The organism is Duganella sp. S19_KUP01_CR8 (assembly GCF_036688705.1).
Lineage (GTDB): Bacteria > Pseudomonadota > Gammaproteobacteria > Burkholderiales > Burkholderiaceae_D > Rugamonas.
On sequence record NZ_JAQQPR010000018.1, the window covers coordinates 57,672 to 154,250 of the forward strand.

The following is a 96,579-nucleotide window of genomic DNA, read 5'->3' on the forward strand; positions in this document are numbered from 1 at the left end:
CCATGTTCAATGGGATGAATTCCAGCCCGGTCAACTGCTGCTGGGTGCTGCGGAAGGCGATCGGCTGGCCGTCCAGCAAAATCTTGATGGCGCGGCTGGCCGACTGCGCGCCGGCGTTGATGCCGCGCACGCCGAAGTTGTGGTTGAGGCGGTCGTCGCTCTCGACAAAGCCGGCCACGTGGGACAAAGCCTCGGCCAGCGTCTGGTAGCCGTAGCGGGCGATGTCGTCGGCCGTGACCAGCGTGACCACGGCGGGCGTGGCGTACAGCGGGGTGGCGGTCTTGGTGGCGGTCAGCACCTTGACGTTGCGCAGCTGGTCAAGGCTGAGGTCGAACAGCGTGTCGTCGTCGCTGGCGCCATCGGCGCCGACGGCGGCCAGGGGCAACAGCAGCGCCGCGCAGGCGGCCGGCAGTAGTGCCAGAAGCAGGCGGGAGGTGCTCCGATGCTGTGTGCGGTCGCTCAAGAGGATTCCCCTATGCTGCACTATTTATTTAACAAAGTATTCACCAATTCCGACATGATCACAAGCTGCAAGTTTGCCGTCTGCACGATGCGTTGTGTTTAGAGAACAAGGCCTTTCCACTATGCGAAAAAATATTGCATCGGGAGCTATTCAGATAAAATCAATGGGCGTTGGAACCGCCGGGAGGGGCTTGCGTGATGAGACGACTGGGCGCTGCGAAATTCAGGATGTTGGCCACGCTGTTGCTGGCATGCGTATCCGTGCGCGCCGAGCAGGCCATCCCCGAGCAGCAGGTCAAGGCCGCTTACATCCTCAACTTCACCCGCTACGCCAGCTGGCCGGCGCCGGTGCTGGTCGAGCCGCATGCGCCGCTGGTAGTGTGCATGGTGGGGCCCGGCGCGACCGATATGGCGCGCCAGTTGCAAAAGCGCGCGGCCGGCAGTCATCCGCTGGAACTGCGCATCGTCAACCGTGTCGAAGAAACCGAGCCCTGTCACGCGGTCTACCTGGCGCTGCCCGAGCGCAGCCGCCAGAGTGCGTGGCTGACGCGCATGCGCGAGCAGGCCATCCTCACCATCGGCGACTCCGCCTCCTTCCTGGCCGACGGCGGCATGATCAATATGCTGCTGGTCGACGGCAGCATCCGTTTTGAAGTCAACCTGACGGCGGCCAAGCATTCCGGCGTCAGCCTCAATCCCCGCATGCTGGCGCTGGCCGAACGCGTCGTCGGCGGAGATCCCAAGTGAGCGGGCTTCCCCAGCGTTGGAACGACCTGGCCTTGCAGCGCAAGCTGTTGATCGTCTCGCTGATGACGGCGATGACGGCGATGCTGGTGGCGTTGGTGGCGCTGATCGCCTACGACTTCAGCGTGGTGCGGGTGCGGCTGGTGCAGGACCTGGCCAGCCGCATGGACCTGGTGTCGCTCAACCTCGATGTCGACCTGAATTTCGGCGATCGTCCGGCCGCCGTCCGCACGCTGTCGGCGCTGCGCGGCACGCCGGACATCCACAGCGCCTGCCTGTTCGACGCGCAGCACCAGCCGTTCGCCAACTACGCGCGCGGCGCCGCCGTGCAATGCGACTGGCCGGAGGAGATGGCGCCGTCCGGCCACCGCTTCCACGGCGATTATCTGTCGATGCTGGCGCCGGTGCGTTTCCAGCACGAGGTGGTCGGCTACCTGCAGGTGGAGTATGCCTTGCAGCCGCTGGCCGAACGTCTGAGCAAATACGGCCTGGTGCTGGCGGTGGTGATGATGACCTTGCTGATCGGCGGCGTATTGCAGGCGGTCGGCCTGCGGCGGCTGGTGACGCAGCCCTTGCTGGCGCTGTCGAAAGTGGCGGACCAGGTGACGCGCGAGGAGCGCTACGACCTGCGCGCGCCGTATTTCTCCAATGACGAAGTGGGGCGGCTGTCGGCGGCCTTCAACACCATGCTGGCCACCGTCGCCGCGCGCGATGCGGCGCTGCGGGTGAGCCAGTCGCTGCTGACCAATATCGCCGACAAGTCCTCGGCCGTCATCTACGTCAAGGACCTGGAGGGACGCTACCTGATGGTCAACGAGCGGCTGCGCCAGGTGCTGCCGCCAGGCTCGCCCGATCCGATCGGCCACAAGGACGCCGACATCTTCGACGACGACACCGTGAAGGTGATACGCGAGGGCGACCGGCGCGCGCTGGAATCCACCCATTCCTACATCTACGAGGAAGGCGTGCCGGATGCGCAGGGCGTGGTGCGCACCTATATCTCGGAAAAATTCTGCCTGCGCGACGACCACGGCAAGGTGTGGGCGATGGGCGGCATCTCGACCGACATCACCGACCGCAAGAAGAGCGAGGTGGAACTGATCCAGTACCGCGACAAGCTGGAAGAGCTGGTGCAGCTGCGCACCGGCCAGATGGTCGATGCCAACAAGGACCTGGCGGAATCGCTGGAGACGCTGCGGCTCGCTCAGGATGAACTGGTGCGCAGCGAGAAGCTGGCGGCCTTGGGATCGCTGGTGGCCGGCGTGGCGCACGAGCTGAATACGCCGATCGGCAACAGCCTGCTGGCGGTCAGCACGCTGATCGACCAGACCCGCTCCTTCACCAAGCTGACCGCCGACGGCATGAAGCGCTCGACGCTGCAAGCCTTTGTCGACGATGTCGCCAGCGGCGGCGAGATCGTGCTGCGCAACCTGCACCGGGCGGTGGACCTGGTGTCGAGCTTCAAGCAGGTGGCGGTGGACCGCACCACCTCGCAGTGCCGCGAATTCCTGCTGTGCGACCTGGCCAATGAGATCCTGCTGTTGCTGCTGCCGTCGTTCAAGAAGAGCGGCATCACGGTGCGCCAGGAGATACCGGTGACGATACAGATGAAGAGCTATCCGGGGCCGTTCGGGCAGGTGCTCATCAACCTGATCAACAACGGCCTGACGCACGCCTTCGAAGGCTGCACCGAAGGCGAGATACTGATCTCCGCCCGCATGCTCGACGTGGAGTGGGTGCAGGTGGTCATCCGCGATAACGGCGCCGGCATCGCGCCGGAGAACATGGGCCGCATCTACGATCCGTTCTTCACCACCAAGCTGGGACGGGGCGGCTCGGGCCTGGGCCTGAACATCGTCTACAACATCGTCTACGGCGTCTTGCGCGGCAAGATCGAAGTCGAGAGCGAGCTTGGCGCCGGCACCCGCTTCGTCCTGACGCTGCCGGTCACCAGCTGACCGCTATGAGCTGACCGTTATGAGCTGACCGGCAGCAGGTTGGCGCATGGCGCGCCGTTCATGTGGCAGGCCAGGTTGGCGAAGGTGACGGCGGCGATCTCGCGCATCGCTTCGATCGTGAAGAAGCCCTGGTGGCCGGTGACCAGCACGTTGGGGAAGGTCATCAGGCGCTGGAACACGTCGTCGGCGATGATGTCGCTGGAGTGGTCGTGGAAGAACAGGCTGGCCTCCTGCTCGTAGACGTCGATCGCCAGCGCGCCCAGTTGGCGCGACTTGAGCGCTTCGATCACTGCGGCGGTGTCGATCAGCGCGCCGCGCGAGGTGTTGACCAGCATCGCGCCCGGCTTCATGCGCGCCAGGCTGGCGGAGTTGATCATGTGGCGCGTGGCCTCCATCAGCGGGCAATGCAGGGAGACGATGTCCGATGCGGCCAGCAGCTGGTCCAGGCTCACGCGGGTGACGACGCCGTCCAGCTGCGGCGCCGGCGCCGGATCGCTGACCAGCACCGTGCAACCCAGTCCCTTGAAGATGCGCGCCGCCGCCGTGCCGATTTGGCCGGCGCCGACGATGCCGACGGTCTTGCCGTGCAGCGTCATGCCCAGCAAACCGTCCAGCGCGAAGTTGCCTTCGCGGACGCGCGCGTAGGCGCGGTGGGTGTGGCGGTTGAGCGTCATCACCAATGCCAGCGCATGTTCGGCCACCGCTTCCGGCGCGTAGGCCGGTACCCGCGCCATGAACAGGCCGAGGCGCGCGCCGGCGTTCAGGTCGACGTTGTTGAAACCGGCGCAGCGCAGCAGCACGGCGCGCACGCCCAGCGCGTGCAAGGCTTGCAGCACGGCGGCGTCCAGCAGGTCGTTGACGAACACGCAGACGGCGGCGCAGCCTTGCGCCAGCGGCACGGTGTCCAGCGTCAGCGGGTCGGAAAAGTAGACCGCGTCGACGGCGCCTGCCGCTTGCTGTTGGCGTACTTCGTCGAGGAAGCGGCGGTCATAGGGCTGGGCGCTGTAGACGGCGATCTTCATGGCGCTTCGATGTCGGGAACGATGACCAGCAAATCGGTGACGCCGATGTCGATGCCGGCCTGCGACAGCAAGGTGCTGGCCTGGCCGCGATGGTGGGTCTGGTGATTGAAGAAGTGCTGCACCAGACTGCCGAAGTGCTTGCGATACAGGTCTCCCCTGGTGCTGCGGTATTCGAAGGCCTGGGCCAGGTCGGCCGCGCTGACCTGCGCCGCCCATTGCGTGATGATGGCGTCCAGCTGCTGGCGGTAGGCCAGCAGCGGCGGCAGGTCTTCGCCGAAATTGTGCGTCAGGCCGGACGGGGCGGGCAAGTCCCGCATGCACTCCAGCGCGCTGAATTTGGCCGGGTGGGTGGCGAAGCGGCGCAGCCAGATGGTGTCGCCGGCCAGCAGGTGGTTCATGGTGCCGAGCAGGGAGCCGAAGAAGGCCTTGCGGTCGGCGGCCAGTTCGCCGTGCGGCAGTCGCGCCGCCGCGGCGTACAGCTTCTGGTTCATCGAGGCGTTGTAGGCCGCCATCAGTACGGTGGATTCTGGTGTCATTTTGGGAGCGCGCCTGGTTCGGGTTGCAGGAAGATCATCTGGTTGGCCGCATCCAGCGTGGTGCGGCGTTCATCTTCGTCCAGTTTCTTTTTCGGCGCCAGCATGTCGAGCAGGTCGCGTGTGTGGGCTGCGCTGGATGGAACGGTGAGGTCTTCGATCTGCTTGTCCAACAGGTACTTGATGGTGCGCGTCGATCGGCTGGCGGTCTGCTCCAGCGTGGCCTTGGACAGCGCGCCGTCCTCGTGCGCCAGCGCGGCGTTGCTGCTGGCGTTATCGTCGACCAGCACGTAGTTGTAGTTCTGCGACGCGCGGTCGAGCGTCAGGGCCAGTATGCCGTCCACCTTGCTGGGCGCGTGGTAGCTGGCCTTGAGCTGCGATTGCTGCTGCTGCGCGACCGAGCGGTCCAACTGGTTGCGGCCTTGCACGCTGGTGCTTTGCGAGGCCTGGTAATCGAAGCTGTCATGCTCGCCGGGACGCAGCGGATTGGGCGATGTCTCGGTTTGCGTGATGGAGGCGCTGAAGTCGGCCAGGCCGGTGAGGATGGCGTGGTCCTGGTCCTCCAGCTTGACCCGTTGCTGCGGCGCGGCGGGCTGCGGGCCGTAGTTGCTGTGCATCTCGCTGAAGGCATCCTTGAACACGCCCGCCAGCTCGGCGTCGCCTTGGCCGCGCCAGGTAGCCTGGTCGAACTGGTGCAGGTAGTTGACCAGCGCCTTGGCCTGCTGTTCCTTGCTGCCCCAGGCCGCAGGCTGGCTCAGGTCCACGCTGATCTTCGCTTCGCCGATTGGCCCGCTGAAACGCACCGAGCGTTGTTTGGCGTCGGCGTGGAATTCCAGCCGCTGCGTATCGGTTTCATTCAGTTTGATTTGCGAGCGCAGGTCCACCGACGACAACACGGAGGCGTCGAATCCGGTCAGGCCGGACAGGTCGATTTTCGGCGGCACGGCGGCCAGGCCGTCGATCGCTTGTTGAAAGGCGGCCGAGAGTCCGGCCAGCGCCGCGCGTTCGTCGTCGCTGAGTTTGCCGCTGCTTTGCACCTGCACCGCGACGCCGTTGTCCGAACTGTCCAGCGCCAGGGTGACTTTGACGCCGCTTTTGGTGGTGATGGTCAGGCCGGCCTGGTCGTCGCCAACGCGATGCAGCGGCGGCAGCTGCGCGTACAGCAATGCGTCGTAGGTGTCGGTGCTTGCGTCCTGGGATGATTGCTGCACCGATTGCGAGAAGTCCGAGCTGTCGGTCTTGAAGCGCTCCAGCAGCGCGGCGCCGAGGTTCTTGAAGCGGCTGGCGGCCGGCAGGTAGCTGTAGTTGCGCGCGACCAGTGCGGAGACGGCGTCCTTGTTGTTGCGCTCCCAGACCAGCGGAGCGCGCGGTGCGCCATCCACCGACTGTGCGCCGGCAACGCTGAGCGTTACCACCGAAGCGGGTGTGGCGAGCGGCGCGATGCCGGGGGCTGCAGCGGCGGCGGACGAAATGCCGGACGTCTCCGCCGTTGCGGGCGGAGACGTGACCGGATTGTTTTTGCTTAACGGGGTTAAGGTTGTCATAACCTTATTATACGGCCACTCGTCGTTCCCGCGCAGGCGGGAACCCATGCTGAACCTGAGGTGATGCGGCGTATGGATTCCCGCCTACGCGGGAATGACGAATCGGCGTCAGTGCAGCTTCACCGGCGGCAGTATTTTTGCGCGCAGCCAATCGACCAGCGCCTGGGTGACGACGCGCGCCGTACCGTGCAAACTGAGCAGGTGCTTCTGGTACAGCAGCTGATACAACAGGCTCGCCGTCGCGCCGCCCACGCGGATGCTCTTGCCGGTGATGGCGCCGGTCAGCACGCCCACCGCGGTCTGCGGCCCCAGCGAAACCAGCGAGCCGTAGTCGTGATAACGGAAGTCCGGACGCGGCGTGCCGCTGCGGCGGGCCAGCAGGTCGGCCAGGAACATCGCCTGCTGGTGCGCCACCTGCGCGCGCGGCGGCGCCGCACCCTTGATCGGGCAGGTGTAGCTGGCGCAATCGCCCAGCGCGTAGATCTGGCTGTCGTTGGCCGAGCACAGGCTGGAGTCCACCACGATCTGGCGCAGATGGTTGACGGTCAGGCCGAACGTCGCGCACAGCTGCGGCGCTTCGACCCCCGCCGCCCACAAGGTCAGGTCGGCGCAGTGGGTGTTGCCGGCGCCATCGATCACGGCGTCCTTCTGTACTTCGGCGACGACGGTGCTGGTCAGGACGTCGATGCCGAGTGCGCGCAGCTCACGCGCCGCACGGTTGGCCTGCTGCGGATGCAACTGTGGCAGCAGGTGCTGGCCGCGTTCGAGAATGCTGATGCGGATATCGGTTTCCGGGTTCAGCGTGTGCACGCGGTAGGCCGCCAAGGCGCGGGCGCTGTTGCTCAACTCCGCCGCCAGTTCGACGCCGGTGGCGCCGCCGCCGACAATGACCACGTCGACGCCGGTCTTCTGTTCACCGGCCTTGATGCAGGCTTCGATGAAGCGGCGGCGGAAGGCTTCGGCTTCGTCCACGCTGTCGAGCGTGAGCGCATGTTTGGAGGCGCCGGGCACCTTGTAGAAGTTCGTGACGGCGCCCAGTGCCAGCACCAGTTTGTCGTAGGCGACGGTGCGGCAGACGCCATCGGTGCCGCTGCCTTTGCGTGGCGCCAGTGTGATGGTTTGGTGGGCGCGGTCCACGCACAGCACTTCGCCTTGCACGAATTCGAAATCATGCTCGACGGCCTGGGCGGGGAAGGACAGTTCCTCCACGCGGGGATCGCATTTTCCGGAAGCGACCGTGTGCAGCAAGGGCTTCCAGAAGTGGCCTGGGTTGCGGTCCACCAGCAGCACGCGGGCGCGCTTGCTGGCGCCGAGGGTGTCGCCCAAACGGGTTGCGAGCTCGAGTCCGCCCGCACCGCCTCCTACGATGACGATGGTTTCCATGTTGCGTCTCCAGATAAGTAAAAAAATCTGTACCACGTCATTCCCGCGGACGCGGGAATCCATGCTGAGCTTGCTCAGACGTGTTCTATGGATTCCCGCCTGCGCGGGAATGACGGCCTTGGGTTACGCCGCCAGGTCGTGCTTCGCGCGCTGGTCCGGCGTGTAGGGGCTTGAACGCAGCTCACGCAGCGCGTCGAATGTGATGAACTGGCGTGGACGCACCACTTCGTTGCCGTACGGGGCGACGGAGACGGTCCACAGGCCGGCTTCCTCGGCGGCGCGCAAGCCCGGCACCGCGGTGTCGATGGCGATGGCGTCCTGCGGCGCCACGCCCATGGCGTTCAGCGCGCGGGCATAGGGGCCGGTGCCGGAAGGGCCGTCGAAATTGGCGCCGCCGGTGACCACCGTGAACAGGCTGTTGACATCGGCGCCGAAGCAGCCGCTCAGCAGCGCCGAGGTGGCGGGCGCCGGCAGGTCGGTCAACACGCAGATCTTGCAGCCGGCGTTGAGCGCATCGTCGATCAGGGCCAGCGCGGCCGGCAGCGCCTTGGGCGGCTGGGCGCTGATGGCCTGATGGAACTGGCGGTGCTTGTCGGCGAACAGTTCGGCCACGCGGGCCTTGTCGCGCGAGAGCAGCTCGCAGGCGATGGCGGAACCGATGGCGCGGGCATATCCGTGGGTGGCGGCGGCTGCGCGCAGCGCCGGCAAGGTCCAGCGTACCGACAGGCCGGCGTTGGCAAACGCCGCGTTGCATGCCGCAAGGTGCAGTGCTTCGGTGTCGAACAGTACGCCGTCCAGGCCCAGGAAGATTACGTCGATGCTCATGTCGGTCTCGCTTTAAACGATGTCAGATGATTATGAATATACGGGTACAATGAACAAAAGAAAAATTAAACATTTTGGATAATTGATAAGGAATGACTTATGTATCACGCCAGCTTTCGCCAGCTACAGTCGCTGGTATTGGTCGCACGCCACGAGAGCGTGTCGCGCGCGGCGGACGCGCTGCATGTGACGCAGCCTGCGGTTTCGTTGCAAATCCGCACACTGGAGGAGATTGCGGGCATTCCGCTGACGCGCAAGGTCGGGCGCAACATCCAGCTGACGGCGGCCGGCGAGGTGATGGTGGAGTTTTCCGAACGCATCCTGCGGCTGTGGGAGCAGGCCGGCGACGAGCTGGCGGCGCTGCAGGGCGTCACCAGCGGCACCTTGCGGATCGGCGCGGTGACCACGGCGGAGCACTTGTTGCCGCCGCTGCTGGTGCCGTTCACGATCGAGCGGCCCGACGTGCGGCTCAAGCTGCAAGTGGGGAACCGGGCGGAGATCGTGCAGATGCTGGCGCGCCACGAGATCGAGTTGGCCATCATGGGCACGCCGCCGCGCGAGCTGCGCACCAACGCCGCCAAGTTTGCGCGGCATCCGATGGCGTTTATCGCCAGTCCCACGCATCCGCTGATGAAGAAGAAAAAGATCACGCTGAACGACGTGATGGCGGCCAACCTGATGGTGCGCGAGCGCGGTTCGGGTACGCGCACGGCGGTGGAGCGGCTGCTGCGCGATGCCGGGCATCCGCTGGAATTCGGCTCCGAAGTGTCGAGCAACGAGGCTATCAAGCGCATGGTGTCGGCCGGGCTGGGACTGGGCTTCCTGTCGGTGCACGCCTGCGGCCTGGAGTTCGAAGCCGGCTTGCTGGCGATCCTGCCGATGCAGGAGAATCCGGTGGAAGCGGACTGGCACATCATGCACCTGACCGGCCAGCCCATCCCCAAGGTGGCGGCCGCGTTCCAGGATTTCGTCATCGAGAACGGCCAGGACCTGGTGCGGCGCGAGCTGGAAAGTTTCTACAAGCTGCTGGGGCGGCAGCGCAAGCGGGGCTGAGTCGTATCGGCCAAGCGACCAATACACCTTCGTGTACTGTTTGCATGAGTGTACTGGTACAGTTAAGCACACTTTCCCTACAATGGGGGTTCTTGCCTGCTACCGGATACGCCCATGACGCCCGATCTGTTGTTCCCTCTTTGTGCCTTTGCCGCCATCTCGACCATCACGCCCGGCCCGAACAACGCCATGATGCTGGCCTCGGGTTTGAACTATGGCTTCACGCGCTCGCTGCCGCATCTGTTCGGCATCTGCTGCGGCTTCACGTTCATGATCTTCGCCACCGGCCTGGGCTTGCACGCGGTGTTCGAACAGGTGCCGATGTTGCAGCTGATTCTGAAGTACGCCGGTGCGTTGTACTTGCTGTGGCTGGCCTGGAAACTGGCGCACGCGGCGCCGATGAGCGCGGAGCAGGCCGGGCTGTCCAAGCCGATGAGCTTTGCCGGCGCGGCGGCTTTCCAGTGGATTAATCCCAAGGCCTGGGTGATGGCGATAGGCGCGTTGACCACTTACTTGCCGCCTGGCTTCAAGGTGCTGGATGTGGCGCTGCTGTCGGGTGTGTTTGGCGTGATCGGAATATTCTGCGTCGGCTCGTGGGCGGTGTTCGGCGTGGCGATGCGGCGCGTGCTGCAGGATGCGCGCTCGGTGCGCATCTTCAATGTGGTGATGGCGTTGCTGCTGGTCGCCAGCTTGTATCCGATCCTGATAACATGACCTTTTAACGTCTCCCGAGGATTTTCGATGTTGCGTCTGATTGCTACCACCTTGTTGTTGAGCGCTCCGCTGATGGCTGCTGCCGCCACCTTGCCGTCGGATTTGATGCGGCCGGAGCCGGAGCAGGCCGCGCGTGGCATCGCCGTCAACTGGGAGTTCAGGATAGAGGTGGAGTCGGACCAGCTCAAAGACATCGAGCCGTGCCGCAAGGTGCTGGCCGAGCGGGGCTTCTATCCGCTGCTGTCCAAGACGGCCAGCTCCAGCACGCCGGCGCTGCATTTCAAGATCGTTGGCGCCAAGCAGTATCCGCAGGCCGACATCGACGCCGACGCCGCGCTGGAAGCGATACAGCGGGCCAAATGCCCCGCAACGCTGACCTGGACGGTGGAGTCCAAGGTGCGCCAGGCGGTCCGCTAGCGCTCTTGATGTGCACCTGATGTTTTGCTGGTTAATGGTTCAATTTTGAACTACACTGTTCAAAATTGAACCATTAACCGGTGTGACGCCGTCAGGAGCCTATCCATGAATCTCATCTTCCGCCTGTTGTATGTGCTGGTCGCTTCGATGTTCCGTCCCCGGCTGCCGGTCGGCCCGGCCACCAGCGAACTGTCGCTGCTGACCTTTCCCAACGACCTGGACATCAATCTGCATGTGAACAACGGGCGTTACCTGACGCTGTGCGATTTGAACCGGATCGACCTGTTCATCCGCTCCGGCCTGGTGAAGCAGATGCGGCGGCATGGCTGGATGCCGGTCATCACCGAGCATACGATGACTTACCGCAAGCAGATGGGGGTATTCCAGCGTTTCACCGCCACCATGCACCTGACCCATTGGGACGAACGGCATTTCTTCATGACGCATCGTTTCTCGGTCGGCGACAAGCTCATCGCGGAAGGTACGTCCAAGGGGCTGCTGCTCAGTAAGCAGGGCGTGATCGCGCCGGAGACGGTGATTGCCGCGCTGCAGGCAGCGCGCTGACCAGGCGCGGGTTGTTCGTCTACAGCAGCGTCTCCAGCTGCGCGGAAACGCGGTCCATCACGCGCTGGATATCGGCCAGTTCGCGCTCCGAGGCCCCGGCCACCATGACGTTCACCACGTCGGACTGGATCTTCATGGCCTGGGCCGCCAGTTTCATGCCGTCATCGGTCAAGGCCAGGCGCTTGGAACGGGCATCGCTGGCGTCGGCGGTGCGGGTGACCAGGCCGCGCTCCTCCATTTGCGACAGCAACATGCTCACACCGCTTTTGGTGATGAAGCAGCGCGCCGCCAGCTCGCGCTGGCTCAGTCCCGGGGTGGTGGCCAGTGTGGCCAGCACTTCCAGGTCGCCGACCCGCAGTTGAATATCGGCCAGCCGGTGGCTGACCACGGTCTCGCACAGATTGTAGGCGCGGACGGCCGACAGCCAGGCTTGCGTGCCGTGCGGTGATGAACGGGATTTCATGGGTGATAGAAGAGGCAGATGCCGATTGTTCGGGGTTGTGCCAATTTACCACAAGCCCTGCCGCTACGGCAGCCGCAGCGCGTGCAGGTCGGCGCAGATCGTCGCCAGGTCGGCCGGCTGCGTGGCTTGCAGCGCCTGCAGGTAGCCGCGCGCGAACTGGATGGTTGCGCTGGCCGCGTCGTGCTGCTGGCCCAGTTCCCGCAACAGCCGGTCGGCCACCACCAGGTCGTTGTGGCGCCCCAATTCCTCTTGTGTGGCGGACAGGGTTTTCAGATAAGTGCGCAGCGCTTTGCCGCTGTGCAGGGAATGAAAGAACTCCAGCGCGTAGCGGGCCCGCTTGGCGGCGATGCGGGTACGGTGGATGCTCTCAGGAGCGTCATCGTCCATGCGTTGCGAACGTTTCAGCAGCTTCTTGTGCAGGCGCTTCATGGTACGGTTGGCGAAGGCTATCGCCGCTTCGTCCATGCCCTCGGCAGGCAATTGCATCCATAACCCCATCGTCAGCAGCAGGCGCGTGTAGCGCTGCGAGAGCAGGGCTTGCACCGCTTCGCGCCGCTTGGCGTGGGCGGTCTTGAGCGCCAGCGCTTGCAGGTCCAGCACGCTGTTGCGGCCGCCGGGGTTGGCCTGGATATGCGTCAGCGTGGACGCCAGCAATACATCCCAATCGCGCGCCGCGCCCAGTTCCTTGCCCAGCCAGCTGACGTCTTCCTGCAACGCGGGTGGGCAGGGCGCCGCTGCGTCGAACAGCTTCAGCGCCGAGCGCAGGCGGCGCACGCCCACGCGCATCTGGTGCAGCGTTTCCGCGTCGTCGCCTTCGATGACTGCGTTCTCGTTGCGCTGGATGTGTTGCAGGCAGTTGTTGAGGATGGCCAGCCGCGCGTCGGCGGCGGTGGCGTCCGGCTCCAGCGATATACTTTGCGCGCGGTGCGGCACGGTGCCGGTCTGGCGGCACAGCATGTAGCCGCGCTCGGCCTTGTTGGTGTTGCTGAGGCGCATGGGGATCTGCTCCTGCAGCTGCAAGGCGAAGGCGAACAGGCTGGCCGGGTCGCCGTCTTTCAGTTCCAGTTCGATTTCGTTGACCGGCACCTGATGGCCGTGGCGTTCGATGTGGCCGTGGTCGAGCACCAGTTCGATGTGGTTGCCGTCGACGTCCAGGTCCCAGCTGTGGCGCTGCACGGTCACCACGAACAGCGGTTCCAGCCGGGCTTTCAGGTCGTCGCCGTCCAGCACGTCCAGCCATTGCTGCTGGTCGCCGATCAGCTTGCGCAGCTTGCCCAGGCGCGGCCACGGACGGTCGACCGGGCCTTCCCATTCGTTGCGCCGGTGCAGGCCGCTTTGCACGCTGCCGCCGGCTTTCATGGTTTGCATCCAGGTGCCGTCGATCTTGCGCACGCGCAGGCCGGCGCCGTGGCGCAGCAGGTGCAGGTCCGGCGTGTCGAAGTAGCGGGCCGACAGTGGCTGCGAGCGCACCGGCGCGCGCGCGTGGGCGGCGATCAGCGGGTGCTGCAGCAACTGGTCGTTGTCGGCGGGCGAGAGCAGTAGTTTGAGTTCGACTTCCATTGCTTCAGTGTAGAGGAAAAGCCGGCGCGCACAGCGCACGCCAGTGCCGGTGTTGATCGATATCGAGACTAGCGTGGATTCGGCAGATTCCGCAGAACTTGCGCCCACGCGGGCACGGCGGCGCGCCAGAAGGCGTCGATGCTGTCGGCCTGCAGGTCCATGCCGAGGTAGCGGGCGGCCGGCAGCATGGCATCCTGCAACAGCTGTTGCGGGGCGGCGCCGTTGTCGAAGGCCATGGCGCCGGTTTGCTTGGATAGTTTCTCGCCCAGTTCGTTGGTCACTACGGGCACGTGCAGGTAGCTTGGGCGTGGCAGGCCAAGCACTTGTTGCAGGTAGAGCTGGCGTGGCGTGGAGTCGAGCAGGTCGGCGCCGCGCACGATGTCGGTGATGCCCTGGGCGCCGTCGTCGACCACCACGGCCAGCTGGTAGGCCCAGAAACCGTCGGCGCGCTTGATGACGAAGTCGCCGACGTCGTCGGTCAGGTCCTGGCTGACGGGACCGGCCCAGCGGTCTTCGAAGCGCAGCACACAATGCGGTGATTGTGGCGCTTGCGGCACCTTCAGGCGCAGCGCGCGGGCGCTCTTGCCGGGGGCGAGGCCGTGGCGGCAGGTGCCCGGGTAGATCAGCGCCTGCGCCTGGCGGCCGGTCAGGCTCAGTTGCGAATCGGCGATTTCCTTGCGCGAGCAGCCGCAGGGATAGACCAGCTCGCCCAACTGCCGCAAGGCTTGCTGGTACAGGTCGGTGCGGCGGCTTTGCCAGGTGACGTCGCCGTCCCAGTGCATGCCGCAGCGTTGCAGTGAGGCGAGGATGTGCTCATCGGCGCCGGCCACGTTGCGGTCGCCGTCGACGTCTTCGATGCGCACCAGCCACTGGCCGTGGTGCACTTTGGCATCCAGGTAGCTGGCCATGGCGGCCACCAGCGAGCCGATATGCAGGGGGCCGGTGGGCGAGGGGGCGAAGCGGCCTAGGTAGGGAGTGCGGTCTGTCATGCCGCCATTTTAGCGTGGCTATCGCATACAATGTACGCGCGGCAAATTCAATGGACCGCGACCACCTTTTACGTCTCCAGGAAATCATGCAAAAAATGACCCCCTCCTATGTTGCCTCCGCCTTGGCCATCAGCCTGGCGCTGGCATTCCCCGCCCACGCCGACAGCGCCAAAAGCGCCGCCGTGAAGGAAGCTCCGCTGCGCGCCCACCTGGCTTTCCTCGCCAGCGATGTGCTGGAAGGCCGTGGCACCGGCCAGCGCGGCGCCGACCTGACCGTTGCTTATCTGGAAACGCAAGCGCTGGCGCTGGGCTTGAAGCCGGGCAATGGCGACAGCTATCGCCAGTCGGTGCAGATCGCCGGCGTCAAGACGCAGCCGGCCGAGAGCACGCTGAAACTGGAAGCTGGCGGCCAGGCGCTGCCGATCAGCTTTGGCAAGGACTGGGTGTTCGCGCCGGGCGATGCGACCGCGTCGCACAGCTTCAATGCGGACCTGGTGTTCGTCGGTTACGGCATCACCGCGCCGGACGAGCAGTGGAACGATTACAAGGGCGTGGACTTGAAGGGCAAGATTCTGGTCATGATGGTCAACGACCCGCAGCCGACCGCCGAGCAGCCCAACCGTTTCAACGGCAAGGGTCTGACCTATTACGGCCGCTGGACCTACAAGTTTGAAGAAGCGCGCCGCCAGGGCGCCGCTGGCGTGCTGCTGATACACACCACGCCGACCGCGTCGTACGGCTGGAGCGTGATCCAGAACAGCTGGTCGGGCGTGGAGCGCTTCCAGCTGGCGGCAGGCACGCTGGGTACGCAGCTGCAAGGCTGGATGACCGACGACACGGCGCGCGCGCTGTTCAAGGCGGCAGGCCAGGATATCGATGCGCTGCGCACTGCGGCGGAACGCAAGGATTTCAAGCCGGTCCCGCTGGCCGCCAAGCTGAACGGTGAAATGAAGGCGGCCGTGCGCAAGGTCGAGCAGTTCAACGTGGCGGCCGTGGTGCCGGGCACGGATCCCAAGCTGAAGGATGAAGTGGTGATCTACAGCGCGCACTGGGATCACTTGGGCAAGCAAGGCGACACGGGAGACACCATCTTCAACGGCGCGGTAGACAATGCCTCCGGCTCGGCGGCTTTGCTGGCGATGGCGCAGGAGGCGGTGCGCGCACCTGCCAAGCGCAGCCAGATGTTCCTGTGGGTGGCTGCCGAAGAGCAGGGCTTGCTGGGCAGCGCTGCGTATGCCGCGTCGCCGTTGTGGCCGCTGGCGAAGACCGCCGCCAACCTGAACCTGGACAGCCTGAATTTCGTCGGCGCCACGCGCGACATCGGCACCCAAGGCAGCGAGCGCACCGAGCTGGGCAAGCTGGCCGAGACAGCGGCCAAGGCGATGGGCATGCACATCGCCGAAGCGGAACCTGATCTGGCGGGCGGTTACTTCCGCAGCGACCACTTCAACTTCGCCAAGAACGGCGTGCCGGCGTTCTCGATCGAGTCGGGCCGCGAGTACATCAAGGATCCGGCCGGTTCGAAAGCCAAGGCCGCTGCGTACGACAAGCGCTACCATCAGGTGAGCGATGAGTACGATGCGAGCTGGGACTTGTCGGGCATGGTGCAGACGGCGCAATACACGCTGAACCTGGGCCGCCTGATCGCCAACGGCGCCAAGCTGCCGGAATGGAAAGCCGGCGACGCCTTCGCCAAGCCGCGCAACGCCAAGTAACAAACCCGGGGTCAGGTCCCCCATTTATTCATCAGTTCGGCTATTTAGCCGAACTGATGAATAAATGGGGGACCTGACCCCGGATTGGTTTTTCAGTGATGGAAGGCCAGCGTGATCGAGGTGCCGGTCAGGTCGATGCCGCGGATCGAGATGCTGCCGAAGCTGGCGCCTTCGGTGCCTTTGACGCGGATGTTGTTGAAGTTGAGCTCGCCGATCGACGAGGGCAGGTTCAAGGTCAATGAGCCGTCCTTGTTGATGGTGGCGGTGGCCTTGCTCGGATCGTAGACCACGTTCTTCATGCTGGTGTCCGCCTCCAGGAAACCCAGCACTGGATTGAGCAGCTTGGCCATGTCGCCCACCACTTCCAGCCCGTTGTGCTTGGCCTGCTTGACGACTTGCAGCAGCTCGTCGCTGAGGCCTTGGGCCGAGGTGTCGCCCAGTTCCTCTTCGCTCAAGGCCTGCAGGCCCGCGCGCTCCTTGATCTGCAAGCCGCGTTGGTCCTTGCTCAGCACCACCGGCGTGCCCACCGCCAGCGATGGCAGGGCCTGCGCGGCGTAGGTTTCCATCGGCGCCAGCAGCGAGGTGGCGATGGCCGCCGCCATCCGCAGGCGGCGCTGTTTGCGCAGCGCTTCTTCGATGTGCTGGTGCGTGATCAGGTTCAGCTCGGCGAAGATGTCACCCAGCCGCTGGCCGGTCGTGCGTTGCAGCTCGATCGCGTTGGCCAGCTGTTCTTCGGTAATCAGCTTCTGCTTGACCAGCAGCTGACCCAGCATCGATTTGCTTTGATTATTCGATAACCATCCCATAGCCCCGTCTCCTTTTTTTTATTGTGCCGATTCTTTATGCCGATTTGCGCGGCGTGGTGGCGTTCATCGACTCGGGCTCGGGGCCCGGTTGATGCGCCATGTGCACGATGTCCGACGGCGCCATGCCGAACCAGCGCTTGCAGGCCCGGTAGAACGCGCTCGGTTCCGAAAAGCCCAGCTGGAAGCTGAGCATCTTCAGCGACAGTTCGCCGCAGCTGAGCGATTGCCGCGCCAGCTCACGCCGGGTGTCGTCGACCAGGTTGGTGAAGCTGGTGCCTTCCTCGGCCAGCCGGCGCTGCAGGGTGCGCTCGCTCATCATCAGCTGGGCGGCGACGTCGTCGCGGTGCGGCGGGCCTTTCGGCAGCAGGCTGGCCAGCAGGCCCTGCACCTTGGCGCTGAAGGTCGGCGGCTCGGCGCGCGCCAGCGTGGCCAGCACCCGCTCGCCGCTGCCCGGCACCAGCGGCGGATTGGCCGGCAGCGCCATCACCAGGTCGGTGTCGGAAAATTCCATGACGTTGTGCGGCATCGAGAACTTGACCGGGCAGCCGAACGTCTCTTCATACACGTGGGCGTTGGCCGGCGCCGCGAAGGTGTATTCGACCACCACCGGGGCGATGTCGTCGCGGCCGGCGGCGCAGCGCAGCGAACGCAGCAGTACGCACCAGACGAAGTCGTAGCGTTGCTGCGGCACGTCGCGGCGCGCGCCGGGCAGCAGCAGGCCGACCCGGGTGTGGCCGTGGCAGCGCTCGATCGAACTTTGCACCGTCGGCGACACCAGCATGATGTGGCCCATCACGCCCAGCCAGCCGAGCCGGTGGGGCGAGGAGATCTTCAGGCCGATCAGCGGATCGCCGGATTTTTCCACCACCAGTTCCCATAGGTGGCTCAGCTTGTCGGACAGCGTGAGGGCGTCGCAGGCGAGGCCGTCCCCTTCGTCCAGACCGGCTTGCGCGAACAGCGCTTCCGCTTCCACGCCGGAATGGGACAGGCGCGATTTGACGCCGCGCACCAGATGCAGGGCGGAGGAGTAGGTCATGGCGTGACCGCAGCGCGCAGACGCAGGCCGATTTTTTCCTTCAGGCCTTGCAGTTTCGGGTCGATCACGGCGCGGGTGTCGGCGGCCACGCCTTCGCCCAGGGTCTTCTGCATTTCCGGCAGCATCGCTTCGAACTTTTTCTTGACCGGCGATTCGAGGATGGCGATCAGCTGCTTCAGTTCTTCCTCGGTGTAGCGCTCGGCCAGCAGCGGGGCGATGGTGGTCGGGATCAGCTTGTCGGCGCTGCCCTTGGTGATCGGCGTGGCCTCGGCCATGAACTGCTTGGCTTCGCCGACGATGTCGTTCATGGCGGCGTCGCGCTTCTCCGGCACGGCGCGGCCCTGCAGCATGGCGCGCGCCTGTTGCACCGCGTCCGCCACCGGCGCCTGCAGCATCTGCTGGCCGATGTTGTCCGGGTTCCACAGCTTCAGCACCTTGTCGACCAGCGCCTGCTTGGCCGGCGGCACCGGGGCGGCGCAGGCGCCGGCGGAAATCAGGGCCAGCAGCATCAAGCCGCGCTTGCAATGGGTGGTGATGGGTGTCGTCATATTGTGCTCCTCAAAAAATCAGAAACGCTTGTTGATTTCAAAACCAAAATAGCGCACGTGGATGTCGCCCTTGACGTTCTGGCCGGCATAGGGGTTGTAGATGATGTTCAGGAAGTTGCTGCAGTTCAGATTGCAGTCGGTGTTGGCCGGCACTTCGAACTTGCCGGTCATGTAGGAACCGGTGACGCTGACTTCCATGTTCTTGCTGACCTTGTAGCTCAGGCCTGCGCTGATCAGCTTGGTGTTGGGCAGCGGCGCCAGCAAGTCGATCTTGCTGTTCGGGATCGAGGTCTTGCGCGGTTCGAAGCCGAAGCGCAGCGCCAGCTTTTCGATCGGGAACAGCTGCACGCCGTAGGCCAGGTTGACCACGCTCTTGTAGCCGCGCGGGATGACCAGCTTGGTCGAATCCGGAATGCCGTACAGCCGCGCCACTTCCAGCAGCTTGATGCTCTGGTCGAACTGGAAGCGCAGCGCGTCCCATTCGCTCCAGCGGGCGTAGCTGGCGTCGACGTTGAGCTGGGCGTAGCGGATGGGCTTGAGCTTGATCCCCACCTGCAGGTGCGAAGGGAAGGGGATGATGGCGCTCATATTGCCCTTCTGCGTGGCCGGGATCGAGCTCGGGAAGCCCAGCACGGCGCCGGCGATCGGCCCTAGCAGCGAGGCGTTCATGCCGCGCACGAAGTTGCGCAGCATCGGCTCGGTGTCGAACTGGTAGTTGCCGGTGTAGTGGGTCTTGGAGCCGCCCTGGTAGACCGCGCCCAGCGCCAGCCACGGCCGCGGCTCCCACAGCACGCCGAGGTTGATGGTCGGGTCGAACGGGGCGGTCAGCTCCAGCCGCATATTGGCGGCCTTCTTGAACGGGCTGACCATGCCGTCCTTGCCGCCGCCGCACACGCCGAAGCCCAGCACGTCGATGATGTTGCCGCCGTCTTCCGGGCACCAGCCCTTTTGCAGCTGGCCGAACACGCCCAGCAGCTCGTTGGGGAAGCGCATATTGGTGTCGACCACGAAGGCGGCGTGGGCGATCGGAATCGAGACGCCGAAGCGCAGCGTCTCGGAGAACTTGTAGCCGACCGACGGCGACAGGTAGACCAGGCGCTGGATCTGTTCCTGCCGGCCCTGGTACTGGCCGGGGTCGTTGGGATCGGTGGTGCGGTCCAGGCTCATCGCCTGCGACATATAGCTGTCGGTGGCGAAGGTCCACGGCGAGCCGGCCTTGTTCCAGTACATGCCGACGCCGGGCACGGCCACCGCCGGCAGGCGCCAGCCGGGCATGCCGTAGCCGGGCACGTACATCACCTGGCGCACCGGGCCGGTGCGGGTGTTGGAGATCGGATCGTCCTTCCAGCCGCCGATGTCGAAGTTCGGCCCCGGCGTGAAGCTGGCCGCGGTGCGGATCGAAGCGACGAAGTTGTGGATGCTCTCGCCGTCGCCGGTCAGCCGCGCCAGGCCGGCGGGGTTGAAGTGGATCGAGGCGACGCCGGGCGGATCGGCGGTCACGGCATTGCCGAGCGACATGGCGACCACGCTGGTGGTCAGGTTCTCGGTCAGCGCAGCTTGCGCCGACAGCGGGCTCAGCGCCGCGCACAGGGCCGCAGCCGCGGCGGCGGTGGCGCGGCGGCGCGCGTGGACTGGACTGGACGGGCTCATGAAGGTCTACGCCGTCAGAAGTTCAGCGGGATGTTCATGCTCACCGTCATGTTCGGCGAGTCCGGCGTCAGGCCGATGCCGACCGACATGTTGACCGTGGTCTTGGGCGAGATGCGGTAGCCCAGACCCATGTTGAGGATGCTGGAGGTCTGCATATGGGTCTTGGCTTCGAGGCCGTCGGCGAAGCGCAGCTTGGAGCCGGCCGAGATCGCTTCCTGGAAGGAGATCGTGGTGGAAATGCCATACGACAGCGCGTACGCGAAGCCCATGCCGAAGCCGATGGTGCCGCCCGGCGCCACGCGGGTCAGGATGCGGGTGCCGTTGACTTGCCACAGGTGCTTGGCCGGCAGGCTGGCGGTGTAGTTCAGCGAGCCGAACAGCGCGACCGGGTCGACGATCTTGTTCACGCTGAGGCCGGCGGTGAAGGCGCCGACGCCGCTGCCGGTCGCCTCGCCGCTGCCGGCGATGATCTTGAACGGGCTGCGGCCGGTCGGCAGGCGCACGTTGCTGGTCACGGTCAGGTTGGGGGTGTCGCGGCGCGCTTCGAACGGCTGCCAGCGCGCGCCCAGCAGCAGGTCGCCCAGCGAGTTGGAGACGCCGTTGGACAGGTTGTTGTCCGAGTAGCGCGAGATCAGCGGCAGGGTGACGTTGCCGGTGACGTTGTCGAGCAGGCCGTAGTCGGCCGAGAAGGTGTTGGTGACGCTGTGCGAGCTGGTGTTCTCGATGTTGAACAGGGTGGTGCTGCCGTTGGCCAGGTCGGTGACGATGCGTTCCTCGCCGACGTAGGCGTAGGTCAGGTCGTAGGTGACCGACAGCTGGTTGCGGCGGATCATCGAGTACTGCTTGTCGACGGCGGTCAGGGTCTGCTTCAGCAGCGCGCTCTGGTCGCCTTCGCCTTCCTTCTTGGCCAGGGCGTCGCGGGCGGCGTCGGCGCTGGCCGGGGCGGCCGCGGGTGGTGTCTGTTGCGCCACAGCGGGCAGCGCCAGCAGGGTGGCGGCAATGGCTGCGGCGATAGGCAGGGTACGGAAAATCATCTTGGTCATCCTTGAAGAGTAGTGGCGCTGCTGAGGTTTAATTGCGATGCATCCAGGTGCCGGCGGCGCCTGAGTTGACGGCGCGCAGCAACTGCTGGGCCGAGTTGGACAGGCCGTCCTGCCGGCCCTTGCCTGTGACGCGGTCCATGTCGGTCACGCCCAGTTCCTGGTCGGTCAGCGCCAGTTGCGCCACCGGTTGCTGATCCTTGGCCGGGGAGATGATGAACAGGGTGTTCTTGTCCCACCAGCGGGCGAACTCCTCGACCGAGAACACGATGTTGCCGGCCGACGGGTCGGCGATGTAGACCACGCCGTCGCGTATGCCGCGCAGCACCACGAAGTGCTTGGAGCCGGCGTAGTCGATCGGCACGATGGCCGGTTCGTTGAGCGTCATCAAGTCCTTGATCTCGGCCTTGAAGCCGGCCCCGGACATGCCCAGCGAGCCGACGTAGCGCTTCATGTCGAGCAGCGAGAAGCCGCGCCGTTCGATGATTTTTTCCTTCTCGCCCTTGTCCAGCATGCCTTCCATGGCCTGCTGCTCGTTGACCATCACGCCCAGGTGGTAGTTGAGGATGGTGACCAGCGCGGCCGAGCCGCAGCTGAAGTCGAAGGCCTGGCGCACGATGTGTTTGTATTTGAGTTCGGAGAACGGCTCCATGGTCACCGATTGCACGTAGGCGCCGCCGCCCAGCCGGGCTTGCGGCATCACGAACTGGTCCTTGGGAAGGTCTTTCGGTTCATGGCGGGACATGACACCGGCGCCGCCGATGACGGCGGCGATGACGGTCAGCAGGATCATCAGCATGGCGTCAGCCCTCGCGCGCGGCGCGCGCCATGCGCGGGAGCGGGCTCATACGCGCGCGATAAAAATGCTGGCGGCAAGGCCGGCGCAAAGTGCGGGCGTAGGCTGCGCCCAGAGGCGTCGGGCGCCCCGTTGGTGGGTTCATCTTGTCTCCGTATTTGTAATTAGAACGGTCGTGCTTTATTAAGGCGACAACTCGTCTTTCTTTTCTGGTAATTAATTAACGCATGGTTTGCCAAAACCGAGCATCTGTTTTTTTAGAGCTGTGACTCTAGATAATCCGGGCCGGACTTATGCTACTTGGCGTCCGGTTTGCCGCAACTTTTTGACAACAAGCGTGCAACAACGACCACACTCCGCGTCCTCACTCTGCATGGCTCCCAGGGCCAAGTCGTTGGCTTTGCAAGTCAGTGCGACACGCTGGACCGGCGTCGGGAGCGACTCATATGATGGACTCAATTAATAGTCAAATATTAAGATTTTCACGGTACCAGGCAGTGCGCCGCAGCTCCTACCCGGAGCCAAGGATCAGCCTGTCGGACGTGAGACCGGCCAAAAATTTCAAACACAACTCGGAGATAAAAAATGCAAATCGTTAAAACCGCAATCGCAGCAGCCCTGGCAACCCTGGCTTTCTCGGCATCGGCCATGACCCCGATCCAGGACGCAGAACTGAGCACCGTCAGCGGCCAGGACGGCGTGTCGATCGCTGCCAATCTGAACATCAAGATTGACTCCTTCGTCTACACCGACACCGACGCACTCGACGCCAACGGCCTGGGTGGTGGTTCGGTCAGCTTCAACGGCATCAAAGTTAACGGCCTGATCGCCGCTAACATCGACATCCTGTCGAAAAACTCCTTCCTGGCCGCCGCTGGCGCCGCCGGCGTGACCAACCCAGGCACCTTCTACAACCCAGCTACCGGCGGCGACGTGGTACAGATCGCTATCCCAGCGAGCGTGGTTGCTGACGGCCACTACCTGAACGTGTCGGTTGACGCGATCAAAATGGGCAACAACGCAGCATCGTTCGGTTCGGTAGCGATGAACCAGATCGACATGCGCGGCACCACCGTCTGGATCTTCGCGCACTAATCCAGGCTAGTCCGCGCTGGCTCGCAGGGTCTGTAGCTTGGCCTGAAAAGTCAGCGCGGCATGCTGGACGCTTGCAACAGCGTAGCCCTAAGATGGTTACGTAGCATTGAAAAAAACACAAATACCTAGACCAAAACCTCACGGAGACAATCACATGCAATTCATCAAAACCGCAGCAGCAGCAGCCCTGGCAACCCTGGCCTTCTCGGCATCGGCCATGACCCCGATCCAGGACGCAGAACTGAGCACCGTCAGCGGCCAGGACGGCGTGTCGATCGCTGCCAACCTGAACATCAAGATTGCATCGTTCGTCTACACCGATACCGACGCGCTGGACGCGAACGGCCTGGGTGGCGGTTCGGTCAGCTTCAACGGCATCAAAGTTAACGGCCTGATCGCCGCTAACATCGACATCCTGTCGAAAAACTCCTTCCTGGCCGCCGCTGGCGCCGCCGGCGTGACCAACCCAGGCACCTTCTACAACCCAGCTACCGGCGGCGACGTCGTGCAGATCGCTATCCCGGCGAGCGTGGTTGCTGACGGCCACTACCTGAACGTGTCGGTAGACTCGACCAAGATGGGCAACAACGCAGCATCGTTCGGTTCGGTAGCGATGAACCAGATCGACATGCGCGGCACCACCGTCTGGATCTTCGCTCACTAATCAGTTGAGCAACGGCAGCCGCGCCCGCGGCTGCCGTTCCCACATCATGAGCCCCCTCTATCTCCTGCGTTCGCTGTGGTTGTGCGCGGCTTTGGCCTGCTGCACGCTGACGGCTTCGGCGCAAATGCAAGCCCTGAGCGAAGACGAGCTGTCCAATATGCGCGGACAAGGTCTGGTCGCTCTGACCAACACCAGCCTGGGCGGCTTCGATTTCAGCAAGGTCGCGCTGGACGCCGACATCACGCTGAGCGCCAACCTGCGCAATATGCGGCTGGGCGAATACACTTACGCCGCCCGCAACGGCACCGGCGCCGACCTCGATATCGGCCTGCTGCAGTTCGGCCGCAGCGATGGCACCGAGGCGCAGCGCCTGGTCCACATCAGCAATCCCTATTTCGAATTCGTCTACAAGAACGCGGCCGACGGCGCCTCGCGCGAGGCGGTCGGCATGCGCTTCGGCTTTGAAGGCATCAGCGGCGACATCGGCCTGAAGATCAACAGCCTGTCGGGCTCGATGACGGTCAGCGGCCTGGCGGCCGACGGCAGCGCCGTGACGCTCGATTCGCGCACCGATACGCTGGGCGGCAAGCGCTGGGACGGCGGTTGCACCGCGCCTTGTTTGTCGCTGGCGCAGCTGGGCGGCGTGACGGCCGGCGATGCCGCCGGACCGAGCCGCGATTTCTGGATCTCGGTGTTGAAGACCGGCGTGCAATTCCCCAGCGCGGCCGGCGTGCCGGCTAGCGATGCGGCGCAGGCCGGCATCTGGCTGAACTGGCGCGACAAGCTGCAAGCGCTCAACACCACCGGCCTGGTGCCGCCGAATCTGCCGAAGGGCCGCTGATGATGGCCGCGCGCGCTTCCTTGCTGGCGTTGCTAACCATCGTGTGCGCACCGGCGCCGGCGATGGAGGCCCTGACGGATGCGGCGCTGTCGACCGTGCGCGGACGCGACGGCGTCAGCTTCGACCTGAACGGTTTCGCCATGAGCGGCGATGCGCGCGTCACCTACACCACGCCGATCGGCTCCAGCCTGTACGTGGAAAAATTCAGCGCCTCGCGCAGCGATAATCCGCTGCCGTTTTCCGATCCCTACAAGCTCGACATCGTGGCCGGCGCGCCCGGCCTGGCCGATGTGATCAATATCGCCTTCCCCTTGAACATCAATGCCGACCAGCGCTGGCAAGCCGCCTACGACTGGGGCGTGACGGCGGACGGTGTCACGCGCGAGCAGGGCAGCGTGGTGGTCAAGGACCTGGTGTTTTCCGGCGGCGGCTTGCAGTTCTCCACGCCGCAGGTCAATGACGGCGTGGCCTTCGGCGCCGCGTTGCGGATGGATATCGGCCAGCTGTCGTTCCAGCCGCGCGGCCGCACCGACGCCACCGAGGCGATGGTGCTGAGCGGTGTGCATATCGGCGGGGTCGACGGCAACGGCGTGTTCAACAACACGCCATGGATGCTGGCCAATGTGGCGTCGCAGCCGGCGGTGATCAATGCGCTGACCGACGAGACCGGGCCGCGCCTGCACATCGGCATCGACTGGCCGGACTCGCGCTACGGCAGCGGCGTGGCGCCGGCCGGCGGCATCGTGGTCGACAATATTTCCTTCGTCAGCCCGGGGCAGGCGACGGTGGACCTGGGATCGTCGCGCATAGGCTCGATCCAGATCCAGTATCTCGACATAAAGTTCAAGCACTGATGGCGCGCGCCCTGTTCCTGTCGCTGCTGTTCGCTGCCGGCGTGGCGCAGGCCGGGCCGTTGCAGGCGCTCGATGACAAGGAATTGTCGCAGGTCAGTGGTCAGGACGGCATCAGCTTTGCGGCGCACATTTCGCTCAACGATCCGACTTTGGTGGGGGCGGTCAGCGACAGCCGTTTGTCGCTGGGCTTCAATGGCGACGGGCAGAACCGCTACATCGTGTTCAAGAATGTGCGCGGCATGGTGGACATGTTCGCCGTCAGCCTGGGCGTGCAGACGCGCTCCGACGGCGGCGGCGACTACATCGCCATCGGCTTGCCGGGTTACGTACGCTACACCAACTTCGGCTTCGAATCGCTGAGCGTGCAGATGGACCCGAACGCGCCGGTCACCGGCAATTTGGGCAGCCTCAACATCAATGGCACCGTTTCTCTACAAGGCCAGGTCCGGCTCTGGTCGCATTAAACCTGGGGTCAAGTCTGACATTCGGACACGGCCCCGATTTTATTCGGTGGCGAACACGCACAGGGCGGTCAGGGGGAAGGCGAGGCCGGCCCACAGGACGCCGGTCCAGCCGTGCGCTGCAAACATCCAGCCACCCAGCGATGAACCCAACGCGCCTCCCATGAAGAACAAGGCCATGTAGAGGCCGTTCAGGCGGCTGCGGATGTCGGCCGGCAGCGCGAAGATGGCCCGCTGTCCCGTCACCAGGTTGGCCGAGACCCCCATGTCCAGCACGATCGACGTCAGCACCAGCACGCCCAGGTCGACCACGCGGCTGGAGTGGACCAGCAACGGCAGGGCGAAGGCCAGCGCGCCCAGCGTCAGCGCGACGGCGGTGGTGGAACGGCTCTTGCCGTGGTCGGCGCGGCGGCCGGCGATCGGCGAGGCGATTGCGCCCGCCACGCCCACCAGCGCGAAGATGGCGACGCCGGTCTGGCTCAGCTCGAAGCGCGGGCCGGTCAATTCCAGCGATACGCAGGTCCAGAACAGGCTGAAGGCGCCGAACATGCACGCCTGATAGGCGGCGCGGCGGCGCAGGATGGGCGTGCTCTTGAGCAGGTGCCACATCGAACCCAGCAACGCGAAATAATGCAGGCCCGAATCCGGCTGGCGCTGCGGCAGCCGCGCGCGCAGCAGGAAGGCCAGCGCCGTGGTGCCGACCGCGGAGATGACGAAGATGGCGTGCCAGCTCAACGCGTCGGCCACCAGGCTGGCGACGGGGCGGGCCAGCATGATGCCCATCAGCAGGCCGCTCATCACTTTGCCGACGGTCTGGCCGCGCTTTTCCGGCCGCGCCATGTGGGCGGCGAACGGCACCACGATCTGCGCCGCCACCGAACCCAATCCAATGCAGAAGGCCGCCAACAGGAACAAGGGCGCGCTGCGCGTGAACGAGGCGGCCAGCAAGGCGGCCGCCGTCACCAGCAGGGCGATGAAGATCAGGCGGCGGTTTTCCAGCAGGTCGCCCAGCGGCACGATGAACAGCAGGCCGAGGCAGTAGCCGATCTGCGTCAGCGTGACGATCAGGCCGGCCGCGCCGGGGTCGAGTCCGGTGGCGCGGCTGATCGGGCCGATCAGCGTTTGCGCGTAGTACAGGTTGGCGACGATGAGTCCGGTCGCGGTGGCGAACAGCCAGACCATGCCTGGGGAAATGTCTTGCTGGGCGTGGGACTGGCTCACGGGTGCTCCTTCAATTTGCAGGTCGCAATTTTACCGGCGATCACAAAATGCTGCTGAGCACGGGTCGTTTTTCCTACAGGCCGGCTTGCGCGCGCAGCAGCTCCTGCCGCACCTCGGCGGTGATTTCGTAGGAGCGCAGGCGCTGCGCGTGGTCGAAGATCTGCGAGGTGATCATCAGCTCGTCGGCGCCGGTGCGGGCGATGAATTCCTGCAGCTGGCGGCGCACCGTGTCCGGCGCGCCGATGGCCGAGCAGGACAGCACCGAATCGAGCAGCGCCCGTTCCTGCGGCCCCAGCGCTTGCAGATAGCCGGCCTGCGGTGGCGGCAGGCGCGCCGGACGGCCGCTGCGCAGGTTGACGAAGGCTTGCTGCATCGAGGTGGCGCGGTAGTGCGCCTCCTCGTCGCTGTCGGCGGCGAACACATTGAAGCCGAGCATGACGTGCGGCTTGCTCAGCTGCGCCGACGGCTGGAAGTTGCTGCGATAGAGCGAGATCGCCTGCATCATCATCTGCGGCGCGAAATGCGAGGCGAAGGCGAACGGCAGGCCCATGTGCGCGGCCAGCTGTGCGCCGAAGGTGCTGGAACCCAAAATCCACAGCGGCACCTTGGCGCCTTTGCCGGGCACGGCCAGCACGCGCTGGCGCGGCGTGTCCGACATGTAATCTTGTAGTTCGAGCACGTCCTGCGGGAAGGCGTCGGCGTCGCTGTCGAGGTTGCGGCGCAGGGCGCGCGCGGTGGTCTGGTCGGAGCCGGGCGCGCGGCCCAGGCCGAGGTCGATACGGCCGGGGAACAGCGCCTCCAGCGTGCCGAATTGCTCGGCGATCACCAGCGGCGCGTGGTTGGGCAGCATGATGCCGCCGGCGCCGACCCGGATGGTCGAGGTGCCGCCGGCCACATGGGCCATGACCACGGCGGTGGCGGCGCTGGCGATGCCGGGCATGCCGTGGTGCTCGGCCAGCCAGTAGCGCTGGTAGCCCCAGCGTTCGCCGTGCTGCGCCAGGTCCAGCGTGTTGCGGAACGATGCGGAGGGCGTGCTGCCTTCGGCGATCGGGGAAAGGTCGAGGATGGAAAATGGAATCATGGGGGCTATATCCGGCCGTTTGGCCGATAATCAATGAAGCCCATGGGTTGAGTGTGGGTATTCGGCGTATTAAATCAATAATTTCTAATCATTTAAACAGTATTTTTATTAAACGTCTGATATTTAGTGTGTTTATTTCGCTGAAGTTTGGCCGGAAGTTTTAAAAAAATATCTCCCTGCGTATTTTCCTGATTTACCATAGGAAACAGTAAAGCGCATCGCATTACTACTCCCTTATTACATTTTCATTCTTTCGATGGCATGCCTGCTATCGCGGGGAAAACTCATGCCGAAGAAAATTGCCATTCTATTTACGATGCTGCTGCTGGCTTGCTGCCAGGCGCTGTTTGCCGCCGGGCTGAGCGAGCCGGGTTCGGTCGTGCACCGGGGCCAGTTGTACCGGGTTACGCATGATGGCAAGACCAGCTATTTGTTCGGCACCATCCATGTCGGCAGGGACGGTTTTTACCCGCTGGACCCGGTGGCGTCGCGCGCGCTGCTCGATTCCAAGGCGCTGGTGATAGAGCTCGATATCCGCCAGGATGCGCCGTTCCAGCTGGCGCTGGCGCGCCACGGCCGCTACCTGGACGGTGATATATTGCAAAATCATTTGTCGCCAGCCACCTTGCGGCTGACGGTGCAGGCGCTGGCGCGGGCCGGCCTGTCGCTGCAATCGGTGCAGCACTACAAGCCCTGGCTGGTGGCCAACCTGCTGGTCGGCGCCGAGATGGAGGTGCATGGCTTCCAGCGCAGCCAGGCGGTCGAGTACGCGCTCTTGGCGGCCGCCAAGAGCCAGGACAAGGCGGTGCGCGAGCTGGAAAGCGCCGATTATCAGCTGAGCCTGTTCGATACGCTGGATGAGCGCCAGCAAGAACAGTATCTGCTGGAGAACCTGGCGGACTTGGCCGACGGCGTCTCGCTGAAGCGATCCACCGCGCTGATCGACGCCTGGAACGCCGCCGACGCGCCCGGCATCCGCGCGGCATGGCAGTCCGCCACCAGCGGCGATACGATCTCCGCCGGCTTCATGAACCGTGTGTTGCTGGGCAAGCGCAATCCCGAAATGGCCAACAATATCGAGCGCATCATGATGCAGGAGCAGGCCGCTTTTGTCGGTGTCGGCCTGCTGCACCTGATGGGCGACGACGGCTTGCCGCAGCTGCTCAGGAAGCGCGGCTATCAGGTCGAGCAGCTGTACTAGTAATTGGTCAACGCGCCGTTGTTGTAGCGTACTCGGTCGCCGATCTTGTAGCTGGGCATGGAGTCGACCACCACCATCTGGCTGTTGCCGTCGTCCATGCGCACGGTGACGCGGTAGACCTTGTCGGTCGGCAAGCCGACGCTGCCGCCCGCCGCTGCGGCGCCCACCGCGCCCACGCCCACATCCTGTCGCTGCATCTGGTCGATGGCCTGCACCACGCCGTAGGAGGTTTGGGCGCTGGGGCTGCTGCTGCTCATGCCGCTGCCGCTGTTGGCCATGGTGCCGGTGGTGCTGCTCTGGCTAGTGGTGGTGCTGGTGGTGCTGGGGCTGCTGCCATCGGACGGGTAGCTGCCGGTGCTGCTGCTCGCGCCGGGTTCGCTGCTGCGTTCTGAGGCGCAAGCTGCCAGCGTCAGGATAAATAGCGCGACGATAGAATTTTTTGTCATATTCATTTCATTCTCCCCTCGGTCGAATCATCAAAAAGGCCAGCCTTTTGATTCAGAGGTCGTTTGCTCGGTTTTGTTCCCCCACATTCTGTCGCGGTTGATATACATCAATTGAACGCTGCTACTCACACGCAATAATTGTTGGGTATCACTTTAAAGGACATCGATATGTTGACACGCGTGACAGATACTATTATCGAAGATTTAATTAATTCAACTTGTGGAAACGCGCCGGACCTTCGCAGCCGGCATTTATTAACGCACTCATTGCACGAATTGGTACGCGTGGCCAAGGCGGAGCAATTGCAGCAGATGCGTTTGGACGTGGAGCTGGCGATGGGCGCGCCTGGAGAACGCGCCGGAAGTATCAGTTTGACGGCTGGATGCGATAGCGGGTCCACAGGGCCCACATGAAGAGCGCCGTCAGCACGGCGGCGTTGCAGTCGACCAGCCAGTCGGACACGGCACCATGACGGTAGGGGAAGAAGCTTTGCACGTATTCGTCGAGTGCGCCCATCAGGGCGATGGTCAGTACAGCCTTGCCGGCGCGTAGCCGCAAGCCGCCGGTTCCGCCGGTGAAAATCAGGAAGGTCAGGCCGGCGTAGGCGATGGAGTGCAGTATCAGTCCCGAGGCCACCTGGCCGATGTCCTGGCGGGCGCCGGGCAGCGAGCCGAGTATCAGGATCAGCAGGTACAGGACGATGGCGGTCCAGTAGCGTAGTCGGGCGTGGGAACTGGTCAGGAAGAGTAGCTTGATCATGACCCGGACAATACCATGCAGCGCAAAAAAGAGGGAGTGGTGCACCAGAAGCCCGGTGCACCTTTCTTCCGTCATGCCTATCGGTTGCATGTACTGAAGATGTGACCAGTATGGGGAATAAATATGACGCTGTAATGACAATGGGCAAAAAAAAAGCCCGCTGGTTAAAGCGGGCTTAAAACTATTTTCTTGGAGGAGAATAGTGGAGACAGGTGTAATTATGGGGGCATCAAAGATATGTGTCTAATTGTTGTTTCAGATACCAGACATCAATAATGCGTATAACTCTTTATTTCACCGGCACCGTGTAGTTCAGCGCCAGCCGGCCGCCGTCCACGTACAGCGTCTGGCCGGTCATGTAGCTGGCGTCGTCGCTGGCCAGGAAGGCGGCGATCGAGGCCACTTCCTCCGGTTCGCCGCAGCGGCCCATCGGCGTGCGCGACAGGATGGTGTGGCGCGCTTCCGGGCTGGCCATCACGGCCTGCTTGGCCAGCTCGGTCAGGATGGTGCCGGGGCCGATGCCGTTGACGCGGATGCCGTGCGTGACCAGGTTGAGCGACATGACCTTGGTCAGCTGGTTGATCGCACCCTTGGACACCACATACGGCACCTGGTTCGGGATCGCCAGTTCGGCGTTCACGCTGGACATGTTGATGATGCAGCCGCTCTGCTGCTTGGCCATCTCGCGCGCCACCGCCTGGCCGCACAGGAACATGGATTTGAGGTTGATGCGCAGCACGCGGTCGAAATCGTCCTCGGTCAGGTCGAGGAAATCGGCGGCGTGGGTGACGCCGGCGTTGTTGATCAGGATGTCGATGCGGCCGAATTCGGCCAGGGTGGCGGCCACCAGGGCGTCGACATCGCATTTCTGGCTGACGTCGGCGGCGAAGAAGCGCGCCTGCTCGCCCAGCGTGGCGGCGGCGGAGGCGCCTTCCGGCTTGATGTCGACCAGCATGACCTTGGCGCCTTCGGCCACCAGGCGCTGCGCGCAAGCCAAGCCTATGCCTTGGGTGGCGCCGGTCACAATGGCGACTTTATTCATGAGTTTCATAGGAATTCGCTTTCTAAGGAATGAGGGCCAAATTTTAACAGGCCGGTGTGGGGGCGTTACAATAGAGGGTTTGCAACAAATTCGAAGGGTGCGTCGTGACTTTTATCAATAAATTATCTGCCGCCTGGGCGGCCAACGACTCCCTGCTGTGCGTGGGCCTGGATCCGGACATGGCCAAGCTGCCGGCCCAATTCCAGAACGACCCGCAAGGCATCTACCACTTCTGCCGCGAGATCATCGACGCGACCGCCGACCTGGCGTGCTCGTTCAAGCCGCAGATCGCCTACTTCGCGGCGCTGAGCGCGGAAGACCAGCTGGAGAAAATCTGCCACTACGTGCGTGACAATTATCCGCATATTCCGGTGATCCTGGACGCCAAGCGCGGCGACATCGGCGCCACCGCGCGCCAGTACGCGCGCGAAGCGTTCGACCGCTACGGCGCCGACGCGGTGACCGTCAATCCCTACATGGGTTCGGATTCGGTGGAGCCCTACATGGAGTGGAGCGAGCGCGGCGTCATCATCCTGTGCCGCACTTCCAACGCGGGCGGTTCGGACTTGCAGTTCCTGAACGTCGACGGCAAGCCGCTGTATCAGCACGTGGCGCGCCTGGTGGCGGACAAGTGGAACGCCAACGGCCAATGCGCGCTGGTGGTGGGCGCCACCTTCCCGGAAGAACTGGCGCAGGTACGGGCGATCGTCGGCGACATGCCGTTGCTGGTGCCGGGCATCGGCGCGCAGGGCGGCGATATCGAAGCGACCGTCAAGTCGGGCCGGACCTACAACGGCACCGGCATGATGATCAACTCCTCGCGCGCGATCCTGTACGCGGCGCCGCAGGGCGCTGAAGATTTCGCGGCCGCAGCGCGCCGCGTGGCGCTGGAGACGCGCGACACGATCAACCAGCATCGCGCCTGACGTCATTCCCGCGCAGGCGGGAATCCATGCACGCTCAGCATGGATCCCCGCTTGCGCGGGGACGACGGATAGACTGCGCCTAGTGCGCCGGAGCGATCAGCTCCACGTACTCGTACAGCTCGGCCAGTATGTGTTCGGCACGTTCATCGGCATCCTGTTGCAGATGGTCGATCTCGCCGAAGAACTGGTCGATGCTGCGCGCGCCGCCGGCGCCTTCGTAGAAGCGCGCCGCGCGGTGCTGCTCCCAATGCTCCATCTCGCCTTCGGACAAGGTCTCGGGGAAGTTGCGCGCGCGGTAGCGGAACAGCAGTTCCAGCAGGCGCGGATCGCTGAACGACGGCGATGCCGTGGCCAGCTTGGCCGGCGTTTCCTTGCGCAGCGAGTCCAGCATGCGGCGGTCGTCCTTGCCGACGAAGCCGTTGTACAAATCCTCGTCCACATCCAGTTCGTCGCCGGCTGGGCGGTGGAAAACCTGCTCCCATTCCACATCCATGTTGCGGCCGGCCGCGGCCAGCGCGGCGTAAGCCTTGCCTTGCTCCAGGTCGATGCCCCATTTGGCCGCCATCGCCGGCGACAGCGTCTTCAGATTCGACACCAGCATCGGCGACTTGTTCAGGTGGATGCTCTTGACCGGCAGCCGTGTCATGCCTTCCGGCAGCGCATCGGCGCGGCTGAAGATGCGGGTGCGGATGGTGTCGGCGTCCAGCGTGAACAGTTCGGTCGGATCGTAGGTGCAATCCCAGACGATCACTTCGTTCTTGTTGGTCGGGTGCGTGGCCAGCGGCCACACCAGCGCGATGCAGCCGCGCTCGGCCGGGAACATGCCGGACACGTGCAGGAACGGCGCGCGCAGCTGCGGCGCCAGGTGCATGCCGATCTCGTCGGCGACGCGGTCTTTCTTGTGCAGCGCCAGGCAGAAGTCGAACAGCTTCGGCTGTTTCTGCTTGATCAGGCGCGCCAGCGCGATGGTGGCGCGGACGTCGGACAAGGCATCGTGCGCCGCCTCGTGCAGCAGGCCGTTGGCCTTGGCCAGGTGCTCCAGCTTGAAGCTGGGCTTGCCGTCTTCGCGCATTGGCCATTCGATGCCTTCCGGGCGCAGCGCGTAGGTCATGCGCACCACGTCCAGCAAGTCCCAGCGGCCGCACTGGTTTTGCCATTCGCGCGCGTACGGGTCGATCAGGTTGCGCCAGAACATGAAGCGGGTGATCTCGTCGTCGAAGCGAATGGTGTTGTAGCCGACGCCGATGGTGCCGGGCTTGGAGAAGGCTTGCTCGATGGTGGCGGCGAACTTGTGCTCGGGCACGCCCCATTCCAGGCACTGCTGCGGCGTGATGCCGGTGATCAGGCAGGATTGCGGGTCCGGCAGGAAATCGTTGGCCGGTTTGCAATACAACATGATGGGATCGCCGATCTCGTTCAGGTCGGCGTCGGTGCGGATCGCGGCGAATTGCGCCGGGCGGTCGCGGCGCGCCTGGGCGCCAAAGGTTTCGTAGTCGTGCCAGAGAAAGGTCTGTGTGGTCATGGTTGCGGTCAAGGGGGCTACAGTTATTCGTAAATCTGCCGATAATTAAAAGATATTCCAACAGGAGCCACATCATGGCCACTCCCGTCTCTGCAACATCCGGCAGTACAACAGCCGCGACGCCGGTCCAGGCCAAGGACGATAGCAATGTGAACGTCCTGGCCAAGGCCAAGGCGCAACTTAACGTGTCTATCGTACAAGCTTCCTTGACGGTATCGCTGAATTCCTCCAACGATCCGTTGTCGGTGGTGCTGAAAACGGCGCTGACCGGCATCAACGAGGCGCTCAAGGGCGATTTCGGCGACAACGCCATCCAGAACGCCGTATCGCAGGATAATACGCCGGAAGGCACCGCGAGCCGCATTGTATCGCTGTCGACGGCGTTTTATGAAGCCTTCAAGCAGCAACACCCCGGCGAGGAGGGGGATGCGGTGCTCAACAAGTTCATGGATACGCTGAAAAAGGGCGTGGAGCAGGGCTTCAAGGAGGCGCGCGATGTGCTGGACGGGCTGAAGGTGCTGAACGGCGACGTGGCCAGCAATATCGACAAGACTTACGAGCTGGTGCAGAAGGGCTATGCCGACTTCGCGGCCGCGCACAAGGCGCAGCCGGCGGCAGCGGCTGACACAGCCCCGGTCAAGGCTGGACCAGGCCAGTAGCTTCGTGATGGGCCACGCGGTTGCGGCCCAGGTCCTTGGCGCGGTAGAGCGCGCCGTCGGCGGCGGCGATCAGCGCATGGTCGTCCTGGCCGGCCTGCAGCGTCGCCACGCCGAATGAGGCCGTGATCTGCGGCAGCGCCACCCGCATGTCGGCAAACACCACCGCCTGCTGCATGCGCTCGCACAGGCGCTCGGCTACCGCCACCGCGACTTTGTCGCTGGTATCCGGCAACAGCACCATCATTTCCTCGCCACCGTAGCGGACCGCGAAATCGGTCGGCCGCAGCGCGCTGCTGAGCACGTGGGCGGCGGTGCGCAAGGCCTGGTCGCCGGCCAGGTGGCCGTGGCTGTCGTTGAATTGCTTGAAGTGGTCGAGGTCGATCATGATCAGCGCCAGCGGCGCGTGCGAGCCGTGCGCGGTGGCGATCATGGTCGGCAGCAGGTCGTTGAGCCAGGCGCGGTTGTACAGGCCCGTCAGGCCGTCTATCATCGACAGCTGGCGGTAGAACTCGCCCAGCTTCTGGCGCCGGCGCAGCTGCGCGTTGGCGGCGCGGATGCGGAAGGACAGCAGCCGCAGCAGGTTGCGCGCCAATACATTCGATTCGTCGATCAGCTTCCAGACGATGTCGGCCTCGATCACCAGCACTTCGCTCTGCTCCAGCGCGGTGATGCTGGACAGGTTGGCTTCCTCGTCCAATACCGATTGTTCGCCCACGCTTTCGCCCGGCAGTATCTTGCTGACGGTGCCGTCGGCCATGCCGGTGCGGGTGTCGGTGGCGACCGACAGTGCGCCGCTCAATACGATGTAGAGGCGGGCGCGGCTGGAATCGGTGACCGCCTGCCCGGCTTCCAGTTGCATCACGGGGCAGGGCGCCAGCAGTTTGGCGATGGCGGTGTCGTCATCGGCGTTGCGCAGCAGCTGCAAGTCGCTGATCTGGTAGCGGGAGGCGCCGAATGTGCTGATTTGTTTCAAAATGGTCTTTCAGGGTGCTGATGGGCAAGCACAGTAATCATAGCTGAACTGCCTTGTATCCAGTGTAAATTTCATGCCCGCAGTTGTTGCACGTTGTATCCGCAGATGCTTCAATGTCGCATTGCTTACATTGGATGACAACATGGAATATACCGACGCGATCGGCACTACGCATCAGGCCGATCCGAACGCGCGCATCGTCTCGCTGGTGCCGTCGATTACCGAGCTGCTGTGCGACCTGGGGCTGGCCGGGCAATTGGTGGGGCGCACCGGCTTTTGCATCCATCCGGCCGCGGTGGTGCAAGCCATCCCCAAGGTCGGCGGCACCAAGGATGTGAATATCGACAAAATCCGCAAGCTGGCGCCGACCCATCTGGTGGTGAATATCGACGAGAACGAAAAGCCGACCGTCGAATTGCTGGCGGAATTCATTCCGAACATCGTCGTCACGCATCCGCTGCGCCCGCGCGACAACCTGGAGCTGGCGCGCCTGATGGGTGGCGTGTTCTGCCGCGAGCAGGCGGCGGCCGACTGGTGCGCGGCGTTCGAGGCGGAATATGCGTTGCTGCGCGCCATGCCGCCGGGCCGGCCGCAGACGATGTTGTACTGCATCTGGCAAGACCCGTGGATGACGATCTCGCAGGACACCTACATCGCGCGCATGCTGGAGGAAATCGGCTGGCGCGTGCCGGAGCTGGGCGAGGTGCGTTATCCGCGCTTCGAATGGTCGTCGGAATTGATCGCTCAAGTGGATGGGGTGTTGCTGTCGAGCGAACCGTATCGCTTCACGGAAGCCCATGCGGATGCGCTGGAAAAACAGATCGGCAAGCCGGTGTTGTTGGTCGATGGGGAGATGATGTCCTGGTATGGCAGCAGGTCGCTGCAAGGACTGGGATATTTGCGGGAGCTAGCACAGCGCTAGCTCCGCCCATATCAGAATTATTCGGTGTCGTCTGCGTCGGCTTCGGCATCGGCCGGTACGGCGCCGTTGGCGTGACGCTTGTCTTTGTCATGCAGGCGGCCCAGGGCGCTGTCGATGGCGCGTTTGAGTTTGTCCGCCGAGCCGCCTATGGCCTGGTGCAGCGTGGCGGCGTGATCGCTGACGGCGATCGGTTGATACCCGGTGACGCGGGCTTCCATCAGGCAGCGGTTATCGCCGTCGGCCGATTTCTGCGTCAGGTTGTCGCTCAGGTGGACTTCGACGCGGGTGATCTGTTCGCCGAAGCGGTGGAGGGCATTGCTCACGACCGTTTGTACATGTTCATCCAGACCGGCGTGGCGGTCGATGGTTTTGTCGGCATTGATATTGATTTGCATAAGCTTGCTCCTGTTTGTTGAACTGCAATTCAATATTACTCCTTTTCTCCTTATGTTCTCGTTAAGAAGACATTTCAACATGAGCGTGGCGTCGTTGCAGCTCCTTGCCGTGCAGGCGCACTGTCTTCGTCGCTGCGCCTAGCCACACTCATGTTGAAACGTCTTCTACGCATTGATGAGCGAAGCGGCAATGTTGATCGACAGCCCCAGGATCGCCAGGTTGTAGAAGAAGCACAGCACCGACTGCCCCAGCACCACCTGACGCATGGCGCGGCTGCGCACGGTCACGTCCGAGGTCTGTAGCGCCACCGAGATCGTGAGCGAGAAATACAGGAAATCCCAGTAGTTGGGCACCAGGTCCTGGTCGGGGAATTGCAGCAACCGTTCGCCGTCATCCTTGATGTAGTACAGATGCGCGTAGTGCGAGCAGAACATCACGCCTATCATGAACCACGAACCGGTCAAGGTCAGCACCACGAAGCCGTAGTGCAATGCCATGTCGGTGGCCTTCAAGTCCTTCAGCGCCGACAGTTGCGAAACGATGGCCGCCAGGCTGATCATGATCGCCACCGACAGCGTGGCCAGGATCACCGGCCCCTTTTCGTCCTGGCGGCAGGCGGCGCGCTTGATGTCGTGCTGGTCGGCGCGCACCATCATCCAGCCCATCGTCAACAGATAGGACCAGACGGCGATATTCCAGCCCGTCAGCAGGCGCGCCAGCAGCGGCCACGATTGCGGCAGCAGCGGCCCAACGATGGCGCCCAGCGCGACTGCCAGGCTCAGGTGGGGGCGGCTGTGGATGATGCCCGGCAGCGGGATGCGGAAGCTCATTGTTTATCCTCGTGTGGGAAACGGTCCATGCGCGACAGTACAGGGAACAGCGCGGCCCAGGCGCCGGTCACGGCCAGCGTGGCGGCGCCGCCGAACAGCACCGCGCGCGTCAGGCCCATCCAGCCGGCGGTCAGGCCGGATTCAAATTCGCCCAGCTCGTTCGAGGCGCCGATGAACACCGAGTTCACCGCGCTGACGCGGCCGCGGATCGCGTCCGGCGTTTCGTACTGCACCAGCAGGTGCCGCACGTAGACGCTGATCATGTCGCCGGCGCCCATCAGGAACAGCGCCGCCAGCGCGACGACGAAGGTGGTGGTGGCGCCCAGCACCAGCGTGCAGACGCCGAACACGCCGACGCCGCCCAGCATCCACAGGCCGACCCGGCGCGTGATGGGGAAGAAGGCCAGCGCGATCGAGCACAGGGCGGCGCCGGCGCCGGGCGCGGTGCGCAGCATGCCGAGGCCGGTCGGGCCGACGTGCAGCACGTCGTGCGCCAGCGCCGGCAGCAGCGCGGTGGCGCCGCCGAACAGCACGGCAAACAGATCAAGCGAGATCGCCCCCAGCACCACCGGCTTGGAGCAGACGAAGCGCAGCCCTTCCAGCACGGTGTGCCAGGTGGCCGGTTCGCGGTTGCTGGGCTGCTTGACGGATTTGACCAGCGACATCATCACCACCGCGGCCACCAGCAGCACCGAGGAAATCGTATAAACCGTTTTCGGCCCGGCCAGGTAGAACAGGCCGCCCAAGGTGGGGCCGAGGATGACGGCGACGTGGAAGCTCGACGAGCTCAGCGCGACGGCCTTGCTGAAGCTCTCGGCCGGCACCAGGTTGACCAGGATGGCTTGCGTGGCCGGCCCCATGAAGGCGCGCGCGCTGCCGAACAGCACCAGCACGGCAAACACCGGCCACACGGCGCTCAGGCCGGCGACGGTGAAGCCCAGCAGCATCAGCCCGCACAGCAGCTGCGCGCCCAGCGCCAGCGCGATCAGGTTGCGGCGGTCGTAGCGGTCGGCGGCGTGGCCGGCGATCAGGATCAGCAGCAGGAAGGGCGCGAACTGCGCCAGCCCGATCAGGCCGAGGTCGAACAGGTTGTGGGTCATCGCATAGACTTGCCAGCCGATGGCGACGTTTTGCATCTGGACCGCCAGGGTGGCGAGGGTGCGGGCGGAAAGGTAGAGGGCGAAGTTACGGTGGCGCAGGACGCTGAAGCCGTTGGAGGAGCTGGTACTGGTACTGGTGCTGGCGGTCATTTGAGCTTTCAGGGAGCAGAGCCTTGGGACTCCGCATCCCTGTCTGCTCCCGGTGGGATGGATGCTTAAGACTTGTGGATGTCGGCTTCGGTGGTGAAGGCATCGGCGTAGAATTCGTCCTCCGGCAAACGGCATTGCGCGACGAAATCGCGCTTGGCGGAATCGACCACGATAGGCGCGCCGCAGGCATACACCTGATGGCCGGACAGGTCGGGCAGGTCGGCCATGACGGCGGCGTGCACGAAGCCGGTGCGGCCGGTCCAGTGGTCTTCCTCCTGCGCGGCCGAGATCACCGGCACGTAGGTGAAGTTCGGCAGGATCGCTTCCCATTGGCGGCACAGCGCATCCATGTACAGGTCCTGCGGGCGGCGGCCGCCCCAGTACAAGGTCATCGGACGTTGCGAATCCTGCGCGCGCAGGTGCTCGATGATGGCCTTGATCGGCGCGAAGCCGGTGCCGGAGGCCAGCAGCACCATCGGCTTGTCGCTGTCCTCGCGCACGAAGAAGGTGCCCATCGGGCCTTCGAAGCGCAGGATGTCGCGTTCCTTCAGGGTGCTGAACACCTGGTCGGTGAACAGGCCGCCCGGCATGTGGCGGATGTGCAGGCTCAGCGGCTGGTCCTGGTCCGGCGGCGAAGCCAGGCTGTAGCTGCGGCGCTTGCCGTCGCGCAGCATGAATTCGATGTACTGGCCGGCGCGGAATTTCAGCGTCTCGTTGGCCGGCAGTTGCAGGGTCATGACGATCACGTCCGGCGCCAGCTTTTCCAGCGTCGCCACGCGCGACGGCATCTTGCGGATCGGATAGTCGTCGCTGCCGGCCACTTCACGGGCTTCGATCACCAGGTCGCTGTGCGCGGTGGCGCAGCAGAACAGCGCCTGGCCGGCCGCTTCCTCGTCCTTGGTCAGCGCGCGCTCCTGGTGGGCCTTGTGTGTGACCGAACCGGAAATGACCTTGCCTTTGCAGGAACTGCACGCGCCATTCTTGCAGCCGTAGGGCAGGCCGACGCCGGCGCGCATGGCCGCGGCCAGCACGGTTTCGTCTTGCTCGCAGCTGAATTGATGGCCGCTAGGCTGTACAGTAATTTGAAACGTCATACAATCCTTCAATGAAAAAACTTACTATTCAAAAATTCAAGCTGCCGCGCCTGTTGATCGTGGGCTGCGGCGACGTCGGCATGCGGCTGCTGCCGCTGTTGCGTCCGTATTTTCGCGTGTTCGCCACCACCAGCCAGCCGTCGCGCTGCGCCGAATTGCGCGCGCTGGGCGCCGTGCCGCTGGTGGCCGACCTGGACCAGCCCGCCACTTTGCGGCGCCTGGCCGGCCTGGCCAGCCATGTCGTGCATCTGGCGCCGCCGCCCGCCGAGGGGCCGCTGGACCGCCGCACGCGCAATCTGACCGCCATTTTACCTGAGCACGCCCGTCTGGTTTATGTCAGCACCACCGGTGTCTACGGAGATTGTGGCGGCGCCTTGTTTGACGAGAGCCGTCCGGTGGCGCCGCGCAACGCCCGCGCCCTGCGCCGGGTGGACGCCGAGCAGGTGTTGCGGGGCTGGGCGCGGCGCGCCGGCGCGCAATTGTCCATCCTGCGGGTGCCGGGAATTTATGCCGCCGAGCGCCTGCCGTTGAAGCGCTTGCAGGCCGGCACGCCGGCGCTGGTCGAGGCGGAGGATGTGTACACCAACCACATCCACGCCGACGACCTGGCCGCCATCATCGCGCGCGCGCTGTTCCGCGCCTTGCCCAACCGGGTGTATCACGCGGTGGACGATAGCGATATGAAGATGGCGGAGTATTTCGATGCGGTGGCGGACGCCTTCCAGCTGCCGCGCCCGCCGCGCCTGGTGCGCGCGGAGTTGCAGAAGGTGGTGACGCCGGCCTTGCTGTCGTTTATGTCGGAGTCGCGCCGGCTGAGCAATGGCCGCATCAAGCGCGAACTGGGCGTGCGGCTGCGCTACGCCACCGTGGCGCAGATGTTGAAGGGCTGATCAGGCGCGCGGCGGACGCTTCTTCTGCTGCACGCGCTGTTGCTGCTTCTTCTGGGTCTGCACTTTGTTCTGCTTGGCTTCGTGCAGGGCGACGGCGTCCTTGCGGGCCTGTTCCGGCGTGCGCATTTCCTCATTGTCATCGTGGGCGACGAAATATTCGGCGTCCTGGGCGTCGACCACCAGCTTGATGGCGGCGGCGTCGTCGAGGTCATAGATTTCGTGGAGCAGCGTCGTTACTTCGTCGAGAAATTCTTCGTAGGTCATGGGAGTATGTAAAAACAAGTAAAGACGGGGCGGAAATTACACTAGTGCAAGTCGTTTCCGTGGGGTTTGTGCCAAAATGGCAACGCAATTTGTATGAGCTATATCAATCAAGTCTGCACATGATACGATATTGTTAGCCATCTCACGAAGGAGCCATGGGTATGACAGCCACTTCCCATCCCAGCAAGGAGCAGGTTCGCGCCTATATGCACCAGCGTGAGTGCGACCGCCGTCCTCCGCCTACTCCGGACGAGATCCGCCGCCAGCTGGGCTGGTACTACAATTCCCACGACATCGATTTCCTCGGTTCTTCCACACTTCTCTTCCCAGGCTCTATCGCCCAACTGGCCGCTTTGATGGCCGTTGAATGGTGTTTTCGTGCCGCCGGCATCAGCCGATCCAACTAACTTTACCAATATTTATACCTTTTCTCGCAACAAATATCTTCCTAGCACAAGAAATAGGGGTAAAATCTCTCTAAATCTCACAGAAATGTCTGATGAGTTAGCCGTTCGTTAACGTAAACGTGTATTATCTCGGCTAAGCACTAAAAACCGGCACAAATGACTGTGTTTTGTAGTGCTTCATTGGTAATAGAGCTGAAAATTTTTTTTACCCATGTGTCGTTTTTTGTTAAAGACGGCCAGAACCTACTTAAAAAACATTATGTCTATCAAAGAAATCACCGCATCGCCGACCTACAACCCTAATCGCGTGCTGGATGCCATCATCGAGAAACTGCAACTGAAAAACGATGCGGCCCTGTCGCGCGCGCTGGAAGTAGCGCCACCGGTCATCAGCAAGATCCGCCACAACACGCTGCCTATCGGCGCGACCATCCTGATCCGCATGCACGAGATCAGCGATTTCAGCATTCGCGAACTGCGCGAATTGATGGCGGCCTGATGACGGGCCAGTCGTAAAGAAAACGGCGCGGACCTCTCGGTCACGCGCCGTTGTCTTATGCGGCTTGCTTCGTCTGGCCGTCGGCCTGGTGCTCAGGCCGACGTGCTGATGGTGGTGCCGATGCGCTGGCCGCTGGTGTTGACGGTCGGCGCGGCCGCCACTTGCGGCGGCGCTGGCGGAGCCGGCGGCGTGACGCGTTCGGCGGGTTTTTCCACCGCTTTCACCGGCTCAGGCTGGCGGGGCGGTGTCGCTTGTACGGCGGCAGTACTGGAAGCTACGGTATTGACAGCCATGATGAACTCCCATCATCCATAAATATCCCCAGAGTATGCCACTTATTTGAGCAGCCCGCCTGTTTGCGTTGCCGTGTGTGGCGCAAACGCCAGTGCTCAGGCCGACGGCGCCAGGCGCGGACGGTCGCTGTAGAAACTGGCGACGCGGGCCTGGTCGATGATGGCGCCGGCGTCGGCTGCCGTTTGCAAGCCTTGCGCCACCTTGCCCGGAGCCGCCGAGTAGGCGGTCACGCCTGGGGCTGCGGAGTAGGCGATCTTGGCCGAATAGGCGGTCTGGGCGACCACGCCGGGAGCGGCCGAGTACGCGGTCTTGGCGGCAACGCCGGGGGCGGCCGAGTAGGCGGTGTTGGCGGCAACGCCCGGCGCGGCCGAGTAAGCCGTCGCGCCCGGGGCGGCCGAGTAGGCCACGTCCTGATGCGCGGCGCCGCGCAGGTAGGACTCGCCGAAAGTCGCCTCATACAATTCCTGCATGCGATGGCCGAGGCGTTCGTGCGCCACCAGGTCGTCCTCGCCGCGCAGGCCGATGTACGGGAAATGGTGCAGGAAATGGCCGAACACGGCGTCGCAGTCGGCCGCGTATTTCATCGTGTCCAGGATGTGGTAGTGCCAGAAGGTGTCCACGTCGACCAGCGGCGCGGTCTGCTCATTCGGGAACTGCTTCATCAGGAACAGGAACCGGCGGTACTCGGTTTCGATGGCGTTGGCGCGCTCCAGCGACCAGCCTTCGCCAGACTCTTTGTGCATCAGCTTGACTTTGATCGGTTCCAGGTCCAGGGCATTGATGACGTTCATGGCATTTCCTTTTGCGTTGATGAGGCGGGTTGAAAAAATAGAACAATTGCAATTCTTGCCCAGCGCCAGCGAAGCGCCTTTGATTTTTCTCAAGCTTTATCAGGAACGTCCTACGGTATTGGGAATGCGCTGACGCTGCCGCTCAGGCAGGGACGTCGGCGGCCAGGCGGGTGGTGAGCTGGTGGTCGTCGAGCGATGGCGGCGGCACGTACTCGACCGGCACCGAGATCGATACCGTGGTGCCGGCATTGTGGCCGCCGGTGATGGCGCAATGGCCGCCGAGCAGGCTGATGCGTTCTTCGATGCCGACCAGGCCGAAGGAGCCGACCTTGTTGCGGCTGCTCTCGCGCATGCCGACGCCGTTGTCGCTGATGGTCATGCTGAGCATGCCGCCGGCCTGGCGCAGCTCGACCCGCACCAGGCTGGCGCGGGCGTGCTGCAGGATGTTGCTCAGCGATTCCTGCAGCACGCGGAAGAAGGCGGTGGCGCAGCGGTCGTCGAGGCGGATGTCGCTCTGGTGCTCGATCAGTTCGCAGACCATGCCGGAACGCTGGCGGAACTGGGCGATCTGCCATTCCACCGCCGCGTTCAAGCCCAGGTCCAGCACCGTCGGCCGCAGGTCGTTGATGATGTGGCGCACGCTCTTGATGGTGCTGTCGATCTGGGTCAGCGTGCTGCGCGCGCGCGCATGCAGGCGCGGGTGGTTTTGCCGGGTGCGCGAGGCCAGCAGGTCGGCCTCGATGCGCAGCACCAGCAGGTTCTGGCCCAGGTCGTCATGGATTTCGCGGGCGATGCGCTTGCGTTCCTGTTCCTTGATCTGGTCGGCGTGGGCCGCCAGCTGGCGCAGCTTGTGGTGCGACAGTTGCAGCTTGGCCTGGCTGTCGCGCAGCTCCTTGGTCATGGCCTTGGCCATTTTGATGGCGCGCATGCGCGACGACGACAGCGTGTGGAACAGCAGGTAGAACAGCAGCGAGCCGACGAAGCCGCTGGCCATGGCCAGCCACGGCAGGAAGGCGTCGAAGCGGCTGTACCAGACCGTCTTGGGGGCGCTGAAATGGGCCGACCACTGGCGGCCGTTGAAGTCCAGCGGCAGCACGATGGCGAACTGCTCGTCGCGGTGCGCCGGGCGCCGCGCGCTGGCGCTGTTGTCGTACAGCAGGGTGAGCGGCGAGACGCTGCCGTCGGCGTTCTTGCCATCGTCGTACAACATCAGGTGCACTTCGCGCACCTGCATCTGGTCCATGGCCGCGCGCACCAGGCGCGGCACGCTGAAGCCTATGCCCACCGAGCCGACATAGGCGGCCCGGCGCTGCGCCACGTCGTTGAGCGGCACGTCCTTGCGGTAGAGCGGCAGGCGCATCGCCAGCGACCAGCCCTGGGAGTTGCGGGTGTTTTCGATCGGCATGCCGGAGGAGATCAGCTTGCCGGTGTCGCGCGCCAGTGCGATGGCGCGCGCGGCCTGCTCCCTGGCGCTGATGTCGAGGCCGAGCCGGTGGCGGTAGGGGGCGACCGGTTCGATCATGGTCAGCACCGAATACTCGGCGCGCCGGCCGGCGGGTTTGATGGTGAAGTTCGGGTAGCCGTCCGGCTGGCCGTCGCCGCTGCGGGCGGCGGTGCGCTCGAAGGCGTCGCGCTGGGCGTCGGTCACGTGTTGCGTGAAATTGATGTTGTCGAGCGCGGGGAACTGCTGTCCCAGGTCCAGTCCGTTGACGTAGCGGTGGAAGCTGGCGCGGTCGACGCGGTCGCTGGCGTCGAAGAAGCTGGCGGTGCCGCGCAGCACGTCGGTGTAGGCGTTGATGCGCGAGGTGATGTTATATTGGGCGTTGCGGGCCTGCTGCGTGAAGCGCCCGGCGGCATCGTGTTCGATGGTTTTGTAGACCATCACATAGAACAGCGCACCGATCCCCAGCGACAGCAGGACGCCAGCCCACCACACCGGCTTGGTCGGAGAGAATAGTTGTTTTTGCGCAAGTAACGCTGCCATATCGAATGCTAGAAGCAACTCCTGGGACCGGATGTAGGCTGAATATAGGAAACTTTGGCAATGCTAGTCAAGTAAATTTGCAAATTTGCTACTTGTCCTGGACGTCTTGCCAATACCACTCATGCGAAAGGCCGGCGCCTCCTATGAGAAGGGCGCCGGCCTCGGTGCTTGTAGCTTATCGTATCAGTCGCGCTTACTTGGCGACCCAGCTGTCTTTCAGCGTGACGATGCGGTTGAACACCGGCTTGCCTGGCGTGGAGTCGACGCGGTCGGCGACGAAGTAGCCGTGGCGCTCGAACTGGAAGCGCTGGTCCGGCTGGGCCGCGCTGATGCCCGGCTCCAGGTAGGCGGTGATGACTTCCTTGGCGTTCGGGTTCAGCAGCGAGATGAAGTCCTTGCCGCCGGCGTCCGGGTTGGCGTCGGTGAACAGGCGGTCGTACAGGCGCACTTCGGCTTCCAGCGCGGTGGCGGCGGAAACCCAGTGGATATTGCCCTTGACCTTGTAGTTGTCCGAGCCCGGCGTGCCCGACTTCGAATCCGGGAAGTAGTTGACATGGACAGCGACCACTTTGCCGTTTTCATCCTTGTCGTAGCCGGTGCATTCGGTCACGTAGCCGTGGCGCAGGCGCACGCGGCTGCCCGGCTTGTCGTCGACCGGCGGCGCGTAGCGGAAATAGCCTTTGCTAGGCACTTCCATGAAGTCCTCTTCCTCGATCCACAGCTCGCGCGTGATCGGGAAGGTGCGCACGCCCATTTCCGGGTGGTGCGGGTGGACCGGCGACGTGCATTCCTCGCTCAGGCCTTCAGGGTAGTTGTCGATGATCAGCTTCAGCGGACGCAGCACGGCGGTGGCGCGCGGCGCCTTCGGGTCCAGGTCTTCGCGGATGCAGCCTTCCAGCGTGCTCATGTCGATCCAGCCGTCGGCCTTGGTCACGCCGATGCGTTCGCAGAACAGCTTGATCGCTTCCGGCGTGTAGCCGCGGCGGCGCAGGCCGACGATGGTTGGCATGCGCGGATCGTCCCAGCCGTCGACGATGTTCTCTTCGACCAGCTGGCGCAGCTTGCGCTTGGAGGTCACCACGTAGGTCAGGTTCAGGCGCGAGAATTCGTACTGGCGCGGCACCGGCAGCTTGAAGAAGCCGCCCGCCGACAGGGTTTCCAGCAGCCAGTCGTAGAACGGGCGGTGATCCTGGAACTCCAGCGTGCAGATCGAATGGGTGATGTTTTCCAGCGCGTCCGAGATCGGGTGCGTGTAGTCGTACATCGGGTAGATGCACCAGGCGTCGCCGGTGCGCACGTGGTGGGCGTGGCGGATGCGGTAGATGGCCGGGTCGCGCAGGTTCATGTTGGGCGACGACATCGCGTCGGCGCTGGTCTTGGCGCGCAGGATGTGCTGGCCGTCGGCGTACTTGCCGGCCTTCATGTCGCGGAAGATCTGCAGCGATTCGGCGGCCGGACGGTCGCGGAACGGCGAATTCTTGCCCGGGGTGTTGAAATTGCCGCGGTTGGCCGCCATCTCGTCGGCCGACTGGCTGTCGACGTAGGCATAGCCTTTGTCGATCAGGTATTCGGCCATCGCATACAGCTGCTCGAAGTAGTCGGACGCGTAGTGCAGATGGTGCTCGACGCCGCCGTTGGCGGCCGGGTAGTCGTAGTCAAAGCCCAGCCATTTGACGCTGTCGATGATGGTGTCGACGTATTCTTGCTCTTCCTTGGCCGGGTTGGTGTCGTCGAAGCGCAGGTTGCAGCGGCCCTGGTAGTCGCGCGCCAGGCCGAAGTTCAGGCAGATCGATTTGGCGTGGCCGATGTGCAGGTAGCCGTTCGGCTCGGGCGGGAAGCGGGTGATCACGCTCGGCATGCCCTCGCGCACGTGGGTGCCGGCCGCCAGGTCGGATTCGACGATGGCGCGCAGGAAATTGGAGGTCAGGACGGGCGTTGGGCTGTTTTTGTCGTTGCTCATCTGAAAAGTTGGCTTTGCAAAAGTTCGAGTGAAGGGCATTTTACCGTATCCCCTCTATGACAGCGGCGGAAATGCTGCGTTGCGGCGGCCCTCGGAGGAAATTGCAATGGCTACACGGGTATAATTCGTCTTTAATTGTTCGGCATCACGGCCCGGAGTTTCCAAAATGGAAAATTATTACAACACGCTGGGTATCGCGCCTAACGCCACCGACGACGAGATCAAGAAGATTTACCGCTCGCTGGCGATGCGCTTCCACCCGGACCGCAACCAGGCGCCCGGCGCGGAGGCGCGTTTCAAGGCCATCACCAAGGCCTATGAAATCCTGTCCGATCCGGTCAAGCGCGAGGAATACAACCAGAGCGTGAACCATCGCATCATCATCGACCCGGAAGCGGAAGCGTACCAGTTGTGGCGTTCGGTGTTCAACCTGCATGGCACCGTGCTGCCACCGGCCTGAGCCGGCCACATTCATCAGAAAGCAAGCAATGTCTAGAAAAGTACACCCTGAGTTCGCCTATCAATCGCGCGAGCTCGAAGGCCAGATCGATGGCATCCTGGGCGACCCTCCCGACCGCAAGAACTACCAGCGCATGATAGCCGCGCTGGTCTCCGAGTACGCCAGCGGCGGCGGCATCGAGGACGTCAACATGCTGGCGTTCGCGCTGGTCGACCACCTGGAGTTCAACAACCCGAAAGGCTTGCTGGCCGAGGCCGAAGACTACGAGTTCGGCGACGCCGGCCGCGTGTTCGCGATGGCCTCGTGCAAGGGCGAGGAAGCGGCGCGCATGTACGCGGCGCTGGAAGAGAACCTGCCGGACCTGGCGCGCCAGGCCATCATCACCGCCTTCCTGTACAAGAATCCGCGCAAGTGGGACGACGACGACCAGTCGCTGGACCAGCTGTCGGCCAACGACGACGGCGACGATGTGAACGACGAAGACCAGGCGACCGACGACTTCGCCCAGATGTTCGATCAGGATGGAGAGTAACCATGACTGAAAAAAGTAATCTGCCGGCGCTGAGCAAGCAAGTGACCGAGCTGGTGCTGGCCGGTTCGCTGGGCCACGCCGAGCAAGCTTTCGCCGACGCGGCCGACCAGTTCGGCGACCTGGCGGTGGTGGAAGTGCTCAACAACATCCCGCCGCAAGTGACGGCGCTGCACCTGGCCGGCTTCGACGGCGGCAAGATGTCGCTGGCGACCCTGCTGGTGCCGCCCAAGGCCTGGGCCGACAGCCTGGCCTTCTTCGCCGCGACCTGGCCGGACGACCAGATCGAGGACGATCCGGAGCGCATCGCCGAGTCGCTGTTCGCGCACATCCACGGCGTGGTGTTCTCCACCGACGACGAAGAGCGCCGCAAGGAACTGCTGGCGGCGGCCTCGGCCACCGACCACGGCTCGACCGCGTTCGCCATCCTGTTCTCGATGGCGCCGAAGGAAATCCTGGAAGTGGCCGGCGAGATCATCTCCAAGGGCCCGTACCTGACCGGCCAGACCTCGTCCGACAACGACGTGGTTCCGCTGGCCATCCTGCTGGCGCAAGCCTCGGAAGACGGCTGGGACCGCGCGCTGTTCGAGCTGTTCCCGGAGTTCCGCCACAGCGCCGACCTGGCCGACGCCGAATTTTCCGACGACCCGGACGACGAGCCTAACTTCCTGCAGCGCTCCACCAAGGAATTGCTGTACCGCTTGCGCAAGCAGGTACCGTCCACGCGCAGCGCCGCCAAGCCTGGTTCGCGCCGCAGCCTGGGCACCGGCATTTTCTCGTGATGGATATCTGATACATGCTGCCAGCAATTGTCGTAGAAAATTTACCGCGCCTGACCCGCGCCATCCAGCAACTGGCGGCCCACCCGGACGACGAGGCGGCCTACGCGCTGGCCGATGAGCTGACCGGCATCACCGCCATGGTGGCCGAGAAGTTCACCAACGACCGCACCGCCGACGGCATCCAGAAAGCCTTGCAGCTGACGGTGGGCGGCGTGTCGCTGGGGCTGGACCACGCGCTGATGCACGAGGGCGACCTCGCGGCGCTGGACTTCCTGATCGAGCACGGCGCCGAGCATGCGTTCCAGATCGGCTTCCGCCTGATCAAGGAGTTGTCGGCCCTGCCGGAAGATTCGCTGGTCGGCGAGTACGATACCGATCCGGTGTATTCGGCGCGCCGCCTGCGCGACCTGTTCATCGACCTGTGCCAGACCGATCCGAACCAGAACTGGAACGGCATGGAGCGCTACGAAGTGCTGCACCAGCAGCGCAAGGAAGTGCAGGCCGTGGTGCGCCTGGCCGGCTGGCTGCGCCGTCACCACAGCGAAGGCCCGGTCAGCGATACCGACCTCAATGCCGAGGGCGTGATCGCGCTGGCCATCATCTTCGCCATCGAAGGCGGCGGCCGCGTGGTGGCGCGCACCGGACAGAAGGAGTTCGAACGCTTCGTCAAGTCGGTGCGCAAGAACAAGCCGGATTACGAAGAGGGCTGGGCCGCGCTGGTGGCCAAGGTGCCGGTCCAGCATCACCCGGTGCTGCTGGACCGCATCGCCAGCTATCGCACCAGCTGCACGGTGATCCAGAACATCAAGGGCCGCACGGCGATGAAGACGCTGTTCGCGGAACTGGAGAACTACGCCGGCTCCGAGCTGGACGCGGACTACTCCTGATACCGCGTCGTTCCCGCGCAGGCGGGAACCCATGCTGATTCGGCGTCGCCAATGTTCTATGGATTCCCGCCTGCGCGGGAATGACCGGCTACGCGGCAGCGGCCTCCGTCGCCACCGCGACGAAGGCTGCCACCAGCGGCGAAGTTTCATCTTTGCGCTGCGCCAGCAGCAGCGTGGTGTTGGCCTCCGGATCGGCCAGCGGGCGGTAGCAGACGCCGCCCATGTGGATGATGTCGAACGAGCGGGGCAGCACCGAGATGCCGCAGCCGGCCGCCACCAGGCCGATGATGGTCGATGCTTCGTTCGCTTCCATCGCTATCGTTGGCATGAAGCCGGCCGCCCGGCACAGCCGGAAAATCTGCGGATAGATCCCGGTGCCGGCCGTCTTCGGATACATCACGAACGGCAGGCCTTGCAGGTCGCTGATGGCGACCGCCTTCTTCTTTGCCAATGGATGGCCCAGCGGCAGCACCAAGGTCAGTGGATCGTGCCGCAGCACCGTCATCTCGACCGCATCGGTCACCGCCACTTCCGGCGGACGCACCAATCCCAGATCCAGTTCCCGCGCGGCGATGGCGTCGATCTGCGGCACCGTCGACATTTCACGCAAGGTCAGCGTGACGCCCGGATAGCGCTGGCGGTAGCGGTTGACCACGGTCGCGAACAGCGGCGTCAGCGGGGTGGAGAAGGTGAAGCCGACCCGCAGTTCGCCGGCCTCGCCACGCTCGGCCCGGCGCGCGGTCTGCACCGCCTGCTCGGACAGCGACAGCACGCGGCGGGCGTCGTCCAGGAACAGCTTGCCCGCTTCCGTCAGCCGTACCCAGCGCTTGCTGCGCTCCAGTAGCTGAGCGCCCACTTCGGCTTCCAGCATCTGGATCTGGTGGCTCAGCGGCGGCTGGCCGATGTGCAGGCGCTCGGCGGCGCGGGTGAAACTGAGCTCCTCGGCGACGGCGACGAAGTAGCGCAGGTGGCGGAGTTCCATCTCTGTTATCTTTTTAAAGTATGAGTAACGGCTTAAATATATATTGGACAGTGATTCGGTGCAATCCTAAGATGAGGACATCGTACCTCTGAAGAGAGCACCATCATGTCGTTGAGCGCCGCCGCACTACCTGCCATCTCCGCGCCTTCCGGTCCGGTGCCGCGCATTGCCGTCGGCAGTCCTGAATTCAAGCGCAGCAATCGGGCGCTGTTCTTTGGCGGCTTTTCCGCCTTCGCCTTGCTGTACAGCGTGCAGCCGCTGATGCCCTTGCTGTCGCATGAGTTCGCGCTGAGCGCGGCGCAGAGCAGCATGGTGTTGTCGGTGTCGACCGGGGCGCTGGCGGTGTCGCTGGTGGCGTCGAGCGCGGTGTCGGAGCGGCTGGGCCGCAAGCCGCTGATGGTGGCGGCGATGGCGATCGCGGCGTTGCTGACGATCTTGTGCGCGTTTGCCCATAGCTATCCGCAACTGTTGCTGATGCGCGCGGCGCTGGGCGTGGCGCTGGGCGGCATGCCGGCGATCGCCATGGCTTATCTGGGCGAGGAGATCGAGCCGGCCTCGCTGGGCTTGTCCATGGGGCTGTACATCAGCGGCAGCGCCTTCGGCGGCATGGCGGGGCGGGTGGTCACTTCGGTGTTGAGCGATCATTTCTCGTGGCGGCTGGCGATGGCTGCGGTGGGCGCGGCCGGTGTGCTGGCGGCGCTGGAGTTCTGGCGTTCGTTGCCGGCATCGCGCCATTTCGTCCCGGCGAGCGGCGGCTGGCGCACCTTGCCGGCCGGCTTCAAGCTGCATCTGTCCGATCCAGGCCTGCCCTGGCTGTTTGCGCTGGCGTTCCTGCTGATGGGGAGTTTCGTCAGCCTGTACAACTACATCGCGTATCGCCTGCTGGGCGCACCCTTCGGGCTGAGCCAGAGCGTGGTAGGGGCGGTGTCCTTCCTGTATTTGCTGGGGATTTACAGTTCGGTGTGGGCGGGGCGGCTGGCTGACCGCTACGGCCGGCGCCACGTGCTGTGGGCGGTGATGACCATCATGATCGCCGGTCTGTTGCTGACTTTGTCGAACTGGCTACCGTTGATTGTCGTTGGCGTGGCGTTGTTCACCTACGGCTTTTTCGCCTCGCATTCGATGGCCAGCAGCTGGGTGGGGCGGCGCGCCACCACCAACAAGGCGCTGGCGTCGGCGCTATATCTGTTTTTCTATTACCTCGGCTCCAGCGTGGTCGGTTCGGCCACCGGCGTGATGTGGGGCCGCAATGGCTGGCCCGGCGTGGTGCTGGTGTTGAGCGGCTTCCTGGGCCTGGCGTTCATGGTGGCGCTGCGCTTGCGTCGGCTGGCGCCGCTGGGGCAGGCCGAGCGCTAGTTATTTCGGGCAGTTGGTATATGACCTTCTGCCGTCCGGGTGGATGTTGATGCAGTAGGTGACGATAGCGGTGATGATTTTGTAAGTGCGTGTTTTGTTCTCGCCGTCTGGCGTGCTCAGTTCGATCATTTTTGCGGCCTGATACCACTTCGGCGGCACGGCTTCGTGCGCGGCGTTGATGCCGCGTTCCAGGCGGGCTTGCTTGCTGTCCGGCGGCGGCACCGGGGCGCGCTCGGGGTAGGCGGCGCGCAATTGCTTGTCTATTTTTCCCACGTCCAGCTTGGCCTTGCTCAGGATGTCGCTGGCGCTGGGCGGGCGTTGCGCGGCCGGCGCCTGGGCGAAGGGATCATCGGGGATGCTGGCTGGCGCTGGCGCGCTTGTCGGCGGGGGCGGCAGGATTTCGTCGGCTGTTGGCGGCGTAATCGCTTTCGGCGCCGGCGTGACCTTCGCTCTGGCCTGAGGCTCGGGTTGGACCTGCGGCTTGGGCGGGCTTTTGGCTGCGGGCCGCGCCATCGGCAGCAGCCACTGCATCGCCTCGCGCGGCGCACGTGGGATGTCGGCGGCATGCTGGCGCTGCATGAATGCGTAGATGATCGCTATGTGCAGCAATCCGGTGATGAGCAATCCGGGCAGGTGGCGTGGTCGATGTCTGATCATGCCGGGAGGATAACTTATTAATTGGATACTTATTGGCTTTATCACAAGTCCTTACAAAGCCTGTAAGTTTGCCGCCGGCGGCGCGACCAAGGTGCATCACTTATCGCCTTGGAGACGCCGTGAAACATTTAATCCTGAGCCTGGCCGCTGCGGCCGCACTGAATATTCCACCGGCGCTGGCCGCCGGTTGCAGCGCGCAGAGTCCGGCCTATCGCATTGCCTTGCTGGAGCTGTACACCTCCGAGGGGTGCAGCATTTGCCCGCCGGCCGACCGCTATGTCAGCGGCTTGCGCGCGGACGGCGTGACGGCGCAGCAGGCTGTGTTGCTGTCCGAGCATGTCGACTACTGGAACTACATCGGCTGGAAAGATCCGTTTTCCAGCAAGACCTACACCGACCGCCAGCGCTGGCTGAGCGACCTGGCCGGCTCGCGCACCATCTACACGCCGGAGATTTTTGTCGGCGGCAAGGAGCAGCGCGGCTGGCCGCGCGGTGTGCTTGATACGGTCAAGCGCATCAACAGCTTGGCGGCGCAGGCCGATATCGGCATCACGCTGGACGCGGCCAGTGCAAGTGGCCTGGCGGTCAGCGTGACGGCCAGGTCGGCGCACGAAGGCAAGCTGTTCGTCGCGTTGGTCGAGAGCGGCGTGGCCAGCCAGGTGAAGGCGGGCGAGAACAGCGGCCGCTTGCTGCGTCATGATTTCGTGGTGCGCGAGTGGCTGGCGCCGGTGCCGTTGGCTTCGGGTGGCGCGGTCGTTAGCCGGACGCTGGCGCTGCCTGCCGGTGTGTCGGCCAACCGCTTGGGCATCAGCGCCTTCGTGCAGACGGACAAGGGTGAGGTGTTACAGGCAATGTCGCTGCCGGTTTGCGGCGGCTAAATTTGATGGCGCGCTGATCTGCGTCAGTGTGCTTTTGTTTTGCGTTCGGCGCGTCGAAACTGGCGACTGCCTCCACTGTCGAATCTGCACTGGCACGCCTGTGCCTGATAAAACAGAGGAGGAGTTCATCATGCTGCAAGCGAACGACATCCAACATCGGTTTCATTTACTGGAACAAGCGATAGGGCAGGCATCGCAAGCCTGTTCAGCCGAGCGCCACGTGCCCGGCGAACTGCGCGACAGCATCCAGCGCTTGGACCGGCAATCCGATACGGCGAAGGAAGTGCTGCTGTCCCAGGACCAGCTGCGCATCCACAAGCTGATGCGCGAAATGGAACGGCTCTCCGAGCGGGCCAGGCAGGTCTGTATCAATGTCCCGCAACTGTCGTCGCAGATGCGCGGCGCGGTGAGCTATATGCATGGACAGGTCATGGAGCTCAAGCGGGATATGCGTATCAGTTCGTAACCACACGGAGGCGGGCCGCCTTCGTGGCGGCCTGCGAAGGCCATGCACCATAAACAAGTGACAAAAAATCAGGTTGCTCGCTTGCTGTATAGCATTGCGTTTTTCCTGATATTGACCACTACTGCGGTGTCGCTGGATCTATTGTCTCAATGGGTAAAGACGCTGGGGCTAGCAGAGTACACGTACGAAGTAATCGCATGGAGTGCTCACTCCATGCTGGCGCTGGACATGCTACTATTTTTCATCTACCTGCTTTTCGCAGGATGGGAGTTTGTAAGGGGGCTTCGAAAATGAACGATCCTTTGACCCGCAAGGAAGAAAGCTATGCGCGACGCATGTTTCGGGAAAGCTTGCGTCGTTATTTTGCTCCGCTGACTGGTGCGATCCGGGCTATCAAGGCGGAAATGATCCGCTCCGAACGAGAGCGGAAACGCTCAAGAGAATGAGTCTTTTGGAATCACATGCCGGAACGTCGGTTCGATGTTTTTGGCGTGCAGGTGCTGGATGATGTCTTCCAACGTCGCGTCTTTCAACAGCAGGCCTTCCGGGGCTGCGTGCACTGTCGGCGCCGCCGGTTTGTGCGGGCGCTCCTTGCCGTGCGGCGGGTGCATGGTGGTGATGGCGTGCGTGAACTGCTTGTCGCTGATGCTTTGCAGCCCCTCCAGGAACGCGGCTTGCGCTGCGTAGGGCGGCATCATTTCCAATCCCGATTCGTCGGCAAACGAGGCGCCCATGCCGGGATTGATGAAGGCGGCCCACCTGCCGCTGGCCATGTGCAGGCAAGGCGGCAGTTCGGCCGTCGTGCTGGTCAGGGTGTCGGGGCGCAGGCCGATCTCTTCGTTCGGGATGTCGGGGAAGTAGGTCTTGCGCAGCAGGTGCAGGAAATGCTGCGCCTGATTCAGCGGCACCGGCGTCTCCAGCGACAGCCACAAGGAATAACCGTTGCCACCGCTGATGCTGACCGCCGGCGCCGGCAGGCTCAGTTGATCTTGCAGCGCGTTCGCCACGCCGCACAGGCGATCCCAGTGCTGCATGGCCGGGGCGTCACCCATGCGGTTGAAGTCGACGATCAGCGCGCGCACCAGGCCGTTGTCGGAGACAAGGTTGAGGGCGGTCGTCTTGTCGCCGCTCAGATGTTGCGACAGCATTTGCGTCGTCAGCGCGCCTGCGGGGAAGCACTCCTGGTCGTCGAGCAGGTATAGCCGCTGCAATTCGGCGATCAGCTTGTCCATCACAGCACTCCCTGCGCGCGCAAGGCGGCGATGTCTTCGTCGCTCTGACCCAGCAGGTTGCGCAGGATCTCGTCGGTGTGCTGGCCCAGCAGTGGCGGCGCGACCGCGTTGTCGGTCGGCGTGAGCGACATCTTCATCGGGCTGCGCACCAGCTTGGTACTGCCAGCTGTTGGATGCGGCACGTCCATCACCAGCTCGCGCGCCAGTACTTGCGGGTTCTTGTAGACGTCGTCGAGATTGTTGATCGGGCCGCACGGCACGCCGACCGCTTCCAGCTTGTCGATCCAGAAATCGCGGGGCTGCGCCAGCACCATCTCGGCCAGCAGCGGCACCAGTTCGTCGCGATGCTTCACGCGCAGCGGGTTGGTCGCGTAGCGTTCGTGTGTCGCCAGGTCGGCGCGGCCGCCCACTTCGACAAACTTCTGGTACTGGCCGTCGTTGCCGGTGGCGACGATGATGTAGCCGTCGGCGCACTGGAACGTCTGGTACGGCACGATGTTCGGATGCGCGTTGCCCCAGCGCTTGGGCGGCTTGCCGCTGTTGAGGTAGTTGCTGCCCATGTTGGCCAGCATCGCCACTTGCACGTCCAGCAGCGCCATGTCGATGTACTGGCCTTCGCCGCTGCGGTCGCGGTGCGTCAGCGCGGCGAGGATGGCGATGGTGGCGTACATGCCGGTCATCAGGTCGGTCAGCGCCACGCCGGCTTTCTGCGGACCGCCGCCGGGCAGGTCGTCGCGCTCGCCGGTGACGGACATCAGGCCGCCCATGCCCTGGATCAGGAAATCGTAGCCGGCGCGGTGCGCGTAGGGGCCGTCCTGGCCGAAGCCGGTCACCGAGCAGTAGACCAGGTCGGGCTTGATGGCCTTCAGCGATTCATAGTCGAGGCCGTAGCGTTTGAGCTGGCCGACCTTGAAGTTTTCCAGCACCACGTCGCAGTGGCTGGCCAGTTCGCGGATCAGGGCCTGGCCGTCGGCGCTGGCAATGTCGATCGTGACCGAGCGCTTGCCGCGGTTGGCGGCCAGGTAGTAGGCCGCTTCGGTGGTGTCCTGGCCTTCGGCGTCCTTGGCGTACGGCGGGCCCCAGGCGCGGGTGTCGTCGCCGCTGCCGGGCCGTTCGATCTTGATGACGTCGGCGCCGAGGTCGGCCAGATTCTGCGAGCACCAGGGTCCCGCCAACACGCGGCTGAGGTCGAGGACGCGGATATGGCCTAGCGCTTTTGGAGCTGTCATGATGAGTGTAACCTTTTGAGTAATCCGATCAGGCCGCTAGTGTAGTGGCTCAGTCGGCGCTTGCACATAATTTTTTTGCAAGGTGGCGGCCAGTTCGCGCGCGGCCTGCCAGCGCAGCTGCGGCGATGGATAGTCCGGCTTGCTGCGGCGCGGTTGGAAGCTGCCCCGGTACATTTTCCTGAAATAGCCCGCCAGTTGCTCCGCCGGCCAGCCGGCCCGCCAGGCCAGCAGCATGCCTTCGCGGTCGGCTTCGACTTCCTGTGCATAGTTGGTGGACGCCAGTTGGTCGATCAGCTCGTTGTCGTAGTCGACCGCGTGTTCCAGTTCCAGGAAGGGGCGTTCGGCCCAGTGCGGCGCCAGCTGCAGCGCCTGCTGGTATTCCTTCAGGTTGTGGTGCAGGGCGGCGTGCTCGATCTCGTGCGCCAGCAGCATGGCCAGCTCGGCGTCGCCCAGTTCCAGCCGCTGCACATAGGCCTGGCTGACCAGGATTTTGCCGCCCGCCATGCAGTCGGCGTTCTGGTCGGGATCGTTGGTGGTGTGGACTTCCCAGGCCCAGCTGGCCGTGTCGGGATAGTCGCGCTTGGCGCGGGCGATCAGCGTCGCGGCGATGGCGTTGACGCGGGCGGTGAAGCGGGCGTCGGCGTCCAGCACGTGTTCGTCCAGGCGGGTGGCGTACACCTGGGCGGCGCGGGCGATGAGCAGTTGCTGGGTCAAGGCGGCGTCCTCAGTGGCCACGGCGGTGGGCGCGCCGGCCAGCAGAACGAACAGCGCTGGCAGCAGCAGTCGGCCTGCCCGGCGCCGCCTATTTGCCGCATCCCGCATTCGTGATAATGTTGACATCGTGTCCATCACTGCTTTCGAGGCATCCACCATGTGGCCCTACCCAAAAATCGTTGCACACCGCGGCGGCGGCGCGCTGGCGCCGGAAAATACCGTCGCCGGCCTGCGCGCCGGCCTGGCCTACGGCTTTCACGCGGTCGAGTTCGACGTCATGCTGTCGCGCGACGGCATCGGCATGGTGATCCACGATCCCGACTTCGGCCGCACGGTGGCGGGGCAGGGCAGCGTGGCCGGGACCGACGCCATCGAACTGTCCGGCATGGACGCGGGCAGCTGGTTCGGGCCGCAATTTCGCGATGAGCCGGTGCCATTCTTCACCCAGTTCATCGATTATTGCAAGCAGCAACGCATCTGGATGAACGTGGAAATCAAGCCGGCCGACGGTTACGAGCGTGAAACCGGTGCTTGGGTTGCAAAAATAACACGCGAGCATTATGCGGCCGAGATCGCGGCCGGCGATGTGGCTGCCGTCCCGTTGCTGTCCTCGTTCAGCTTCGATGCCCTGGCGGCCGCCCGCGACGTCGCGCCCTACCTGCCGCGCGGCTACCTGCTGGACCGCATCCCAGCCGATTGGCAGGCGCAGGCGCGCGAGCTGGGCGCCGTGGCCATCCATACCAACCAGAAGCACCTGACCCGCGAGCTGGCGGAGCAGATCAAGGCGGCCGGCTACGGGCTGTTTTGCTATACCGTCAACGATCCCGAGCGGGGCAGGGAGATCCTGTCCTGGGGCGTGGACGGGTTCTGCACCGATCGTATCGATTTGATCGGCCCGACTTTCGCCTAAGTTTCGCCTAAGAGGCTGCTTCAAACTGGACGTGGCTAGGCGCAGCGCCGAAGACAGTGCGCCCTGCACGGCAAGGCGCTGCAACGACGCCATGGCCAGTTTGAAGCAGCCTCCAAGACCCTATGGCTCTCACGGTCATATATAATCAACCCTTTGCATTTGCCAGCTACCACTGCTTACGACATGAAATCATCTGAAATCCGCGACAAATTCCTCAAGTTTTTTGAATCCAAGGGTCATTCGATTGTCCGTTCCAGCTCCCTGGTGCCTGGCAACGACCCGACCCTGCTGCTGACCAACAGCGGCATGGTGCAGTTCAAGGACGTGTTCACCGGTACCGACAGCCGTCCGTACACCCGCGCCACCTCCGTGCAGCGCTGCGTGCGCGCCGGCGGCAAGCACAACGATCTGGAAAACGTCGGCTACACCGCGCGTCACCACACTTTCTTCGAAATGCTGGGCAACTTCAGCTTCGGCGACTACTTCAAGCGCGACGCCATCAACTACGCGTGGGAACTGCTGACCAAGGTCTACGGCCTGCCGGTCGACAAGCTGACCGTCACCGTCTATATGGAAGACGACGAGGCCTACGACATCTGGGCCAACGAAGTGGGCGTGCCGAAAGAGCGCATCATCCGCATCGGCGACAACAAGGGCGCGCGCTACGCGTCGGACAACTTCTGGCAGATGGCCGACACCGGCCCATGCGGCCCGTGCACCGAGATCTTCTACGACCACGGCGCCGACATTCCAGGCGGCCCTCCAGGCTCGCCTGACGAAGACGGCGACCGCTTCATCGAAATCTGGAACCTGGTGTTCATGCAGTTCAACCGCGACGAAGCGGGCGTGATGCACAAGCTGCCGAAGCCGTGCGTCGACACCGGCATGGGCATGGAGCGCCTGGCCGCCGTGCTGCAACACGTGCATTCGAACTACGAGATCGACCTGTTCCAGGCCCTGATCAAGGCCGCCGCGCGCGAAACCGGCGCCACCGACCTGGAAAACAAATCGCTGCGCGTGATCGCCGACCACATCCGCGCCGCCGCCTTCATGATCGTCGACGGCGTGATCCCTGGCAGCGAAGGCCGTGCCTACGTCCTGCGCCGCATCATCCGCCGCGCGCTGCGTCACGGCCACAAGCTGGGCCAGACCAAGCCGTTCTTCTTCAAGCTGGTGGCCGACCTGTCGATCGAGATGGGCGCCGCCTATCCTGAGCTGGAAGAAGCCAAGGACCGCGTGGCCCAGATGCTGAAGGCCGAGGAAGAACGCTTCGGCGAGACGCTGGAAACCGGCATGAAAGTGCTGGAAGCCCAGTTGGCCAAGGACGGCAAGGGCATCGACGGCGCCACCGCCTTCACCTTGTACGAAACCTACGGCTTCCCGCCGGACCTGACCGCCGACATCTGCCGCGAACGCGATATCGAGTTCGACCAGGTGGGCTACGACGCCGCGCTGAAGGAAAGCCAGGAACTGTCGCGCAAAGGCGGCAAGTCGACCAAGGATGCCAAGGTCGAGTACAGCGGCGAGAAAAACAAATTCGTCGGCTACGACAACCTGACCCACAGCAGCAAGATCGTTGCCCTGTATGCAGCCGGCACGCCGGTGCAGGAACTGAAGGCTGGCCAGGCCGGCATCGTGGTGCTGGACACCACGCCGTTCTACGCCGAATCCGGCGGCCAGGTGGGCGACCAGGGCGTGATCGCCGCCGGTGCGGCCCAGTTCGCCGTCAGCGACACGCTGAAGATCCAGGCCGACGTATTCGGCCACCACGGCACGCTGGAATCCGGTTCGCTGAAGGTGGGCGACGCCGTCAGCGCCAATGTGGACGAAGCCAAGCGCGCGCGCACCATCCGCAACCACTCGGCCACCCACTTGATGCACAAAGCCCTGCGCGAAGTGCTGGGTTCGCACGTGGCACAGAAAGGTTCGCTGGTCGATCCTGACAAGGCCCGTTTCGACTTCAGCCACAACGCACCGATGACCGCCGAGCAGATCGCCCAGGTGGAAGACATCGTCAATCGCGAAGTGCTGGCCAACACCGCAGTCCAGCAGCACCACATGTCGTTCGACGACGCCGTCAAGCATGGCGCGATGGCGCTGTTCGGTGAGAAGTACGGCGATGAAGTGCGCGTGATGGACATCGGCAGCTCGAAAGAACTGTGCGGCGGCGTGCACGTGCACCGCACCGGCGACATCGGCCTGTTCAAGATCATCTCGGAAGGCGGCGTTGCGGCCGGTATCCGCCGCGTGGAAGCCGTGACCGGCGAAGGCGCAGTGGCACTGGTGCAGTCGATGAACCGCCGCCTGCTGGAAGCTTCGGCAGCGTTGAAGGCGAACCCGGAAGAACTGACCGCGCGTATCGGCCAGGTGCAGGACCATGTCAAGGCGCTGGAGAAGGAACTGGCCGCGCTGAAATCGAAACTGGCTTCGGGCCAGGGCGATGAGCTGGTCACGCAAGCGGTCGACGTCAACGGCATCAAGGTGCTGGCTGCGGTGCTGGAAGGCGCCGACGTGGCCCGCTTGCGCGAAACCATGGACAAGCTGAAGGACAAGCTGAAAACCGCCGCCATCGTGCTGGCCAGCGTGGCCGACGGCAAAGTGAGCCTGATCGCGGGCGTGACGGCGGACGCCACGTCCAAGGTCAAGGCCGGCGAGCTGGTGAACTTCGTTGCACAACAAGTGGGCGGAAAAGGCGGCGGACGCCCTGATATGGCGCAGGCCGGCGGTACCGATCCTAGTGGTTTGCCAGCGGCTTTGGCGGCTGTTCCGGGCTGGGTGGGCGAGCGCGCTTAAGTTGCCTAAAAGCCTTGTAATGCAGTAACTGTGCGGCCTGCGTATCTTGCGCAGGCCGTTGTTGTCTGGAGCGAGCTGTTGTATACTTGCCAGTTCCCGTTGCAAACTTGCAACGCACTACGAACTATTTTGGTGCAGCGCGTCATTCGATCTGTTTTGGAGTAGTATGACGTCAGTCCTAACAAAACATGCGGGTTCTTGATGAGCGACACGATACTTGAAAACGAAATCATGGAATTCCACAAAGAACTCGACGCACGCGGCCTGAACTGCCCGTTGCCGATTCTCAAGGCCAAGAAAGCCTTGTCCGAGTTGCAAAGTGGCGAAGTCCTGCGCATCATGGCGACGGACCCAGGTTCGGTGCGCGATTTCCAGGCATTTGCCAAGCAGACCGGCAACGCCCTGTTGTCCCATGTCCAGACCGGCCGCGAATTTGTCTTTTTGATGCAGCGCAAATAAGCCTGTTGCGTCTTTTTCTGTAGAAACATCGTCTGAGAGATTTATTTTTTAGACGATTTCTACTAGCTAAAAAACGCACGATCGTGCTTTATTTTCTTGTGCGGGCTGAATTTCTCATATAATCTAGCCCACATAATTTAGTCCCGAATTCTTTAATTTTTCCAAAGGCACAGCTATGAAAGTCTTGGTACCCGTCAAACGCGTGGTCGACTACAACGTCAAAGTGCGCGTCAAGTCCGACGGCACTGGCGTCGATATCGCCAACGTCAAAATGTCGATGAACCCATTCGATGAGATCGCGCTGGAAGAAGCGATGCGCCTCAAAGAAGCAGGTAAAGTCACCGAAGTGGTCGCCGTATCGTGCGGCGTGACCCAGTGCCAGGAAACCCTGCGCACCGGCATGGCGATCGGCGCCGACCGCGGCATCCTGGTGGAAACCGCTGTCGAGCTGGAGCCGCTGGCGGTCGCCAAGCTGCTGAAGGCGCTGGCTGACAAAGAGCAGCCACAGCTGATCATCCTGGGCAAGCAAGCGATCGACGATGACTCGAACCAGACCGGCCAGATGCTGGCAGCCCTGCTGGGTTGGCCGCAAGCGACGTTCGCGTCGAAAGTGGTGCTGGAAGACGGCAAAGTCACCGTGACGCGCGAAGTGGACGGCGGCCTGGAAACCCTGGCGCTGACGCTGCCTGCGATCATCACCACCGACCTGCGTTTGAACGAGCCACGCTATGTGACCCTGCCGAACATCATGAAGGCCAAGAAAAAACCGCTGGATGTGACCAAGCCGGAAGACCTGGGCGTCGATGTGACCCCGCGTCTGAAAACCCTGAAAGTCGTCGAGCCTGCAAAACGCTCGGCCGGCATCAAGGTGCCAGACGTCGCCACCCTGGTCGCAAAACTGCGCACCGAAGCCAAAGTCATCTAAGAACTTCATTTTCGTCGCCGGCGGTGCCGGGGACGGGAATAATCAAAGGAAAAATCATGGTCGCATTAGTTATCGCTGAACACGACAACGCTAGCCTGAAAGGCAGCACCCTCCACACCGTGACCGCCGCAGCCCAATGCGGTGGCGACGTGCACGTCCTGGTCGCTGGCTCGAACGCCGGCGCCGCCGCTGCCGCCGCCGCGCAAATCGCCGGCGTGTCGAAAGTCATCGTGGCGGACGCCGCTTACTTCGCCGACGGCCTGGCCGAGAACATCGCCGAGCAAGTGCTGGCGCTGGCAGGTTCGTACAGCCACATCCTGGCTCCAGCCACCGCCTACGGCAAGAACATCCTGCCGCGCGTTGCCGCCAAGCTGGACGTTGCACAGATTTCGGAAATCACCAAGGTGGACTCGCCGGACACTTTCGAGCGTCCTATCTACGCCGGTAACGCGATCGCCTACGTGCAATCGTCGGACAAGATCAAGGTCATCACCGTGCGTTCGACCGGTTTCGACGCCGCTGCCGCCACCGGCGGTTCGGCTGCGACCGAGAATGTCGCCGCAGTTGCCGACAGCGGCAAATCGGCCTTCGTCAGCCGCGAGCTGGCCAAGTCGGATCGTCCAGAACTGACCGCCGCCAAGATCATCGTTTCCGGCGGCCGCGGTATGGGCTCGGGCGAAGCGTTCAAGATCCTGGAACCGCTGGCAGACAAGCTGAACGCCGCCATGGGCGCATCGCGCGCAGCAGTCGACGCCGGCTACGTGCCGAACGACTGGCAAGTCGGCCAGACCGGCAAGATCGTTGCGCCTACGCTGTACATCGCCGTCGGCATCTCCGGCGCGATCCAGCACTTGGCCGGCATGAAGGACTCCAAAGTGATCGTCGCGGTCAACAAGGATCCTGAAGCACCGATCTTCTCCGTTGCCGACTACGGCATCGTCGGCGATCTGTTCGAAATCGTGCCGCAACTGGTTGCAGAACTGGGCTAATCAAGCCGTGATGAATACAGGGCCACGCTGATCCGGATGACCGGATTGCCGTGGCCTTTTTCTTGGAGACATAAGATGCCATATCAAGCACCCCTGAAAGACATGCTGTTCGTGATGAACGAACTGGCCGACCTGGCCGGCGTCAACGCGCTGCCGGGCAACGAAGACGCGACCCCGGACACGGCCGAAGCCGTGCTGGAAGAGAACGCGAAGTTCGTCGCCAACGTGGTGGCGCCGCTGAACAATCCTAGCGATAAAGATCCGAGCTTCTGGCACGACGGCCAGGTCACCACCTCCAAGGGCTTCAAGGACGCCTTCAAGGCGTTTGCCGAGGCTGGCTGGCAAGGTGTGCAGCATCCGGTGGAGTTTGGCGGCCAGGGCTTGCCGAAGTTGCTGGCGACGCCGTGCATTGAAATGCTCAACGCCGGCAGCATCTCGTTCGCGCTGTGCGCGCTGTTGTCGGATGGCGCGATCGAAGCGCTGCTGACCGCAGGCAGCGATGCGCAGAAAGCCATCTACCTGGAAAACCTGGTGTCGGGCAAATGGACCGGCACCATGAACCTGACCGAGCCGCAGGCCGGTTCCGACCTGGCCGCCGTGCGCACCCGCGCCGTGCCGCAGGACGACGGCACCTACAAGGTGTTCGGCACCAAGATCTTCATCACCTACGGCGAGCACGACTTCACCGAGAACATCGTGCACCTGGTGCTGGCGCGCACGCCGGACGCGCCTCCGGGCGTGAAGGGTATTTCGCTGTTCATCGTGCCTAAGTTCCTGGTCAACGCCGATGGCTCGCTGGGCGCGCGCAACGATGCGCATTGCGTGTCGATCGAACACAAGCTGGGCATCAAGGCCAGCCCGACCGCCGTGCTGCAATTCGGCGACCACGGCGGCGCCATCGGCACGCTGGTGGGCGAAGAGAACCGCGGCCTGGAATACATGTTCATCATGATGAACGCGGCCCGCTTCGGCGTCGGCCTGCAGGGCATCGGCCTGGCCGAGCGCGCTTACCAGAAGGCGGTGGCCTTCGCCAAGGACCGCGTGCAGTCGCGCGACCTGGCCGGTTCGGCCGGCCCGGTTTCGATCATTCATCATCCGGACGTGCGCCGCATGTTGATGTCGATGCGTTCGCAGACCGAGGCGGCGCGTGCGCTGGCCTACGTCGGCGCCGGCATCAGCGACGTGGCGCACAGCCACGCCGATGCCGAGGTGCGCAAGGCCAACCTGGCGGTGTATGAGTATCTGGTGCCGGTGATCAAGGGCTGGTCGACCGAGATGTCGCAAGACGTGACCCGCGACGGCGTGCAGGTGCATGGCGGCATGGGCTTCATCGAAGAGACCGGCGCGGCCCAGCACTACCGCGATTCGAAGATCCTGACGATCTACGAAGGCACGACCGCGATCCAGGCCAACGACCTGGTCGGCCGCAAGACCGTGCGCGACGGCGGCGCCGTAGCCAAGGGCATCATCGCCCAGGTGCGCGCGACCGAGGCGCAGCTGGCTGCCGTGGACCATGCCGACTTCAAGGCGATCCTGGCGCAGCTGTCGTCCGGCAGCAAGGATCTGGAAGCGGTGGTGGACTACGTGGTCGCCAATATGAAGAGCGATATCAAGGGTGTGTTCTCCGGTAGCGTGCTGTACCTGAAGCTGGCCGGCCTGGTGCTGGGCGGCTGGCAGATGGCGCGCGCGGCACTGGTGGCGCAGCAGAAGCTGGACGCCAACGAAGGCGACGCCAGCTTCTACAAGGCCAAGATCTCCACCGCGCGCTTCTTCGCCGACCACATCCTGTCGCAAGCATCGAGCCTGCGCATCGCCATCATCGACGGCAGCGCCGGCGTGCTGGCTTTGAGCGAAGACCAGTTCTAAACGCGTCCTGCGTAACCCGGGGTCAGGTCCCCCATTTGAGCATGAGCTCGGCTAACTAGCCGAACTCATGCTCAAATGGGGGACCTGACCCCGTTTTTTATGCGCAGTCGTCGAGGTTGGTTTTGACTTGCAGTAGCAGGCTGTGCAGCGTTTGCTGTTGTTCCGTGCTGAGGTTTTGCATGGCTTGGGTATTCAACGCTTCGGCCTGGCGCTTGATCTTTTGCTGGATGGCGCGGCCGGCGTCGGTCAGCGACAGGCAGGTGTTGCGGCGGTCGGCGACGTCGGCCTCGCCCTGCAGCAGGCCGCGTTCGCGCAACGCGGTGATCAGCCGTGTCAGCTGCGCCTTGTCCTTGCCGGTGCGCTTGGCCAGGTCGCTTTGCGTGCTGCCTGGATGGCGCGCGAAAAAGCCCAACACCCGGCCTTCCATCGGCGTCATCTCATGCTGGCCTTCGCGCAAGGCCTGGAATTGCTGCGAACGGAACTGATGCATGATCGTATGGATGAGATCGAGCACGCCATCCAGGTTGGGATCGCGAGAATGGTTGACTTTGTCATTTGATTTCGGAATAATAGGTGACATTATCAATTATCTGGTGAGGTAAAGACATGAGTATAGACGCTCCAATCAGCCGTGTGCAGCGGGTTCGCCATGAACTCAAGATCCGTGAAGTGACCGTGGCCGCGGTGCGCGACATCGGTACGCATTTCCGCCGCGTCACTTTCCGCGGCCCGGCCTTGCATGATTTCCATAGCGCCTCGTTCGACGATCACGTCAAATTTATCCTGGGGCAGGGCGAGGACGCGGTCAAGCGCGACTACACGCCGCGCAGCTTCGATCCGGTCGCGGGCGAGCTGTGCCTGGAGTTCGCGCTGCATGGCGACGGTCCCGCCGCGCGCTGGGCAGCGCAGGCGGCGCCCGGCCAGCGCGTGATCGTGGGCGGGCCGCGCGGCTCGTTCATCATTCCGGCCGATTACGACTGGCAACTGCTGGTTGGTGACGAGAGCGCCTTGCCGGCGATCGCCCGCCGTCTTGAAGAGTTGCCGGACGGCGTGCGCGTGGTCGTGATTGCGAAGGTGGGCGATGCGGCCGACCGTCGCGTGCTGTCCAGCGGCGCCGAGGTCGATCTGCGCTGGATCGTCAGCGATGAGGAGATGATCGCGGCGGTGCGCGCGTTCGCGCTGCCGGACGGCGATGGTTATGCCTGGTGCGCCGGCGAGGCCGCGACGATGGCGGCGGTTCGCCAGGAGCTGGTCGGGGTGAAGGGCCTGGGCAAGCACCAGATCCGCGCCGCCGCCTACTGGAAACGCGGCGGCAGCGGCTTCCACGCCACGCTGGAAGATTGAGCCCGGGCCTCAAAAAGTTGAATCCACCGCTGTGCGCGTTGCGTACAAGAAGGATATCAACCATGAGGCCCAGTATGAAATCCATTGTTCTTTCCCCGACACCATCCGCGTCCGATCGCAAAGCCTACGCCGTCAAGCGCATGAACATCGCGGCCCAGCGCCTGTTGCATGCCGAGTCTGCTGCGGAGGAAATCCGGGCTGGCCACTGGGTGCTGGCCTGGGCCGTGGCCGCCGGGGCCCGCCCTTCCGACCGCGCGCTGCGCGAGGCCGAGTCCAGTATGAGCTCGCTGGTGGAGTTGCGCCTGCACTGAAAGGCCGGCGGGGCTTGCCGGCCCGTCCGAATGGACTAGTTTGTGGGATGTCGATGCGACGTATGCGCGATTCGCTAAGCTCGCTGAATGAAGGTGCGCGCCGTAATTAGAATGCTGCTGAAAGATGGTTGGGATATAGTGAATATCCAGGGAGGCCATCGTCAATTCAAGCATGCCGTCAAAGCGGGGGCGGGTTACAGTTCCCGGCAAGTTGAGTGACGATCTGGCGCCCGGTACGCTCAACAGTATTCTCAAGCAGGCAGGGTTGAAAAAATGAATACGGTTCGTTACGCCATCGTTATTGAAAAACCCAAAGGAAACTATTCGGCTTATGTGCCGGACTTGCCGGGCTGCGTGGCCACGGGTACCACCGTGGCTGAGGCGGAGTCCTCGCTCAGGGAGGCCATTGTTTTCCATCTCGATGGCATGCGCGAGGATGGCTTGCCTATCCCCGCGCCGGCCAGCCTGGTCGCCTATGTGGATATCGCCGCCTGATTTGGGCTCATCACATCGATGATCGCCTGGTAGACGCGCACCGGTTCTTCGGCGATGCGGTTCAGCACGTAGAGGAAGTGCTCGTCGCCGAACACGGCGTACTCGCGGGTGGGGAAGCCGCGCGCGTGCAGCTCGGCGATCTGCTCGGTGCCCAGGCCGATCAGCGATTCGAATTCAAACCAGCGCGGGTCGATGCGCTCTTTCAGGATCAGCGCGCTGATGTCTTGCTGGATGCCGTGGTCGTGGGTGGCGATCGAGCACTTGTGGCCGCTCAGCAGCAGTTGCTGCGCGTAGCGGCGGTAGGCGGCGGCCAGCTCCGGGCTGTTGCGGTGGTGTGAGATCTGCTCCGCTTCGAGGAAGGCGCCTTTGACCAGGCGGATGCGGCCGGGGATCTTCATCAGCGACGGCAGGTCCTGCGCCGTGCGGTGGCGCTTGGCCGGCACGGTGATGCCGACGTTGTGCAAGCCTTCTTCCTGGTGCAGGCGCGCGTAGATGGCGTAGATGGCGTCGGCGCGGTCGGCCGCTTCCATCGAGATCATCACCTCGCGGTTGATGCCGGCGGCGGCCAGCGCGATGCGGCGGGCGTTGCGGTAGCCCAGCTCGGTGTCCACCGTCATGCCCACGTGCGACAGGTCGAGCGAGACCGAGCAGTTCAGGTTGCGCTGGCCGATGGCGTGGGTCAGCTCCATGAACACTTCCGTCTCGGCCATCGCGAACCCTTCGTCGCGCACGCTCTCGCCCATGTATTCGACCGAGGCCGCGTGGCCCTGGCCGATGATGTGCTCGACCCGTTGCAGCGCCTCGGCCACGGTGCGGCCGGCCACGTAGCGCTGCGACACCTTGTGCATATAGGGACGCAGCAGCGGATCGTTGCAGAATTTTTCCTTGGCGCTCTCGTCGAGCGCCAGCGCGCGCAGGGTGGTGGCGGCCTGGTCTACCAGCGGCTGCCATAGCACGGGGAAGGCGGGATGGTGCACGGAGTCTCCTGTATGAAAAAAAACAGCCCGGAGGCTGTCTTGATTTTACCTAGTTGCGGACCAGGTTGCCGTTGTTGTTGCGGACCCGGTCGCCGCTCATCATGCGCGGATCGTGGTCGAAGTTGAAGCTGACCTGCTTGCCGTCGTCATATTGCACGTGCACGGTCCACTGCTTGGTGGATTTGGCCTTCTCTTCGATCTTCTTGCCGGCGTAGGCGCCGCCGGCCGCGCCCGCCACGGTGGCCAGTTCGCGGCCGTGACCGCTGCCGACCTGGTTGCCCAGCAGGGCGCCCGCCACGCCGCCGGCGATCACGCCCAGCGCGCTGCCTTCGCCGGCCTTCTCGCTGACCACCACCGAGGTGACCTTGCCGCATTCCATGCAGCTGCCCGGTTTGGCGGGGCTGGCTTTCAGCTGGGCCTTGGCCAGCGCCAGCGATTTGTCGTATTCGGATTTGGCGTCGCGCGTGCATTGCATGCGGGCTGCCGAGTTGCTTTCTTCCGCGCACAGCTTCTTGTCGTCCGCGTAGCGGGTGGCAAGGCGCTTGGATTCTGCGTTGAATTGCTCTTTGGGTGTTTGTGCCAGGGCCGACGAGGCCAGGCCGGCCAGCACCAGTGCTGCCAGAATAGAACGGTTCATGCTTTTCTCCTTATTAACCGTAGGAACCACCAGTGTACAACAAGTCAAATAGCCGGGAAATCGTGGCGATCAGGCTGCCCGCGCCCACCATCATGCTGGCCACCAGCACCACGGCCAGCGGCCAGTGGGTGTCCGACTGCTTGCCGGAGCCGGGGTTGAAGCGGGCATCCCATTTCTCGTCGGACATCAGGCCCAGCACCAGCGCCTCGAGGAAGCCGACCAGGCCGGAGACCATGATGGGCAGCAGCTTGTAGAAGCCGTCGGCGTCCGGCCAGGTGGCGGAGATGGCGGCGGCGACCGGCAGCGCGGCCAGGTGGGCCCACAGCCAGGGGTCGCGCGGGCCGCGCAGGTACAGCCGTTGCAGGCCCAGGCCGCCAACCAGGAAGGCCAGCAGGGTGGCGAAGGTCTTGTTTTTGTGCGATGTGTGGTGCGAAACAGTCATGTTTGTTCGGCGGTAGACGGAAAACATGCAGTATCGGTCATAATACGGCCCCCGGCGGACCTTTTTTATGGACAAGGCTATTGCCCCGCACGCCGGTTCGGGGGATAATCTTCGATTACCCCAATCTGCCCGATTATTTCATTAACGCTTGCTGCTTCGCGGCAAAGCGCGCTATAATTTGCGGCTTTTTCCGTCCTAGCACACTTTTTGGAAATATTATGGTCGTTATTCGTTTAGCTCGTGGAGGCGCCAAGAAGCGTCCGTTCTTCAACATCGTTGCAACCGACTCGCGCAATCGTCGCGATGGCCGTTTCATCGAGCGCATCGGTTTCTACAACCCGATGGCATCCGGTGGCGAAGTGCCACTGCGCATCACCGCTGACCGTCTGGCTCACTGGCAATCGGTTGGCGCACAATTGTCGCCTACCGTGGCTCGCCTGGTAGCTTCGAACAAAGCTGTTTAAGTCTGGTTGCTGGTTTGACCGATAAGAATGCATCCGGGGTGCAAGTCCCCGACGATCTGGCACAGGTAGGCTTTGTCTTCGGTGCTTACGGCGTCGCTGGCTGGGTAAGGATACGTCCTTTCTCGGAAGATGCGGATGCACTCCTGTCGGTAAAAAACTGGTGGATCGACAAACCTAGCTTGCACGATGTCGAAGTCAAGCAGTGCAAACTGCATGGCGGCGACGTGGTTGCACAGCTGGCGGGAGTGACCGATCGGGACGTCGCAGAAGCGCTGAAGGGCGCAGCTGTTTCGGTTCCGCGCAGTCGTTTCCCGGCCTTGTCCGACGATGAGTTTTACTGGACCGAGTTGATTGGTCTGGAAGTAGAGAATTTGCAAGGTGAGCACCTCGGTACGGTGACTGACATGATGAGCAATGGTCCGCAGTCGATCTTGCGCATACAGCCAGCCGCTACGCCAGATGCAGATCCCGAAGTTGCGGCGCAAGAGCGCCTGATTCCATTTGTGGACGCGTTTGTCATCAAGGTAGACAAGGCCGCAAAGAAGATCACTGTCGACTGGGGCCTTGATTATTAAAGAACATAAGGGCGGCCCGCCATGCAATTCGATGTCGTGACCCTGTTCCCTGAAATGTTCGCCGCACTGACGCAGTCGGGTGTCACCCGGCGCGCGTTTGAACAGAATAAATGTGGCTTGTCGTTGTGGAATCCGCGTGATTTCACGACCGACAATCACCGTACCGTGGATGACCGCCCCTATGGCGGCGGCCCCGGCATGGTGATGCTGGCCAAACCCCTGGAAGCGACGCTCAACGCGGCGAAGCAACGCCAGACCGAAGCCGGTCTGCCGACGCCCCGCGTGGTGTTCATGTCGCCCCAGGGCAAGCAGTTGACGCACGAGCGCGTGATGCAGCTGAAGCAGGAGCCCGGTCTGGTGATCCTGTGCGGCCGCTACGAAGCCGTGGACCAGCGTTTGCTGGACCGTTGCATCGATGAAGAAATCAGCCTTGGCGATTTCGTGCTGTCCGGCGGCGAGTTGCCGGCGATGGCCTTGATGGATGCCGTGATCCGCCAGATTCCCGGCGTGTTGAACACGGATGCATCGGCGATCGAGGACAGCTTCGTCAACGGCCTGCTGGATTCGCCGCACTACACGCGGCCGGAAACGTATGAAGGTGTGGGCGTGCCGCCGGTACTGATGGGCGGCAACCATGCCGAGATCGAGAAATGGCGCCGCCAGCGCATGCTGGAGGCGACCGCGCGCAAGCGCCCGGATTTGCTGGTCAAGGCGCGTGAGGCAGGGCAGCTCACCAAGCTTGACGAAAAGTTTTTGGCAGGTTTGTAAACCTGTTGTTGTAGAAGCCGGCCCACATGTCGTGGGCCTGGTGTTTAACCCCATCCTCTACTGGGCATCGAGTTTCGACTCATAGCGCGCCAGCACGATGGTTTATGGAGTCATCTAAATGAATCTGATTCAACAACTCGAGCAAGAAGAAATCGCTCGCCTGGGCAAAAGCATCCCTGACTTTGCACCTGGCGATACCGTGATCGTCAACGTTAACGTAGTCGAAGGCACCCGCAAGCGCGCCCAGGCTTACGAAGGCGTGGTCATCTCCCGTCGTAACCGTGGCCTGAACTCGAACTTCATCGTTCGTAAGATCTCGTCCGGCGAAGGCGTCGAGCGTACCTTCCAGCTGTACTCCCCGCTGATCGCTTCGATCGAAGTGAAACGCCGCGGTGACGTACGTCGCGCTAAACTGTACTACCTGCGTGATCGTTCCGGTAAATCGGCACGTATCAAGGAAAAACTGCCAAACCGTCGCCCAGTGGCGAAAGCAACCGCCGCTTAATAGCTGCGTTTGTGTTTGGATAGAAGGGGCGCCTGCTGGTGCCCCTTTTTTTTCATAATGGAGTCGCGTTTGGCCAAGCCCCTGTTCGATCCCCAGCAACTACCAATTGATGCCATCGCCGGCGAGCCCGCCGTCGCGCCGGAGCGCCTGACGCCCGCGTGGCTGCGCGGCCGCTTCATCGAATCGCCGCCGTGGACGCCCGAGGGCGCCGAGGAATCGCTGGGCAGCCTGTCGCAGCGGCCGACGCCGACGCCGGCCTCGGTGCTGATCCCGCTGGTGCTGCGCGAGGGCGGCCTGACCATCCTGCTGACCCAGCGCACCGCGCACCTGACCGATCATGGCGGGCAAATCAGCTTTCCCGGCGGCCGCGCCGAAGACTACGACAGCGATGCGGTCGATACCGCGCTGCGCGAGTCGGAGGAGGAGATCGGCCTGGCGCGCCGCCATGTCGATGTGCTGGGCACCTTGCCCAAGTATCTGACCGGCACCGGTTATTGCGTCACGCCAGTGGTGGCCCTGATCGCGCCGCCGTTCGAGCTGACCGCCGATCCGTCCGAAGTGGCGGAAATCTTCGAGGTACCGCTGGCCTTCCTGATGGATGGCCTGAACCATCAGCGGCTGTCGGTGGAGTTGCCGGGTGGGCGGCGCAGCTTCTACGCCATGCCGTATGGCGACTACTACATCTGGGGCGCGACGGCGGGCATGCTGCGCAATCTGTTCCATTTCTTGCGCGCATAGTCACGTTAAGCTATCGTAGCGGGCATCAAGGCATTGCCGACTCAAAGGATCACTAATGACTTTTCTTTCCATTCTATGCGCGCTGTTGATCGAGCAAATGAAGCCGCTGCGCGCGGACAATCCGATCTACGCCGAAATCAAGCGCCTGGCGTTGCGGATGGAGATCTGGTTTAACGCCGGCGACTCGACCCACGGCCGCATGGGCTGGTTCCTGATGATGGCCATCCTGATGGTGCCGACGGCGCTGATCTACTGGGTGCTGAAGCACTACAACTGGTTCCTGGCGGCCTTCGCATGGAACGTGCTGATCGTCTACCTGACGCTGGGCTTCCGCCACTACAGCCACTATTTCACCTCGATCCAGCTGGCGCTGAACGCCGGCGACGAAGCCGCCGCGCGCGCGCTGCTGGCCGAATGGACCCGGCAGGACACGGTGGGCATGGAAACCTCCGAGATCGCCCGCCTGGCCGTCGAGAAATCGCTGATCACCACGCACCGCAATGTGTTCGGCGTGTTCTTCTGGTTCCTGATGCCGCTGGGCCCTGCCTGCGCCGTCATGTACCGCGTGTCCGAACACCTGGCGCGCGCCTGGAACGAGCCTGAGCACATGCGCAACGAGGCCTTCGGCCAGTTCGCCGCGCGCGCCTTCTACTGGATCGACTGGATACCGGTGCGCCTGACGGCCGTGGCCTTCGCCGTGGTCGGCAACTTCGAGGACGCGATCTACGCCTGGCGCAACTTCGCCCATCGCTGGACGGACGAGGCCATCGGCATCATCCTGTCGGCCGGCGGCGGCGCGATGGGTGTGCGCCTGGGCTCGCCGGTGGAGAACGCCGCCAAGGTGCTGCCGGCCGATGCCGCCACCGTCGACATCGGCGACGAGGAGCCGGACATGCTGCCGGGCGAAGAGCCCAGCGTGCGCGCGCTGCAAAGCACGGTGGGCCTGGTGTGGCGCGCCTTGCTGCTGTGGATGATGTTGTTATTGCTGTTGTCGGGCGCTGTCTGGCTCGGAGCGACCCCGTAACGAGAGACGAACACGGGTACAATAGCGGCATTGCTGTGGTGCAGAATGATGATTATTCTGCACCAAAGTGGTTAATCGCGTTGGAATTCGGATTGAAATCAATGGCTTACGTATTCAGGTCTTCTATAAGATATAATACGTAAGAATCTTACAGAATGATATCCGCCCGACCGACCAAGTCGGGATCTTCCACGCATTCTTGTTACCAACAAGTATCTACTCATAAGCAGCCGCCTATGGCAGAGTCAGCTCAAAAACCGTCAGAACAGCAGGATTCGTTCTTTATCCTCGGCCAGACCAGCAATGGCAGGCAGTTCCGTCCCAGCGATTGGGCCGAGCGCCTGTGCGGCGTGATGTCCTGCTTCAAGCCGGAAGGCTATGGCGGCGGGCGCGACGCCCACTTGCAGTTCTCGCCGTATGTCACGCCGACCGTCATCGACGGCGTCAAGTCGGTGGTGGTCAACGGCAAGCTGCGCCAGCTCGAACCGCTGGCCTATCACTTCGTCATCTCCTTCGCCAAGGACAACGACCTGCAAATGGTCGACGCCTGCATCCTGCCTGAAAAAGCCTGATCCTGGTCTGACCTTCCCCTTGTTTTAAAATTTGCTTAAGCGTCTACCCACGAGGGCGGGGTAGGGCGTATGCTGCCTGTTCTTCAGTTTTTTTCGCGAGAGACCATGAACAACAGCCGTTTGAAACACGCCGCCGCCGCCAGCCTGATGCTGTGCGGTTTGTCCTTTGTCGCCACCGGCAGCGCGTGGGCGCAGGCCTTGCCGGCCGGCGTGGTCAAGGGACCTTCGGTCGAAGGCATCAGCGAGTACCGCCTGCCGAACGGCTTGAAGGTGCTGCTGTTTCCCGATGCGTCCAAGCCGACGGTGACGGTCAACGTCACTTACCTGGTCGGCTCGCGGCATGAGAACTACGGCGAGACCGGCATGGCCCACCTGCTGGAACACATGATGTTCAAGGGCGCGCCGAAGAACCGCAGCATCCCGCAGGAATTCGCCAACCGCGGCATGGAGTTCAACGGCACCACGTCCTACGACCGCACCAACTACTACGAAGTGTTCCAGGCCAGCCAGGACAACCTGAAGTGGGCGCTGGACATGGAGGCCGACCGCATGGTGCACTCCTTCATCGCCCGCAAGGACCTCGATTCCGAAATGACGGTGGTGCGCAACGAGTACGAGAGCGGCGAGAACGATCCGTTCTCGGTGCTGCTCAAGCGGATGCAGAGCGTGGCGTACGACTGGCATTCGTATGGCCGTTCGACCATCGGCAATCGTAGTGATATCGAGAATGTGCGTATCGAGAATTTGCAGGCCTTCTATCGCACCTACTACCAGCCTGACAATGCGGTGCTGCTGGTGGCCGGCAAGTTCGAGCCGGCGCAGACGCTGGCGTGGATCAGCAAATCGTTCGGCGTGATCCCGAAACCCAAGCGCAGCCTGCCGCCGTTCTGGACGGTCGAACCGACGCAGGACGGGGAGCGCAGCTTCGTGGTGCGGCGCAAGGGCGACATGCAGGTGATCGCGCTGGGCTACAAGATTCCGTCGGCCTTGCAGCAGGATAGCGATGCGCTGAGTTTCATGTCCGAGATCCTGGGCGATACGCCGACCGGCCGCCTGCACAAGGCGCTGGTGGAGAGCGGCAAGGCGGCGCAGGTGTTCAGCTTCGGCCAGACCGGCTATGCGCCGGGCCTGCAGATCATTGGTGCGGTGGTGAAGGCGGGCGAGCCGCTGGAGCCGGTGCGCGATGCGCTGATCGCGACGGTGGAGGGCTTCGCCAGCACGCCGCCGACGGCGGAGGAGATGGAGCGCGCGCGGCGCAATTTCGCCAACGGTATCGAGAAGGCGCTGAACGATCCTCAGCGGGTGGGTGTGAGCTTGTCCGAGGAGATTGCGCTGGGCGACTGGCGTTTGCTGTTCGAGGGCCGCGACAAGCTGCCGAACATCACGCCGGAGCAGGTGGCCGCTGCGGCGGGGCGCTATCTTAAGCGCGACAACCGCGTGGTCGGCAGCTTCGTGCCGGAGGATGCGCCGCTGCGCGCCGAGATTCCGGCCGCGCCGCCGGTGGCGGAGGTGATGAAGGACTTCAAGGGCAAGGACAGCGTGCTGACGTCGGAGGTGTTCGATCCTAGCCAGGCCAATATCAATGCGCGCACGGAGATCAAGACCATAGGCGGCTTGAAGGTCGCGCTGCTGAACAAGAAGAATCGCGGCGAGGCCGTGTCGGTGGACTTGCAGCTGCATTGGGGCGACGAGAAGAACCTGTTCAACACCGCCATCGTCTCGAACGCGGCCAGCGAGATGCTGATGCGCGGCACCAGCAAATACAGCCGCGAGCAGCTGGCCGACGCCTTCGCGAAGCTGAAGATCTCCGGCAGCCTGTATCGCTTCGATACCACTGGTCCGAATCTGGATGCGGCGTTGCGGCTGGTGGCGCATGTGCTGAAGGAGGCCAGCTTCCCGGCGGCGGAGTTCGAGCAGTTGCGCCAGCAGTGGCTGGTGGGGATCGAGGCCTCGCGCAACGAGCCGCAATCGTTGGCGCGCACGGAGGTGGACCTGTATTTCAACCACTATCCGAAGGGCGATGTGCGCGCGCCGATGACGGTCGATGAGCAGTTGGCGGCGGTGAAGGCGTTGAAGCTGGAGGACGTGATCGCCTTCCATCGCGATTACTATGGCGCCAATCATGGCGAGCTGGCGATCGTCGGCGATTTCGACAAGGCTGCGATCGGCAAGACCATCGCCGACAGCTTCGGCGGCTGGGGTAGCAAGGTGGCTTATGCGCCGATTACCTCGGCCAATGAGGACAAGGCGCCGCTGCACAAGACCATCAATGCGCCGGACAAGGAGAACGGCTTCTACACCGCGCGCCTGAACCTCGACCTGAACGTCAATGATCCTGACTATCCGCTGCTGGACCTGGCCAACTATATTTTCGGCGAAGGCGGTTTGAAATCGCGCTTGATGGACCGCATCCGCCAGAAGGATGGCTTGTCCTATGGCGGCGGCTCGGGCCTGCAAGCGGGCGAGATCGACCGCGCCGGCAGCTTCGGCATCGACGCCATCGCCGCGCCGCAGAATCTGAAGAAGCTGGAAGCGGCGATCCGGCAGGAGCTGGAGCGGGCGGTGAAGGATGGCTTCACGGCGGCCGAACTGGCGGGCGCCAAATCGGGCCTGTTGCAGCAGCGGGTGCAGAACCGCTCCAAGGACAATGTGCTGGCCGCAGGCTGGACGCGCAACCTATACATGAATCGCACCTACAGCTGGAGCAAGGAATACGAGGACAAGCTCAAGGCGGCCACGCTGGCGCAGGTCAACGCCGCCTTCCGCAAGGCAGTCGATCCGGCCAAGCTGACGGTGGTGACGGCTGGCGACGAGTCCAAGGCGAAAGGCGCGGCATCTGCCGCGAGCACAAAATAATTTGTTGCCTTAACGACGGGGTCAAGTCTGACATTCGGACACGAGGTCATCCGTTAGGAAATTTAGGGTTGAGCTTGTGTCCGAATGTCAGACTTGACCCCATTGCTTATTTGGGAGGTGTCGTGATTCGACTGACGATAGAGGGACGCGTGCAGGGTGTCGGTTATCGCGCTTCGTTTGCGGAGCAGGCGAGGGCGCTTGGCCTGGCCGGCTGGGTGCGTAATCGGCGCCATGGTTCGGTGGAGGCTGAAGTGGAGGGCGGGGCGCATGCCATTGAGGCTATCGTGGCCTGGGCCAAGCGTGGGCCGCCCGGCTCCAGGGTAACGAATGTCACCGTCGAAGATGTGGTCGCCCAGGCGACCCTGGACGGTGGCTTCAAGATCCTGCCGACACTGTAGTTCAGGATTTCGGTGGTCGCGGGCGGGCGTTTTGCAGCACGCCTAGTTTGTGCTCGGGGATGTGTGCGGACGGATCTTGCGCCGGATCGAACACGTAGTGCTGGAAGATCGCGCCCCATGCGGCGCGCAGCTCCGGCGGCTGGTGCTTCATGCTTTGCAGCGTGGCCACCAGCGCTTCGAACGTGGTGCCAGCATCCGGCGCCGGCTCCTCGTTCTTCCACCAGTAGTTGACCATCATGTTCAGGATGCCGTTCGACTGCACGTGGTGCCACCACAGCGGCGGGATGAACAGCGCGTCGCCCGGCAGCAGGTCTGCCACCAGGGCCGCTTCCATCGCCTGCCTGAAGCGCGGATGGTGCGCGTAATCCGGATCGCGGAAATTGACCATGCTGATCGGCGTCGGCGTCGGCGCGAAATCCAGCGGGCCGATATACAGGTTGGCCACCTGCTCGGGCGGGAACAGCGTGAAGCGCCGCTCGCCGCTGACCACGCAGGCCAGGTTGTACGATTCGTCGAAGTGCGCCGGCGTGGTGATGGTGTTGCCCAGCCAGATGCGCGGCCGCACCGACGGCGGCAGCGCCGGCGCCACGTTGTGCAGCGCGAACTGCGGCAGGCAGTCGTCGATCAAGGCGCTCTGGATCGCCACCGACGGCGGCGCCTCGAACTGCGAGTAGCGCGCCAGCTGCTCGATCACCTTCGATACCGGCACCTTGTTGCGGACGAAGTTGAAACCCTCCATGTCCGGCTTGTAGAACAGCCGCCCGCGCTGGTCCGGCGGCGTCATGACGGCGTCGACCTGGTGGCCGCTGTCGAACCCCATCAGGTACTGGCACAGCGCTTCCGGCGCTTGCCGCGCCTGGTGCACGGCCGGCCAGTGGCGCACGAAGCCGCGCAGGATGGCGGGCCGGTAGCTGCCGGCGATCTCTTTGTCAAAGCGCGCCGGGTCGAGGTCCTGGTATTCGATGATCTGGTTCATGGATCGTATGATGGCATAAAAAAACCCGCCAGGGCCGGGAGCGGCCGTGGCGGGAACAGACTACACAATGAAACGGTTACCGATTAGTACTTGATATGCAGGCCAGCGTAGTACTGCGCGCCGTTGGCATAGAAGCGTGCCGGTTGATCCTTGTTGAAGATGTAGTTCTTCAGGATCGGGTTGTTCAGGTTCTGGCCACTCAGCGTCAGCACGATGTTCTTGCTGATGTTGTAGTTGAACGAGGCCGACAGGGTGCCCGAAGCGTCCTGGTACAGCGGCGTGCCGCGGTCCTGGGCTGCCAGGAACGCCGAGCGCCATGCGTAGCTCAGACGGACGTTGAACTTGTCGTTTTCGAAGTACACGCCGGCGTTGGCCGTGGTCTTCGAAGCGCCCAGCATGTCGCATGGATCGCCGGAAGTGGCGGTTTGCATCGCCGGGCAGGCGCCGAAGTCCAGGTGCGAGTCGGCGAAGGTGGCGTTGGCGTCGAAGCCGTAACCCATGCCGACCGGTACCTGGGCTGCCAGTTCCATGCCCTTGACCTTGGCGCCGACGTTGATCGGCGAGGTGATGCTGTAGGTCGCGAACACTGGCTTGTGCTGTTCCTGCGATGCGCGGCTGTCGATGAAGGTGCCGGTGCTGACGCCGTAGCCGACGTAGTCATGCAGGTCCATGTAGAACACGCCGGCCGACAGCAGGGCGCGCGGTGCAAAGTACCATTGCAGGCTGGCGTCCAGGTTGTTCGACTTGACCGGTTTCAGCGCAGCGTTGCCGCCGTTGCCGGTGTGGGTCTCGTCGGTCAGCAGCACTGCGCCGCCCAATGCGCCGTAGTCTGGACGGGTCATGGTGCGCGACAGGCCGACGCGGGCCACCAGGTCGGAGCGCAGGTCGAACTTCAGGTTCAGGCTAGGCAGCGGGATGGTGCTGTTGTTGTCGATCGCCGTCTTCTGGACGAAACCGCCCCATGGATAGGCTGGCAGCGTGCCGCCTGCTGGCTGGTTCTGCAGGATCTGATAGCCGTTCGAGGTGCCTTCGGTGCGCACGATGCGCAGGCCGACGTTACCGTTCCAGCCTTCGCCTTCCATCTCGGCCTGGGCGTAGATCGCCTTGGTGTTTTCCTTCAGGTCGAACATGTCCTGGTAGTAGGTGCGCGAGACATCGCGGTTCGAGTGCAGGTCGCCCCATGCGTTCAGGATGGCCGGATCCAGGATCCAGACGTTTTTAGGGAAGTCGCCGCCCAGGTCCTTGCCGAAGTTGCCAGGATAGGTGGTGCCGTTCCAGGCCGGGTTGGTGCTGCTGCCGCCGACGTCGGTGTTGGACCAGTTAGGACCTTGCGCCACTTCGAAGTTGGCGCGGGTGTGGTGCGAGCCGCGGACGCCGAACTTGAGTTCGCGGAACACGCCAGCGTCCAGCGCGAAGGCCGCGTCGATCTGGCCGTAGGTCTCTTTGTCGTCGGTGGTGGCCGGCGAGACGCCGAACACCCAGTCCAGCGGGGTGCCGGTGAACTTGGAGACGTCGATGTTAGGGAACTTGACGTTGGCCGGGCTGCCCAGACCATTCAGCTGGTAGCTGGCGCCGGAGTTGTTGACGTCGCCCTCGAACACGCCCTGGCTCGGGGTCACGCCCTTGCCCTTGGTGGAGCCGGCCTTGGCGGTGAACACCAGACGGTCGGTGGCGCGCCATTTGCCGTCCAGGTCGAAGAACTCGGTCTGGGCGTAGGCGCCTTCGCGGACGATGTCGTCGACGATGCCGTAGCGCAGCGGCTTGGCGGCCGTGCCCTTGTTGGCGAACGAGGCCGACACCAGCGTGCCGTTGCGGATCACGTAGCCCGGATCAGGCGCGACGCCCGAACCCAGCATGCCGGAACCGTTCATGTCGGTCATGTAGTTGGTGTTGAAGTTGGACGCGTCCATCTTCGAACGGAAGTAGGTCGCTTCCAAGCTGAGGTCGCGGCTAGGCTTGAATTGCAGGTCGATCAGGCCGCCCTTGCGCTTGCGCTCCTGCTGGAACAGCGAGGAGCCGATCAGGCGCGGGAACCAGACGTTGGCCAGGTCGGGATTGGTCTTGACGGCGGCGTTGGTCGGCGCGACCTGGGTCCACTGCAGCAGTTCCTGGCCGTCGCGGCGCAGGCTGCGTTTTTCCGAGAAGCCTTGCACCATCAGGCCGAGCGTGCCGGCTTCGTTTTTCCAGTTGAACAGCGCGCTCACTTGCGGATCGGTTTTTTCCGGCAGCGTGGCGTACACCGCCTGCACCGTCGCCTCCATCGAGATCGGCTGCTTGAAGTCCAGCGGATGACGGGTGCGGATGTCGATCGAGCCGCTCGAGCCGCCTTCGATCTGGTCGGCGGTTGGCGATTTGTAGACCACCACCTGGCCGACGATTTCCGACGGCAGCAGCGAGTAGGAAGCGGAACGGCCGACGGCGCCGCCCACCTGGTCCAGCACGAACCAGTCGCCCGAGGCGACGGCGTGGCCGTTGATCAGGGTCTGGGTCAGCGACGGGGCGGTGCCGCGCATCGACACGCGGTCGTTTTCATCGAAGCCGCCCGAACCTGCGCCCGAGGTGGAGATGTTCACGCCTGGGACGCGTTGCAGCGAGTCGGCGACGTTCTTGTCCGGCATCTTGCCGACGTCTTCGGCGGTGATCACGTCGACGTTGCTCGACGCATTGCGCTTGACCGACAGCGATTGCTGCAGCGAGCCGCGGATGCCGCTCACGACCACGACTTCAGGCTCTTTCTCTGTTGCGGCCTGTTGTGCCTGAGCGGTCATCGAGACGCTCAGCGCCAGGATGGCGGCTGCGGTCGCGATAGGCGTCAGTTTGGACATTTTAGTGTTATTCGAATTGTGGTACATGTTCCCTCCCGTTGATGAAGGCTCCGCCGAGCCCACTGATTGTTGATGCCGTTCTTTTTTACTTCTTACAAACCACTTACAAAACCAATCCAACGCCAATATACCCGTCTTTTAATACCAGATCACTACCACTTTGAAATTCTTTTTCGTAATGTTGTATGCGGCATACAGAGTGTGTCTTCGGCAACTAAGTAATACCGCTGCGGCGCTGGTATGGACCGCTGTTGTGATGATATGCAACAGCCTGAAAGCCTGCATCCATGCGGGTTTCAAGGGTTTGTTGAAAAATATTTGCAGATCCGGAAGGTGACGGCGGCTGCGCGCTGGTCTTTTTTTGGTATTATCAATTGACAACTACAAACAGGATGCCTGCCTCGTTATGGACAACGATTCTATGACCCCACTGGTACACATCCGGGCGCACCTCAATGAGACCAGTAACCTCCCTCTGTACCAGCGCCTGCAACGCGCTTTGCGCTCGGCCATCGAGCAGCATTTGCTCAAGCCGGAGGACGCGCTGCCGGCCGAGCGCCAGCTGGCTGCGGACCTGGCGGTGTCGCGCATCACGGTGCGCAAGGCCATCGACGGCCTGGTCGGCGAGGGCGTGCTGGTGCGCCGGCCCGGCTCCGGCAATTTCATCAACACCCGCATCGAGAAGAACTTCGCCAAGCTGACCTCGTTTTCCGAGGACATGCGGGCGCGCGGGCGCACGCCGCGCAGCGTGTGGCTCAAGCGCTCGGAGGGCACGGTCACGCCGGACGAGGCGATGCGGCTGCGGCTCAGTCCCGGCGCGGCGGTCTACCGCTTCCACCGCATGCGCTACGCCGACGACGTGCCGATGTGCCTGGAGTACGCGACCATCGTGGCGTCCTGCCTGCCGTCGCTGGAGGCGGTCGACCTGTCGATGTACGACGCGCTGGAGCGGGCCGGCAACCGGCCGGTGCGCGCCTTGCAGCGGCTGTCGGCGCTGCTGCTCAATGCCGAACAGGCAGCGCTGCTGCAGGCGAAGGAGGGCGACGCCGGCCTCTCGGTCGAGCGGCTCGGCTTCTTGCGCGACGGCCGCGCGGTGGAATTCTGCCGCTCCTACTTCCGCGGCGATATGTATGACTTCGTGGCGGAACTGAACGCCAGCTAACCTTGCAAGGATCTATGAACACGCACCACCTGAAACGCTGGGCCATGGCTGCGGCGCTGGCCGCCGCGCTGCCTGTCACCGCTACCGCCGCCGGCGCCGCGCCGGAAATCGTCGGCTACTATCCCGGCTGGAAGTCGGACGCCTTCCCGGTCACCGCCGCCAACGTCGGCGCCGGCAAGCTGACGATGGCCTTGTACGCCTTCCTCGACGTCTGCTGGAACGGCCAGCACGGCAACCCCGAGCCCTCGGTCAACTACGTGGCCGCGTGCCAGGACGCGACCGGCGACGCCACCTCGACCAACGGCGCGCTGGTGTTCCGCGACGCCGCCAGGGACGGCGCCAACCTGCGCGCGCTGGTGGCGCTGAAAAAACGGCATCCGCAGTTCAAGGTGGTGGTGTCGGTCGGCGGGTGGGACTGGTCGAACCAGTTTTCCAACGTGGCCGACAGCGCGGAGGCGCGCGCCAGCTTCGTCGCCTCGTCGGTGAAGCTGATGCGGCGCTTCGGCCTGGACGGGGTCGACATCGACTGGGAATATCCGACCGAGGCCGGCGTGCCTTGCGTGGCGGGCGCGGTGTGCGCGCGGCCGGCCGACAAGCAGAACTTCATCCAGCTGGCGCGCGAGCTGCGCGCGGCCTTCGACGCCGCCGGCCGGCAGGATCGCAAGCATTACAGCATCACCATCGCGGCCGGCGGCAACGCCAACTACGTCAACGAGGGCGCGGCCGGCGGCGGCTGGATCAGGCAGCTGTCGCAGAGCCTGGACTGGATCAACATCATGGCCTACGACTTCCACATGCCGTGGGAGAAGAGCAGCGGCCACCATGCGGCGCTGTCGGCCGACGCCGGCGATCCGGTGACGGCCAGCGGCTTCTACGCGGCGGGCTCGGTGCAGCGCTACCTGCAGGCTGGCGTGGCGGCGGACAAGCTGGTGTTGGGCGTGCCGTTCTATGGCTATGGCTGGAAAGGCTGCGCGCCCGGCGCCAACGGCGACGGCCAGTACCAGCTGTGCGACGGCGGCGCGACCGGCGGCGTGGACGGCACCAATTCGTATGGTTTCAGCCATCTGCTCAGGCAGGGCTACCTGACGGCGGGATTTGAGGGCGGCAAGGGCTACCGGCGCTACTGGAACAGCGCGGCCAAGGCGCCCTACCTGTACCACGCGGCGGAGCGGGTCTGGATCACCTATGAGGATCCGGCCTCGCTCAAGGAGAAGGCCAGCTACATCAAAGCGCAGGGCCTGCGCGGGGCGATGTTCTGGGAGTTGAGCAACGACGGCCAGCATCAGCTGCTCGATGCCTTGTCGGCCGCCATGCGGCGCTTGCCATAACCCGCGTGCTTAAGCGATACGCCAGCCGTGCCACTTAGGGGTCAGACCCCGTACGGGGTCTGACCCCGCTTGGCTGTGCGGGGTAACAAAAAGCCGGCGCTAGGCCGGCTTTGCTTGGATTACTTGGCTTCCGCCGCTGCTGCTTTTGGCGGGTTCTGGTACATGATCCAGTAGCGCGCCAGGTCGCCGCGACCGTCGTTGCCGCTGATGGTTTCCAGCAGCTTGACCGACTCGTCCTTCTTGCCGGCGATGGCCAGCGCGTAGGCCAGGCGCAGCTTGGCGTCCTCAGGATTCTTGGCCACGCCCTTGGCGATACCTTGCTTCATCAGCTCAATGCCCTTGTCGGCCTGGCCCAAGGTCACGAAGTTGTAGCCCAGGTTGACCATGCCGACGCCGTCCTTCGACTTCTGCGCGGATTCGATGCCCTTGTCGATGTTCTTGGCATCGTCGGCGGCGCCCTTGTTGGCGCTGTCGCGGATTTTTTGCAGCGCGGCCTTGTTCTTGTCGGCCGGGATGGCGCCTGGGTAGCCCTTGTCCATGGCGATCTTGGCTTCGGTGAAGAAGCCGCCCAGCACCGCCAGTTCGGCGATCTCCGCGTAGTCCTCAGGCTCCATCTTGCTAGGCGCGGCCAGCGCTTTCAGGCGGGCGATGTCCAGGTCCAGGCGCGGCGCGTAGGTCTTCTTGCCGCGGGTGCGGTTCAGCAGGTCGAACCAGTAGTCTTCGGTCGGGTAGTAGCGGGTCAGCTCTTCCACCGCTTGCAGATACAGCTCGGTGTCCTTGGTCTTGATGCCGACGTTGCCCAGCAGGTTCAGTTCATCCTTCGGCGGCGTGGCGCCGGATTTCTTGGCGGCGGCGACATCCTTCAGCGCTTCGGCCTTGGCGGTGGCGAAATCGTCCTTGAAGAAGTAGGAACGGACGATGAACTGGCGCTGTTTGAGCGTGTCGCCCGATTCGGTGCCGTAGCGGGTGAACCAGGCGATGGCCTGGTCGTAGTCCTTGATGTTGCTGTAGTAGATGCCGCCGACGGCGTCGATGAAGCGCAGCTTGTCCTCAGGCTTGAGGCGGCCGGAGTCGATCATCGCGGCCAGCGCCTTGACGGTGGTTTGATGGTCGCCGGAGGCCTGGCCCAGTTGCACGCGCATCTGGTTCAGCACGAAGGCTTCGTACGGCGTCACGTTCGGCATCGCGGCCGCGGTGTCGATGCGGGTTTTGAATTCGGTGTAGTTCTTGTTTGCCAGCAGATCTTTGGTCTGGGCCGGGTCGATCAGTTTGTAGATCTCGGGACGCACGGCATCCTTAGGCGGCTCGGCCGGCTTGGCGGCTTCGGCGGCGTAGACCGGGGACATGCCCAGCACGGCCGGTACGGCGTTCAGGCCAATGGCGGCCAGGATCAGGCTAATACGAGCGAGACGAATGTGGGACATGAATTATCCTTCTTTCTATCAAACAAATTAGAGGGCCGGCGGGTAAGCCGTGCCATCGCGACAGTACAAACCCGCGTATTGTTACATAAAACCGCTTAGAAATACGAATTCAAGCGTGTGCCGGCCCGCGCGCCAGCGCCTGGCCGTCGGCGTTAAATAACAGGCAACGCGACGGCGGCAGGTGGATGCGGGTGAGGTCGCCGGCGTGCAGCGGCGGCGCTTCGGCGGCCTGCTTGACGGCGATCATTTCGCCGGCGCCGGCCAGCGTGGTGTAGACGATGGACTGGTCGCCCAGGTATTCCACGTGGCCGATGCCGACGTCGATGGTATTGGCGCCGCCAGCGCCGGCGCCGGCGATGGCCAGGTGCTCGGCGCGCACGCCCAGCGTGACGCGGTCGCCGCGCCGCGGACCGCCATTGGCACCGCCGGCCGCCACCTCGACGATGGCGCCGCCGGGCAGCAGCACGCTGGCGTGGTCGGCCGACACCGCGACGATCTCGCCGGCGATGAAGTTCATCTTCGGCGTGCCGAGGAAGCCGGCCACGAACAGGTTGGCCGGATGGTTGTACAGCTGATGCGGCGTGCCGACCTGCTCGATGCGGCCGGCGTTGAACACCGCGATGCGCTGGCCCAAGGTCATCGCCTCGACCTGGTCGTGGGTGACGTAGATCATGGTGGTCTTCAGCTCCTGGTGCAGGCGGCTGATCTCCACCCGCATCTGCACCCGCAGGCTGGCGTCCAGGTTGGACAAGGGCTCGTCGAACAGGAACACCTCCGGCGTGCGCACGATGGCGCGGCCGATGGCCACGCGCTGGCGCTGGCCGCCGGACAGCTCCTTGGGCCGGCGCTTCAGCAGCGGCGCGATCTGCAGGATGGCCGCCGCACGCTCCACCGCCGCCGCCACCTCGGCCGGCTTGCGGCCGGCCAGCTTGAGCGCGAAGGCCATGTTCTCGTACACCGTCATGTGCGGATACAGCGCATACGACTGGAACACCATGGCCAGCTTGCGCTGCGCCGGGGCGATGTCGTTGGCCAGCGCGCCGCCGATGTGCAGCGTGCCGCCGCTGATGTCCTCCAGGCCGGCGATCATGCGCAGCAGCGTCGACTTGCCGCAGCCGGACGGGCCGACGAAGACCATGAATTCGCCGTCGGCGATATCGAGGTCGACGCCGTGCACGACCGGGGTTTTGTCGTAGCTCTTGACGATCTGTTTGAGGCTGACGCTGGCCATCCGCTTAACCCGCGCGCACGGCTTGTGGCGCCGGCTCTTCCTCTGCCTGTGGACGCGCCGTCATCGGAATGATCTGCGACAGAATGGCAACCGGAATCGCCGACAGCATGACCCAGATGAAGAAGTGCTGGTAGCCCAGCGCAATCTGGATATCGCCGCTGAATAGCTTGAATAGCACAGAGCCCAGCTGCATGAAGCCGGTGGCAAAGGCGTAGTGCGCGGTCTGGTATTTGCCTGGCGCCACCACCTGCATCATGTACAGGATCAGGCCCACAAAGCCGAAGCCGTAGCCGAACATCTCTACGCTGAGCGCGACGCCAACGATAGACAACTCGGTCGGCTGGAAGGTGGACAGCAGGTAGAACGCCACGTTAGGCAGGTTGACCGCGAGGATCAGCCACAAGATGGCGCGCTTGAGGCTGAGCCACGAAGTGAAGTAGCCGCCAGCGATGGAGCCGACCAGGAAGGCCACGGTGCCAACGGTGCCATACACCGCGCCCACTTCGGCGGTGCTCAGGCCAAGCCCGCCGAGATGGCGCGCTTCGCGCAGGAACAGCGGGCCTATCAACTGCACTTGCGCTTCGCCCGCGCGGAACAGGATGATGAAAACGATCGAGACCCAGATGCCAGGCTTCTTGAAGAACTCCAAGATCACCTCCCACAACGTGCGTGCGATGGCGGCGGCGTTGGTGTCTTCACTGACTTCATTCTTTGCCAGCGGCAGCGCCCAACCGTTATACAAGCCAAGGGCGATCATCATCGCGCCGAGGATGCAGAAGCAGATGGTCCATGCCGGTACTACGCCCAGCGTTTTCTCGAAGTGGCCGGCCAGTAGCAGCAGCGCGCCGGAGGTGAAGAATTTTGCGGCATTAAAGAAAGTGCCGGTCCAGCCGGCGTACTGCGCTTGGCCTTTTTCATCGAGACTGGTGATGTACAAGCCGTCGCACGCGATGTCGTGGGTGGCAGACGAAATGGCGACCAGCGTAAGCATCGCCATGGTGGCGGCAAACCAGAACGGCGCTTGCAGCGCCAACGCAACGCCGCCCAAGCACAAGCCGCCGAGCACCTGGAAGAAGGTCACTACCAGTTTTTTGCTCGGCGCCAGTTCCAGAAAGGGACTCCAAAAAGGCTTTAATGCCCACGCAATGCCGATCAGGGCGGTCCAGTGACTCAGCTCGTCGTTGGGTACGCCCATACTCTTCAGCATCTGGCTGGCGACGATGGCAACGGCGAAGTAGGGCAGGCCCTGTGCCAGGTACAGGCTCGGTACCCAGAACTTCGGGTTGCGTATATTTTGTGTGTTGTTCATGCTGTGTGCTCCCCCGATTTATATTTTTTTATGCGAAGCCCGGCACCGGCGCGCGGCCGGTGGCTTCCAGTTCGCCGCACAGCCAGCCGTTGACCGCGTCCAGCGCCGGCTGGGCGAAGCCGTAGGTCATCAGCGATGGCGACTGGATGTCCAGCGCCTGGTACGGATTCCACAAGGCCAGGTGCAGGTCCGGCTTCCAGGTGGCGCGCGCGTGCTCGCCGTAGCGCAGGCGCGAGGTCGAGGCCAGGATGGTGAAGCGGCCGTCCTGCGGCAGCGCGCTCCAGTCGAAGGTGTCGGCGTCGGCGAAGGTGGTCAGCTCGACGTCGTACAGCCGGCGCAGCGACGCGGCCACGCCTTCGGCCGGCACGCCGGCTTCGGACACGCCGTCGCTGACCACGTCCTGGCGCACCACCAGCCGCACCTGCGCGCCCTGTGGCGGGCGGGTGGGCGCGCCGTAGGCGGTCAGGCTGCGACGCCAGCCTTCGGCCATCACTTCTCGGTCGGCCGCGTCTTCCTTGTAGGAGCGCGGCTTGCATGGATAGGCCAGCGCCAGCGACGCCAGGCGGTCCAGGCGCAGCTTGATCTCGTCCATAGCCAGCTCGCCCGATTCAATGGCGGCGGCGATGGAGTCCAGCGTTTCGTTCTGGGTTTCGGTGGTGCCCAGCGCCATCACCATGTCTGCGCCGGCGACCAGCGCGCGCACGGCGGCGTTGCCCACGCCGTAGCGGCCGGCGATGGCGTGCATGTCCATGCCGTCGGTGATGACGACCCCCTTGTACTGCCACTCTTCGCGCAGCAGGCCGGTGAGGATGCGGCGCGACATGGTGGCCGGATTGTCCGGGTCCAGCGTCGGGTAGACGATGTGGGCGGTCATCATGGCCGGCGCCGCGCCTGACGCGATGCGGAACGGCGCCAGTTCCATGCGGTCCAGTTCCTCGACCGGCTTGTTCACGGTCGGCAGGTCGCGGTGCGAATCGACGTTGGTGTCGCCGTGGCCGGGGAAGTGCTTGACGCAGCAGGACACGCCCTCCGCGTGGCTGCCGGCCATCCACGCCATCGCCAGCTCGGCGGCGCGCAGCGGCTCGGCGCCGAAGGAGCGCTCGGCGATCACCGGGTTGTGCGGGTTGTTGTTCAGGTCCAGCACCGGCGCGAAGTTCCAGTTGAAGCCCAGCGCCTTGACCGCGCGCGCCACGGCGGCGCCGGTGCGGTAGGCCAGGTCGGTGTCGTTGGCGGCGCCCAGGCCCATGGCGGCCGGCGGCGCCGGCACCCAGGTCGAGCGCACCACGGCGCCGCCTTCCTGGTCGATGCCGATCAGCGACTCGGGGCCCATGACGGCGCGCAGGTCGGCGGTCAGCTTGGCCAGCTGTTCGGAGTCGGTCATGTTCCCGCGGAACAGGCAGACGGCGCGGATGCCGTTGGCCTTGATGAATTCTGCGGTGGCGGCATCGAGCACGGTGCCGGGGAAGCGGATCATGATCAGCTGGCCGGCGATTTTTCTGAGTTCGGTTTGATTTGGTGTCGTCATTTCACAGCTCCGTCCATGCCACGCATGAAGAATCGTTGAGTAAAGAGGAAGGCTGCCAGCGTGGGCAGGATGGTCAAGATGGTGCCGGCGGCGATCACGCGCGTGCTGCTGCCGAAGGTGCCGCGCAAATACAGCACGCCCACCGACAGCGGGAATTCGTCCGGTTTGCTCATCACGATGGATGGCCAGATGTATTCGTTCCATGCTTCGACCGCCGTCAGGATGCCGACCGTGGCCAGCCACGGCGCGATCAGCGGCAGCATGATTTTACTGAAGATGGTCCATTCGGAGGCGCCGTCGACGCGGGCGGCGTCGATCAAATCCTGCGGCACTTCCTCGAAGGCTTGCTTGAGCAGCAGGATGGCGACCGCCGTGACGACGTTGGGCAGGATCACGCCGGTGTAGGTGTCGACCAGGCTCAGTTTCGTCACCGTGATGAAGTTGACCAGGAAGTTCACCTCCGACGGCAGCACCAGCGTGGCGAGGATCAGGCCGAACACCAGCTTGCGGCCTTTGAAGTGCATGCGCGCCAGCGGGTAGGCGGCGGCCGAGCACAGCGCCAGCTTCCAGAACACGGTGCAGGCGGCGATGAAGACCGAGTTGCGGAAGAAGGACCAGATCGGAATCGCCTTGAACACTTCGATGAAGTTCTCGAACGACGGCTGGTTCGGCCAGAAGGTCGGCGGAAAGGCGAAGATGTTGCCCTCGGTGGAGATGGCCGTCACCAGCGTCCACCAGAACGGGAACACGCAGATGACCGCGATCGCGCAGAGCAGAAGGTAATGGGTGATCGTCTTCATCGGTGTTTGGGCTTGATGTAGCGCAGGCAGAGCAGGGCGATGCCGATGCAGAAGATGGACATGACGAAGCTGGCGGCCAATGCGCGCGGCAGCTTCAGGTGCTTGAGGCCCTGGTCGTAGGCGTAGTACAAACCGGTGAAGGTGGAGTTCATCGGGCCGCCCTGGGTCAGCACGTCGACTTCCTGGTAGGCCTTCAATGCGGCCAGCACCGACAGGATGGTGCAGACCATGATGGTGGGACGCAGCATCGGCACGGTGATCTGCCAGAAACGCTGCCAGCGATTGGCGCCGTCGAGGATGGCGGCTTCCTGCATGTCGGCGGGGACGGCTTGCAATGCGGCCAGGTACATCACCATGTACCAGCCCAGGCCGCGCCACAGCGTGACGAACATGATGGCGAACAGCGCCAGGCTGTCGTTGGAGAGCCAGCCGACCGGCGCGCCGACCAGCCGCAGCGTCATCAGCACGTAATTGAGCGCGCCCTGTTCGTGGAACATGAAGCCCCACATGATGCCGACCACCGACACCGTGGTCACCACCGGCACGTAGAAGGCGGCGCGGAAGTAGCGGATGCCGGGCAGCTGGTTGTTGACCAGTACCGCGAGCGTGAGCGCGCCGATCTGCACGAAGGGCACCATCAGCAGGAAGACCAGCGAGTTTTTCAGGCCGGTGACGAACATCTCGTTGTCGAAGATGTAGCGGAAGTTGTCCAGGCCGACCCAGTGGGTGTCGCGTATCAGGCTGTAGTCGGTGAAGGCCAGCACGGAGCCGAAGGCCACCGGCCAGAACGAGAAAACGGCCAGCAGCGCCAGCGCGGGGGCGAGGAACAGCCAGGCGGTGAAATTGATGCGGCGCCTCCCGTCATTCCCGCGCACGCGGGAATCCATAGAGCGCGTGCCCGCCGGCTCAGTATGGGTTCCCGCGTGCGCGGGAACGACGGTGGTTTGGTCGGCGCTCATCTTAATGGCTCCGCTGCGCGCTGAGTTTCTTGTTCCAGATCGCCACCGCCTGGTCCAGCGCCTGCTTGACGTCCTGCTTGCCGGTGACGCCGGCTTCGACGGCCTTGACCAGGTAGCGCCGCAGTTCATCGTAGTCGGTGATGCCGGCCACGTACAGCGTGTGCGAATGCGGCATCGACACGGCGCCCGCCGATACAGCCTTCTCGGCCGCGCCGGCGCCTGGCGGCACGGTCATGAAGAAGGGATCGTTGGCCGCCTGCGACATCGCCGGATACACGCTGGCCTGCTTGGCGAAAGCCAGCTGGTTGGCGTCGTTGGTCAGGTAGCGGGCGAACTTGCCGACCGCCGGCAGCAGCTTGGCGTCGACGTTCTTCGGCACGGCGAAGTGGATCAGCCAGCCGCCGTCGGCGATGCCGGTCGGGCCCAGCGGCGCGGGGGCGACGTCGGTGATGGCGTAGATGTCCTTGGCGTCGCTCTGGATGCGCTTGACCGCCGTCGGCGGCGCCAGCAGCATGCCGAGGCGGCCGCCCTTGTAGGCATCGATCGCGGCGGGGAAGTTATCCTCGGCGAACAGCGCGTCCTTCAGCAGGCCGCCGGCTTTGTAGGTCTCGGCGAGTTTCTTGATCAGCGCGATGTGGGCGGGCGAGTTGAACACCGCCTTGCCATCCTTGATCACGGCCAGGCCTTGCTGCATCATCAGGCCGTCGATCTTGGACAGCGCGGGGCACAGGCCTGCCTTGCCGGTGCGGGCGGCGATCTGGCGCGCGAACAGCAGCTGCTCGTCGAGATCGCGCGGCGCGCGCGGGATGCCGGCGGCTTTGAATATCTGGGTGTTGTAGGCGATGACGGCGACGTTGCTGTACATCGGGAAACCGTAGGTCTTGCCGCCGAAGGTCAGGTCTTCCAGCGTGCTGGGAAGGTAGCGCTGGCGGGCGTCGCCGAGCAGGGCGTCGACCGGCGTGAGCAAGCCGTCGCGGGCGAATTCGTCGGCCCAGGGCACGTTCAGGTTGACCAGTGCGGGCGGGGTGCCGGCGACGATGCGCGTCACCAGCTTGGTCTGGATCACGTCCCATGGGAAGTCGACCCATTCCACTTTCACTCCCGGATTGCCGGCTTCGTAGTTCTTCACCAGCGTCTCGAAATAGGGAGTGAATTTGGGCTTCATGCTGAAGGTCCAGAATTCGATTTTTTCCGGGGCGGCCGTTGCCGGGTTCGCGAAGAGCGCCGCAAGCGCCAGTAGCCACCCCGCACGGCGGTATGCCGGGGTCGGACCCCGTGCGGGGTCCGACCCCTTCGGCTGGCGGGGTGGGCGCGGCGCAATCACGGACTTAGTTGGTCTTGGTGACTTTGCTCAGGTGGCGCGGGGCGTCCGGGTCCATGCCGCGTGCCGCCGACAGCTGGGCCGCCATCACGTAGAAGGCCTGGATCGCCACGATAGGATCCAGATCCGGCGTCGCCGCAACCGGCAAGGTCAGGTCGCGCTCGGCCACGTCGGCCGGTGCGGCCAGCAGCACGCGCGCGCCACGGCCGCGCATCTCGGTCGCCAGTTGCAGCAGGCTCGCTTGGGTCGGGCCACGGGTGGCGAAGATCACCAGCGGGTAGCCTTCTTCGATCAGCGCCATCGGTCCGTGCTTGATCTCCGCGCCGCTGAAGGCTTCCGCCTGCAGTGCCGAGGTTTCCTTGAATTTCAGGGAAGCCTCCAAGGCGACCGGGAAGCTGATGCCGCGGCCGACCACCATGATGTTGCGGGCAGGCGCCAGCACTTCGATGGCCGAGGACCAGTCTTCCTTGGCGGCCTCGCGCAGCGAGTCGGGCAGGGCTTCCAGGCCGGCCAGCAGCTCCGGATCGTTCTGCCATGCGGCGACCAGGCGGGCGCCGGCCACCATGCTGGTGATGAAGCTCTTGGTGGCGGCCACGCTCTGCTCTTTGCCGGCGCGCAGCGGGATCGCCCACTCGGCGGCGTGCGCCAGCGGCGAATCGATGTCGTTGACCAGCGCGATGGTGGTGGCGCCGCCGTCGCGGAAGTAGCGGATCGGCTCGACCACGTCCGGGCTCTGGCCCGATTGCGAGATCGAGATCGCCAGCGTGTCGCGGGTGATCAGCGGCGATTTGTTCAAGGTCACCAGCGACATCGGCAGCGACGCCACCACGCGGCCCAGGCGGGCCATGATCAGGTAGGCGGCGTAGGCGCAGGCGTGGTCGGAGCTGCCGCGCGCGATGGTCAGCGCGGTCGAGAAGGACGTGCTCCTCAATTTGCGGCCCAGCTCCGCGTAACGGTCACCATCGCTGGCCAGCTGGAGGGCTACGCAATCCGCTGCGGACAGGGCTTCTTTCAACATCATTGAGGTCACAACAATTCTCCTTCGATATAGACGGCTTTGAGATTCAGGTCACGGTCTAGCACTACCAAGTCGGCGTAGGCGCCGGGAGCCAGGCGGCCCCGCTCTTGCAGGCCGAGATAGTCGGCCGCATACGTTGAGACCCGTGCCGAGGCGTCCGCCAAATCGAGGCCGAGTCCGACCAGGTTGCGCAGCGCCTGGTCCATGGTGAGGGTACTGCCGGCCAGCGTGCCGTCGGACAGGCGCACGCCGCCCATGCATTTCATGACGGTGTGGCGGCCCAACATGTACTCGCCGTCCGGCATGCCGGTGGCGGCGGTCGAATCGGTCACGCAGTACAGGTGCGGGATGCAGCGCAGCGCGGTGCGGATGGCGCCGGGGTGCACGTGCAGCAGGTCGGGGATGAATTCGGCGTACTGCGCATGGGCCAGCGCGGCGCCGACCATGCCGGGTTCGCGGTGATGCAGGCCGGTCATGGCGTTGAACAGGTGGGTGAAGCCGTGCGCGCCGTGCTCCAGCGCGGCCACGCCGTCCTCGTAGGTGCCGAGGGTGTGGCCGATCTGCACGCGCATGCCGGCGTCCGACAGTTCGCGCACCAGCTCCAGGTGGCCGCCGATTTCCGGCGCCACGGTGATCAGCTTGATCGGCGCGATCGCCTCCAGGCGCTCGACGTCGGCCAGCTTGGCGGTGCGCGCGAACGGCGGCTGCGCTCCCAGCTTGCCGGAGTTGATGAACGGGCCTTCCAGGTGTACGCCCAGCACGCGCGCTTCGCCTTTGCCGCGCAGGGCGGCGGCTTTGCCGATGCCTTGCAGCGCCAGGTCGATGTCTTCCGGCGGCGCCGTCATGGTGGTGGCCAGCATGCTGGTGGTGCCGTGCTTGGCGTGGATGGCGGCGATGGTGTGGACGGCGTCGCCGCCTTCCATCACGTCCTTGCCGCCGCCGCCGTGCACGTGCAGGTCGATAAAGCCAGGCAGGATATAGACGTCTTCGTTTTTCGACGGGTCGGTGCTGCTGCCGTGGATGGCGGCGATACGGTCGCTGAAGGTGATCTCACCGCGGACCCAGCCCGCCGAGGTCAGGATATTGCCTTGGATTGCACTGCTCATCTGCGCGACTCCGCTACGAATTCATAATAATCACTGCGGCAATACGAGTGGGTCAGTTCCACCGCTGCGCCGTTGTCGAGATAACTGACGCGGGTGATGTGCAGCATCGCGGCACCCGCAGGTATGTTGGCCAGGCGCGCTTGTTCCGCGCTGGCGTTGACGGCGCGGATATGCTGCAGCGCGCGCATCGGAATGGTGCCGTTGGCTTCCAGGTAGCCGTACAGCGAATCGGTCACGCTGTGCGGGTTCGGCATGTACTGGGCCGGGATGGTGGTGGTCTCGATCGCCATCACCACGTCGTCGGCGGTGCGCAGGCGCTTCAGGCGCGCCACCGGCATGTTGGGCGACAGGCCGAGCGACAGCAGCTCGATCGGCGAGGCGATGCCGATGTCGCGCTGCAGCCAGCGCGAGCCTGCCGTGAAGCCGCGTTCGCGCAGCTCTTCGGAAAAGCTGGTCAGGCGGGATAAGGGCTGCTCCAGTTTCGGCGTGATGTAGGTGCCGGAGCCGCGCTTGCGGGTCAGCATGCCGCGCTCGCACAGCATGTCGATCGCCTTGCGGGCGGTGACGCGCGAGATGTTGAGCATGTCCGACAGCACGCGCTCGGACGGCAGGGCCTCGTTGGCGCGCCAGTCGCCGGCCGCGATCCCGTCGGACAGCTTGTTCGCCAGCTGCATGTAGAGGGGGGTGTCGCTCTCGGCATCGGGCTTGAAATCGCTCAACTGGGCTAGCACAGGGCTTACTCCTTCAGACGTTGTTGGATCAGCCGCAAGGCACCTGCAGCGGAATCGCCTTGCGGCGTGACGATCCGCTTCAACATCGATACCGGCAGGTAGGGGCGCAGTGGCGCCGCCAGTCCGCCGCACAGCGCGATCGGCAGCTTGCCGCCGGCGTCGAGCGCGTTGCCCATCAATTCCACCTGGCGACCCGCTTCGAGCAGGATGGCGCGCGCGGTGTCGTTCGATTCGCCGTGTTGCAGCACGATGCGCGCCAGTTGCGCGTACTGCGTTTGCGTGGCCTTGGCCAGCCAGTTCTGCAGCGCGTCGCGGCCGCCGCCGCAGGCTTGCGCCAGGTCGGCGCTGAAGGGGGAGGCCGGCAAGCGGCCGTCCAGCACCTGCTGCACGTGGTTGATGGCGCGCAGGCCGATCCAGGCGCCGCTGGCTTCGTCGCCGGCCGGGAAGCCCCAGCCGCCGACTTCGACGTGGACGCCGTCCGTGCGTTTGATCTCGCCGACGCTGCCGGTGCCCAGCGCGATGATGGAGCCCGGCTGGCCGCGGTGGGCGCCCAGCACGGTGGTGTGGCCGTCGGTTTCCAGCGCCACGCGGGCGTAGCCGGGATTGGCGGCGACGAATTCGGCCGCCCAGGCGCGGTTGTGCACGCCGGCCAGGCCGAGGCCGATGGCGACTTGTTCTTTGGCGGGGATGGGCAGTTCGGCGGCACGGAAAGCCATGGCGGCCGCGTCTTCGACGGCGGCCCAGGCGTTGGCGATGCCGTGCATCAGGCCGGACGGGCCGCTGACGCCTTCGGCCAGTTCAATGCCGTCGACGCGGGCCAGTCGCACCCTGGTGCCGGTGCCGCCGCCGTCTACGCCGATTAAAAATTCGATCATGATTATCCGAGAATGCTGTGCCGGGATCCCCCGTGTGAGGGCACTATATGTTTGGCAAACCAGCTTGTCAACAGGTATTTAACTGGTATTATAAAATATTGAAGTGGACTGGCGTTGTCGACTTGGAACGTATTTGTAAGTGATTGTTTTTGCTGGTTATTGCTGGATTTTCCGGCAAGTGGTCGGGTGTCGTATTTGCATGCCACTTTGGTCTGCTTTTGGTAGGGAGGCGGGCGAGGGAGTACACTACGGCTTTAGTGCACTTTGAAAGCAAGATGATGAACGATTACTGGGATGACTGGCAGAAGGAAGCGTTGGCTGCCGGCGTGAAGGCGCCGCTGGCCAAGCTGGGGATGGAAGTGATGAAGGCGAACCGCAAGAATCGCTGGCCCAAGCATTTCATAGGGCGGATGGAAGATGGTCCGATGATGCTGGCGATGTGCCTGGAAGAGCCGGATGAGACCGAGTTGCTGTTTGTCGAAAACCTCTATCCCTACGACGACAAGCTGATCGCCGCCACCAAGAAGCGCCTCTGTTTCGATTAAACGAATCCGGGGTCAGGTCCCCCATTAGTGCATCAGCCCGGCTAAATAGCCGAGCTGATGCACTAATGGGGGACC

Annotated in this window: 103 protein-coding genes (1 of these 103 cut by a window edge); 50 read left to right on the forward strand and 53 right to left on the reverse strand. The window is 63.8% G+C overall.

What is annotated here, in order from left to right:
- On the reverse strand, positions 1–463 hold the 5' end (the start) of the coding sequence (locus V6M89_RS18690) for a TonB-dependent receptor plug domain-containing protein (protein WP_332854575.1). Its footprint begins 1,655 nt before the window's first position; the window shows 463 of its 2,118 coding nt (coding positions 1–463); its start codon is at positions 461–463; its stop codon lies off the left edge, out of view.
- 197 nt (positions 464–660) lie between these two features.
- Here V6M89_RS18690 and V6M89_RS18695 point away from each other — a divergent pair, with 197 nt between their 5' ends.
- Positions 661–1,209, forward strand: coding sequence for a YfiR family protein (locus V6M89_RS18695; protein ID WP_332854668.1), 549 nt, complete (start codon positions 661–663; stop codon positions 1,207–1,209).
- Complete coding sequence (locus V6M89_RS18700; protein ID WP_332854576.1) at positions 1,206–3,164, forward strand: ATP-binding protein; 1,959 nt, start codon at positions 1,206–1,208, stop codon at positions 3,162–3,164. The genes V6M89_RS18695 and V6M89_RS18700 overlap by 4 nt, the downstream gene beginning before the upstream one ends.
- 17 nt (positions 3,165–3,181) lie before the next feature.
- Here V6M89_RS18700 and V6M89_RS18705 read toward each other — a convergent pair whose 3' ends face one another.
- From V6M89_RS18705 to V6M89_RS18725, 5 genes are all read right to left on the reverse strand, one after another.
- On the reverse strand, positions 3,182–4,186 hold the full coding sequence (locus V6M89_RS18705; protein WP_332854577.1) for a 2-hydroxyacid dehydrogenase: 1,005 nt from the start codon (positions 4,184–4,186) through the stop codon (positions 3,182–3,184).
- The gene (locus tag V6M89_RS18710) at positions 4,183–4,722 is read right to left on the reverse strand and encodes a DinB family protein (protein WP_332854578.1); all 540 of its coding nucleotides are present in this window, start codon (positions 4,720–4,722) and stop codon (positions 4,183–4,185) included. Before V6M89_RS18710 ends, V6M89_RS18705 begins: the two co-directional genes overlap by 4 nt.
- Positions 4,719–6,263 carry a hypothetical protein gene (locus V6M89_RS18715; RefSeq protein ID WP_332854579.1) on the reverse strand — a complete coding sequence of 515 codons (1,545 nt, stop codon included), beginning with the start codon at positions 6,261–6,263 and terminating at the stop codon, positions 4,719–4,721. Before V6M89_RS18715 ends, V6M89_RS18710 begins: the two co-directional genes overlap by 4 nt.
- A 108-nt stretch (positions 6,264–6,371) precedes the next feature.
- The gene (locus tag V6M89_RS18720; protein ID WP_332854580.1) at positions 6,372–7,646 is read right to left on the reverse strand and encodes an NAD(P)/FAD-dependent oxidoreductase; all 1,275 of its coding nucleotides are present in this window, start codon (positions 7,644–7,646) and stop codon (positions 6,372–6,374) included.
- A gap of 123 nt (positions 7,647–7,769) precedes the next feature.
- Positions 7,770–8,471 carry an HAD family hydrolase gene (locus V6M89_RS18725; RefSeq protein ID WP_332854581.1) on the reverse strand — a complete coding sequence of 234 codons (702 nt, stop codon included), beginning with the start codon at positions 8,469–8,471 and terminating at the stop codon, positions 7,770–7,772.
- 99 nt (positions 8,472–8,570) lie between these two features.
- Here V6M89_RS18725 and V6M89_RS18730 point away from each other — a divergent pair, with 99 nt between their 5' ends.
- The 4 genes from V6M89_RS18730 (at position 8,571) to V6M89_RS18745 (ending at position 11,219) form a co-directional block, all read left to right on the forward strand.
- Positions 8,571–9,524 carry a LysR family transcriptional regulator gene (locus tag V6M89_RS18730; protein ID WP_332854582.1) on the forward strand — a complete coding sequence of 318 codons (954 nt, stop codon included), beginning with the start codon at positions 8,571–8,573 and terminating at the stop codon, positions 9,522–9,524.
- Between the two features lie 114 nt (positions 9,525–9,638).
- Positions 9,639–10,238: a LysE family translocator gene (locus tag V6M89_RS18735; RefSeq protein ID WP_332854583.1), complete on the forward strand. Its 600-nt coding sequence runs from the start codon at positions 9,639–9,641 to the stop codon at positions 10,236–10,238.
- Between the two features lie 27 nt (positions 10,239–10,265).
- Positions 10,266–10,655, forward strand: a complete 390-nt coding sequence (locus V6M89_RS18740) for a hypothetical protein (protein WP_332854584.1) — start codon at positions 10,266–10,268, stop codon at positions 10,653–10,655.
- 105 nt (positions 10,656–10,760) lie between these two features.
- Entirely contained in the window at positions 10,761–11,219 is a 459-nt protein-coding gene (locus V6M89_RS18745) for an acyl-CoA thioesterase (RefSeq protein ID WP_332854585.1), read from the forward strand.
- Between the two features lie 19 nt (positions 11,220–11,238).
- Here V6M89_RS18745 and V6M89_RS18750 read toward each other — a convergent pair whose 3' ends face one another.
- From V6M89_RS18750 to gluQRS, 3 genes are all read right to left on the reverse strand, one after another.
- The gene (locus V6M89_RS18750; RefSeq protein ID WP_332854586.1) at positions 11,239–11,682 is read right to left on the reverse strand and encodes a MarR family winged helix-turn-helix transcriptional regulator; all 444 of its coding nucleotides are present in this window, start codon (positions 11,680–11,682) and stop codon (positions 11,239–11,241) included.
- A gap of 63 nt (positions 11,683–11,745) precedes the next feature.
- A complete protein-coding gene (locus V6M89_RS18755) occupies positions 11,746–13,242 on the reverse strand; it encodes a CYTH and CHAD domain-containing protein (RefSeq protein ID WP_332854587.1) in 1,497 nt (498 codons plus the stop codon).
- 68 nt (positions 13,243–13,310) lie between these two features.
- Positions 13,311–14,231 carry a tRNA glutamyl-Q(34) synthetase GluQRS gene (gluQRS, locus tag V6M89_RS18760; RefSeq protein WP_332854588.1) on the reverse strand — a complete coding sequence of 307 codons (921 nt, stop codon included), beginning with the start codon at positions 14,229–14,231 and terminating at the stop codon, positions 13,311–13,313.
- 86 nt (positions 14,232–14,317) lie between these two features.
- Between gluQRS and V6M89_RS18765 the strand changes: the two genes are divergently transcribed.
- Positions 14,318–15,946, forward strand: a complete 1,629-nt coding sequence (locus V6M89_RS18765) for a M28 family peptidase (RefSeq protein ID WP_332854589.1) — start codon at positions 14,318–14,320, stop codon at positions 15,944–15,946.
- 92 nt (positions 15,947–16,038) lie between these two features.
- Here V6M89_RS18765 and V6M89_RS18770 read toward each other — a convergent pair whose 3' ends face one another.
- The 6 genes from V6M89_RS18770 to V6M89_RS18795 are packed head-to-tail and all read right to left on the reverse strand — an operon-like array spanning position 16,039 to position 21,825.
- Positions 16,039–16,752, reverse strand: a complete 714-nt coding sequence (locus V6M89_RS18770; RefSeq protein WP_332854590.1) for a hypothetical protein — start codon at positions 16,750–16,752, stop codon at positions 16,039–16,041.
- Between the two features lie 34 nt (positions 16,753–16,786).
- Positions 16,787–17,788 (reverse strand): AraC family transcriptional regulator, encoded by a 1,002-nt coding sequence (locus V6M89_RS18775; RefSeq protein WP_332854591.1) that lies wholly within the window; start codon positions 17,786–17,788, stop codon positions 16,787–16,789.
- Positions 17,785–18,336 carry a DUF2059 domain-containing protein gene (locus tag V6M89_RS18780; RefSeq protein ID WP_332854592.1) on the reverse strand — a complete coding sequence of 184 codons (552 nt, stop codon included), beginning with the start codon at positions 18,334–18,336 and terminating at the stop codon, positions 17,785–17,787. The genes V6M89_RS18775 and V6M89_RS18780 overlap by 4 nt, the downstream gene beginning before the upstream one ends.
- A gap of 18 nt (positions 18,337–18,354) precedes the next feature.
- Positions 18,355–19,986, reverse strand: coding sequence for an OmpP1/FadL family transporter (locus V6M89_RS18785; RefSeq protein WP_332854593.1), 1,632 nt, complete (start codon positions 19,984–19,986; stop codon positions 18,355–18,357).
- Between the two features lie 14 nt (positions 19,987–20,000).
- A complete protein-coding gene (locus V6M89_RS18790; RefSeq protein ID WP_332854594.1) occupies positions 20,001–21,020 on the reverse strand; it encodes a transporter in 1,020 nt (339 codons plus the stop codon).
- 37 nt (positions 21,021–21,057) lie between these two features.
- On the reverse strand, positions 21,058–21,825 hold the full coding sequence (locus V6M89_RS18795; protein ID WP_332854595.1) for a C39 family peptidase: 768 nt from the start codon (positions 21,823–21,825) through the stop codon (positions 21,058–21,060).
- Positions 21,826–22,407: 582 nt separating this feature from the next.
- Here V6M89_RS18795 and V6M89_RS18800 point away from each other — a divergent pair.
- The 5 genes from V6M89_RS18800 (at position 22,408) to V6M89_RS18820 (ending at position 25,740) form a co-directional block, all read left to right on the forward strand.
- Positions 22,408–22,917 carry a DUF6160 family protein gene (locus tag V6M89_RS18800; protein WP_332854596.1) on the forward strand — a complete coding sequence of 170 codons (510 nt, stop codon included), beginning with the start codon at positions 22,408–22,410 and terminating at the stop codon, positions 22,915–22,917.
- A 154-nt stretch (positions 22,918–23,071) separates the two neighbouring features.
- On the forward strand, positions 23,072–23,581 hold the full coding sequence (locus V6M89_RS18805; protein WP_332854597.1) for a DUF6160 family protein: 510 nt from the start codon (positions 23,072–23,074) through the stop codon (positions 23,579–23,581).
- Positions 23,582–23,627: 46 nt separating this feature from the next.
- A complete protein-coding gene (locus V6M89_RS18810; RefSeq protein WP_332854598.1) occupies positions 23,628–24,422 on the forward strand; it encodes a hypothetical protein in 795 nt (264 codons plus the stop codon).
- Positions 24,422–25,276, forward strand: a complete 855-nt coding sequence (locus V6M89_RS18815) for a hypothetical protein (RefSeq protein ID WP_332854599.1) — start codon at positions 24,422–24,424, stop codon at positions 25,274–25,276. The genes V6M89_RS18810 and V6M89_RS18815 overlap by 1 nt, the downstream gene beginning before the upstream one ends.
- Complete coding sequence (locus V6M89_RS18820; RefSeq protein ID WP_332854600.1) at positions 25,276–25,740, forward strand: DUF6160 family protein; 465 nt, start codon at positions 25,276–25,278, stop codon at positions 25,738–25,740. Before V6M89_RS18815 ends, V6M89_RS18820 begins: the two co-directional genes overlap by 1 nt.
- A 39-nt stretch (positions 25,741–25,779) precedes the next feature.
- On the opposite strand, the gene V6M89_RS18825 is transcribed toward V6M89_RS18820, so the two are convergent.
- Complete coding sequence (locus V6M89_RS18825) at positions 25,780–26,919, reverse strand: MFS transporter (RefSeq protein ID WP_332854669.1); 1,140 nt, start codon at positions 26,917–26,919, stop codon at positions 25,780–25,782.
- Positions 26,920–27,031: 112 nt separating this feature from the next.
- Positions 27,032–28,039: an LLM class flavin-dependent oxidoreductase gene (locus V6M89_RS18830; protein ID WP_332854601.1), complete on the reverse strand. Its 1,008-nt coding sequence runs from the start codon at positions 28,037–28,039 to the stop codon at positions 27,032–27,034.
- A gap of 286 nt (positions 28,040–28,325) precedes the next feature.
- Here V6M89_RS18830 and V6M89_RS18835 point away from each other — a divergent pair, with 286 nt between their 5' ends.
- Entirely contained in the window at positions 28,326–29,240 is a 915-nt protein-coding gene (locus tag V6M89_RS18835; protein WP_332854602.1) for a TraB/GumN family protein, read from the forward strand.
- On the opposite strand, the gene V6M89_RS18840 is transcribed toward V6M89_RS18835, so the two are convergent.
- From V6M89_RS18840 to V6M89_RS18850, 3 genes are all read right to left on the reverse strand, one after another.
- Positions 29,237–29,686, reverse strand: coding sequence for a hypothetical protein (locus tag V6M89_RS18840; RefSeq protein WP_332854603.1), 450 nt, complete (start codon positions 29,684–29,686; stop codon positions 29,237–29,239). The genes V6M89_RS18835 and V6M89_RS18840 overlap by 4 nt on opposite strands.
- A gap of 367 nt (positions 29,687–30,053) precedes the next feature.
- The gene (locus V6M89_RS18845) at positions 30,054–30,446 is read right to left on the reverse strand and encodes a VanZ family protein (protein WP_332854604.1); all 393 of its coding nucleotides are present in this window, start codon (positions 30,444–30,446) and stop codon (positions 30,054–30,056) included.
- Positions 30,447–30,735: 289 nt separating this feature from the next.
- Positions 30,736–31,497 carry an SDR family NAD(P)-dependent oxidoreductase gene (locus tag V6M89_RS18850; RefSeq protein ID WP_332854605.1) on the reverse strand — a complete coding sequence of 254 codons (762 nt, stop codon included), beginning with the start codon at positions 31,495–31,497 and terminating at the stop codon, positions 30,736–30,738.
- Positions 31,498–31,592: 95 nt separating this feature from the next.
- Here V6M89_RS18850 and pyrF point away from each other — a divergent pair, with 95 nt between their 5' ends.
- On the forward strand, positions 31,593–32,414 hold the full coding sequence (gene pyrF, locus V6M89_RS18855) for an orotidine-5'-phosphate decarboxylase (protein ID WP_332854606.1): 822 nt from the start codon (positions 31,593–31,595) through the stop codon (positions 32,412–32,414).
- A 79-nt stretch (positions 32,415–32,493) separates the two neighbouring features.
- Here pyrF and sbcB read toward each other — a convergent pair whose 3' ends face one another.
- Positions 32,494–33,936, reverse strand: coding sequence for an exodeoxyribonuclease I (sbcB, locus tag V6M89_RS18860; protein WP_332854607.1), 1,443 nt, complete (start codon positions 33,934–33,936; stop codon positions 32,494–32,496).
- 74 nt (positions 33,937–34,010) lie between these two features.
- Between sbcB and V6M89_RS18865 the strand changes: the two genes are divergently transcribed.
- Positions 34,011–34,595 (forward strand): DUF5610 domain-containing protein, encoded by a 585-nt coding sequence (locus V6M89_RS18865; RefSeq protein WP_332854608.1) that lies wholly within the window; start codon positions 34,011–34,013, stop codon positions 34,593–34,595.
- On the opposite strand, the gene V6M89_RS18870 is transcribed toward V6M89_RS18865, so the two are convergent.
- The gene (locus tag V6M89_RS18870) at positions 34,573–35,568 is read right to left on the reverse strand and encodes a GGDEF domain-containing protein (protein WP_332854609.1); all 996 of its coding nucleotides are present in this window, start codon (positions 35,566–35,568) and stop codon (positions 34,573–34,575) included. The two genes, V6M89_RS18865 and V6M89_RS18870, sit on opposite strands and share 23 nt — an antisense overlap.
- A 142-nt stretch (positions 35,569–35,710) precedes the next feature.
- On the opposite strand from V6M89_RS18870, the gene V6M89_RS18875 reads away from it, so the two are divergent.
- Positions 35,711–36,490 (forward strand): helical backbone metal receptor, encoded by a 780-nt coding sequence (locus V6M89_RS18875; protein ID WP_332854610.1) that lies wholly within the window; start codon positions 35,711–35,713, stop codon positions 36,488–36,490.
- Between the two features lie 17 nt (positions 36,491–36,507).
- Here the strand turns inward: V6M89_RS18875 and V6M89_RS18880 are convergent, their stop codons facing one another.
- The 4 genes from V6M89_RS18880 to V6M89_RS18895 form a co-directional block, all read right to left on the reverse strand.
- Positions 36,508–36,885: an HPF/RaiA family ribosome-associated protein gene (locus V6M89_RS18880; RefSeq protein ID WP_332854611.1), complete on the reverse strand. Its 378-nt coding sequence runs from the start codon at positions 36,883–36,885 to the stop codon at positions 36,508–36,510.
- A gap of 165 nt (positions 36,886–37,050) precedes the next feature.
- Positions 37,051–37,716: a DUF1345 domain-containing protein gene (locus tag V6M89_RS18885; RefSeq protein ID WP_332854612.1), complete on the reverse strand. Its 666-nt coding sequence runs from the start codon at positions 37,714–37,716 to the stop codon at positions 37,051–37,053.
- The gene (locus V6M89_RS18890; protein WP_332854613.1) at positions 37,713–38,966 is read right to left on the reverse strand and encodes an MFS transporter; all 1,254 of its coding nucleotides are present in this window, start codon (positions 38,964–38,966) and stop codon (positions 37,713–37,715) included. Before V6M89_RS18890 ends, V6M89_RS18885 begins: the two co-directional genes overlap by 4 nt.
- Positions 38,967–39,031: 65 nt before the next feature.
- Positions 39,032–40,060, reverse strand: a complete 1,029-nt coding sequence (locus V6M89_RS18895; protein WP_332854614.1) for a CDP-6-deoxy-delta-3,4-glucoseen reductase — start codon at positions 40,058–40,060, stop codon at positions 39,032–39,034.
- 11 nt (positions 40,061–40,071) lie between these two features.
- Between V6M89_RS18895 and V6M89_RS18900 the strand changes: the two genes are divergently transcribed.
- Positions 40,072–40,950 carry an SDR family oxidoreductase gene (locus tag V6M89_RS18900; protein ID WP_332854615.1) on the forward strand — a complete coding sequence of 293 codons (879 nt, stop codon included), beginning with the start codon at positions 40,072–40,074 and terminating at the stop codon, positions 40,948–40,950.
- On the opposite strand, the gene V6M89_RS18905 is transcribed toward V6M89_RS18900, so the two are convergent.
- Positions 40,951–41,214 carry a hypothetical protein gene (locus tag V6M89_RS18905; RefSeq protein WP_332854616.1) on the reverse strand — a complete coding sequence of 88 codons (264 nt, stop codon included), beginning with the start codon at positions 41,212–41,214 and terminating at the stop codon, positions 40,951–40,953.
- 161 nt (positions 41,215–41,375) lie between these two features.
- On the opposite strand from V6M89_RS18905, the gene V6M89_RS18910 reads away from it, so the two are divergent.
- Together V6M89_RS18910 and V6M89_RS18915 are read left to right on the forward strand one after the other, a co-directional pair.
- Positions 41,376–41,621, forward strand: a complete 246-nt coding sequence (locus tag V6M89_RS18910; protein WP_229211599.1) for a hypothetical protein — start codon at positions 41,376–41,378, stop codon at positions 41,619–41,621.
- Between the two features lie 259 nt (positions 41,622–41,880).
- Complete coding sequence (locus tag V6M89_RS18915) at positions 41,881–42,120, forward strand: hypothetical protein (RefSeq protein ID WP_008445950.1); 240 nt, start codon at positions 41,881–41,883, stop codon at positions 42,118–42,120.
- A 92-nt stretch (positions 42,121–42,212) separates the two neighbouring features.
- Here the strand turns inward: V6M89_RS18915 and V6M89_RS18920 are convergent, their stop codons facing one another.
- From V6M89_RS18920 to V6M89_RS18935, 4 genes are all read right to left on the reverse strand, one after another.
- Positions 42,213–42,413, reverse strand: coding sequence for a hypothetical protein (locus V6M89_RS18920; protein ID WP_332854617.1), 201 nt, complete (start codon positions 42,411–42,413; stop codon positions 42,213–42,215).
- A 96-nt stretch (positions 42,414–42,509) separates the two neighbouring features.
- Complete coding sequence (locus tag V6M89_RS18925) at positions 42,510–43,205, reverse strand: glycine-rich domain-containing protein (RefSeq protein WP_332854618.1); 696 nt, start codon at positions 43,203–43,205, stop codon at positions 42,510–42,512.
- Between the two features lie 142 nt (positions 43,206–43,347).
- Entirely contained in the window at positions 43,348–45,189 is a 1,842-nt protein-coding gene (locus V6M89_RS18930; protein ID WP_332854619.1) for a CHASE domain-containing protein, read from the reverse strand.
- Between the two features lie 193 nt (positions 45,190–45,382).
- A complete protein-coding gene (locus V6M89_RS18935) occupies positions 45,383–47,149 on the reverse strand; it encodes a glutamine--tRNA ligase/YqeY domain fusion protein (RefSeq protein ID WP_332854620.1) in 1,767 nt (588 codons plus the stop codon).
- A 166-nt stretch (positions 47,150–47,315) separates the two neighbouring features.
- Between V6M89_RS18935 and V6M89_RS18940 the strand changes: the two genes are divergently transcribed.
- Genes V6M89_RS18940 through V6M89_RS18955 form a run of 4 tightly spaced genes read left to right on the forward strand, consistent with a single transcriptional unit; the run spans position 47,316 to position 49,807 of the window.
- Entirely contained in the window at positions 47,316–47,609 is a 294-nt protein-coding gene (locus tag V6M89_RS18940) for a DnaJ domain-containing protein (RefSeq protein ID WP_332854621.1), read from the forward strand.
- A gap of 28 nt (positions 47,610–47,637) precedes the next feature.
- Positions 47,638–48,141: a hypothetical protein gene (locus V6M89_RS18945; RefSeq protein ID WP_332854622.1), complete on the forward strand. Its 504-nt coding sequence runs from the start codon at positions 47,638–47,640 to the stop codon at positions 48,139–48,141.
- Positions 48,142–48,143: 2 nt separating this feature from the next.
- Entirely contained in the window at positions 48,144–48,920 is a 777-nt protein-coding gene (locus V6M89_RS18950) for a hypothetical protein (protein ID WP_332854623.1), read from the forward strand.
- A gap of 14 nt (positions 48,921–48,934) precedes the next feature.
- Positions 48,935–49,807 (forward strand): hypothetical protein, encoded by an 873-nt coding sequence (locus V6M89_RS18955; protein ID WP_332854624.1) that lies wholly within the window; start codon positions 48,935–48,937, stop codon positions 49,805–49,807.
- A gap of 88 nt (positions 49,808–49,895) precedes the next feature.
- On the opposite strand, the gene V6M89_RS18960 is transcribed toward V6M89_RS18955, so the two are convergent.
- Positions 49,896–50,789 carry a LysR family transcriptional regulator gene (locus tag V6M89_RS18960; protein WP_332854625.1) on the reverse strand — a complete coding sequence of 298 codons (894 nt, stop codon included), beginning with the start codon at positions 50,787–50,789 and terminating at the stop codon, positions 49,896–49,898.
- Between the two features lie 105 nt (positions 50,790–50,894).
- Between V6M89_RS18960 and V6M89_RS18965 the strand changes: the two genes are divergently transcribed.
- On the forward strand, positions 50,895–52,145 hold the full coding sequence (locus V6M89_RS18965) for an MFS transporter (RefSeq protein WP_332854626.1): 1,251 nt from the start codon (positions 50,895–50,897) through the stop codon (positions 52,143–52,145).
- Here the strand turns inward: V6M89_RS18965 and V6M89_RS18970 are convergent, their stop codons facing one another.
- A complete protein-coding gene (locus V6M89_RS18970) occupies positions 52,146–52,802 on the reverse strand; it encodes a hypothetical protein (protein ID WP_332854627.1) in 657 nt (218 codons plus the stop codon).
- A 119-nt stretch (positions 52,803–52,921) separates the two neighbouring features.
- Between V6M89_RS18970 and V6M89_RS18975 the strand changes: the two genes are divergently transcribed.
- From V6M89_RS18975 to V6M89_RS18990, 4 genes are all read left to right on the forward strand, one after another.
- A complete protein-coding gene (locus V6M89_RS18975; RefSeq protein ID WP_332854628.1) occupies positions 52,922–53,680 on the forward strand; it encodes a DUF1223 domain-containing protein in 759 nt (252 codons plus the stop codon).
- Positions 53,681–53,810: 130 nt separating this feature from the next.
- Entirely contained in the window at positions 53,811–54,146 is a 336-nt protein-coding gene (locus tag V6M89_RS18980; protein WP_116993522.1) for a hypothetical protein, read from the forward strand.
- A 42-nt stretch (positions 54,147–54,188) separates the two neighbouring features.
- Positions 54,189–54,440 (forward strand): hypothetical protein, encoded by a 252-nt coding sequence (locus V6M89_RS18985; RefSeq protein ID WP_332854629.1) that lies wholly within the window; start codon positions 54,189–54,191, stop codon positions 54,438–54,440.
- Positions 54,437–54,592 (forward strand): hypothetical protein, encoded by a 156-nt coding sequence (locus V6M89_RS18990; RefSeq protein WP_332854630.1) that lies wholly within the window; start codon positions 54,437–54,439, stop codon positions 54,590–54,592. Before V6M89_RS18985 ends, V6M89_RS18990 begins: the two co-directional genes overlap by 4 nt.
- Here the strand turns inward: V6M89_RS18990 and V6M89_RS18995 are convergent.
- Genes V6M89_RS18995 through V6M89_RS19005 form a run of 3 tightly spaced genes read right to left on the reverse strand, consistent with a single transcriptional unit; the run spans position 54,581 to position 57,321 of the window.
- Positions 54,581–55,378, reverse strand: coding sequence for a hypothetical protein (locus tag V6M89_RS18995; RefSeq protein ID WP_332854631.1), 798 nt, complete (start codon positions 55,376–55,378; stop codon positions 54,581–54,583). The two genes, V6M89_RS18990 and V6M89_RS18995, sit on opposite strands and share 12 nt — an antisense overlap.
- Entirely contained in the window at positions 55,378–56,607 is a 1,230-nt protein-coding gene (locus V6M89_RS19000) for a CaiB/BaiF CoA transferase family protein (RefSeq protein ID WP_332854632.1), read from the reverse strand. Before V6M89_RS19000 ends, V6M89_RS18995 begins: the two co-directional genes overlap by 1 nt.
- Before the next feature lie 36 nt (positions 56,608–56,643).
- Positions 56,644–57,321, reverse strand: coding sequence for a M48 family metalloprotease (locus V6M89_RS19005; RefSeq protein ID WP_332854633.1), 678 nt, complete (start codon positions 57,319–57,321; stop codon positions 56,644–56,646).
- A gap of 157 nt (positions 57,322–57,478) precedes the next feature.
- Between V6M89_RS19005 and ugpQ the strand changes: the two genes are divergently transcribed.
- The 6 genes from ugpQ to V6M89_RS19035 all read left to right on the forward strand — a co-directional run bounded on the left by ugpQ (position 57,479) and on the right by V6M89_RS19035 (position 65,263).
- Entirely contained in the window at positions 57,479–58,231 is a 753-nt protein-coding gene (gene ugpQ, locus V6M89_RS19010; RefSeq protein WP_332854670.1) for a glycerophosphodiester phosphodiesterase, read from the forward strand.
- Positions 58,232–58,414: 183 nt separating this feature from the next.
- The gene (gene alaS, locus V6M89_RS19015) at positions 58,415–61,024 is read left to right on the forward strand and encodes an alanine--tRNA ligase (protein ID WP_332854634.1); all 2,610 of its coding nucleotides are present in this window, start codon (positions 58,415–58,417) and stop codon (positions 61,022–61,024) included.
- Between the two features lie 201 nt (positions 61,025–61,225).
- Positions 61,226–61,483: a sulfurtransferase TusA family protein gene (locus tag V6M89_RS19020; protein WP_008445984.1), complete on the forward strand. Its 258-nt coding sequence runs from the start codon at positions 61,226–61,228 to the stop codon at positions 61,481–61,483.
- A 175-nt stretch (positions 61,484–61,658) separates the two neighbouring features.
- The gene (locus tag V6M89_RS19025) at positions 61,659–62,408 is read left to right on the forward strand and encodes an electron transfer flavoprotein subunit beta/FixA family protein (RefSeq protein ID WP_020705405.1); all 750 of its coding nucleotides are present in this window, start codon (positions 61,659–61,661) and stop codon (positions 62,406–62,408) included.
- A gap of 56 nt (positions 62,409–62,464) precedes the next feature.
- Positions 62,465–63,397, forward strand: a complete 933-nt coding sequence (locus V6M89_RS19030; protein WP_332854635.1) for an electron transfer flavoprotein subunit alpha/FixB family protein — start codon at positions 62,465–62,467, stop codon at positions 63,395–63,397.
- Between the two features lie 75 nt (positions 63,398–63,472).
- Positions 63,473–65,263, forward strand: a complete 1,791-nt coding sequence (locus V6M89_RS19035; protein WP_332854636.1) for an acyl-CoA dehydrogenase — start codon at positions 63,473–63,475, stop codon at positions 65,261–65,263.
- Positions 65,264–65,360: 97 nt separating this feature from the next.
- Here V6M89_RS19035 and V6M89_RS19040 read toward each other — a convergent pair whose 3' ends face one another.
- The gene (locus tag V6M89_RS19040; RefSeq protein ID WP_332854637.1) at positions 65,361–65,777 is read right to left on the reverse strand and encodes a MarR family winged helix-turn-helix transcriptional regulator; all 417 of its coding nucleotides are present in this window, start codon (positions 65,775–65,777) and stop codon (positions 65,361–65,363) included.
- A 92-nt stretch (positions 65,778–65,869) separates the two neighbouring features.
- Between V6M89_RS19040 and V6M89_RS19045 the strand changes: the two genes are divergently transcribed.
- The 4 genes from V6M89_RS19045 (at position 65,870) to V6M89_RS19060 (ending at position 67,413) form a co-directional block, all read left to right on the forward strand.
- The gene (locus tag V6M89_RS19045; protein WP_332854638.1) at positions 65,870–66,607 is read left to right on the forward strand and encodes a siderophore-interacting protein; all 738 of its coding nucleotides are present in this window, start codon (positions 65,870–65,872) and stop codon (positions 66,605–66,607) included.
- Positions 66,608–66,681: 74 nt separating this feature from the next.
- Positions 66,682–66,918, forward strand: coding sequence for a hypothetical protein (locus V6M89_RS19050; protein ID WP_332854639.1), 237 nt, complete (start codon positions 66,682–66,684; stop codon positions 66,916–66,918).
- Positions 66,919–67,090: 172 nt separating this feature from the next.
- Positions 67,091–67,195, forward strand: a complete 105-nt coding sequence (locus V6M89_RS19055) for a type II toxin-antitoxin system HicA family toxin (protein ID WP_332854640.1) — start codon at positions 67,091–67,093, stop codon at positions 67,193–67,195.
- Positions 67,192–67,413 carry a type II toxin-antitoxin system HicB family antitoxin gene (locus V6M89_RS19060; protein ID WP_332854641.1) on the forward strand — a complete coding sequence of 74 codons (222 nt, stop codon included), beginning with the start codon at positions 67,192–67,194 and terminating at the stop codon, positions 67,411–67,413. Before V6M89_RS19055 ends, V6M89_RS19060 begins: the two co-directional genes overlap by 4 nt.
- On the opposite strand, the gene V6M89_RS19065 is transcribed toward V6M89_RS19060, so the two are convergent.
- The 3 genes from V6M89_RS19065 to V6M89_RS19075 are packed head-to-tail and all read right to left on the reverse strand — an operon-like array spanning position 67,392 to position 69,469.
- Positions 67,392–68,390: a proline dehydrogenase family protein gene (locus V6M89_RS19065; RefSeq protein WP_332854642.1), complete on the reverse strand. Its 999-nt coding sequence runs from the start codon at positions 68,388–68,390 to the stop codon at positions 67,392–67,394. The two genes, V6M89_RS19060 and V6M89_RS19065, sit on opposite strands and share 22 nt — an antisense overlap.
- Before the next feature lie 49 nt (positions 68,391–68,439).
- Positions 68,440–69,027, reverse strand: coding sequence for a glycine zipper 2TM domain-containing protein (locus tag V6M89_RS19070; RefSeq protein ID WP_332854643.1), 588 nt, complete (start codon positions 69,025–69,027; stop codon positions 68,440–68,442).
- 13 nt (positions 69,028–69,040) lie between these two features.
- On the reverse strand, positions 69,041–69,469 hold the full coding sequence (locus V6M89_RS19075; protein WP_332854644.1) for a hypothetical protein: 429 nt from the start codon (positions 69,467–69,469) through the stop codon (positions 69,041–69,043).
- Between the two features lie 218 nt (positions 69,470–69,687).
- On the opposite strand from V6M89_RS19075, the gene rpsP reads away from it, so the two are divergent.
- The 9 genes from rpsP to V6M89_RS19120 all read left to right on the forward strand — a co-directional run bounded on the left by rpsP (position 69,688) and on the right by V6M89_RS19120 (position 77,369).
- Positions 69,688–69,933, forward strand: coding sequence for a 30S ribosomal protein S16 (gene rpsP, locus V6M89_RS19080; protein ID WP_332854645.1), 246 nt, complete (start codon positions 69,688–69,690; stop codon positions 69,931–69,933).
- A gap of 14 nt (positions 69,934–69,947) precedes the next feature.
- The gene (rimM, locus tag V6M89_RS19085) at positions 69,948–70,508 is read left to right on the forward strand and encodes a ribosome maturation factor RimM (protein ID WP_332854646.1); all 561 of its coding nucleotides are present in this window, start codon (positions 69,948–69,950) and stop codon (positions 70,506–70,508) included.
- 21 nt (positions 70,509–70,529) lie between these two features.
- On the forward strand, positions 70,530–71,276 hold the full coding sequence (gene trmD, locus V6M89_RS19090) for a tRNA (guanosine(37)-N1)-methyltransferase TrmD (RefSeq protein ID WP_116993507.1): 747 nt from the start codon (positions 70,530–70,532) through the stop codon (positions 71,274–71,276).
- Between the two features lie 118 nt (positions 71,277–71,394).
- Positions 71,395–71,781, forward strand: a complete 387-nt coding sequence (gene rplS / locus V6M89_RS19095) for a 50S ribosomal protein L19 (RefSeq protein WP_008446022.1) — start codon at positions 71,395–71,397, stop codon at positions 71,779–71,781.
- Between the two features lie 69 nt (positions 71,782–71,850).
- Positions 71,851–72,519, forward strand: a complete 669-nt coding sequence (locus V6M89_RS19100) for a CoA pyrophosphatase (RefSeq protein ID WP_332854647.1) — start codon at positions 71,851–71,853, stop codon at positions 72,517–72,519.
- Between the two features lie 55 nt (positions 72,520–72,574).
- A complete protein-coding gene (locus V6M89_RS19105) occupies positions 72,575–73,543 on the forward strand; it encodes a CobD/CbiB family protein (protein ID WP_332854648.1) in 969 nt (322 codons plus the stop codon).
- A gap of 236 nt (positions 73,544–73,779) precedes the next feature.
- Positions 73,780–74,115: a DUF3579 domain-containing protein gene (locus tag V6M89_RS19110; protein ID WP_116993504.1), complete on the forward strand. Its 336-nt coding sequence runs from the start codon at positions 73,780–73,782 to the stop codon at positions 74,113–74,115.
- A 105-nt stretch (positions 74,116–74,220) separates the two neighbouring features.
- The gene (locus V6M89_RS19115; protein ID WP_332854649.1) at positions 74,221–76,971 is read left to right on the forward strand and encodes a M16 family metallopeptidase; all 2,751 of its coding nucleotides are present in this window, start codon (positions 74,221–74,223) and stop codon (positions 76,969–76,971) included.
- A 122-nt stretch (positions 76,972–77,093) separates the two neighbouring features.
- Positions 77,094–77,369, forward strand: coding sequence for an acylphosphatase (locus V6M89_RS19120; protein ID WP_332854650.1), 276 nt, complete (start codon positions 77,094–77,096; stop codon positions 77,367–77,369).
- Position 77,370: 1 nt separating this feature from the next.
- Here V6M89_RS19120 and V6M89_RS19125 read toward each other — a convergent pair whose 3' ends face one another.
- Both V6M89_RS19125 and V6M89_RS19130 read right to left on the reverse strand, forming a co-directional pair.
- Positions 77,371–78,345: a cupin-like domain-containing protein gene (locus tag V6M89_RS19125; protein ID WP_332854651.1), complete on the reverse strand. Its 975-nt coding sequence runs from the start codon at positions 78,343–78,345 to the stop codon at positions 77,371–77,373.
- Between the two features lie 83 nt (positions 78,346–78,428).
- Positions 78,429–81,170: a TonB-dependent receptor gene (locus tag V6M89_RS19130; protein WP_332854652.1), complete on the reverse strand. Its 2,742-nt coding sequence runs from the start codon at positions 81,168–81,170 to the stop codon at positions 78,429–78,431.
- A 421-nt stretch (positions 81,171–81,591) separates the two neighbouring features.
- On the opposite strand from V6M89_RS19130, the gene V6M89_RS19135 reads away from it, so the two are divergent.
- On the forward strand, positions 81,592–82,332 hold the full coding sequence (locus V6M89_RS19135; protein ID WP_332854653.1) for a GntR family transcriptional regulator: 741 nt from the start codon (positions 81,592–81,594) through the stop codon (positions 82,330–82,332).
- 14 nt (positions 82,333–82,346) lie between these two features.
- Positions 82,347–83,660, forward strand: coding sequence for a glycoside hydrolase family 18 protein (locus V6M89_RS19140; protein WP_332854654.1), 1,314 nt, complete (start codon positions 82,347–82,349; stop codon positions 83,658–83,660).
- Positions 83,661–83,779: 119 nt separating this feature from the next.
- Here the strand turns inward: V6M89_RS19140 and V6M89_RS19145 are convergent, their stop codons facing one another.
- The 11 genes from V6M89_RS19145 to V6M89_RS19195 all read right to left on the reverse strand — a co-directional run bounded on the left by V6M89_RS19145 (position 83,780) and on the right by V6M89_RS19195 (position 95,959).
- On the reverse strand, positions 83,780–85,084 hold the full coding sequence (locus V6M89_RS19145) for a hypothetical protein (protein WP_332854655.1): 1,305 nt from the start codon (positions 85,082–85,084) through the stop codon (positions 83,780–83,782).
- Positions 85,085–85,193: 109 nt separating this feature from the next.
- Positions 85,194–86,315 (reverse strand): ABC transporter ATP-binding protein, encoded by a 1,122-nt coding sequence (locus tag V6M89_RS19150; protein WP_332854656.1) that lies wholly within the window; start codon positions 86,313–86,315, stop codon positions 85,194–85,196.
- Positions 86,316–86,319: 4 nt separating this feature from the next.
- Complete coding sequence (locus V6M89_RS19155; protein ID WP_332854657.1) at positions 86,320–87,624, reverse strand: MFS transporter; 1,305 nt, start codon at positions 87,622–87,624, stop codon at positions 86,320–86,322.
- A gap of 28 nt (positions 87,625–87,652) precedes the next feature.
- Positions 87,653–89,149, reverse strand: coding sequence for a glycoside hydrolase family 3 protein (locus V6M89_RS19160; protein WP_332854658.1), 1,497 nt, complete (start codon positions 89,147–89,149; stop codon positions 87,653–87,655).
- The gene (locus V6M89_RS19165) at positions 89,146–89,949 is read right to left on the reverse strand and encodes a carbohydrate ABC transporter permease (RefSeq protein ID WP_332854659.1); all 804 of its coding nucleotides are present in this window, start codon (positions 89,947–89,949) and stop codon (positions 89,146–89,148) included. The genes V6M89_RS19160 and V6M89_RS19165 overlap by 4 nt, the downstream gene beginning before the upstream one ends.
- The gene (locus V6M89_RS19170) at positions 89,946–90,908 is read right to left on the reverse strand and encodes a carbohydrate ABC transporter permease (RefSeq protein ID WP_332854660.1); all 963 of its coding nucleotides are present in this window, start codon (positions 90,906–90,908) and stop codon (positions 89,946–89,948) included. The genes V6M89_RS19165 and V6M89_RS19170 overlap by 4 nt, the downstream gene beginning before the upstream one ends.
- A gap of 1 nt (position 90,909) precedes the next feature.
- Positions 90,910–92,073 carry an ABC transporter substrate-binding protein gene (locus tag V6M89_RS19175; RefSeq protein WP_332854661.1) on the reverse strand — a complete coding sequence of 388 codons (1,164 nt, stop codon included), beginning with the start codon at positions 92,071–92,073 and terminating at the stop codon, positions 90,910–90,912.
- A 163-nt stretch (positions 92,074–92,236) separates the two neighbouring features.
- The gene (locus V6M89_RS19180) at positions 92,237–93,250 is read right to left on the reverse strand and encodes an SIS domain-containing protein (RefSeq protein ID WP_332854671.1); all 1,014 of its coding nucleotides are present in this window, start codon (positions 93,248–93,250) and stop codon (positions 92,237–92,239) included.
- 5 nt (positions 93,251–93,255) lie between these two features.
- Positions 93,256–94,353 (reverse strand): N-acetylglucosamine-6-phosphate deacetylase, encoded by a 1,098-nt coding sequence (gene nagA, locus V6M89_RS19185; RefSeq protein ID WP_332854662.1) that lies wholly within the window; start codon positions 94,351–94,353, stop codon positions 93,256–93,258.
- Positions 94,350–95,084 (reverse strand): GntR family transcriptional regulator, encoded by a 735-nt coding sequence (locus tag V6M89_RS19190; protein ID WP_332854663.1) that lies wholly within the window; start codon positions 95,082–95,084, stop codon positions 94,350–94,352. The genes nagA and V6M89_RS19190 overlap by 4 nt, the downstream gene beginning before the upstream one ends.
- A gap of 5 nt (positions 95,085–95,089) precedes the next feature.
- Entirely contained in the window at positions 95,090–95,959 is an 870-nt protein-coding gene (locus tag V6M89_RS19195) for a BadF/BadG/BcrA/BcrD ATPase family protein (protein ID WP_332854664.1), read from the reverse strand.
- A 275-nt stretch (positions 95,960–96,234) separates the two neighbouring features.
- Here V6M89_RS19195 and V6M89_RS19200 point away from each other — a divergent pair, with 275 nt between their 5' ends.
- The gene (locus V6M89_RS19200; RefSeq protein ID WP_332854665.1) at positions 96,235–96,504 is read left to right on the forward strand and encodes a hypothetical protein; all 270 of its coding nucleotides are present in this window, start codon (positions 96,235–96,237) and stop codon (positions 96,502–96,504) included.
- Positions 96,505–96,579: the final 75 nt, after the last annotated feature.

What these genes read in the sequence shown, in the direction of transcription:
- V6M89_RS18890 (WP_332854613.1), bottom strand. Translation starts at nt 38,966, where the DNA reads ATGACCGCCAGCACCAGTACCAGTACCAGCTCCTCCAACGGCTTCAGC.
- V6M89_RS18715 (WP_332854579.1), bottom strand. Translation starts at nt 6,263, where the DNA reads ATGACAACCTTAACCCCGTTAAGCAAAAACAATCCGGTCACGTCTCCG.
- V6M89_RS18955 (WP_332854624.1), top strand. Translation starts at nt 48,935, where the DNA reads ATGCTGCCAGCAATTGTCGTAGAAAATTTACCGCGCCTGACCCGCGCC.
- V6M89_RS19165 (WP_332854659.1), bottom strand. Translation starts at nt 89,949, where the DNA reads ATGAAGACGATCACCCATTACCTTCTGCTCTGCGCGATCGCGGTCATC.
- V6M89_RS18845 (WP_332854604.1), bottom strand. Translation starts at nt 30,446, where the DNA reads ATGATCAAGCTACTCTTCCTGACCAGTTCCCACGCCCGACTACGCTAC.
- V6M89_RS18850 (WP_332854605.1), bottom strand. Translation starts at nt 31,497, where the DNA reads ATGAAACTCATGAATAAAGTCGCCATTGTGACCGGCGCCACCCAAGGC.
- V6M89_RS18730 (WP_332854582.1), top strand. Translation starts at nt 8,571, where the DNA reads ATGTATCACGCCAGCTTTCGCCAGCTACAGTCGCTGGTATTGGTCGCA.
- V6M89_RS19045 (WP_332854638.1), top strand. Translation starts at nt 65,870, where the DNA reads ATGAGTATAGACGCTCCAATCAGCCGTGTGCAGCGGGTTCGCCATGAA.
- V6M89_RS18805 (WP_332854597.1), top strand. Translation starts at nt 23,072, where the DNA reads ATGCAATTCATCAAAACCGCAGCAGCAGCAGCCCTGGCAACCCTGGCC.
- V6M89_RS19195 (WP_332854664.1), bottom strand. Translation starts at nt 95,959, where the DNA reads ATGATCGAATTTTTAATCGGCGTAGACGGCGGCGGCACCGGCACCAGG.
- V6M89_RS19175 (WP_332854661.1), bottom strand. Translation starts at nt 92,073, where the DNA reads ATGAAGCCCAAATTCACTCCCTATTTCGAGACGCTGGTGAAGAACTAC.
- V6M89_RS19070 (WP_332854643.1), bottom strand. Translation starts at nt 69,027, where the DNA reads ATGAACCGTTCTATTCTGGCAGCACTGGTGCTGGCCGGCCTGGCCTCG.
- rpsP (WP_332854645.1), top strand. Translation starts at nt 69,688, where the DNA reads ATGGTCGTTATTCGTTTAGCTCGTGGAGGCGCCAAGAAGCGTCCGTTC.
- V6M89_RS18755 (WP_332854587.1), bottom strand. Translation starts at nt 13,242, where the DNA reads ATGGAAGTCGAACTCAAACTACTGCTCTCGCCCGCCGACAACGACCAG.
- V6M89_RS18915 (WP_008445950.1), top strand. Translation starts at nt 41,881, where the DNA reads ATGTCTATCAAAGAAATCACCGCATCGCCGACCTACAACCCTAATCGC.
- trmD (WP_116993507.1), top strand. Translation starts at nt 70,530, where the DNA reads ATGCAATTCGATGTCGTGACCCTGTTCCCTGAAATGTTCGCCGCACTG.
- V6M89_RS19135 (WP_332854653.1), top strand. Translation starts at nt 81,592, where the DNA reads ATGACCCCACTGGTACACATCCGGGCGCACCTCAATGAGACCAGTAAC.
- V6M89_RS18830 (WP_332854601.1), bottom strand. Translation starts at nt 28,039, where the DNA reads ATGATTCCATTTTCCATCCTCGACCTTTCCCCGATCGCCGAAGGCAGC.
- nagA (WP_332854662.1), bottom strand. Translation starts at nt 94,353, where the DNA reads ATGAGCAGTGCAATCCAAGGCAATATCCTGACCTCGGCGGGCTGGGTC.
- V6M89_RS19060 (WP_332854641.1), top strand. Translation starts at nt 67,192, where the DNA reads ATGAATACGGTTCGTTACGCCATCGTTATTGAAAAACCCAAAGGAAAC.
- gluQRS (WP_332854588.1), bottom strand. Translation starts at nt 14,231, where the DNA reads ATGACAGACCGCACTCCCTACCTAGGCCGCTTCGCCCCCTCGCCCACC.
- V6M89_RS19055 (WP_332854640.1), top strand. Translation starts at nt 67,091, where the DNA reads ATGCCGTCAAAGCGGGGGCGGGTTACAGTTCCCGGCAAGTTGAGTGAC.
- V6M89_RS18940 (WP_332854621.1), top strand. Translation starts at nt 47,316, where the DNA reads ATGGAAAATTATTACAACACGCTGGGTATCGCGCCTAACGCCACCGAC.
- V6M89_RS19050 (WP_332854639.1), top strand. Translation starts at nt 66,682, where the DNA reads ATGAAATCCATTGTTCTTTCCCCGACACCATCCGCGTCCGATCGCAAA.
- V6M89_RS18740 (WP_332854584.1), top strand. Translation starts at nt 10,266, where the DNA reads ATGTTGCGTCTGATTGCTACCACCTTGTTGTTGAGCGCTCCGCTGATG.
- V6M89_RS19030 (WP_332854635.1), top strand. Translation starts at nt 62,465, where the DNA reads ATGGTCGCATTAGTTATCGCTGAACACGACAACGCTAGCCTGAAAGGC.
- V6M89_RS18995 (WP_332854631.1), bottom strand. Translation starts at nt 55,378, where the DNA reads ATGGACAAGCTGATCGCCGAATTGCAGCGGCTATACCTGCTCGACGAC.
- V6M89_RS18920 (WP_332854617.1), bottom strand. Translation starts at nt 42,413, where the DNA reads ATGGCTGTCAATACCGTAGCTTCCAGTACTGCCGCCGTACAAGCGACA.
- V6M89_RS18825 (WP_332854669.1), bottom strand. Translation starts at nt 26,919, where the DNA reads ATGGTCTGGCTGTTCGCCACCGCGACCGGACTCATCGTCGCCAACCTG.
- V6M89_RS19020 (WP_008445984.1), top strand. Translation starts at nt 61,226, where the DNA reads ATGAGCGACACGATACTTGAAAACGAAATCATGGAATTCCACAAAGAA.
- V6M89_RS19130 (WP_332854652.1), bottom strand. Translation starts at nt 81,170, where the DNA reads ATGTCCAAACTGACGCCTATCGCGACCGCAGCCGCCATCCTGGCGCTG.
- V6M89_RS18900 (WP_332854615.1), top strand. Translation starts at nt 40,072, where the DNA reads ATGAAAAAACTTACTATTCAAAAATTCAAGCTGCCGCGCCTGTTGATC.
- V6M89_RS19125 (WP_332854651.1), bottom strand. Translation starts at nt 78,345, where the DNA reads ATGAACCAGATCATCGAATACCAGGACCTCGACCCGGCGCGCTTTGAC.
- V6M89_RS18800 (WP_332854596.1), top strand. Translation starts at nt 22,408, where the DNA reads ATGCAAATCGTTAAAACCGCAATCGCAGCAGCCCTGGCAACCCTGGCT.
- V6M89_RS18835 (WP_332854602.1), top strand. Translation starts at nt 28,326, where the DNA reads ATGCCGAAGAAAATTGCCATTCTATTTACGATGCTGCTGCTGGCTTGC.
- V6M89_RS18695 (WP_332854668.1), top strand. Translation starts at nt 661, where the DNA reads ATGAGACGACTGGGCGCTGCGAAATTCAGGATGTTGGCCACGCTGTTG.
- V6M89_RS19150 (WP_332854656.1), bottom strand. Translation starts at nt 86,315, where the DNA reads ATGGCCAGCGTCAGCCTCAAACAGATCGTCAAGAGCTACGACAAAACC.
- V6M89_RS18785 (WP_332854593.1), bottom strand. Translation starts at nt 19,986, where the DNA reads ATGAGCCCGTCCAGTCCAGTCCACGCGCGCCGCCGCGCCACCGCCGCC.
- V6M89_RS19115 (WP_332854649.1), top strand. Translation starts at nt 74,221, where the DNA reads ATGAACAACAGCCGTTTGAAACACGCCGCCGCCGCCAGCCTGATGCTG.
- V6M89_RS18810 (WP_332854598.1), top strand. Translation starts at nt 23,628, where the DNA reads ATGAGCCCCCTCTATCTCCTGCGTTCGCTGTGGTTGTGCGCGGCTTTG.
- V6M89_RS18705 (WP_332854577.1), bottom strand. Translation starts at nt 4,186, where the DNA reads ATGAAGATCGCCGTCTACAGCGCCCAGCCCTATGACCGCCGCTTCCTC.
- V6M89_RS18795 (WP_332854595.1), bottom strand. Translation starts at nt 21,825, where the DNA reads ATGCTGATGATCCTGCTGACCGTCATCGCCGCCGTCATCGGCGGCGCC.
- V6M89_RS18770 (WP_332854590.1), bottom strand. Translation starts at nt 16,752, where the DNA reads ATGGGATGGTTATCGAATAATCAAAGCAAATCGATGCTGGGTCAGCTG.
- V6M89_RS18925 (WP_332854618.1), bottom strand. Translation starts at nt 43,205, where the DNA reads ATGAACGTCATCAATGCCCTGGACCTGGAACCGATCAAAGTCAAGCTG.
- V6M89_RS18780 (WP_332854592.1), bottom strand. Translation starts at nt 18,336, where the DNA reads ATGACGACACCCATCACCACCCATTGCAAGCGCGGCTTGATGCTGCTG.
- V6M89_RS18935 (WP_332854620.1), bottom strand. Translation starts at nt 47,149, where the DNA reads ATGAGCAACGACAAAAACAGCCCAACGCCCGTCCTGACCTCCAATTTC.
- V6M89_RS18965 (WP_332854626.1), top strand. Translation starts at nt 50,895, where the DNA reads ATGTCGTTGAGCGCCGCCGCACTACCTGCCATCTCCGCGCCTTCCGGT.
- V6M89_RS19000 (WP_332854632.1), bottom strand. Translation starts at nt 56,607, where the DNA reads ATGACAGCTCCAAAAGCGCTAGGCCATATCCGCGTCCTCGACCTCAGC.
- V6M89_RS19160 (WP_332854658.1), bottom strand. Translation starts at nt 89,149, where the DNA reads ATGACGACACCAAATCAAACCGAACTCAGAAAAATCGCCGGCCAGCTG.
- V6M89_RS18765 (WP_332854589.1), top strand. Translation starts at nt 14,318, where the DNA reads ATGCAAAAAATGACCCCCTCCTATGTTGCCTCCGCCTTGGCCATCAGC.
- V6M89_RS19105 (WP_332854648.1), top strand. Translation starts at nt 72,575, where the DNA reads ATGACTTTTCTTTCCATTCTATGCGCGCTGTTGATCGAGCAAATGAAG.
- V6M89_RS18820 (WP_332854600.1), top strand. Translation starts at nt 25,276, where the DNA reads ATGGCGCGCGCCCTGTTCCTGTCGCTGCTGTTCGCTGCCGGCGTGGCG.
- V6M89_RS18930 (WP_332854619.1), bottom strand. Translation starts at nt 45,189, where the DNA reads ATGGCAGCGTTACTTGCGCAAAAACAACTATTCTCTCCGACCAAGCCG.
- V6M89_RS18895 (WP_332854614.1), bottom strand. Translation starts at nt 40,060, where the DNA reads ATGACGTTTCAAATTACTGTACAGCCTAGCGGCCATCAATTCAGCTGC.
- V6M89_RS18790 (WP_332854594.1), bottom strand. Translation starts at nt 21,020, where the DNA reads ATGATTTTCCGTACCCTGCCTATCGCCGCAGCCATTGCCGCCACCCTG.
- V6M89_RS18720 (WP_332854580.1), bottom strand. Translation starts at nt 7,646, where the DNA reads ATGGAAACCATCGTCATCGTAGGAGGCGGTGCGGGCGGACTCGAGCTC.
- V6M89_RS19200 (WP_332854665.1), top strand. Translation starts at nt 96,235, where the DNA reads ATGATGAACGATTACTGGGATGACTGGCAGAAGGAAGCGTTGGCTGCC.
- V6M89_RS18735 (WP_332854583.1), top strand. Translation starts at nt 9,639, where the DNA reads ATGACGCCCGATCTGTTGTTCCCTCTTTGTGCCTTTGCCGCCATCTCG.
- V6M89_RS18710 (WP_332854578.1), bottom strand. Translation starts at nt 4,722, where the DNA reads ATGACACCAGAATCCACCGTACTGATGGCGGCCTACAACGCCTCGATG.
- alaS (WP_332854634.1), top strand. Translation starts at nt 58,415, where the DNA reads ATGAAATCATCTGAAATCCGCGACAAATTCCTCAAGTTTTTTGAATCC.
- V6M89_RS18840 (WP_332854603.1), bottom strand. Translation starts at nt 29,686, where the DNA reads ATGACAAAAAATTCTATCGTCGCGCTATTTATCCTGACGCTGGCAGCT.
- V6M89_RS18960 (WP_332854625.1), bottom strand. Translation starts at nt 50,789, where the DNA reads ATGGAACTCCGCCACCTGCGCTACTTCGTCGCCGTCGCCGAGGAGCTC.
- sbcB (WP_332854607.1), bottom strand. Translation starts at nt 33,936, where the DNA reads ATGACCACACAGACCTTTCTCTGGCACGACTACGAAACCTTTGGCGCC.
- V6M89_RS18885 (WP_332854612.1), bottom strand. Translation starts at nt 37,716, where the DNA reads ATGAGCTTCCGCATCCCGCTGCCGGGCATCATCCACAGCCGCCCCCAC.
- V6M89_RS18945 (WP_332854622.1), top strand. Translation starts at nt 47,638, where the DNA reads ATGTCTAGAAAAGTACACCCTGAGTTCGCCTATCAATCGCGCGAGCTC.
- V6M89_RS18905 (WP_332854616.1), bottom strand. Translation starts at nt 41,214, where the DNA reads ATGACCTACGAAGAATTTCTCGACGAAGTAACGACGCTGCTCCACGAA.
- V6M89_RS18990 (WP_332854630.1), top strand. Translation starts at nt 54,437, where the DNA reads ATGAACGATCCTTTGACCCGCAAGGAAGAAAGCTATGCGCGACGCATG.
- V6M89_RS18875 (WP_332854610.1), top strand. Translation starts at nt 35,711, where the DNA reads ATGGAATATACCGACGCGATCGGCACTACGCATCAGGCCGATCCGAAC.
- V6M89_RS19140 (WP_332854654.1), top strand. Translation starts at nt 82,347, where the DNA reads ATGAACACGCACCACCTGAAACGCTGGGCCATGGCTGCGGCGCTGGCC.
- V6M89_RS18910 (WP_229211599.1), top strand. Translation starts at nt 41,376, where the DNA reads ATGACAGCCACTTCCCATCCCAGCAAGGAGCAGGTTCGCGCCTATATG.
- rplS (WP_008446022.1), top strand. Translation starts at nt 71,395, where the DNA reads ATGAATCTGATTCAACAACTCGAGCAAGAAGAAATCGCTCGCCTGGGC.
- V6M89_RS19155 (WP_332854657.1), bottom strand. Translation starts at nt 87,624, where the DNA reads ATGAACAACACACAAAATATACGCAACCCGAAGTTCTGGGTACCGAGC.
- ugpQ (WP_332854670.1), top strand. Translation starts at nt 57,479, where the DNA reads ATGTGGCCCTACCCAAAAATCGTTGCACACCGCGGCGGCGGCGCGCTG.
- V6M89_RS18985 (WP_332854629.1), top strand. Translation starts at nt 54,189, where the DNA reads ATGCACCATAAACAAGTGACAAAAAATCAGGTTGCTCGCTTGCTGTAT.
- V6M89_RS19145 (WP_332854655.1), bottom strand. Translation starts at nt 85,084, where the DNA reads ATGTCCCACATTCGTCTCGCTCGTATTAGCCTGATCCTGGCCGCCATT.
- V6M89_RS19180 (WP_332854671.1), bottom strand. Translation starts at nt 93,250, where the DNA reads ATGATGTTGAAAGAAGCCCTGTCCGCAGCGGATTGCGTAGCCCTCCAG.
- V6M89_RS18815 (WP_332854599.1), top strand. Translation starts at nt 24,422, where the DNA reads ATGATGGCCGCGCGCGCTTCCTTGCTGGCGTTGCTAACCATCGTGTGC.
- V6M89_RS19170 (WP_332854660.1), bottom strand. Translation starts at nt 90,908, where the DNA reads ATGAGCGCCGACCAAACCACCGTCGTTCCCGCGCACGCGGGAACCCAT.
- V6M89_RS19035 (WP_332854636.1), top strand. Translation starts at nt 63,473, where the DNA reads ATGCCATATCAAGCACCCCTGAAAGACATGCTGTTCGTGATGAACGAA.
- V6M89_RS18980 (WP_116993522.1), top strand. Translation starts at nt 53,811, where the DNA reads ATGCTGCAAGCGAACGACATCCAACATCGGTTTCATTTACTGGAACAA.
- V6M89_RS18950 (WP_332854623.1), top strand. Translation starts at nt 48,144, where the DNA reads ATGACTGAAAAAAGTAATCTGCCGGCGCTGAGCAAGCAAGTGACCGAG.
- V6M89_RS18745 (WP_332854585.1), top strand. Translation starts at nt 10,761, where the DNA reads ATGAATCTCATCTTCCGCCTGTTGTATGTGCTGGTCGCTTCGATGTTC.
- V6M89_RS18725 (WP_332854581.1), bottom strand. Translation starts at nt 8,471, where the DNA reads ATGAGCATCGACGTAATCTTCCTGGGCCTGGACGGCGTACTGTTCGAC.
- V6M89_RS18775 (WP_332854591.1), bottom strand. Translation starts at nt 17,788, where the DNA reads ATGACCTACTCCTCCGCCCTGCATCTGGTGCGCGGCGTCAAATCGCGC.
- V6M89_RS19025 (WP_020705405.1), top strand. Translation starts at nt 61,659, where the DNA reads ATGAAAGTCTTGGTACCCGTCAAACGCGTGGTCGACTACAACGTCAAA.
- V6M89_RS18865 (WP_332854608.1), top strand. Translation starts at nt 34,011, where the DNA reads ATGGCCACTCCCGTCTCTGCAACATCCGGCAGTACAACAGCCGCGACG.
- V6M89_RS19075 (WP_332854644.1), bottom strand. Translation starts at nt 69,469, where the DNA reads ATGACTGTTTCGCACCACACATCGCACAAAAACAAGACCTTCGCCACC.
- V6M89_RS19110 (WP_116993504.1), top strand. Translation starts at nt 73,780, where the DNA reads ATGGCAGAGTCAGCTCAAAAACCGTCAGAACAGCAGGATTCGTTCTTT.
- V6M89_RS18880 (WP_332854611.1), bottom strand. Translation starts at nt 36,885, where the DNA reads ATGCAAATCAATATCAATGCCGACAAAACCATCGACCGCCACGCCGGT.
- V6M89_RS18750 (WP_332854586.1), bottom strand. Translation starts at nt 11,682, where the DNA reads ATGAAATCCCGTTCATCACCGCACGGCACGCAAGCCTGGCTGTCGGCC.
- V6M89_RS18970 (WP_332854627.1), bottom strand. Translation starts at nt 52,802, where the DNA reads ATGATCAGACATCGACCACGCCACCTGCCCGGATTGCTCATCACCGGA.